78 protein-coding genes, 2 tRNA genes and 1 other RNA gene are annotated in these 92,867 nt (G+C 61.7%); 29 read left to right on the forward strand and 52 right to left on the reverse strand.

The window, feature by feature from the left end; translation table 11 throughout:
• Positions 1 to 546 precede the first annotated feature (546 nt).
• Both K6T12_RS08240 and K6T12_RS08245 read right to left on the reverse strand, forming a co-directional pair.
• Positions 547 to 903 carry a hypothetical protein gene (locus tag K6T12_RS08240; protein ID WP_222221337.1) on the reverse strand — a complete coding sequence of 119 codons (357 nt, stop codon included), beginning with the start codon at positions 901 to 903 and terminating at the stop codon, positions 547 to 549.
• A gap of 177 nt (positions 904 to 1,080) precedes the next feature.
• Positions 1,081 to 1,488, reverse strand: coding sequence for a pilin (locus K6T12_RS08245; protein ID WP_222221339.1), 408 nt, complete (start codon positions 1,486 to 1,488; stop codon positions 1,081 to 1,083).
• A gap of 149 nt (positions 1,489 to 1,637) precedes the next feature.
• On the opposite strand from K6T12_RS08245, the gene pilB reads away from it, so the two are divergent.
• Genes pilB through K6T12_RS08270 form a run of 5 tightly spaced genes read left to right on the forward strand, consistent with a single transcriptional unit; the run spans position 1,638 to position 6,421 of the window.
• The gene (gene pilB / locus K6T12_RS08250) at positions 1,638 to 3,404 is read left to right on the forward strand and encodes a type IV-A pilus assembly ATPase PilB (protein WP_222221341.1); all 1,767 of its coding nucleotides are present in this window, start codon (positions 1,638 to 1,640) and stop codon (positions 3,402 to 3,404) included.
• Between the two features lie 13 nt (positions 3,405 to 3,417).
• The gene (locus K6T12_RS08255; RefSeq protein ID WP_222221343.1) at positions 3,418 to 4,641 is read left to right on the forward strand and encodes a type II secretion system F family protein; all 1,224 of its coding nucleotides are present in this window, start codon (positions 3,418 to 3,420) and stop codon (positions 4,639 to 4,641) included.
• Between the two features lie 24 nt (positions 4,642 to 4,665).
• Positions 4,666 to 5,520, forward strand: coding sequence for a prepilin peptidase (locus K6T12_RS08260; protein ID WP_222221345.1), 855 nt, complete (start codon positions 4,666 to 4,668; stop codon positions 5,518 to 5,520).
• 8 nt (positions 5,521 to 5,528) lie between these two features.
• A complete protein-coding gene (gene coaE, locus K6T12_RS08265; protein ID WP_222221346.1) occupies positions 5,529 to 6,140 on the forward strand; it encodes a dephospho-CoA kinase in 612 nt (203 codons plus the stop codon).
• A gap of 59 nt (positions 6,141 to 6,199) precedes the next feature.
• On the forward strand, positions 6,200 to 6,421 hold the full coding sequence (locus K6T12_RS08270) for a DNA gyrase inhibitor YacG (RefSeq protein WP_222221348.1): 222 nt from the start codon (positions 6,200 to 6,202) through the stop codon (positions 6,419 to 6,421).
• Here K6T12_RS08270 and K6T12_RS08275 read toward each other — a convergent pair.
• The 21 genes from K6T12_RS08275 to rsmI form a co-directional block, all read right to left on the reverse strand.
• A complete protein-coding gene (locus K6T12_RS08275) occupies positions 6,402 to 7,343 on the reverse strand; it encodes a Nudix family hydrolase (protein WP_222221350.1) in 942 nt (313 codons plus the stop codon). The genes K6T12_RS08270 and K6T12_RS08275 overlap by 20 nt on opposite strands.
• A 14-nt stretch (positions 7,344 to 7,357) precedes the next feature.
• Complete coding sequence (gene argJ, locus K6T12_RS08280; protein WP_222221352.1) at positions 7,358 to 8,569, reverse strand: bifunctional glutamate N-acetyltransferase/amino-acid acetyltransferase ArgJ; 1,212 nt, start codon at positions 8,567 to 8,569, stop codon at positions 7,358 to 7,360.
• Positions 8,570 to 8,767: 198 nt separating this feature from the next.
• Positions 8,768 to 11,518: a preprotein translocase subunit SecA gene (gene secA / locus K6T12_RS08285; RefSeq protein WP_222221354.1), complete on the reverse strand. Its 2,751-nt coding sequence runs from the start codon at positions 11,516 to 11,518 to the stop codon at positions 8,768 to 8,770.
• Between the two features lie 229 nt (positions 11,519 to 11,747).
• Positions 11,748 to 12,662 carry a UDP-3-O-acyl-N-acetylglucosamine deacetylase gene (gene lpxC / locus K6T12_RS08290; protein ID WP_222221355.1) on the reverse strand — a complete coding sequence of 305 codons (915 nt, stop codon included), beginning with the start codon at positions 12,660 to 12,662 and terminating at the stop codon, positions 11,748 to 11,750.
• Between the two features lie 399 nt (positions 12,663 to 13,061).
• A complete protein-coding gene (ftsZ, locus tag K6T12_RS08295; RefSeq protein WP_222221357.1) occupies positions 13,062 to 14,243 on the reverse strand; it encodes a cell division protein FtsZ in 1,182 nt (393 codons plus the stop codon).
• 85 nt (positions 14,244 to 14,328) lie between these two features.
• Entirely contained in the window at positions 14,329 to 15,576 is a 1,248-nt protein-coding gene (gene ftsA / locus K6T12_RS08300) for a cell division protein FtsA (protein ID WP_222221359.1), read from the reverse strand.
• A 10-nt stretch (positions 15,577 to 15,586) separates the two neighbouring features.
• Positions 15,587 to 16,387, reverse strand: a complete 801-nt coding sequence (locus K6T12_RS21700; RefSeq protein ID WP_222221361.1) for a cell division protein FtsQ/DivIB — start codon at positions 16,385 to 16,387, stop codon at positions 15,587 to 15,589.
• A gap of 4 nt (positions 16,388 to 16,391) precedes the next feature.
• On the reverse strand, positions 16,392 to 17,342 hold the full coding sequence (locus K6T12_RS08310) for a D-alanine--D-alanine ligase (RefSeq protein WP_222221363.1): 951 nt from the start codon (positions 17,340 to 17,342) through the stop codon (positions 16,392 to 16,394).
• Positions 17,339 to 18,784 carry a UDP-N-acetylmuramate--L-alanine ligase gene (gene murC, locus K6T12_RS08315; protein ID WP_222221364.1) on the reverse strand — a complete coding sequence of 482 codons (1,446 nt, stop codon included), beginning with the start codon at positions 18,782 to 18,784 and terminating at the stop codon, positions 17,339 to 17,341. Before murC ends, K6T12_RS08310 begins: the two co-directional genes overlap by 4 nt.
• Positions 18,781 to 19,863, reverse strand: a complete 1,083-nt coding sequence (murG, locus tag K6T12_RS08320; RefSeq protein WP_222221365.1) for an undecaprenyldiphospho-muramoylpentapeptide beta-N-acetylglucosaminyltransferase — start codon at positions 19,861 to 19,863, stop codon at positions 18,781 to 18,783. The genes murC and murG overlap by 4 nt, the downstream gene beginning before the upstream one ends.
• Positions 19,864 to 21,042 (reverse strand): putative lipid II flippase FtsW, encoded by a 1,179-nt coding sequence (ftsW, locus tag K6T12_RS08325; protein WP_222221366.1) that lies wholly within the window; start codon positions 21,040 to 21,042, stop codon positions 19,864 to 19,866. It abuts the gene before it with no gap.
• Positions 21,042 to 22,388, reverse strand: a complete 1,347-nt coding sequence (murD, locus tag K6T12_RS08330; RefSeq protein WP_222221367.1) for a UDP-N-acetylmuramoyl-L-alanine--D-glutamate ligase — start codon at positions 22,386 to 22,388, stop codon at positions 21,042 to 21,044. The genes ftsW and murD overlap by 1 nt, the downstream gene beginning before the upstream one ends.
• 8 nt (positions 22,389 to 22,396) lie before the next feature.
• Entirely contained in the window at positions 22,397 to 23,479 is a 1,083-nt protein-coding gene (mraY, locus tag K6T12_RS08335) for a phospho-N-acetylmuramoyl-pentapeptide-transferase (protein WP_222221368.1), read from the reverse strand.
• Positions 23,480 to 23,485: 6 nt separating this feature from the next.
• Entirely contained in the window at positions 23,486 to 24,868 is a 1,383-nt protein-coding gene (locus K6T12_RS08340; protein WP_255611633.1) for a UDP-N-acetylmuramoyl-tripeptide--D-alanyl-D-alanine ligase, read from the reverse strand.
• Positions 24,861 to 26,339: a UDP-N-acetylmuramoyl-L-alanyl-D-glutamate--2,6-diaminopimelate ligase gene (locus K6T12_RS08345; RefSeq protein ID WP_222221369.1), complete on the reverse strand. Its 1,479-nt coding sequence runs from the start codon at positions 26,337 to 26,339 to the stop codon at positions 24,861 to 24,863. The genes K6T12_RS08340 and K6T12_RS08345 overlap by 8 nt, the downstream gene beginning before the upstream one ends.
• A complete protein-coding gene (locus K6T12_RS08350) occupies positions 26,339 to 28,066 on the reverse strand; it encodes a peptidoglycan D,D-transpeptidase FtsI family protein (RefSeq protein WP_222221370.1) in 1,728 nt (575 codons plus the stop codon). Before K6T12_RS08350 ends, K6T12_RS08345 begins: the two co-directional genes overlap by 1 nt.
• Positions 28,056 to 28,430 carry a cell division protein FtsL gene (gene ftsL, locus K6T12_RS08355; RefSeq protein ID WP_222221371.1) on the reverse strand — a complete coding sequence of 125 codons (375 nt, stop codon included), beginning with the start codon at positions 28,428 to 28,430 and terminating at the stop codon, positions 28,056 to 28,058. The genes K6T12_RS08350 and ftsL overlap by 11 nt, the downstream gene beginning before the upstream one ends.
• Entirely contained in the window at positions 28,430 to 29,368 is a 939-nt protein-coding gene (rsmH, locus tag K6T12_RS08360) for a 16S rRNA (cytosine(1402)-N(4))-methyltransferase RsmH (protein WP_222221372.1), read from the reverse strand. Before rsmH ends, ftsL begins: the two co-directional genes overlap by 1 nt.
• 18 nt (positions 29,369 to 29,386) lie before the next feature.
• Positions 29,387 to 29,842 (reverse strand): division/cell wall cluster transcriptional repressor MraZ, encoded by a 456-nt coding sequence (gene mraZ / locus K6T12_RS08365; RefSeq protein WP_222221373.1) that lies wholly within the window; start codon positions 29,840 to 29,842, stop codon positions 29,387 to 29,389.
• 242 nt (positions 29,843 to 30,084) lie between these two features.
• An RNA gene (gene rnpB / locus K6T12_RS08370) (RNase P RNA component class A) lies at positions 30,085 to 30,438 on the reverse strand.
• A gap of 38 nt (positions 30,439 to 30,476) precedes the next feature.
• Positions 30,477 to 31,313: a 16S rRNA (cytidine(1402)-2'-O)-methyltransferase gene (rsmI, locus tag K6T12_RS08375; RefSeq protein ID WP_222221374.1), complete on the reverse strand. Its 837-nt coding sequence runs from the start codon at positions 31,311 to 31,313 to the stop codon at positions 30,477 to 30,479.
• A 38-nt stretch (positions 31,314 to 31,351) separates the two neighbouring features.
• Between rsmI and K6T12_RS08380 the strand changes: the two genes are divergently transcribed.
• The 4 genes from K6T12_RS08380 to K6T12_RS08395 are packed head-to-tail and all read left to right on the forward strand — an operon-like array spanning position 31,352 to position 34,728.
• On the forward strand, positions 31,352 to 33,184 hold the full coding sequence (locus tag K6T12_RS08380; RefSeq protein ID WP_222221375.1) for a penicillin-binding protein activator: 1,833 nt from the start codon (positions 31,352 to 31,354) through the stop codon (positions 33,182 to 33,184).
• Positions 33,185 to 33,189: 5 nt separating this feature from the next.
• Positions 33,190 to 33,546 (forward strand): YraN family protein, encoded by a 357-nt coding sequence (locus tag K6T12_RS08385; protein WP_222221376.1) that lies wholly within the window; start codon positions 33,190 to 33,192, stop codon positions 33,544 to 33,546.
• Positions 33,547 to 33,562: 16 nt separating this feature from the next.
• On the forward strand, positions 33,563 to 34,156 hold the full coding sequence (locus K6T12_RS08390) for an SIS domain-containing protein (RefSeq protein WP_222221377.1): 594 nt from the start codon (positions 33,563 to 33,565) through the stop codon (positions 34,154 to 34,156).
• Positions 34,156 to 34,728 (forward strand): BON domain-containing protein, encoded by a 573-nt coding sequence (locus tag K6T12_RS08395; RefSeq protein WP_222221378.1) that lies wholly within the window; start codon positions 34,156 to 34,158, stop codon positions 34,726 to 34,728. Before K6T12_RS08390 ends, K6T12_RS08395 begins: the two co-directional genes overlap by 1 nt.
• A gap of 117 nt (positions 34,729 to 34,845) precedes the next feature.
• Here the strand turns inward: K6T12_RS08395 and K6T12_RS08400 are convergent, their stop codons facing one another.
• From K6T12_RS08400 to K6T12_RS08450, 11 genes are all read right to left on the reverse strand, one after another.
• A complete protein-coding gene (locus tag K6T12_RS08400) occupies positions 34,846 to 35,286 on the reverse strand; it encodes a ClpXP protease specificity-enhancing factor (protein WP_222221379.1) in 441 nt (146 codons plus the stop codon).
• Between the two features lie 88 nt (positions 35,287 to 35,374).
• Positions 35,375 to 36,007 (reverse strand): stringent starvation protein SspA, encoded by a 633-nt coding sequence (gene sspA / locus K6T12_RS08405; protein ID WP_222221380.1) that lies wholly within the window; start codon positions 36,005 to 36,007, stop codon positions 35,375 to 35,377.
• A 91-nt stretch (positions 36,008 to 36,098) separates the two neighbouring features.
• Positions 36,099 to 36,863 carry a cytochrome c1 gene (locus K6T12_RS08410; RefSeq protein ID WP_222221381.1) on the reverse strand — a complete coding sequence of 255 codons (765 nt, stop codon included), beginning with the start codon at positions 36,861 to 36,863 and terminating at the stop codon, positions 36,099 to 36,101.
• Positions 36,863 to 38,110, reverse strand: a complete 1,248-nt coding sequence (locus K6T12_RS08415; RefSeq protein ID WP_222221383.1) for a cytochrome b — start codon at positions 38,108 to 38,110, stop codon at positions 36,863 to 36,865. The genes K6T12_RS08410 and K6T12_RS08415 overlap by 1 nt, the downstream gene beginning before the upstream one ends.
• A complete protein-coding gene (gene petA, locus K6T12_RS08420; protein ID WP_222221386.1) occupies positions 38,110 to 38,706 on the reverse strand; it encodes a ubiquinol-cytochrome c reductase iron-sulfur subunit in 597 nt (198 codons plus the stop codon). The genes K6T12_RS08415 and petA overlap by 1 nt, the downstream gene beginning before the upstream one ends.
• Before the next feature lie 261 nt (positions 38,707 to 38,967).
• Positions 38,968 to 39,357 (reverse strand): 30S ribosomal protein S9, encoded by a 390-nt coding sequence (gene rpsI / locus K6T12_RS08425; protein ID WP_222221388.1) that lies wholly within the window; start codon positions 39,355 to 39,357, stop codon positions 38,968 to 38,970.
• A 13-nt stretch (positions 39,358 to 39,370) separates the two neighbouring features.
• Positions 39,371 to 39,799: a 50S ribosomal protein L13 gene (gene rplM / locus K6T12_RS08430; protein ID WP_222221390.1), complete on the reverse strand. Its 429-nt coding sequence runs from the start codon at positions 39,797 to 39,799 to the stop codon at positions 39,371 to 39,373.
• A 188-nt stretch (positions 39,800 to 39,987) separates the two neighbouring features.
• Positions 39,988 to 41,094, reverse strand: a complete 1,107-nt coding sequence (zapE, locus tag K6T12_RS08435; RefSeq protein ID WP_222221392.1) for a cell division protein ZapE — start codon at positions 41,092 to 41,094, stop codon at positions 39,988 to 39,990.
• 102 nt (positions 41,095 to 41,196) lie between these two features.
• A complete protein-coding gene (locus K6T12_RS08440) occupies positions 41,197 to 41,904 on the reverse strand; it encodes an LrgB family protein (RefSeq protein WP_222221394.1) in 708 nt (235 codons plus the stop codon).
• Between the two features lie 5 nt (positions 41,905 to 41,909).
• Positions 41,910 to 42,257, reverse strand: a complete 348-nt coding sequence (locus K6T12_RS08445) for a CidA/LrgA family protein (protein WP_222221396.1) — start codon at positions 42,255 to 42,257, stop codon at positions 41,910 to 41,912.
• A gap of 92 nt (positions 42,258 to 42,349) precedes the next feature.
• The gene (locus K6T12_RS08450) at positions 42,350 to 42,931 is read right to left on the reverse strand and encodes a TMEM165/GDT1 family protein (RefSeq protein ID WP_222221398.1); all 582 of its coding nucleotides are present in this window, start codon (positions 42,929 to 42,931) and stop codon (positions 42,350 to 42,352) included.
• Positions 42,932 to 43,091: 160 nt separating this feature from the next.
• Between K6T12_RS08450 and K6T12_RS08455 the strand changes: the two genes are divergently transcribed.
• A tRNA-Pro gene (locus K6T12_RS08455) sits at positions 43,092 to 43,168 on the forward strand.
• A gap of 349 nt (positions 43,169 to 43,517) precedes the next feature.
• Here K6T12_RS08455 and qhpG read toward each other — a convergent pair.
• The 7 genes from qhpG to peaA form a co-directional block, all read right to left on the reverse strand.
• Positions 43,518 to 44,837, reverse strand: a complete 1,320-nt coding sequence (qhpG, locus tag K6T12_RS08460) for a flavin-dependent monooxygenase QhpG (protein ID WP_222221400.1) — start codon at positions 44,835 to 44,837, stop codon at positions 43,518 to 43,520.
• 46 nt (positions 44,838 to 44,883) lie between these two features.
• The gene (gene qhpE / locus K6T12_RS08465; protein WP_222221402.1) at positions 44,884 to 45,558 is read right to left on the reverse strand and encodes a subtilisin-like serine protease QhpE; all 675 of its coding nucleotides are present in this window, start codon (positions 45,556 to 45,558) and stop codon (positions 44,884 to 44,886) included.
• Positions 45,551 to 47,293 carry an ABC transporter ATP-binding protein gene (locus K6T12_RS08470; RefSeq protein ID WP_222221404.1) on the reverse strand — a complete coding sequence of 581 codons (1,743 nt, stop codon included), beginning with the start codon at positions 47,291 to 47,293 and terminating at the stop codon, positions 45,551 to 45,553. Before K6T12_RS08470 ends, qhpE begins: the two co-directional genes overlap by 8 nt.
• A gap of 353 nt (positions 47,294 to 47,646) precedes the next feature.
• Positions 47,647 to 48,786, reverse strand: coding sequence for a quinohemoprotein amine dehydrogenase subunit beta (gene peaD / locus K6T12_RS08475; protein WP_222221405.1), 1,140 nt, complete (start codon positions 48,784 to 48,786; stop codon positions 47,647 to 47,649).
• A 15-nt stretch (positions 48,787 to 48,801) separates the two neighbouring features.
• Positions 48,802 to 49,125: a quinohemoprotein amine dehydrogenase subunit gamma gene (gene qhpC, locus K6T12_RS08480; RefSeq protein ID WP_222221407.1), complete on the reverse strand. Its 324-nt coding sequence runs from the start codon at positions 49,123 to 49,125 to the stop codon at positions 48,802 to 48,804.
• 1 nt (position 49,126) lies between these two features.
• Positions 49,127 to 50,560: a quinohemoprotein amine dehydrogenase maturation protein gene (peaB, locus tag K6T12_RS08485; protein WP_222221409.1), complete on the reverse strand. Its 1,434-nt coding sequence runs from the start codon at positions 50,558 to 50,560 to the stop codon at positions 49,127 to 49,129.
• Between the two features lie 42 nt (positions 50,561 to 50,602).
• Entirely contained in the window at positions 50,603 to 52,204 is a 1,602-nt protein-coding gene (gene peaA / locus K6T12_RS08490; RefSeq protein WP_222221411.1) for a quinohemoprotein amine dehydrogenase subunit alpha, read from the reverse strand.
• Positions 52,205 to 52,823: 619 nt separating this feature from the next.
• On the opposite strand from peaA, the gene torR reads away from it, so the two are divergent.
• Positions 52,824 to 53,546 (forward strand): two-component system response regulator TorR, encoded by a 723-nt coding sequence (torR, locus tag K6T12_RS08495; RefSeq protein ID WP_222221413.1) that lies wholly within the window; start codon positions 52,824 to 52,826, stop codon positions 53,544 to 53,546.
• A 3-nt stretch (positions 53,547 to 53,549) separates the two neighbouring features.
• Positions 53,550 to 59,939, forward strand: a complete 6,390-nt coding sequence (locus tag K6T12_RS08500; RefSeq protein WP_222221415.1) for an AAA family ATPase — start codon at positions 53,550 to 53,552, stop codon at positions 59,937 to 59,939.
• Positions 59,940 to 60,013: 74 nt separating this feature from the next.
• On the opposite strand, the gene K6T12_RS08505 is transcribed toward K6T12_RS08500, so the two are convergent.
• The gene (locus tag K6T12_RS08505) at positions 60,014 to 63,022 is read right to left on the reverse strand and encodes a diguanylate cyclase (protein WP_222221417.1); all 3,009 of its coding nucleotides are present in this window, start codon (positions 63,020 to 63,022) and stop codon (positions 60,014 to 60,016) included.
• A 259-nt stretch (positions 63,023 to 63,281) separates the two neighbouring features.
• Positions 63,282 to 64,028 (reverse strand): SDR family oxidoreductase, encoded by a 747-nt coding sequence (locus tag K6T12_RS08510; protein ID WP_222221419.1) that lies wholly within the window; start codon positions 64,026 to 64,028, stop codon positions 63,282 to 63,284.
• A gap of 174 nt (positions 64,029 to 64,202) precedes the next feature.
• On the opposite strand from K6T12_RS08510, the gene K6T12_RS08515 reads away from it, so the two are divergent.
• From K6T12_RS08515 to K6T12_RS08535, 5 genes are all read left to right on the forward strand, one after another.
• On the forward strand, positions 64,203 to 65,816 hold the full coding sequence (locus K6T12_RS08515; RefSeq protein ID WP_222221421.1) for a GGDEF domain-containing protein: 1,614 nt from the start codon (positions 64,203 to 64,205) through the stop codon (positions 65,814 to 65,816).
• A gap of 240 nt (positions 65,817 to 66,056) precedes the next feature.
• Entirely contained in the window at positions 66,057 to 66,866 is an 810-nt protein-coding gene (locus K6T12_RS08520) for a transporter substrate-binding domain-containing protein (RefSeq protein ID WP_222221423.1), read from the forward strand.
• Positions 66,867 to 66,986: 120 nt separating this feature from the next.
• Entirely contained in the window at positions 66,987 to 67,937 is a 951-nt protein-coding gene (locus K6T12_RS08525; RefSeq protein ID WP_222221425.1) for an amino acid ABC transporter permease, read from the forward strand.
• Entirely contained in the window at positions 67,930 to 68,676 is a 747-nt protein-coding gene (locus tag K6T12_RS08530; protein ID WP_315853582.1) for an amino acid ABC transporter ATP-binding protein, read from the forward strand. The genes K6T12_RS08525 and K6T12_RS08530 overlap by 8 nt, the downstream gene beginning before the upstream one ends.
• 219 nt (positions 68,677 to 68,895) lie before the next feature.
• Positions 68,896 to 69,261: a bacteriohemerythrin gene (locus K6T12_RS08535; protein ID WP_222221427.1), complete on the forward strand. Its 366-nt coding sequence runs from the start codon at positions 68,896 to 68,898 to the stop codon at positions 69,259 to 69,261.
• 52 nt (positions 69,262 to 69,313) lie between these two features.
• Here K6T12_RS08535 and brnQ read toward each other — a convergent pair whose 3' ends face one another.
• Complete coding sequence (gene brnQ, locus K6T12_RS08540) at positions 69,314 to 70,633, reverse strand: branched-chain amino acid transport system II carrier protein (protein WP_315853583.1); 1,320 nt, start codon at positions 70,631 to 70,633, stop codon at positions 69,314 to 69,316.
• A gap of 566 nt (positions 70,634 to 71,199) precedes the next feature.
• Between brnQ and K6T12_RS08545 the strand changes: the two genes are divergently transcribed.
• Positions 71,200 to 73,068 carry a methyl-accepting chemotaxis protein gene (locus tag K6T12_RS08545; protein ID WP_222221430.1) on the forward strand — a complete coding sequence of 623 codons (1,869 nt, stop codon included), beginning with the start codon at positions 71,200 to 71,202 and terminating at the stop codon, positions 73,066 to 73,068.
• Positions 73,069 to 73,148: 80 nt separating this feature from the next.
• Here K6T12_RS08545 and K6T12_RS08550 read toward each other — a convergent pair whose 3' ends face one another.
• The gene (locus tag K6T12_RS08550) at positions 73,149 to 73,436 is read right to left on the reverse strand and encodes a hypothetical protein (protein WP_222221432.1); all 288 of its coding nucleotides are present in this window, start codon (positions 73,434 to 73,436) and stop codon (positions 73,149 to 73,151) included.
• Between the two features lie 253 nt (positions 73,437 to 73,689).
• On the opposite strand from K6T12_RS08550, the gene K6T12_RS08555 reads away from it, so the two are divergent.
• Together K6T12_RS08555 and K6T12_RS08560 are read left to right on the forward strand one after the other, a co-directional pair.
• Positions 73,690 to 74,187 (forward strand): FKBP-type peptidyl-prolyl cis-trans isomerase, encoded by a 498-nt coding sequence (locus K6T12_RS08555; protein WP_222221434.1) that lies wholly within the window; start codon positions 73,690 to 73,692, stop codon positions 74,185 to 74,187.
• 22 nt (positions 74,188 to 74,209) lie between these two features.
• Positions 74,210 to 74,491: a peptidylprolyl isomerase gene (locus K6T12_RS08560; RefSeq protein WP_222221436.1), complete on the forward strand. Its 282-nt coding sequence runs from the start codon at positions 74,210 to 74,212 to the stop codon at positions 74,489 to 74,491.
• 249 nt (positions 74,492 to 74,740) lie between these two features.
• On the opposite strand, the gene K6T12_RS08565 is transcribed toward K6T12_RS08560, so the two are convergent.
• Positions 74,741 to 75,166, reverse strand: a complete 426-nt coding sequence (locus K6T12_RS08565) for an immunity 22 family protein (protein ID WP_222221438.1) — start codon at positions 75,164 to 75,166, stop codon at positions 74,741 to 74,743.
• A 175-nt stretch (positions 75,167 to 75,341) separates the two neighbouring features.
• Here K6T12_RS08565 and K6T12_RS08570 point away from each other — a divergent pair, with 175 nt between their 5' ends.
• On the forward strand, positions 75,342 to 75,713 hold the full coding sequence (locus tag K6T12_RS08570) for a TfoX/Sxy family protein (protein ID WP_222221440.1): 372 nt from the start codon (positions 75,342 to 75,344) through the stop codon (positions 75,711 to 75,713).
• 73 nt (positions 75,714 to 75,786) lie between these two features.
• Here the strand turns inward: K6T12_RS08570 and K6T12_RS08575 are convergent, their stop codons facing one another.
• Positions 75,787 to 78,663 carry a bifunctional diguanylate cyclase/phosphodiesterase gene (locus K6T12_RS08575; RefSeq protein ID WP_222221442.1) on the reverse strand — a complete coding sequence of 959 codons (2,877 nt, stop codon included), beginning with the start codon at positions 78,661 to 78,663 and terminating at the stop codon, positions 75,787 to 75,789.
• A gap of 371 nt (positions 78,664 to 79,034) precedes the next feature.
• On the opposite strand from K6T12_RS08575, the gene K6T12_RS08580 reads away from it, so the two are divergent.
• Complete coding sequence (locus tag K6T12_RS08580; protein ID WP_222221444.1) at positions 79,035 to 80,162, forward strand: hypothetical protein; 1,128 nt, start codon at positions 79,035 to 79,037, stop codon at positions 80,160 to 80,162.
• A gap of 581 nt (positions 80,163 to 80,743) precedes the next feature.
• On the opposite strand, the gene yfaE is transcribed toward K6T12_RS08580, so the two are convergent.
• From yfaE to nrdA, 3 genes are all read right to left on the reverse strand, one after another.
• Complete coding sequence (gene yfaE / locus K6T12_RS08585; RefSeq protein WP_222221446.1) at positions 80,744 to 81,010, reverse strand: class I ribonucleotide reductase maintenance protein YfaE; 267 nt, start codon at positions 81,008 to 81,010, stop codon at positions 80,744 to 80,746.
• Between the two features lie 25 nt (positions 81,011 to 81,035).
• Positions 81,036 to 82,166 (reverse strand): class Ia ribonucleoside-diphosphate reductase subunit beta, encoded by a 1,131-nt coding sequence (gene nrdB / locus K6T12_RS08590; RefSeq protein ID WP_222221448.1) that lies wholly within the window; start codon positions 82,164 to 82,166, stop codon positions 81,036 to 81,038.
• Between the two features lie 97 nt (positions 82,167 to 82,263).
• A complete protein-coding gene (nrdA, locus tag K6T12_RS08595; protein ID WP_222221450.1) occupies positions 82,264 to 84,528 on the reverse strand; it encodes a class 1a ribonucleoside-diphosphate reductase subunit alpha in 2,265 nt (754 codons plus the stop codon).
• Between the two features lie 424 nt (positions 84,529 to 84,952).
• On the opposite strand from nrdA, the gene K6T12_RS08600 reads away from it, so the two are divergent.
• Positions 84,953 to 85,036: transfer RNA gene (locus K6T12_RS08600), tRNA-Tyr, on the forward strand.
• A 265-nt stretch (positions 85,037 to 85,301) separates the two neighbouring features.
• On the opposite strand, the gene K6T12_RS08605 is transcribed toward K6T12_RS08600, so the two are convergent.
• Positions 85,302 to 85,709 (reverse strand): hypothetical protein, encoded by a 408-nt coding sequence (locus tag K6T12_RS08605; RefSeq protein ID WP_222221452.1) that lies wholly within the window; start codon positions 85,707 to 85,709, stop codon positions 85,302 to 85,304.
• Between the two features lie 145 nt (positions 85,710 to 85,854).
• Here K6T12_RS08605 and K6T12_RS08610 point away from each other — a divergent pair, with 145 nt between their 5' ends.
• Positions 85,855 to 86,061, forward strand: a complete 207-nt coding sequence (locus tag K6T12_RS08610; RefSeq protein WP_222221454.1) for a DUF2788 domain-containing protein — start codon at positions 85,855 to 85,857, stop codon at positions 86,059 to 86,061.
• Between the two features lie 23 nt (positions 86,062 to 86,084).
• Here K6T12_RS08610 and K6T12_RS08615 read toward each other — a convergent pair whose 3' ends face one another.
• Entirely contained in the window at positions 86,085 to 86,615 is a 531-nt protein-coding gene (locus K6T12_RS08615; RefSeq protein ID WP_222221456.1) for a HugZ family pyridoxamine 5'-phosphate oxidase, read from the reverse strand.
• A 131-nt stretch (positions 86,616 to 86,746) separates the two neighbouring features.
• On the opposite strand from K6T12_RS08615, the gene K6T12_RS08620 reads away from it, so the two are divergent.
• The 5 genes from K6T12_RS08620 to K6T12_RS08640 are packed head-to-tail and all read left to right on the forward strand — an operon-like array spanning position 86,747 to position 92,178.
• Positions 86,747 to 87,169 carry a hypothetical protein gene (locus tag K6T12_RS08620; protein WP_222221458.1) on the forward strand — a complete coding sequence of 141 codons (423 nt, stop codon included), beginning with the start codon at positions 86,747 to 86,749 and terminating at the stop codon, positions 87,167 to 87,169.
• Between the two features lie 36 nt (positions 87,170 to 87,205).
• Entirely contained in the window at positions 87,206 to 88,054 is an 849-nt protein-coding gene (gene kdsA, locus K6T12_RS08625; RefSeq protein WP_222221460.1) for a 3-deoxy-8-phosphooctulonate synthase, read from the forward strand.
• Positions 88,055 to 88,095: 41 nt separating this feature from the next.
• Positions 88,096 to 90,147, forward strand: a complete 2,052-nt coding sequence (locus K6T12_RS08630; RefSeq protein WP_222221462.1) for an SUMF1/EgtB/PvdO family nonheme iron enzyme — start codon at positions 88,096 to 88,098, stop codon at positions 90,145 to 90,147.
• A 4-nt stretch (positions 90,148 to 90,151) separates the two neighbouring features.
• Positions 90,152 to 91,558 carry a DUF4139 domain-containing protein gene (locus K6T12_RS08635; protein ID WP_222221464.1) on the forward strand — a complete coding sequence of 469 codons (1,407 nt, stop codon included), beginning with the start codon at positions 90,152 to 90,154 and terminating at the stop codon, positions 91,556 to 91,558.
• Between the two features lie 8 nt (positions 91,559 to 91,566).
• Positions 91,567 to 92,178, forward strand: coding sequence for a tRNA-uridine aminocarboxypropyltransferase (locus tag K6T12_RS08640; RefSeq protein WP_222221466.1), 612 nt, complete (start codon positions 91,567 to 91,569; stop codon positions 92,176 to 92,178).
• Positions 92,179 to 92,867 lie beyond the last annotated feature (689 nt).

Genomic DNA, 92,867 nt, shown 5'->3' on the forward strand with positions numbered 1-92,867 from the left:
AATAGGAGCCGGGGCCTCATCTACAGGGCAGTCTTTTCGACTTCGCAGCCCGCCTGGCTCACCGGCTCCTTGCGATGGGCGGTAGCTAATCACCCATCAACGAGAGATACAAGCAGCCCGCTTGGCATGCCCCTTGGGTACCGAGGGCGACATCCGCAGACCCCGCCAGATTCATCGCGGTCAGAGCCCGCTGCTACGAATGTTCTGCCGTAGCAGCCCGCTTGGCATGCCCTTTGGGTACTGAGGGCGACACCCACGGACCCTGCCAGATCCATCGCGGTCAGAGCCCGCTGCTACGAATGTCCTGCCGTAGCAGCCCGCTTGGCATGCCCCTTGGGTACCGAGGGCGACATCCGCGGACCCCGCCAGATCCATCGCGGTCGGAGCCCGCTGCTACGAAGGTTCTGCCGTAGCAGCCCGCTTGGCATGCCCGTTGGGTACCGAGGGCGACATCCGCGAATTTCCAAACAAATCCGTGGGGCACGGATAAGCTTACCCGGCCGGGCAGCTTCAGCGACCTCCAAAAAGTGTGGTTCGAGAATCCTGTTACGGCAGGCTCGGGCAACGGGACGAACCGATCCGCTGCCAGTCATCCTCGCTCTGGATCTTCAGTACGTCGTAGACCTCCACCAGCAGCTCGCCAATGCCGTGCTTATGCAGTATCCGGCAGACCTTTTCTGCGTCGGCATCATGATTCTCACTGCCCTGCTGTGGCACCACGCCCACCGCCAGCACCTTGTCGCCCTCCCACCAGACCGGCCGGGCCGGGAAACGTTCGTCGGCCAGGATATCCTGTTCAACGGCACTCTTCAGGGCCGCATCCAATCCTTTCTGGGTGGAGTTGATATACCAGGTGACACCGACACAGGCGGCAATCAGCAGGATGATAAGGTTCCGTTTCATAAGTGATCGGGTCCGGTACTAAAAAATGAAAAAACTAAAAAATCGAGGCCACATCATAGCGGATCAAGGAGGGGTTGCCACTGCGGCGATAGTGGAGGGTCGGGTTACGCGGGCAATAAAAAACCGGAGAACGGCAAGCCGTGCTCCGGTTTTTTTTGGATACAGACTGCGGCTAGATCAGCAGAGACCAGCCGTTGTACAACCACCACTTATCCCCCAGGTGACCGTGCCGGCTCCGGGAGTACCGGTCAAAACATAAGTATCTGCTGCTGCAATGCCATTGGATGCGACCGGCACAACGGTAATGGTGTAAGCAGTAGCGTCACCACCCAGAGTTACAGAAGTCACCTGACCACCTGCAGACCAGCCTGCCGGTTCAACGATGGTAGAACAGTCAGCCGGGATACCGGTCTGTACGCAGACTTCCACCGCAGTTTTGGCCGGGCTTGCCGCCGAGATAACCTCGGCATAGCGAGCGCGGGCAGTGTAAGACTGATAAGCCGGCAGCGCGATGGCAGCCAGGATACCGACGATCGCCACGACGATCATCAGTTCGATAAGTGTAAAGCCTTGTTGACGTTTCATGATTACCTCTCCAGCGTCGAAATCGTTCTATATGAAGTTTTACTTCACAACCAGCCCACCTATGTTTTCGCCCAGTTTCCCTATTAAGTCAAGTAGTTGAGCGATGAATAAAGAATACTTTCCGAATACTTCCCCAATATGACCGTTCGATGCTATTTTCAGATTTGAAACAGTTCGGTCCAGCCGGTCACAAGCAAGGGGAAACCGTGCAGCCTGCTCAACAACTTAGCGGATTGGCCAAACGCCTGGTCAGGGACGGCGTGTTCACCGAAGAGGTGGCCCGCGATGCGGTAAAAAAAGCGCGCGAAAATCACAGCTCGCTGATCAGCTACATGATCGAACAGCGGCTGGTCAGTGCCTACACCGCCGCGTCGGCCGCCTCCGACGAGTTCGGCATCCCGTTGCTGGACCTGTCGGCCTTCAGCATGGATGCGATACCGTCTGGCCTGATCACCGAGGAGCTGATCCACCGCCATAACGCCCTGCCGCTGGTCAAGCGCAATAACCGGCTGTTCGTGGCGCTGTCCGACCCGACCAATATCCAGGCACTGGACGAGTTCAAGTTCCAGGCCGGCGTCGCCACCGAGGCGATCCTGGTGGAGGAGGACAAACTCAAGCAGGCGATCGAAACGCTGGCCGACCATGGCGGCCAAGCCCTCGGCGAGCTGGATGACGCCGACCTGGACAACCTGGAGATCGACGAGGGTAAGCCGGAGCAAGCGGCGGACGATGCCGAGGAAAGCGCCAACGATGCGCCGATCGTGCGCTTTATCAACAAAATCCTGCTGGATGCGGTCAACAGCGGTGCCTCCGATATCCATTTCGAGCCCTACGAGAAGAGCTACCGTATCCGCAGCCGTATCGACGGGGTATTGCAGGAGGTCGCCAAACCGCCCAGCAACCTGTCCCCCCGGCTGGCCGCCCGGCTGAAGGTGATGTCGCAGATGGATATCTCAGAAAGGCGGGTGCCGCAGGATGGCCGCATCAAGCTGAAGATCTCCCAGAAGCGCTCGATCGATTTCCGCGTCAACACCCTGCCAACCCTGTGGGGCGAGAAGATCGTACTGCGTCTGCTGGATGCCAGCAGCGCCAAGATGGGCATCGAGGCGCTCGGCTTCGAGGAGCAACAGCGGGAAACCCTGCTGAAGGCCCTGCACAAGCCGCAGGGGATGATCCTGGTGACCGGCCCCACCGGTAGCGGTAAGACGGTGACCCTGTATACCGGGCTGAATATCCTCAATACCGACGAGCGCAACATCTCCACGGCGGAGGATCCGGTCGAGATCCAGCTGGAGGGGATCAACCAGGTTCATGTGAATTCCAAGGTGGGGCTGACCTTCGCCGAGGCGCTGCGTGCCTTCCTGCGCCAGGACCCGGACGTAGTGATGGTCGGCGAGATCCGTGACCTGGAAACCGCCGAGATCGCCATCAAGGCGGCTCAGACCGGCCATATGGTGTTGTCCACACTGCACACCAACAGCGCGCCGGAAACCCTGACCCGCTTGCGTAATATGGGGGTGCCGGGCTTCAATATCGCCACCTCGGTCAGCCTGATCATCGCCCAGCGGCTTGCGCGCCGGTTGTGCGAAAGCTGCAAGCGCCCCGCCTCACTGCCGGAATCCACCCTGCTCGAGGAGGGCTTCAGCGAAGCGCAACTGCAAACCGCCATGCTGTTCGAAGCCAATCCCGAGGGTTGCGATAAATGCAACAAGGGGTATAAAGGCCGGGTGGGCGTCTACGAGATGCTGGCGGTAACCGAACCGATCTCCGAAGCGATCATGGAAAACGCCAATGCGCTGGATCTACAGCGCGTCGCCCGCCAGCAGGGGTTCCAGACCCTGCGCGAAAACGGCCTGCTGAAAGTGGCCCGCGGCATTACCAGCCTGGAAGAACTCAACCGGGTAATCAAAACCTGACGGACAGGATTGAATGGCAACCAAAACCCTCAAGCTGAAACCCTTTCAATGGCAGGGCAAGGACAAGAGCGGCAACCGTAGCGAAGGCCGTATCGAAGCCGAAAATCTGTCGATGGCCAAGGCGCAGCTGCGCAAGCAGGGAATTACGCCGACCAAGGTGTCCGCCGAGCGCTCGATCGGCTTTCTCAGCAAGAAGAACAAGAAGATCAGCGCGCTGGATATCGCTATCTTCACCCGCCAGGTCGCCACGATGATGAAAGCGGGGGTACCGCTGCTGCAGGGGCTCGATATCGTCGCCAACGGGGTGGAGAAGGACAAGCTGCGCGAGGTGATCCAGAAGATCCGCAGCGACGTCAACAGCGGTACCGACCTGTCCACCGCCCTGCGCGGTTTTCCGCTCTATTTCGACGACCTGTTTTGCAACCTGGTGCAGGCCGGCGAACAGTCCGGCGCGCTGGAGACCATGCTGGAACGGATCGCCAGTTACAAGGAGAAGACCGAGAGCCTGAAGGGCAAGATCAAGAAGGCGATGACCTACCCGGCCGCGGTGGTGGTGGTCGGTATCGTGGTATCGGCGATCCTGCTGGTCAAGGTGGTGCCGCAGTTCCAGGATATCTTCAAGAGCTTCGGCGCCGACCTGCCCGCCTTCACGCTGCTGGTGATCGGTCTGTCCGAATTTGCCCAGAAATGGTGGTACGTTGCCCTGGGGGCAATGCTGGCGGGCGGCTACTTCCTTGTGAGACTGAAGAGAAGGTCACGCAAGTTTGCCGAGGCTATCGACCGGGCAGTACTGAAGATTCCGGTACTCGGTCCGATTCTGCACAAGGCGGCGATCGCCCGTTTCGCCCGCACTCTGTCCACCACTTTCGCCGCCGGGGTACCGCTGGTCAGCGCACTGGATTCGGCCGCCGGCGCTTCCGGCAACGTGGTCTACCGCAATGCGATCATCCAGATCCGCAATGGCGTCTCCACCGGCCAATCGCTGCAGAACGCGGTCAATATGACCGGGGTGTTCCCCAATATGACGGTGCAGATGATCGCCATCGGCGAGGAGGCCGGCTCGCTGGAGCTGATGCTGGACAAGATCGCGTCCTTCTACGAGGAGGAGGTGGACAATGCGGTGGACAACCTGTCCAGCTTGCTGGAACCGCTGATCATGGCGATCCTCGGGGTGCTGGTGGGCGGCCTGGTGATCGCCATGTACCTGCCGATCTTCCAGCTGGGCCAGGTGGTCTGATAATTTTTAAATTAGAGAATACCCATGTATTTCGATCTATTTGCCGACCAGCCGATCACAGGGCTGGCGGTCAGCTTTATCGTTTCACTCTGCATCGGCAGTTTCCTGAACGTGGTGATCCACCGGGTGCCGCGGATGATGGAACTGGAGTGGCAGACGCAAGTGCGGGAGGCCAACGGGGAAGAGATTGAACCGGAGACCTACAACCTGGCCAAGCCGGCCTCCAGCTGTCCCAGCTGCCAGCAGGTGATCCACTGGTACCACAACATCCCGCTGCTGAGCTACGCGCTGCTGCGTGGCCGCTGCGCCAGCTGCAGTTGGTCTATCCCGCTGCGTTATCCAGTGGTCGAGCTGTTCACCGCGATCGCCTCCACCTACGGCATCTATCACTTCGGTTTCAACGAGATCGGTATCGCCTTCGCGCTGCTGACCTGGTTCCTGATCAGCCTGCTGATGATCGACCTGGATCATCAGCTGCTGCCCGACCGGCTGACCCTGCCGCTGCTCTGGGCCGGACTGCTGGTCAACAGCTACAGCCTGTTCACCAGCCTGCACCTGGCGGTGTTCGGTGCCGTTGCCGGCTACCTGCTGCTGTGGTCGGTCTACTGGGGCTTCAAGCTACTGACCGGCAAGGAGGGGATGGGCTACGGCGACTTCAAGCTGCTGGCCGCGCTGGGCGCCTGGGCCGGCGCACCGATGCTGCCGCTGATCGTCACCCTGTCGGCGCTGGTCGGCGCGGTGATCGGCATCCTGATGATTGCAACCGGCCGGCAGAACAAAGACAATCCAATTCCCTTCGGTCCGTTCCTCGCCATCGCCGGCTGGATCGCGGTACTCTGGGGGGACCAGATCACTAACGCATACCTTCAGTTACTGTAGGCAGACCCATGTACGTTGTAGGACTCACCGGCGGTATCGGCAGCGGCAAGACCGCCGTTTCCAACCGCCTGCAAGCCAAGGGAATCCGGGTAATCGATGCCGATATGGTGGCCCGGCAGGTCGTTGAACCCGGCCAACCGGCGCTGGCGCGCATCCAGCAGCATTTCGGCGACGAAGTGCTGACCGACTCCGGCGAGCTGAACCGCAGCAAATTGCGCAGCATCGTCTTCGCCAGCGAGAAGCAGCGCACCTGGCTTGAGCAGCTGCTGCATCCGCTGATCCGCGACCGCATCCTGCAGCAGCTGGAGGAATCCCAGTCGAGCTACACCCTGCTGGTGTCACCGCTGCTGCTGGAGACCGACCAGCACCTGCTGGTCAACCATATCGTGGTGGTGGATGCCGACGAGAGCCAGCAACTGAGCCGTACCCGGCTGCGCGACAACAGCAGCGAAGAGCAGATCAGGGCGATCCTGGCGGCGCAGATGTCACGCGAGGAACGGCGCAGCAAGGCGGACACTATACTGGATAACAGTGGCGACCTGGTTCAGCTGGAGGCCCAGGTAGACAAGCTGCATCAGCAGCTACTGCAGGCCGCCTCACGCGAGAGCGAATCCGAATAGTAGGTACGGATAAGAGATCCGAACTAAAAGTAACGAACAGCAAGACAAGCCGATCCCTTATGAGCCGAACCGTAAAATGCCCGCACTGCGGCAAACCCGCACTGTTCAATCCGGAAAACAAGGCCCGCCCGTTCTGCAGCGAGCGTTGCCGACTGATCGACCTGGGCGAATGGGCCAGCGAGGGTTACAAGATCCCGGCCAAGAGCACCCAGGACGAATACGACGACTACAGCACCGGCATGGACGAGGGGGAACAGCCGTTCACCCCCACCAGGCACTGATCCCGGCCACCCCCTGGGCGCCCGCCTGCCAGGCGCGCGCCAGCTCCTGCTCGCCCACCCCACCTAACGCGAACACCGGCATCGGCAGCTCCGCAACCAATTGCTGGAAAGCTTGCCAGCCAAGCGGCTCGACATCGGGATGGGAGCCGGTCGGCTGCACCGGCGACAGGCAGATGTAATCCAGCTCCAGTTCCACCGCCCGCGCCAGTTCCTGAGCGTTGTGGCAGGACGCTCCCAGCCAGCGGCCGGAAAATACCGGCCGCTCGGTCAACGCCATCAGCCGATGATGATTGAGGTGCAGACCGGCACAGCCGACCGCATTGGCCAGCTCTACGCTACCATTCAGGATCAGCTGGAAACCTTGCCGTTCGGCCAGCAGCTGTACTTTTTGCGCCAGCGCTTCCAGCTCAGGTTCGGCCAGCTCCGGTGCCCGCAGCATCACCACCTCCAGGCGATGGTGATCGACCGCTGCGGCGATCCGCTCCGGGTACTGGTTCGGATCCGCCAGCGGGCCGGTGATCGGCAGCCGCGATGGCAGCTGGGCTGCCGTGACGATCGGCCGGTTGGCGGCCGGGAACGGGTATTCGGCCAACTGGTCGACCGGCACCCAGCGCACCGGCTGGCCTTCCCGGCCATAGGGCTCGCCGTCGAAGGTGTCGACCCGGTAAACATCCAGCAGTACCGACTTGTCGGGATAGTGGTGCGGCACCTGGATCAACGGTCGGGCCGAGCGCAGCTGGATACCCAGCTCCTCGTCCAGCTCGCGGCCCAGCGCCTGCACCACCGGCTCGCCCGGCTCCACCTTGCCGCCGGGAAACTCCCACAGGCCGCCCTGGTGCTTGTCCTGCGGCCGCTGCGCCAGCAATACCCTGCCGGCGCCATCGACGATCACCGCCGCCGCGACATGGATCAGCTTAGCCATCGAACCTCGGATCCTCAGCTACGGTAGTCGGCGTTGATGCTGACGTAGTCGTGCGACAGATCGGTGGTCCAGACGGTTTCGGCCAGCTCACCCCGGTTCAGCACCACCCGGATACAGATCTCCTCAAGGTTCATCACCGCCTGGCCGGCTTCTTCGGTGTAGCTCTTGGCACGACCGCCGTGCTCGACGATGCAGACGTCGTTCAACCAGATCTGCAACGCTTCGAGATCCAGATTTTCCACGCCGGCACGGCCGACGCAGGCCAGGATCCGGCCCCAGTTCGGGTCGCAGGCGAACAGTGCTGTCTTGACCAGCGGCGAGTGAGCGATGGTGTAGGCGACATCCAGCGCCTCCTGCTGACTGGCCGCCTTCTCGACCTGCACGGCGATGAACTTGGTCGCACCCTCGCCGTCTCGCACGATGGCGTGGGCCAGCGTCAGCATCACCCGGTTCAGCGCCGCCGCGAACGCCGCCACTTCATCGCCACTGCTGATCTCTACGCCGCTGGTGCCGGTCGCCGCCAGGATGCAGGAATCGTTGGTGGAGGTATCGCTGTCGACGGTGATGCGGTTGAAGGAGCGCTCGGTCGCCTCGCTCAGCAACTGCTGCAGCAACGGCTGGTCCACCTTGGCATCGGTCGCCACATAACCAAGCATGGTGGCCATGTTCGGCTTGATCATGCCGGAGCCTTTCGAGATACCGGTGATGGTCACCGTACGGCCGGCAATCTCCAACTGCTCGCAGGCCCCCTTCGGCCGGGTATCGGTGGTCATGATAGCCACCGCCGCCTCGGCCCAGTTGTCCTCGGCCAGCGCCTCTTTGGCCGCCGGCAGCGCCGCCAGGATCTTGTCGACCGGCAGCGCTTCACCGATTACGCCGGTGGAGAACGGCAATACCTGCTCGGTCGCCACATTGCACAATTGCGCCACCGCATCGACACAACGCTTGGCATCGACCATCCCCTGCTCACCGTTGCCGGCATTGGCGTTACCGGTGTTGGTCAGCAGATAGCGCGCACTGGAGCGGGCCAGGTGATCCTTGCAGATCAGCACCGGCGCGGCACAAAACGCGTTGCGGGTGAACACGCCGGCCACCGCCGCCTCCGGGTTCAGCTCCATCAGCACCAGGTCACGGCGGCCCGGCTTCTTGATTCCAGCTGATGCGATACCCAGCTTGAAGCCGGCCACCGGGTGCAATGTCGGAAGAGTATCAGGACCTACAGCCATTTTTAATTCTCCGTAAACGTAGGAAAGCAGCTAAAAAGCTGCTTTCCGGATGAAATCGTCAATATTCGTGTGGGCGCCAAAAGCGCGCCCACCCTAGAGCTCCGTAGCAACCCGCAGCTACAAGGCAGGGCTGGACCCGGCCAGCCAAACGCCGACAGGCGTTCTACCGGCGCCCCGGAAGACGCCCTACAGCAGGTCTCAGCTCAGCTTACCGTGGCACTGTTTGTATTTCTTACCGGAACCGCAGGGGCAGGGATCGTTACGGCCCACCTTGGCTTCGGAACGTACGTAAGTGGCCACGGCGGTATCAGCCTCTGCCTCGCCCTCGTCACTCGATTCGGCGGCAGCCATCGCACCGGCCTGCTCGTGCTGATAATTCATCTGTTGGCGCTCGGCCTGCTCGCGGCGCTGTTGCTCCATCTCCTCGACATCTTCCGGCTGGCGCACCTGAACATGGCTCAGGATCCGGATCACGTCACGCTTGATGTTTTCCAGCAGCTCCTGGAACAGCTGGAAGGCTTCGCGCTTATACTCCTGCTTCGGGTTCTTCTGCGCGTAGCCGCGCAGATGAATGCCCTGGCGCAGGTGATCCATGGTCTGCAGATGCTCCTTCCACAGGGTATCGAGAACCTGCAGCATCACCTGCTTCTCGAACAGCCGCATGGTCTCGACACCGACCTGCTCCTCTTTCTGGCGGTAAGCGTTGACCACTTCCTGCTGAATCTTCTCGCGCAGGGACTCCTCATGCAGCGAGTCGTCGCTGTCGAGCCACTGCCGCAGCGGCGCCTTGATGGCGAACTCGGTATCCAGCGCCTTCTCCAGGCCGGCCACGTCCCACTGCTCCTCCAGGCTCTGCGGCGGGATGTACTCGCTGATGGCGTTGTCGACCACCTCGGCACGCACCGCGTCGACGGTCTCGGAGATATCGTCGCTGGCCATCAGCTCGTTACGCTGACCGTAGATCACGGTACGCTGATCGTTGGCCACATCATCGTATTCCAGCAGCGCTTTACGGATATCGAAGTTGCGTCCTTCCACCTTGCGCTGCGCCTTCTCGATGGCGTTGGTGACCATCTTGTGCTCGATCGCTTCACCGCGCTCCATCCCCAGCGCCTGCATGAACTGGCGCACCCGTTCGGAGGCGAAGATCCGCATCAGGTCATCTTCCAGCGACAGGAAGAAACGCGAGTAACCCGGATCGCCCTGACGGCCGGCACGGCCGCGCAGCTGGTTGTCGATACGACGTGACTCGTGACGCTCGGTACCGATGATATGCAGACCACCGGCGGCCAGCACCTGTTCATGGCGCTTCTGCCAAGCCGCTTTCGCTTCGGCAATGGTGGCTTCGTCGGCGTCCTCTCCCAGCGCCGCCAGTTCGACTTCCAGCTTGCCGCCCAGCACGATATCGGTACCACGACCGGCCATGTTGGTAGCGATGGTCACCGCGCCCGGACGACCGGCATCGGCAATGATGCTGGCTTCGCGGGCGTGGTTCTTGGCGTTCAGTACCTCGTGCTGAATCTTCTCCTTGTTCAGCAAGGCCGACAGCAATTCAGAGGACTCGACCGAGGCGGTACCGACCAGCACCGGCGCCTGCTTGTCCTGCAACTGACGGATCTCGTCGACGATCGCCTCGTACTTCTCCTCCATGGTCAGGAACACCGCATCGTTGCCATCCTTACGGGCGATCGGCCGGTTGGTCGGGATCACCACCACGTCCAGGCCGTAGATCTGGCGCAGCTCGAAGGCTTCGGTATCGGCGGTGCCGGTCATCCCGGACAGCTTGTCGTAGAGGCGGAAGTAGTTCTGGAAGGTGGTCGAGGCCAGGGTCTGGCTCTCCAGCTGGATCTTGACCCCCTCCTTGGCTTCCACCGCCTGGTGCAGACCTTCCGACCAACGGCGGCCCGGCATGATACGACCGGTGTGTTCGTCGACGATCACCACCTGGTTGTCCTGCACGATATAGTCACGGTCGCGCTGGAACAGCTGGTGAGCCCGCAAGGCGGCCAGTACATGGTGCAGCAGGTTGAGGTTCTGCGGTGCGTAGAGGCTGTCGCCGTTGGACAGCAAACCGTGCTGGCTGAGCAGTTCCTCGACCAGTTGGTGACCGGCTTCGGTCAGCTCCACCGTGCGGTTCTTCTCGTCGACCACGAAGTGTTCTTCGATTTGCTGCTGATCATCCTTCGGATCGATCTCGCCTTCGTAGCGCTTCAGCTGCGGAATCAGCGTGTTGATCTTCTGGTACATCGCCGAGCTGTCTTCCGCCGGACCGGAGATAATCAACGGGGTACGCGCCTCGTCGATCAGGATCGAGTCCACCTCGTCGACGACGGCAAAATTGAACTCCCGCTGGACCTTCTCGGCCAGGCTGAACGCCATGTTGTCGCGCAGGTAGTCGAAGCCGAATTCGTTGTTGGTACCGTAGGTGATATCAGACGCATAGGCCGCCCGCTTGGTTTCCGGGTGCTGCTGGGAGAGCACCACGCCAACGCTCAGGCCAAGGAATTCGTACAGCGGACGCATCCACTCGGCGTCTCGACTCGCCAGGTAGTCGTTGACGGTCACCACATGCACCCCGTCACCGCCCAGCGCATTCAGGTAGGCCGGCAGGGTCGCCACCAGCGTCTTACCCTCACCTGTGCGCATCTCGGCTACCTTGCCCTCGTGCAGCGTGATACCACCGATCAGCTGGACGTCGAAATGGCGCATCTGCATCACCCGCTTGGAGGCTTCGCGTACCACCGCGAAGGCTTCCGGCAAGATCTGGTCGAGGGTGGCACCGCCAGCCAGGCGCTCCCGGAACTCGACGGTCTTGGCTTTCAGCTGGTCGTCGCTAAGCGACGCCAGTTCCGCTTCCAGCGCGTTAATCTGTTTGACGATCCGACCCATTCGCTTGAGTTCGCGATCGTTCTTACTTCCGAAGACCTTCTTTAACAGTGAGCCCAGCATGTCTACGTCTATCAACCTATTGAATATAAAGCCATTCCCATGGCACGGGTAATCTTTCGATTCAACATTCTACCCATATTGGGGCAAGGAATAGAATCTCAAGCCGGAATTAATTGCTCGACCGGTGGCAATCCCCGGTCATCGCCCAATATCCGCGCGGGGACATGGCGGGAAATACAAAAAAACCGAACCCTGGGGTTCGGTTTTTTCAATGCATGCCCATGCTGGTTCAGACCGCCAGCACTGGCTTCTGATAGGAGATCGGCGCATCGGCCTCCTGACCTTCGAAGGTCACGATCTCCCAGGCATCCGCCTGCGACAGCAACTTGCGCAGCAGCATGTTGTTCAGGTGGTGGCCGGACTTATGACCGAAGAACTCGCCGATCAGGCTCTTGCCCAGCAGGTAGAGGTCGCCGACCGCATCCAGCACCTTGTGCTTGACGAATTCGTCGTCGTAGCGCAGGCCGTCTTCATTCAGGATCCGGTAGTCATCGACCACGATGGCATTGTCGAAGTTGCCGCCCAGCGCCAGGTTCTGTGAACGCAGGTACTCGATATCACGCATGAAACCGAAGGTGCGGGCCCGGCTAACCTCCTTGACGAAAGAGGTGCTGGAAAAGTCCAGACAGGCTTCCATGTTACGGCCTTCGAACGCCGGGTGCTCGAAATCGATCTTGAAGCCAACCTTGAAACCGTCGAACGGACGGAAGGTCGCGTACTTGTCATCGGCGCTGACGGTCACTTCCTTCTTGATCCGGATAAACTGTTTCGGTGCATCCTGTTCCGCGATACCGGCGGACTGAATCAGGAACACGAACGGCGCCGCACTGCCGTCCATGATCGGCACCTCTTCGGCGCTCAGCTCGACATAGGCGTTGTCGATACCCAGGCCAGCCAATGCCGACAGCAGGTGCTCGACGGTAGAGACGCGCACGCCGTCTTTCGCCAGATTGGTCGACAGCGTGGTATCGACCACGTTATCGGCCCGCGCTTCGATTTCGACCACCGGATCACAGTCCACGCGACGGAAAACAATACCGGTATCGACCGGTGCCGGCTTCAATGTCAGGTAGACCTTGCTACCAGTATGCAGGCCGATGCCCGTTGCTTTGATGCTGTTTTTCAGAGTTCTCTGTCTGATCATTCTTTCCGCCGAAAAAGAGTGAGGCCAAATTTAGGGGGGCGCTCTCAGTCATTCAGTGCTGCCGGGCCCCTTTCCCCCACAGCAAGGCACAATAAACGCCCTGTAGTCATTCTACATAAGCGAACGATAACGCCACTGTGGAGGGGAAAGGGGCCCGGCCCTTCGGGTTGCTCCTGAAAAAACGCCATACCGCGTTGTTCGTCGTTCATTTGGAATAAACCAAACGTCACTCCTCACGCCTTGCCTGGCAACTTTTCAGGGACAACAGCTTTGACTGAATGCTTGAGAACGCCCCCGCGCATGTTAACAAAATGACGGCCCGTCCAGCAAGCCGACCACCGGCCGGCATGCCCCATCGCCAGACGTTCAAGTCCGCTGGCCCGTCTGTTCGTCTGTTCGTCAGTCCGCCTGGCGACGCAGGAAGGTCGGAATATCGAGATAACTCATCTCATCATCCGCCACACCGGACTCCGTCTGCGGCGACTCGTCCCGTGTCGGTGCCGGCTTACCCGGATCCAGCAGGGCTTCCTCCTTGCGGCGGCGCAGCACCGTCGGCACTTCAATGTCTTCAGGTTTCGGTGCTGCCGGAGCCACCTTGTTGCTGACCACGCGAATCTCCTCACGCGGCTTGTCCAGGCCGGTCGCCACCACAGTGACCGTCAGGGTATCGGTAAGTTCCGGATCGATAACGGTACCCACCACGATGGTCGCTTCGTCGGAGGCATACTCCTCAACCAGGCTACCCACCTCGGAGAACTCGCCCAGGCTCAGGTCCAGGCCGGCCGTGATGTTGACCAGCAGGCCGGAGGCGCCCTTCAGGTCGATATCTTCCAGCAGCGGGCTCTTGATCGCCTTCTCGGCCGCCTCGCCGGCGCGGTTCTCGCCGGTGGCGGAACCGGTACCCATCATCGCCATGCCCATTTCGGACATCACGGTACGCACGTCGGCGAAGTCGACGTTGATCATGCCCGGTCGCATGATCAGGTCGGAGATCCCCTGCACCGCCCCTTTCAGCACGTCGTTGGCGGTGCTGAACGCATTCAGCAGGCTGCAGTTGCGGCCCATCACCTGCATCAGCTTCTCGTTCGGAATGATGATCAGCGAGTCGACGGATTCGCGCAGTTCCTTGATCCCCTCGATGGCAATGCTGGTCCGCTTGCGGCCCTCGAACGGGAATGGCTTGGTGACCACCGCCACGGTCAGGATACCCATCTCCTTGGCGACCTCGGCAACGATCGGCGCGGCACCGGTGCCGGTACCGCCGCCCATGCCGGCGGTGATGAACACCATGTCGGCACCGCCGAGCATCTCGGCGATCCGCTCACGATCCTCGATCGCCGCCTGGCGGCCCACCTCCGGATTGGCACCGGCACCGAGCCCCTTGGTGATCTCGCCGCCGATCTGAATCACCGTCTTGGCCCGCATATTGTCGAGCGCCTGGGCGTCGGTATTGGCGCAGATGAACTCGACCCCTTCAACCTCACTGGCGACCATGTGCTGGACGGCATTGCCACCGCCGCCACCGACACCGATCACCTTGATCACCGCGTTCGCCGGAACGCTGTTTACCAGTTCAAACATTTCCCCTTCCTCCCAATAGCGCCTGCCACTACCTTCCGGCGCCATTCTGGTCACTGATTAGTTGCTTTACGGCCCGGCCGGATACTTAGAAATTGCCCTGAAACCAGGCTTTCATCCGGCCCAAAATATTGTCGCCCGGCACCCGCTCCGGTACCGGCATCTCCTCCTGAACCAGCGGCGCGCTGCGGTCCAGGTTCTGCCGGGCATAGAGCAGCAGCCCCATGCCGGTGGCGTAGATCGGGTTGTGCATGATGTCCTCCATGCCGCGCACGCCCTGCGGCTTGGCCAGCCGCACCGGCATATGGAAGATCTCCTCGGCCAGGTCGACCGCGCCCTCCATCTTGGCGGTACCACCGGTCAGCACGATGCCGGCGGCGGCCAGGTCCTCGAAGCCGGAGCGGCGCAGTTCCGCCTGCACCAGCGTGAACAGCTCGTCATAGCGCGGCTCGACCACCTCGGCCAGCGCCTGGCGCGACAGATCGCGCGGCGGCCGGTCGCCGACGCTGGGTACCTTGATCGTTTCGCTGCCGCCGGCCAGCTGGGCCAGCGCGCAGGCGTACTTGATCTTGATCTCCTCGGCATGCTGGCTCGGTGTACGCAGCGCCATGGCGATATCGTTGGTCACCTGGTCGCCGGCGATCGGGATCACCCCGGTATGCCGGATCGCCCCGCCGGTGAAGATCGCGATATCGGTGGTGCCACCGCCGATATCCACCATGCAGACGCCGAGCTCCTTTTCGTCTTCGGTCAGCACCGAGTAACTGGACGCCAGCTGCTCCAGCACGATGGCATCGACCTCGAGACCGCAGCGACGGATGCACTTTTCGATGTTCTGCACCGCATTGACCGAACCGGTCACCAGGTGAACCTTGGCTTCCAGCCGCACGCCGGACATCCCCAACGGCTCCTTGATCCCCTCCTGGTTATCGATCACGTACTCCTGCGGCAGGATGTGCAGGATCCGCTGATCGGCCGGGATCGCCACCGCCCGGGCGGCGTCGATCACCCGCTCCAGGTCGTAGTCGGTTACTTCACGGTCGCGAACCGCGACGATGCCGTGCGAGTTCAGACTGCTGATATGGCTGCCGGCGATACCGACGGTCACCGAGTGGATCTTGCACCCGGCCATAAGTTCCGCCTCTTCCACCGCCCGCTGGATCGAGCTGACCGTGGATTCGATGTTCACCACCACGCCCCGCTTCAGGCCACGCGACGGATGCGAGCCGATCCCCACCAGCTCGATCTCTCCGTCCGGCGTGATCTCGCCGACCAGGCAGACCACCTTGGAGGTGCCTATGTCGAGCGCTACGATCATGTTGTTTTCTATCGCCATCGTCTGCTATCTACTCGTTAGAATTCTGTTCAGCCTTGGGCCGCCAGGCTACCGCCACCCCGTTGGTGTAGCGGATGTCGACCTGCTCGATCTCGGCGGCCCGCTCCGCCAGCCGGCTCTGATACAACTTCAGGAACCGGCTCAGCCGCTCGTTAATCCCTTCCCGCCCAACCACCACGCGGATACCGTTATCCAGCGTCAGCGTCCAGGCCCCGCGCGCCTCCAGGTTCAGCGCGGTGATACTCAAGCCGACCTGCCGAAACAGCTGGTTGAGATCGTGAAACTCAGCCATCACCTTGGCGGTGTCCCGGGCCGGGCCGCTCAATTTCGGCAACCCGCGATATTCCTTTTTCAACTCCGGCCAGAAGATATCGCCCTGATGGTTAAGCAACCCCTTGTTGCCCCAGCGCGCCACCGGCACCTCCTCCTCCAGCGACAGCTGGACGGTACCGGGCCACTGCAGTCGCACCGCCGCCCGGCGCACCCAGGGTTCATCCTCGACCCGCTCACGCAGCGCTGCCACATCCAGCGACAGCAGGCTGCTTTGCACCACCGGCTCCAGCTGCTCGCCGAGCGCCTGGCGGTCGAGGTGGCGCACCTCGCCGCTGATCTGCAACTCGGTGATCGGCCTATCCAGCCAATCCCAGACCGAGCGCCAGACGCTGAGCAGCACGATGGCGAAAAACACCAGCGCACTGAACGTCCAGAGCGGCTGCCACCAGCCATCCTGATCGTCGGACAGTGCCAGTTCGGAACGTCCGACCCGCTGCGCAACCGACTCGACCGTTGCCTGCCAACGCTGCCGGATCATCGCGTTATTCCGCGCTCCGCAGAATCTCGACCACCAGCTGCTCGAAGCCGATCCCCGCCTGACGGGCCGACATCGGCACCAGGCTGTGATCGGTCATGCCCGGGTTGGTGTTGACCTCCAGCAGCTGGAAGTTGCCGTCACCATCCTGCATCACGTCGACCCGTCCCCAGCTGCGGCAACCGACGGCGTCGAAAGCGCGCAACACCAGCCGTTCCAGCTCGGCGTACTCGGCCTCGCTCAGGCCGTGCTCGAACAGGTAGCGGGTACTGTCGCTCTGATACTTGGCGCTGTAGTCGTAGAAGCTGTTCGGCGTCTCCAGCCGGATCGCCGGCAGCGCCCGGCCATTCAGTACCGTCACGGTAAACTCGGCACCGGTCATCCAGCGTTCCGCCAGCACGCAGCTGTCGAACTCGCGCGCCCGCGCAACCGCCTGGGCCAGCTCATCGCTACTCTCGACCTTGGCCATGCCGATGCTGGAGCCCTCGTGGGCCGGCTTGATCATGATCGGCAGCCCGAGCCGCTCGACCACCGCGTCCAGCTCGGTATGCTCATCGATCACCGCATAGGGCGGCGTCGGCAGGCCGGCGCCGGACCACAGCTGTTTGGTGCGCAGCTTGTCCATCCCCAGCGCCGACGCGGCCACGCCACTGCCGGTATAGGGGATCTCGAGCATCTCCAGTACCCCCTGCAGGGTGCCGTCCTCGCCACCGCGGCCATGCAGGATCACGAAGGCGCGATCGCAGTGCGCGGCCATCAGCTGCTCGATCGGGTGCAGGCTGCCGTCCTCGCCGTACAGGTCGATGCCGAAGGCATCGACGCCGGCCCGCTGCAGCCCGGCCAGTACCTCGCGGCCGCTGTTCAGTGACACCGGCCGCTCGGCCGAATTGCCGCCGTAGAGCACCGCCACCCGGCCCAGTTCGCGGGCCTCGTCGGCCGAAATCCGGAAATCAGTCATGCTCCGTTCCCCCCTGTCAGGTCCTCGCTTTTCAGCCGGTGTGCCATCGCGGTGATATCGCCGGCGCCCTGGGTCAGCAGCAGATCACCCGGCTCGACAATGTCGCGCAGCAGCTCGGCCACCTGGTCGGTGCTTTCGACGAAAATCGGATCAAGCCGGCCGCGCTGACGGATGCTGCGGCACAGGCTACGGCTATCGGCACCGGCGATCGGCTGCTCGCCCGCCGGATAGACCTCCAGCAGCAGCAGTACGTCCACCTCGGACAGCACCTGAACGAAATCCTCGTACAGATCGCGGGTACGGGTGAAGCGGTGCGGCTGGTAAACCATCACCAGCCGCTTGTCCGGCCAGCCCTCGCGCACCGCCCTGATCACCGCCTGCACTTCGCGCGGGTGGTGACCGTAGTCGTCCACCAGCATCAGCTCGCCGCCATCCACCGGCAGGTTGCCGAGCACCTGGAAACGCCGCCCGACCCCTTCGAAATTCTTCAGTCCCTGGCAGATCGCCGCGTCGCTAAGCCCCTCGTCGGTGGCCACCGCGATCACCGCCAGGGCGTTCAGCACGTTGTGCCGGCCCGGCATGTTGACGGTAATATCCAGATCCTCATGACCGTCCGGTCGCAACGCTCGGAAGTGGGTATGCATACCGTCCTGACGGATATCGACCGCCCGGAAATCGGCTTGCTCACCAACCCCGTAGGTGAGGATCGGCCGGCTCACCTGCGGCATGATCTCGCGCACCACCGGATCGTCGACGCAGAGCACAGCCAGGCCATAGAACGGCAGGTTGTGCAGGAAATCGACGAAGGTCTTGCGCAGCACCGAGAAATCGCCGCCGTAGGTCTCCATATGGTCGGCGTCGATATTGGTGACGATCGACACCATCGGCTGCAGGTGCAGGAAGGAGGCGTCGCTCTCGTCCGCTTCGGCGATCAGGTAACGGCTGTCGCCGAGCTGGGCGTTGGTGCCGGCGCTGTTCAGCCGGCCGCCGATAACGAAGGTCGGGTCCTCCTCGGCGGCGGCGAACACCGACGCCATCAGACTGGTGGTGGTGGTCTTGCCGTGGGTGCCGGCCACCGCGATACCGTGCCGGTAGCGCATCAGCTCGGCCAGCATTTCGGCCCGGCGCACCACCGGTACCCGCCGTTCACGCGCCGCCTTGACCTCCGGGTTGGCCTCGTTGACCGCGGTGGACACCACCACCACATCGGCCCGGGCGACGTTCTCTTCACCATGGCCGATAAAGATCTCGATGCCCAGTTCGGCCAACCGGTCGGTGGTCGCCGAGCGGCGGATATCGGAACCGGAGACCCGATAGCCCTGGTTCAGCAGCACCTCGGCGATGCCGCACATCCCCACGCCGCCAATCCCGACGAAGTGGATGCCACGGATACGGCGCATTTCGGGTACATCGTAGCGGCTCATCTTGCTGCCGTTGCTCATCGTTTCATCGCCTCCAGACAGAGCGCCGCAACCTGTCGGCCCGCCTCCGGTTTCGCCAGTTGCCGTGCCTGCCCGGCCATCGCCAGTAGCTTTTCGCGATCGGCCAGCTCGGCCAGCAACTGCTTCAATTTCTGTTCATTCAATTCCGCCTGCGCCACCCGCACGGCGGCACCGGCCTCAGCCAGGTAGCTGGCGTTGGCGGTCTGGTGATCGTCCACGGCATGGGGCAGAGGCACCAACACCGCCGCCACGCCGGCGATCATCAGCTCGCTGACCGTCAACGCGCCGGCCCGACAGAGCACCAGGTCCGCCCAGCCGTACGCCTCGGCCATATCCTCGATAAAGGGCACCACCCTGGCGTCCACCCGGTGCGCCGTATAAAGCGCCTGGGTGGTATCGAAGTTACGCTTGCCGGTCTGGTGCCAGACCTCCGGGCGCTGCTCTTTCGGCAGCTCGGCCAGCGCCGCCGGCAGCAGGTCGTTGATCGCCTTGGCCCCCAGGCTACCACCGACCACCAGCAGTCGTAGCGGGCCCTGTCGCTGTGCAGCCCGCTCGGCCGGCACCGGCAGATCGAGAATCGGCCCGCGTACCGGGTTGCCGGTGACCACCGTATCGCGCCCCTTGAAGGCACCGCCGAACGCTTCGGCCACGGTATCGGCGAAGCGGGCCAAGATCCGGTTGGTCAACCCGGCAATGGCGTTCTGTTCCTGGATCACCAGCGGCCGACGCAGCAGCCAGGCCGCCAGGCCACCGGGGCCGGAAGCGAAACCGCCCATCCCCAGCACCACGTCCGGCTTGACCCGGCGCAGTACGCCGATCGCCTGCCAGAGCGCCAGCACAAGTTTGAAGGGTGCCAGCAGCAGGCTTAATTTGCCCTTACCACGCAAACCGCTGACCTCGATGCAGTGCAGCTTGATGCCGGCATTGGGCACCACCTCGGCTTCAATGCCCCGCGCTGTGCCCAGCCATTCGACATGCACCCCCTGCTGTTGCAGCAGCTGGGCGGTGGCCAGCGCCGGGAACACGTGACCACCGGTACCACCGGCCATCACCAGGGCAGTTTTCTGCTCAGCACTCATCTATCCGTTTTCCTCAAGCAGCTCGTCCTGCTGCATCCGTTTCAACTCGTAATCGATCCGTAACACCACCGCCAGCATCGCGCAGCTGACCAGCAGGCTACTGCCGCCATAACTGACCAGTGGCAGGGTCAGCCCCTTGGTTGGCAGCGCGCCGACGTTAACGCCGATATTGATCAACGCCTGGCCGGCAAAAATGATCGCAAAGCCGTACACCACGTAGGCCTGGAAGAAGGCTCGCAACTGTTCTGCACGGCGGCCGATGCGGAACATCCGCACCACCATCACCGCGTAGATCAGCAGCACCAGCAACGCACCGACCATCCCCAGCTCCTCGGCCAGTACCGAGAACACGAAGTCGGTGTGCGCCTCCGGCAGGTAGAACAGCTTCTGTACGCTGTTGCCCAGCCCGGTGCCGGTCCACTCGCCACGGCCAAAGGCGATCTGCGCCTGCGACAGCTGGTAGCCGGTGCCGAACGGGTCCTGCCAGGGGTCCAGGAAGCTCTGCAAGCGGGCCACCCGGTAGGGCTGCAGACCGACGAACAGCGACAGCAGGCCGACCGCGCCGGCCAACACCATGAAAAACTGCGTGGCGCGCATACCGCTGAGGAAGATCATCCCCATCACCGTGCCCATCAGCACCACCAGGGCACCGAAGTCCGGTTCCAGGTAGAGCAGGATCACGAAGATCCCCAACGGCAGTGCCGGTTTGGCGACCCCCCGCCAGCTGGAGCGTACTTCGTCGAGCCGGCGCACCAGGTAGCCGCCCATGTACATCACCATGCAGAACTTGGCCACCTCGGACGCCTGCAGGTTCAGCGGCCCGAGCGGCAGCCAGCGCTGCGAGCCGTTCACCGAACGGCCGATACCGGGGATCAGAACCGCGATCAGCAGCAGGCCCGCGCCCAGCATCCACCAGTGGCCGGTACGCTCCCAGAACGCGGTGGGTATCCGGTAGACCAGCACCGCGCCAGTCAAAGCCAGGCTCATGAAAATCCCTTGCCGTACCATGTAGAACAGCGGCGTGCCGGTGGTACGCTCGGCCACGTCGAGCGACGCCGAGGTGATCATCACGAATCCGGTCAGCATCAGCGTGACCGCGCAAGCCAGCACACCGGGGTCGAACGGCAACACCCGGGCCGGCGCCTGCGGCGCAAACCATTGCGACCAGATACGCTCCATCAGAGCGCCTCCACCTGCTGCATAAACACCTCGCCACGGTGGTTGAAGCTGTTGAACATGTCGAAGCTGGCACAGGCCGGCGACAGCAGCACGATATCACCCGGCTTGGCCAGGCTGGCCGCCTGCGCCACCGCCTCGGCCATATCACCGGCATCGACACACTCGATCGACAGCGCCTGGCGGATACGCGGCGCATCGCGGCCGATCAGCACCGCTACACGGCCGTAGCGACGCAGCGGTGCATCCAGCTCGGCGAAATCGGCGCCCTTGCCGTCGCCACCGGCGATCAGCAGGATCTTGCCGTCCTGCGGCAGTGTCGGCCCCAGCCCATCCAGCGCCGCCACCGTGGCGCCGACATTGGTGCCCTTGGAGTCGTTGAAGTAGCTCACGCCATTGTGCTCGCGCAGCCACTGGCAGCGGTGCTCCAGGCCGGCGAAATCGCGCAATGCCTGCAGCATCGCCTCTTTCGGCAGGCCAACCACGCTGCCCAGCGCCAATGCCGCCAGCGCATTGGCGACGTTGTGATCGCCACGGACCTTCAGTGCCGACACCGGCAGCCAGGGCTCCAGACCCTGTGCCAACCAGCGCTCGCCGTGCTGATCGATGATGCCGAACTGCTTCAGATCCGGCTTATCGAGGCCGAAACTGCTCTGCGGCACGCCCATCGGCAGCAGCGGCGCCGACAGCGGGTCCTGCCGGTTAGCCACCGCATGACGGCAACCACGGTAGATCCGGTGCTTGGCCTGGTAATAGCCCTGCAGGTCGTCGTAGCGGTCCATATGGTCGGGGCTCACATTCAGCACCGTGGCCACCGCGGCACGCAGATCGTTGCAAGTTTCCAGCTGGAAGCTGGACAGTTCCAGCACGTACAGCGCCTGCTCCCCTTGGGCCAACATATCCAGCACCGGCAAGCCCAGGTTGCCGCCGACGCCGACATCGATACCGGCCGCCCTGGCCATCTCGCCGACCAGCGTGGTGACCGTACTCTTGGCGTTGGAGCCGGTGATGGCGACGATCGGCGCACTGACCTCACGACAGAACAGGTCGATATCGCCGCTCAGGGCTGCCCCGGCCGCCACCGCCTGGCGGATCGCCGGCTCGGACTGGGCCACGCCGGGGCTCAGGATCAGTTCGTCGGCGCGCGACAGGAACTCGCCATCCAGCGGCCCGCAGCGCAGCTCCACCTCCGGGCACAATGCGCGTAATTCATCCAGCCCGGGCGGATTTTCACGACTGTCCACAACGGCAAAAGGCACGCCCTTGCGTGCCAGATGCCGGACACAGGAAAGCCCCGTTTTGCCCAGACCTACGACGATTCTGAATTGATCACTGGCAATCAGCGTCATGGCATCCCTTATCGTATCTTCAACGAGGCCAGGCCGATCAGCACCAGGATCACGGTGATGATCCAGAACCGCACGATCACCCGCGGTTCGGGCCAGCCTTTCAGTTCAAAATGGTGGTGCAACGGCGCCATCCGGAAGATCCGCCGGCCGGTCAGCTTGAACGAGCCGACCTGCAGGATCACCGAAATGGTCTCGATCACGAACACCCCGCCCATGATCACCAGCACCAGTTCCTGGCGGACGATCACCGCCACCACGCCCAATGCGGCACCCAGCGCCAGCGCACCGACATCGCCCATGAACACCTGGGCCGGGTAGGTGTTGAACCACAGGAAGCCGAGCCCGGCGCCAACAATCGCACCGCAGAAGATGATCAGTTCGCCGGCCCCCGGCACATAGGGGATCAGCAGGTACTCGGCGAAGCCGGCATGACCGGTCAGGTAGGCGAACACCGCCAGCGCGCCGGCCACCATCACGGTCGGCATAATCGCCAGCCCGTCCAGGCCGTCGGTCAGGTTGACCGCGTTGGAGCTGCCGACGATCACGAAGTAGGTGAACACGATGAAGAAGGCGCCCATCGGCACCACCAGCTGCTTGAAGAACGGCACGATCAGTTGGGTTTCCGCCGGGCTATGGGCAGTGAAATAGAGCACCGCGGCGGCGCCCAGGCCACCGACCGACTGCCAGAAATATTTCCAGCGCGCCGGCAGGCCACGGGAGTTCTTCTCCACCACCTTGCGGTAATCGTCGACCCAGCCGACCGCGCCGAAGATCAGCGTCACCAGCAGGGTGATCCAGACATAGCGGTTGCTCAGGTCGCTCCACAGCAGGGTGCTGATACCGATCGCCAGGATGATCAGCGCGCCGCCCATGGTCGGCGTGCCGGCCTTGCTCAGGTGGCTCTGCGGGCCGTCGTCACGCACCGACTGACCGATCTGCTTGGCGCGCAACTGGGCGATCAGGCGGGGGCCGAGCAGCAACGAGATCGCCAGCGCGGTCAGCACACCGAGGATGCCGCGCAGGGTGATGTACTGAAATACCGCGAATCCGCTATAAAATTGCGACAGAAAATCTGCCAGTAATAACAACATTGTTGCTTATGCTCCTTCAACCAGTGCAGCTACAACCCTATCCATTGCCGCACTGCGCGACCCCTTGACCAGCAACCGCACACCCGGACGGCTGAGCGCTGCCAGTGCTGAAACCAGTGCCGGACGATCTTCGAACAGCGCCGCCCGACCTTCATTTATTCCGTTGAATCCCGCCACCGTGTGACAGCTCAATGCGCCCACCGCCAGCAACCGGTCGATGCCCTGCTCGGCGGCATAGCGGCCAACCTCGGCATGCTGCTCGGCGGCCGTGTCGCCGAGCTCGGCCATATCGCCCAGCACCAGCACCCGCTGCTCGCCCGGCAGGCCGGCCAATACATCCACCGCCGCCTTGACCGAAGCGGGGTTGGCGTTGTAACTGTCGTCGATCAACAGGGCACCCTGGGCCGACTGTTTCGGACACATCCGCCCCGGCACCGCCTGGAAACCGGCCAGCCCGCTGGCGATCAGTTCCAGCGAAAGGTCCTGCGCCCGACAGGCGGCGGCCGCGGCGGCGGCATTGGCCACGTTGTGACGTCCCATCACCTGCAACTCGACCGCCACCTGCCGGTCGCCGTGGCGCAGCATAAAGCGATAGCAGCCGTTGTCCAGCCGCTGCAGCTGGCAGGCTTCGACATCCGCTGCCGGATTGTCGACGCCGAAAGTCAGTCGGCGCCGCTCTGCGGTCTGGCTCAGCCAGCTGTCGGCATTGGGGTCGTCCAGATTAACGACCGCACAACCGCCCGGCAGCAGCCCGTCGAAGATCTCACCCTTCGCCCGGACGATCGCCTGCAGCGAGCCGAAACCTTCCAGGTGTGCGCCCATCGCATTGTTGAGGATGGCCACATCCGGTCGGGTCAGGGCCACCGTGTAGGCGATCTCGCCTACCGCGCTGGCCCCCAGCTCGATGACAGCCGCCTGATGGTGCCCGGCGATCTCCAGCAAGGTCAGCGGCGCGCCTATATCGTTATTGAGATTCCCCTTCGTCGCCAGCACCTCACCCTGCTGCCGCAGGATGGAAGCCAGCATCTCTTTAACGGTGGTTTTGCCACTGCTGCCGGTTACCGCGAACACCGGTCCTGCGAACTGCTGCCGGTTCAGTTGCGCGATCTTACCCAGTGCGATACGGCTGTCGCTGACCTGCCACTGTGGCAGCTCAACCGGCTGGCGCTGCTGCACCACCGCGGCCACCGCACCGCGTTCCTTGGCCTGCGCCAGAAAACGCTGGCCATCGAAATTCGGCCCGCTAAGGGCGACAAACAGGTCGCCGGGCTGCAGGCTCCGTGTATCCGTGCTGACGCGCCGGAAGCTGACCGGGTCGCCATGCAGCGTCGCCTGCAGTTCGGCCGCCAGCTGTTGCTGGAGTTGTGTCAGCGACATCGGCTCAATCATCGGCCGCGCCCTCCAGGCAACGCTGCGCTTCTTCCAGATCGGAGAACGGATAGCGCTGGCCGTCGATCTCCTGGTAGGTCTCATGGCCCTTACCGGCGATCAGTACGATATCGCCCGGCCGCGCCTCGGCGATCGCCCGCTCGATGGCGATGCGACGATCGGCTTCCACCAGCTTCGGCTTATCGCCGACCAGGCCTTCCAGCACCATCTCGATGATCGCATCCGGATTCTCGGTACGCGGGTTGTCGCTGGTGACCACCACCAGGTCGGCCCACTGCTCCGCCACTTGCGCCATCTGGGCGCGCTTGCCCTGGTCGCGGTCGCCGCCGCAACCGAACACGCAGATCAGCCGCCCGTCGAGGTGGCCGTGCAGGGCGCTCAGCGCCTGCTGCAGGGCATCCGGGGTATGGGCATAGTCGATCACCACCAGCGGCTGCTCACCGCCGCCGATCCGCTGCATCCGTCCAGCCACCGGCAGCACGGCATTGAGCCCCTGTTCGATCTGGGTAACACCGACTTCCAACAACCCCAGCGCCGCCGCGGACAGCATCAGGTTGGTGAGGTTGAACCGGCCGACCACCTGGCTACGCAGGTGGACATTGCCCCAGGGGGTACGCAGCAGCGCGCTGATCCCCTGACCGCTGAGCTCAATCTCCTCGGCACGCAGGTCGGCGCGGGTCTCCCCTACCGACAGCAGGGTCATATCCGCGCCGGCCAGCTGATTGTGCAGGCGCTGGCCAAAGGCGTCGTCACACCAGATCGCCGCGCCACTGAGCGGGTAATCGGTGAACAGTCGGGCCTTGGCGGCGCCGTAAGCGTCGATACTGCCGTGATAGTCGAGATGGTCGCGGCTGAGGTTGGTGAACAGTGCCACATCGAATTCGATACCGGCGACCCGGTACTGCTCCAGCGCGTGGCTGGACACCTCCATCACCACCACTTCGGCATCCTCGGCGCGCAGTTCGGCCAGCAGCCGCTGCAGGCCGACCGCATCCGGCGTGGTGTGCTTGCTCTCATGCAACTGGCCGATAAAACCGTTGCCGACGGTGCCGATCACCGCACAACGGTGCCCCAACGTCTCCAGAGCCTGGGCAATGAAGTGGCTGCAGGAGGTCTTACCGTTGGTGCCGGTGATACCGACGATACGCATCTGGCGGCTCGGATTGCCATAGAACCGCGCCGCGATCGGGCCAACCTGCCCGGCCAGGTTTGCTACCGGGATAACCGGAATCGGCCAATGCTGCTCCGGCTGATGCTCGTCGGCATCGATGATTGCCGCGACCGCACCGTCCGCTGCCGCCTGCTCGATAAAATCCACGCCACGGTGGCGCAAGCCGCTGCGGGCCACGAACAGATCGCCGGCCGCGATCTCCCGGCTGTCCTGCGCCACACCCTGCACCTGCAGGCCGGCCAGTTCGTCCGGCAGCTGCGACGGCAGCAGATCGCCCAATGTGCAAGCTTCCCATTTCATCAACGTGATACCACCTGTGTGTTGTTCTCCGGCCAGCTGTCCGGCGTCACATTCAGCAGTCGCAGCGCACCGGCCATCGAACGACTGAACACCGGCGCCGCCACTTCGCCGCCGTAATACTCCTGCCCTTTCGGGTTGTCGACCATCACCACCGTCACCAGCCGCGGATTGCTGACCGGTGCGATGCCGGCGAACACCGACATATACTGGTCATCCAGGTAACCGCTGCCACCGACCTTGTGGGTGGTGCCGGTCTTGCCGCCGACCCGGTAGCCCGGCACCGTCGCCCGCCGGCCTGTACCGCCACGCTGGGTCACCGTTTCCATCATCTGCAATACTTCATCCGCCACCTGGCCGGGCATCACCCGCAACGGCTTGTCACCCTCCATCCCCTTCACCAGCGACACCGGCTTCAATATGCCGTGGTTGGCCAGCGGCAGGTAGGACTGGGCGAGCTGCAACGCGGTCACCGACAAGCCATAGCCATAGGACATGGTGGCCCGCTCTACCACCTGCTTGGCTTGCAGGAAGGGCAGCACACCGGTCCGTTCGCCTGGGAAGCCGGTGCCGGTCACCTGGCCCAGCCCGACGTTATACATCATGTTCCGCACACTGCCTTCATCAAGGCTTAACGCAAGCTTGGTGGTACCGACGTTACTGGACTTGGTGATGATACCGGTCAGATCCAGCACACCATAGTTGCGGTGATCGCGAATGGTGTGGCCCTTAAGCCGCAGGTAGCCGGGCGAGGTATCCACCTTGCTGTCCAGGCTGTACTTGCCGCTCATCAGTGCTGCCGCCATGGTCAGCGGTTTCATGGTCGAACCCGGCTCGAAGGTATCGGTCAGCGCCCGGTTGCGCAGCGCCGCCGAACGTCGCTGGCTCGGATCATTCGGGTTATAGGAGGGCTGATTGACCATTGCCAGCACCTCGCCGGAGGCGGCGTCCAGCATCACCAACGAGCCGCCGTCGGCATTATGCGCCTGCACCGCCGCCTTCAGCTCACGATAAGCCAGATACTGCAATCGCAGGTCGACTGTCAGCTTCAGCTCCTTGCCATGCTGGGCCGGCGATACCGAACGGATATGCTTGATGGTACGTCCGAGGCGATCCTTCATCACCAACTGCTGGCCCGCCTCGGCCCGCAACCAGTCGTCATAGGCCAGTTCGACCCCTTCGGCCCCTTCACCATCGAGGTTGGTAAAGCCGACCAGGTGGCTGGTCACCTCGGCCGCCGGATAGTAACGCTTGTACTCCCGGTCGACATGAATGCCCGGCACATCCAGCTGGCGGATACGCTCGGCCACCTCCGGCGATACCTGGCGCTTCAGGTAGAGAAAACGCCGACTGCGGTTATCGGCCAGCCGCTTTATCATTCGCTGTCGATTAAGCGACAGGGCACTGGCCAGCTTGCCCAGTGACGGGTGCTGCAGATCGGTCTTGGCCGGATCCGCCCAAACCGTCGCCACCGGTGCACTGACCGCCAGCGGTTCGCCGTTGCGATCGACAATCAAGCCTCGATGGGCCGGTTGCTGCACGGTACGCAGGCTACGGGCATCACCCTGGCTCTGCAGAAACTCCTGCTCCTGCACGTTCAAACTGAACATCTTGCCGGCGATAGCACCGGCAATCAGCAACAGTGCGACCAGCACCAAGCCCAGCCGCCAGCCGCGCGCCTGGTGTAACGCTTCCTGAATAGGTTCCTTTTCGAGCTGCTCACTGGCCATGGCGCACAATCTCGATTACACCGGGTTCCGGTACCAACATATTCAATCGCTTGCGCGCCTGGATCTCGACCCGGTTATTGGCCGCCCAAGCGCTCTGTTCCAGCAGCAGCTGCCCCCACTCCACCTGCAGATCATCACGCTGCTGCACCAGTGTCTGGTGCTGATGGAACAGCAGCCGGTATTGGTAAGCGCTGAAAATCACCGCCACGCTGGACAGCAGCACCGTCAGCACCAACACCAGCAAAATCAGCAGCGGCCTGACCAGCTCGGCGGCCGTCGCCAACGGCAGCGAACCGGACTCCAGCGGAGCCTCAACAGGCGCCGACCGCAACCGTCGCCACAGGTCGAGGATCCGCTGCTTCATCAGGCGACCTTTTCCGCCACCCGCATCACCGCACTGCGCGCGCGGGGGTTATCACCCACTTCCCGGTCACCCGCCTTGACCGCTTTGCCGATCGACTTCAACCGCTGGCGCAGCATCTCCTGGGTCACCGGAATACCCGGCGGCAGGTGCTCGTCGCCCTTGACGTGCTTGCGGATGAAACGCTTGACGATACGATCCTCCAGCGAGTGGAAACTGATCACCACCAGCCGACCGCCGACCGCCAGCATCTCCAGTGCCTGCTCCAGGCACTGCTCGAGATCTTCAAGCTCGCGGTTGATATGGATGCGAATCCCCTGGAAGGCACGGGTCGCCGGGTGCTTACCCTTCTCCCAGCTTTTATTGGCTTCGCTGATGATCCGCGCCAGGTGGGCGGTGGTGGTAATCGGATTCTGTTCGCGCTCGGTGACGATCGCGCGCGCCATGCGGCGTGAGTGGCGCTCTTCACCGTAGGTGTAGATCACATCGGCGATTTCGCGCTCGTCGGCACGGGCGATCCACTCGGCGGCGCTTTCACCGACACCCGGGTTCATCCGCATATCGAGCGGGCCATCCTGCAGAAAGCTGAAGCCGCGCGTCGGATCATCGAGCTGAGGGGAGGAGACACCCAGGTCCAGCAGTACGCCGGCCACCTTGCCCTGCAGGCCGCGCGCGGTGACGAACTGCTGCAGCTGGGCAAAGGAGCCGTGTTCGATGGCGAAACGCGGCTCGTCGGCGAACCGTTCGCCGGCATGGGCGATCGCCACCGGGTCCTTGTCGATCGCCATCAGCCGACCGTTGTCGGACAGCTGCTCCAGCACCAGTGCGCTGTGACCACCACGCCCGAAAGTACCGTCGATGTAGAACCCATCCGGGTCTTGCACCAGTTCCCGGACCGCTTCGTCGAGCAGCACCGTAATATGTTTCAGTTCCCGACTCATCCGCCGCAAGTTCCTGAGTTAAAGAGAAAGTGACTGCATCTCTTCCGGCAGCGCCATGCCGCCTTCTACATCTTCCAGATACTGGTCCCTAGTGCTGAGCCAGTGCGCTTCGCTCCAGATTTCGAACTTGCGCCCCTGGCCGAGCAGGACAATCTTCTTGTCCAAATCAGCGTATTCCCGCAGCGGCGCCGGCAACAACAGCCGGCCGTTGGCATCCATATCCAGATCGGTGGCATGACCGATCAACAGGCGCTGGATTCGACGGGCCGCCGGGTTAAAACTCGGCAGCGCTTCGATCTTCGTCTGGATAACCTCCCACTCGGGCAGCGGATAAAGCAGCAAGCAACGTTCTTCGGTGTCGATGGTGGCAACCAGATGCCCGTCACAGCTCACCGCGATCTGTTCGCGGTAGCGCGCCGGTATGGCCAGTCGGCCTTTGGCATCGAGATTGATTGGATTTACGCCACGGAACATAACGCCACTTAAACCACAAAATTATCCACTTTTCCCCACAATACCCCACGAGAACACACTATAGAAACTAACCCCTACCAATGCAAGGCTGTAACAACCCGCAACCGCCCGTAAAATCAAGCGATTAACGAATTCAGGAATGACGAATGGAGGGTGTTTTCAGGTAGTGAAAAATAGTTGCTTAGCAATCAAGGGATTACCTGTTGCCAGGTAGCGGAAGAGCGATCCGTGCGGGAAAAATAGTGAGGAGTTCGCCTGTAAGCCGGGTTCTGTCGTAGACAGTCATTCATCTAGGATGTACGTCACCATACACCTCCAGCGACCTACCCGGACCCGGTGCGGGCCGCACCTTAAGGGTCCCTATTTGGTCTTGCTCCGAGTGGGGTTTACCATCGCCGTGGAGTGTTGCCACCCACGCGGTGCGCTCTTACCGCACCGTTTCACCCTTACCGGTACCCGAAGGTACTTAGGCGGTTTACTTTCTGTTGCACTTTCCGTCGGCTCGCGCCGCCCAGACGTTATCTGGCACCCTGCCCTATAGAGCCCGGACTTTCCTCCCCCGCGCAAAACGCGGCAGCGACTGTCCGGCGAACTCCTCGCGGCGAAGGATACCAGCTTAACGGCTGTGCGCAAGTCAGCTGCGCTCCAGCGCGGCCTGATAGAGCAATTTTTTCTTGATACCGGTGATCTGCGCGGCCAGCGCCGAGGACTGCTTGACCGACAGCTCGGCCAGCAGGATATCCAGCACCCGCAACGCCTCGTCATCCAGCTGATCGGCCGGCTTCGGCACCGCCCCCTCCACCATCAGCACGAACTCGCCGCGCTGTTGATTACTGTCCGCCGCCATCCAGTCCAGCAACTCAGCCAGCGGCGCGCAATGGATCGTTTCGAAGGTCTTGGTCAACTCACGTGCCACCGCCGCCCGCCGCTGCGGCCCAAACACCTCGGCCATATCGGTCAACGATGCCAGAATCCGGTGCGGCGATTCGTAAAACACCAGCGTGTGCGGCAACGTCTCACGCTCACGGTAGAACTGCTGCCGCGCCTGACTCTTGGCCGGCGGAAAGCCCTCGAAGGAAAACCGGTCACTGGGCAACCCGGAAGCGCAGAGCGCGGTGACGAACGCCACGCAGCCCGGCACCGGCACCACCCGGAAACCCGCCTCGCGCACCGCCCGCACCAACACGAAACCGGGATCGGAGATCACCGGGGTTCCGGCATCAGAGATCAGGGCTACACTCTCACCCTGGGACAGATACTGCAAAATACGCTCAACCCGTTGCCGTTCGTTGTGCTCGTGCACTGAAATCAATGGGGTTTTGATGTTAAAGTGCGCCATCAGACGCGCACTATGACGGGTATCCTCTGCAGCGATCACCGCAACCTGATTCAGCACATCGACCGCACGCGGCGTCATGTCCTGCAGGTTTCCGATCGGCGTGGCCACCACATAAAGCGCGGTATCTTGCATATTGATTCCATCCTCAAGCTGGGGCGAGGAAGTATATGATGATTAACAGGCGACTGTCTCTGGCGGCAGTACTGGCATTGACCCTGGCGGGCTGTAGCGCGCCGACCACCGTTACACCGCCGGCCGACACGGCGCAACAGCGTGAAATGGACCGGATGCAGCGTGTCGAACAACTGCTGAACGAAGCAGAGCGGGCCGCGCCGATCCAGGCCGCCCGACTGAAGGCGGAAGCGGCCACCCTGCTTAGCGAGATCGGCCGCGACTTCGACGCCCAGCGCCTGCTCGACCAGATCGACACCCGCCTGCTGCCGCCCAGCCTGAACTGGCAGATCGCCCTGCTGCGCGCCGAACGCGCGCTACAGGCACAGCAGCCGGACCAGGCACTGAAATACCTGGCACTACCGACCACCGCCCCACTGCCGGCCGACAGCGAAACCCGCCTCAGCGAGCTGCGCCTGCAGGCGTACAGCCAGAAACAGGACCCGCTCGGCGAAACCCTCGAGCTGATCCGCCTCAGCCGGCTGCAGCCGGATGGCGAAATCCCGTTCCGCGACCGCATCTGGTCATCCCTGAGCCAGCTCAGCAGCGAGCAGGTCAGCCAACTGACTGAGCGCAGCAGCAACAACTACTATGAGCAAGGCTGGTTCGAACTCGCCTACGCACTGCACCAGGCCCGCGACCTGAGCCAGCAAAGCAGCGCCCTGAACCGCTGGCGCACGCTATGGGAGAGCCACCCCGCCAACCAGCAACCGCCCTCCGCACTGCAGGCCCTGCAGGCCGGCTCGACCAATATCCAGCACATCGCGCTGCTACTGCCACAGAGCGGCCCGCTGGCAAAACCGGCCCGCGCTATCCGCGAAGGGGTGATGACCGCTTACTACCAGGCCCAGGACAATGGCGAGCCGGTGCCCCGCCTCAGCATGCTGGATGCCAGCCAGATCAGCAGCCCGATCCAGCTGATCGAAGTAATCCAGCAGCAGCAGATCGATCTGGTGATCGGCCCGCTGGATAAGGATTATGTCCAGCAGCTCAGCCTTGCCGGCCAATTGCCGGCGCCGGTGCTGGCGCTCAACTACGCCACTGACGACACCAACACCGCACAAACCAACCAGCTGTACCAGTTCGGCCTGGCCGCCGAGGATGAAGCCCGCCAAGCGGCGGAACGCGCTTGGCAGGACGGCCACCGCAAGATTGCCGTACTGACCGCCAACAGCGGCTGGGGTCAGCGAGTCGCCGCCGCCTTCGACGAACGCTTCCGCGCCCTCGGCGGCATCGTAACGACCCACGACCAGTTCGGTGACGACGACAGTTTCAACACCACCGTCAGCCGACTGATGGCGACCGACATGAGCAAAAAGCGCGCCGACCGGATCCGACAACTGGTGCGCGACCACAAGGTCCATTTCGAGGAACGCCGCCGCCAGGACCTGGACGCGGTCTTCCTGTCAGCACTGCCGGGCGACGCCCGCCAGATCAAGCCGACCCTGTCGTTCCACTATGCCAACGACCTGCCGATCTATGCCACCTCACACGTCTACGCCGGCTTCAACAACCCGATGACCGACCAGGACCTGAGCGGCATCCGCTTTGTCGACATCCCCTGGAACCTGGCCAGCCCGTCCGCTGGCAAACGTGCGCTGCAGCAGCTGCGCCAGGATACCGACACCCGTTTCGGCCGACTCTACGCGCTGGGCCTGGATGCCTACCAGCTACACCCCTACCTGCAACAGCTGGCCGCCCTGCCGCAGGCCGCCCTGCAGGGTGAAACCGGCCGGCTGTCGGTGGATAACCAGGGCCGGGTGGCCCGCCAGCTGGACTGGGCGATCTTCCGTAATGGCCTGCCGCAAAGCTGGCAACCGGAGCAACGCTGAACCCCATGGACAGACAACAGATCGGCAAGGACGCCGAACAACGGGCCGAGCGGTACCTGAAGCAACAGGGACTTCGCCCGGTCAAGCGCAATTTCAGCAGCCGCTGGGGCGAGATCGACCTGATCATGCGCGACGGCCGCGAGCTGGTCTTTATCGAGGTACGCCAACGACGCCATGACAGCTTTGGCGGCGCAGCCCTTTCGGTCGATCACCGCAAGCAACTGCGACTGATAAAAACCGCCAGCTACTACCTACAGCAGCACAACTGTACGGACGCCCCCTGCCGGTTCGATGTGATCGCCTTCGAGGGAAAGGCGGCAGCCGGGCAGCCGGTATGGTATAAAGACGCATTTAGAATTTGACCGAGTGCAGTAAGGGATGGAGTTAGAAGAGCGCATCATCAACCACTTTCACAATTCGATGGAGGTCAACGCGGTCACCATTGAGCAGTACACACCACTTATCGCGCATGCCGGCGAACTTCTTCTGCATACCCTGGTCAGTGAAAGCAAAATCCTGTGCTGCGGCAACGGCGGCTCAGCCGGCCTGGCACAACACTTCGCCGCCCTGCTGCTGAACCGGTTCCGCAACGAACGCCCGGGCCTGCCGGCGATGTCGCTCTGTGCCGACGCCGCGGTGGCGACAGGCATCTGCGAAGACAGTACCTTCGCCGACGTCTACGCCAAACAGATCCGCGCCCTCGGCCAACCCGGCGATATCCTGCTGATCATCTCGCCACACGGTCGCAGCGCCAGCCTGATCCAGGCGATCCAGGCAGCCCACGACCGGGAGATGTTGGTGATCGCCCTGACCGGCGGCGACGGCGGCGACATGACCAGCCTGCTGGGCCCCGAGGAAGTGGAGATCTGCGTACCGGCCGACGACACCGTACTGGTACATCACGCACACCTGATGCTGCTGCATACGCTGTGCGACCTGATTGACTATCAACTGTTTGGAAGCGAGTACTGATGAAGACGCCATTAGCCGCCATTATCCTGGGTACCACGCTGCTACTGTCCGGCTGCGCCAGCATGCTGAGCGACGGCCAACCGGTCCAGCAATCACCCGGCCATCGCACCCTCGGCTCCTATGTCGACGATGAACTGATCGAAACCAAGGCGCTGATTAACCTGTCAGCCGGCTCCGAGGAGCTCAAGGCTGCCAACGTCAGCGTGGTCAGCTACAACGGCATCGTCCTGCTGACCGGCCAGGTACCCAGCGAGTACACCAAGCAGGAAGCGGAGCAGATCGTCAGCGAGGTGCGCAAGGTACGCCGCATCCACAACGAGCTGACGATCTCCGGCACCAGCTCTGCCCTGGCCCGCACCAACGACACCTGGCTGACCACCAAGGTGAAGACCCAGCTGCTGGCAAACGAAGCGATCGACGGCGGCCGCATCAAGGTGGTCACCGACGGCGGCACCGTCTACCTGATGGGGCTGGTCAGCCATGCCGAGGCCGACACCGCGGTTCAGATCGTCCGGGGGATCAGCGGAGTGCAGAAGATCATCAAGATCTTCGAGTATATCGATCAGCCCTGATTTGACGCGCGACAGACAACATATGAAAACAAAAAAGGGAGCATAGCTCCCTTTTTGTTTTAAGCGATGAGTTAACAGCTTTGAGTTAACAGCCACCCAACCCAGCTAAAATGACCGCTACTTAACCACCTTCAGTGTCGGCCGCTTAGCCGCAGGCTTGGCCTCCTCTTCGGACGGCTCATCACCCGCAGGCTCAGCGTCCTCCGCCGCCTCGGCGGCAGGCTCAGCCTGCAGATAAGCCTCGGCGCCCGGCTCCATGCCGAAGCCCATGCCGGACCCATCTTCCGCCGAATAGATCGCCAGCAGTGCCGCCATCGGCACATAGATATCCATCGGCTGACCGCCGAAGCGGGCATTGAAGCTCAGCGCCTCGTCATCGATATGCAATCCCCGCACCGCACCGGGAGAGACGTTCAGCACGATACGACCGTCGTTGACGAACTGGGTCGGCACACTGACATAGTCAACCGTGGCATCCACCAACAGATAGGGGGTGGCATCGTTGTCCAGCAGCCAGTCATACAGCGCCCGCAGGATATAGGGCCTACTTGGTTTCATCGGACCTCCTCAAACAGGCTCTCAGTAAACAAAAAAGGGATGAGCAACGCCATCCCTTTTCCAAATCGCAAGCAGATCAAGAACGATCTCAGTCGCGCATTTCACGCTCTGCGTCAGACAAGCTCGCCTGGAAGGACTCTCGCTCGAACAGCCGCTCCATGTACTTCAGCAACGGCTTGCACTGCGCTTCCGGCAGTTCGACACCCAGCGCCGGCAGGCGCCAGAGGATCGGTGCCAGACAGCAATCCACCAGGCTGAACTCTTCGCTCATGAAGAACGGCTTCTCGTTGAAGATCGGCGCGATCGCCACCAGGCTGTCACGCAACTCCTTACGGCAGCGCTCCAGCTCCGCCGCATCGGCCTTACCTGCGACCAGGGTATCCACCAGCACGCACCAGTCACGCTGGATGCGATGCATGAACAAACGACTCTCGGCACGCGCCACCGGATACACCGGCAACAGCGGCGGATGCGGGAACCGCTCGTCCAGATACTCCATCATCACATTGGGCTCATAGAGCACCAGTTCACGGTCGAGCAATGTCGGCAGGCTGTTATAAGGGTTCAGCGATGCCAGATCCTCCGGCAGCTCATCCTCTTTACAGTCGATGATCTCAACGGCAACACCCTTTTCCGCCAGTACAATGCGTACCCGGTGGCTGTAATGATCTTCACCATCAGAGTAGAAGGTCATGGAAGAACGCTTGGCCACAACGCCCATCGAACACTCCCGTTATAAATGAAACTGATACAAAAACATGCGCGGCCCGTCGGGACCGCGCATTCCAGAACGCTAGTGTAACACAGGCGTATTAGTGAACGTCCTTCCAGTATTCTTTCTTCAGCGCAAAAGCGACGAAGAAGAACAGCACCAGGAAGATCAGCACATAGGTACCGATCCGGTGCGAGTCCAGCTTGGACGGCTCACCGATGTACGCCAGGAAGTTGACCAGATCGTAAACAACCTTGTCGAACTCCTCTTCGGACAGCTCACCGCTACCCTCGACCACGGTCAGGCATTTGCCCATTTCCTTGCCGGTCAGCGGATCGATAGCGGCTTCGGCGCGCATCTGCTCCGGAGAGCAGTGGTTCAGCTGGGTACCCTGCAGGTACTCCAGCACGTTCGGCATACCTACGTCCTTGAACACCGCGTTGTTGACACCCCAGGGACGGGACTCATCCTGGTAGAAGCTACGCAGGTAAGTGTACAACCAGTCAGGGCCACGCAGACGCGCTTCCAGGGTCAGATCGGGCGGCGGCGCACCGAACCAGCCCGAAGCATCCTTGGCGCTCATTGCGATGGTCATCTGCTCGCCGATCTTCTGGTCACCCAGGATCAGGTACTGCTCGACCAGCTCATTCGGCATACCCAGATCCTGGGCAGCGCGCTCGTAGCGCTGATATTTAGCGGAGTGACAGCCCATGCAGTTGTTGACGAAGGTCTTCATACCACGCTGCAGAGACGCCTTGTTCTCCAGATCTACTTCCATGTGGTCCAGGTGTACACCGGCACCACCCGCTGCATTTGCTGCCAACGGCAGCACAGCCATGACAAATGCAATCAGAAACTTTTTCATTAGCCTGTAACCCTTTCCGGAACCGGTTTAGTGCTCTCCATCTTGGTGTAGATCGGCATCAGCAGGAAGAACGCGAAGTACAGTGCAGTACAGATCTGGGCCACCAGGGTACGTGTCGGAGTGGAGGAAACCACGCCCAGGTAACCCAGGATTACGAAGGACACAGCGAAGATCAGCAGCCAGACCTTGCTCATCATGCCCTTGTAGCGCATGGATTTAACCGGACTGCGATCCAGCCACGGCAGCACGAACAGGATTGCAATCGCGGCACCCATCACCACCACACCCGGGAACTGGGAACCGGCGATCGGCGGCACGGCACGCAGCATGGCGTAGAACGGGGTGAAGTACCATACCGGCGCGATATGCTCAGGCGTCTTCAGCGGGTTGGCCGGCTCGAAGTTCGGCGCCTCGATCAGATAACCGCCACCTTCCGGGAAGAAGAAGATGATGGTGCAGAATACGAACAGGAACACCACCACACCGACGATATCTTTCACGGTGTAGTACGGGTGGAACGGGATACCATCCAGCGGCACGCCGTTTTCGTCCTTGTTGTCCTTGATCTCAACGCCATCCGGGTTGTTGGAACCCACTTCGTGCAGCGCGATGATATGCAGCACCACCAGCGCCAGCAGCACGATCGGCAGCGCGATCACGTGCAGCGAGAAGAAACGGGTCAGGGTCACGCCGGAGATCAGGTAGTCACCACGGATCCACAGCGCCAGATCTTCACCGATCACCGGCACCGCGGAGAACAGCGAAACAATTACCTGGGCACCCCAGTAGGACATCTGGCCCCACGGCAGCAGGTAGCCCATGAAGGCTTCGGCCATCAGCGCCAGGTAGATGGCCATACCGAACAGCCACACCAGTTCGCGCGGCTTGCGATAGGAGCCGTACAACATGCCACGGAACATGTGCAGGTAGACGACAGCAAAGAAGGCGGATGCACCGGTGGAGTGCATATAGCGCAGCAACCAGCCAAACTCGACATCGCGCATGATGTATTCGATGGAATCGAATGCACCTTCCGCAGACGGGTTGTAGCTCATCGTCAGCCAGATACCGGTCAGGATCTGGTTGACCAGCACCAGCAGCGCCAGCGAGCCGAAGAAGTACCAGAAGTTGAAGTTCTTCGGTGCATAGTACTTGGACAGGTGATCTTCCCACATCGCCGTGGCCGGGAAACGATCATCAATCCAGCCCATCAGACCTGGATTCCCCTTGTTGCGGTAACCAGCCATTATGCCACCTCCTGATCAACACCAACGACGATGACGTTTTCCTCAACATAGCTGTGAGGCGGGATCACCAGATTGGACGGCGCCGGGACGCCCTTGAATACGCGACCGGACAGGTCGAAACGGGAGCCGTGACATGGGCAGTAGAAACCACCGACCCAATCGTCACCCAGGTCTTCCGGCGCCACTTCCGGACGGTAAGTCGGCGAGCAACCCAGGTGGGTACAGATGCCGACCAGCACCACGATCTCTTCTTTCAGCGAGCGGTTCGGCGTACCCGGCACATAGGCCGGCTGCTGAGGTACCGCAGATTCCGGATCGGCCAGGCGGCCGCCGATCTTGGCCAGGTTATCCAGCGCAGTCTTGTCACGACGGACAATCCACACCGGCTTACCACGCCATTCAACGATCATCTGCTGACCCGGCTCCAGTTTACTTACATCAACCTTCACCGGAGCACCAGCAGCTTTCGCCTTGGCACTCGGATTCCAGGAAGCCACGAACGGAACGGCCGCCCCGACAGCACCTACCGCACCAACTGCGGATGTGGCACCGATCAGGAGACGACGCCGCCCCTTATTCACGCCGTCATTGCTCATTATCATCTCCCCTCAATCAGCCTTTCCTTACCTGCTTTTAGTGCAGATTTCGGTCAGCCGTTAAGTAATAAAACCACGGAAACATGGATTTTAAAAATGGCCCAAATAGTAAAGAAAATGCCCCTTGCTTACAAGGTGAATTGCCCCTACCAGCCGCGGCTTTAGGCCAAAGTATTGACTTCGCCCAGACATAAAAAAACGCCCGCACCCAAAGGGATACGAGCGTTTTTTGCGTCGTTCGAAAAGCGTTGAAACGAAAAATTAACGCTTGGAGAACTGAGGACGCTTACGTGCTTTACGCAGACCGACTTTCTTACGCTCAACCTCACGGGCGTCACGGGTAACGTAGCCCGCCTTGCGCAGAGTCGGACGCAGAGTTTCGTCGTACTCCATCAGCGCACGAGTAATACCGTGACGGATCGCACCCGCCTGACCAGTACCACCGCCACCAGCGACAGTAACGTAAACGTCGAACTTGTCAGAAGTCTCGGTCAGCTCCAGCGGCTGCTTAACGATCATGCGTGCAGTTACGCGACCGAAGAACTCTTCCAGGGAGCGGTTGTTGATAGTGATGTTGCCAGTACCCGGACGCAGGAATACACGCGCGGTAGAGGTCTTACGACGGCCAGTGCCGTAATACTGAGTAGTCATATCTGCCTTCCCCTTAGATGTTCAGTTCTTTCGGCTGCTGTGCCTGGTGCGGGTGTTCAGCACCTGCGTACACTTTCAGCTTGCTGTGCATGGCGCGACCCAGCGGACCTTTCGGCAGCATGCCTTTAACGGCGATCTCGATGGTGCGCTCCGGGAAGGTTTCGATCATATTCTGGAAGGAAGTTTCCTTCAGGCCGCCCGGATAACCGGTGTGACGGTAGTACATTTTGTCAGCACGCTTGTTGCCGGTCACGTTTACCTTCTCAGCGTTTACGACAACGATGTAGTCGCCAGTATCAACGTGCGGAGTGTATTCCGGCTTGTGCTTACCGCGCAGACGGCGCGCAATTTCGGTAGCCAGACGACCCAGGGTTTTACCCTCTGCGTCTACAACATACCAGTCGCGTTTTACTTCGGCTGGCTTAGCAGTAAATGTTTTCATTTATTTACCTATACAATCTCAGACCTCGCGCACCTAAAAAGCGGCACCGGCCTGGCTTATAATTATTGGTTGTCGCCGATTAAGCGCCGACAACATTCAATACCCGCCACCCGATAGAACCGGATGAGCGGCGCGCATTATAGGGGATGACACAGCAAGCCACAAGCACAAAGCCACAATAAAACGACTCAGGCACGGTGCTCGCGGGCCAGATATTCGTGCGATTGCATCTCCAGCAGACGGCTCTGGGTACGTTCGATTTCGAATGCCAGCCGCCCCTCGGTGTAGATCTGATGGATCGGCACCTCAGCCGACAGGATCAGCTTGACGCCACTGTCGTAAAACTCGTCGACCATGTTAATGAAACGGCGCGCCGCATCGTCATTCTTACGGCCCAGCTGCGGCACGTTGGAGACCAGCACCGCATGGAACACTTTAGCCAGTTCGATGTAGTCGTTTTGCGAACGCGGCCCGTCGCACAGATCCTTGAAATCGAACCAGACCACATCCTCGCAGCAGCGACGACTGCGGATTTCGCGGCCATTCACCTCCAACAGCTCGCCCTCGACCACCTCTTCCAGATCCGGCGCCAGACTTTCGAAACTGCAGTTCAGGCTCTGATCCGCCTTGTCGTCCAGCGGACAGTGATACAGTTCAGCCTGTTCCAGCGCCCGCAGCCGATAGTCCACTCCGCCGTCGACATTCAGCACCTCGGTATGGCGGTTCAGCAGATCGATCGCCGGCAGGAAGCGGGCCCGCTGCAGACCATCCTTGTAGAGGCCGTCCGGCACGATATTGGAGGTCGCCACCAGCGATACGCCGTTGGCGAACAGCTGTTCCAGCAGACCAGCAAGGATCATCGCATCGGTGATATCGGAAACGAAGAACTCGTCGAAGCAGATCACCCGTGCTTCCTCGGCATATTTCCGGCCAATCTGCACCAGCGGGTTCGGGGTGCCATCCAGCTCTTTCAGCTCCCGGTGGACACGCTGCATGAAGCGGTGAAAGTGGGTCCGCATCTTCTGCTCGAACGGCAGGCTGTCGTAGAAGGTATCCATCAGGTAGGTCTTACCACGCCCTACCCCGCCCCAGAAGTAGAGCCCCTTGACCGGTGCGACTTCCTCCTTGCGGAACCGGCCGCGCAACCGTTGCATCAGCCCCTGCCTGGGCTGATCGGCAGCCGCAACCAGGTCGTCATAAAGACGCTGCAAGTTGTTGATCGCCATCTCCTGGGCCGGATCATAGGAGAAATCGTCACGTTCCAGGTCTTTCTTATAGCGCTCTAAAGGGGTCATCGCGGATCACTACCGGGGGTCGAAATACGGACAGGAAATTTGGCGCGAACTTTACCGCTCTGCAACAAAATTGGCAAATAGACCAAAGGCAGAACCGGACGCTCAGCCGGTCAGTGCAATCATCTCAACCAGCAACGGCAACACAAAAGCGGTAAAGGTTCCGACCATCCCCATCGCCAGACCGCTGAACGCCCCGGCCAAGGCGCCATATTCGAAGGCGAAGGCGGTACCCATGGCGTGGGCACTCACCCCGAGAGTGAAGCCGCGGATCGCCGGATCGTCGATGCGCAGCAATTTGAACAACAGAGGGGCCATCAGGCAGCCCAGCGCACCGGTGATCAACACCAAACCGGCCGCCAGAGAACCGTAGCCACCGATCTTGTCGGCCACTTCGATGGCGATCGGCGAGGTCACCGACTTGGGTGCCAACGACAAAAGGGTGGTTACATCCGCTCCCAGCAGCCAACCGATGCCAACCGCACTCAATGCCGCCACCAGCGCACCGACCACACAGCCAATCAGCAGCGGCAACAGCATCTCACGTACCCGGTGCAGATTGTCGTACAGAGGAATCGCCAGCGCCACGATCGCCGGCCCCATCAGGAACTTGATAAAAGCGGCGCCCTCAATATAAGTGGCGTAGTCGATTTCGGTCAGTTTAAGCAGCAGAATGATCAGCGACAGCGATACGATTACCGGGTGCAGCAGCGGTGTGCGGCCACAGCGTTGGTTCAACCATCCGGCCGCCAGATAGACCGCCACGGTCACCAGAATCCACAGTAGCGGCATCGCCGCGAAATGCTGCCACATCAGGTTCACTCCCCTCCCCGCGTCGACTGCAGCTTCTGCATCAGCAGCGCCGTCAGGGCGAACGTCAGCACCGTACTGGCCAGCAGCGCCAGCGAGATCGCCAGCCAATCACGGGCGATCAGTTCGAAGTGCACCATCAGGCCGACACCGGAGGGCACCAGCATAAGAGGCAGGTAGCGCAGCAGTCCCTCGCTAGCGCCGCGCAAACCCTCGGGCACCGCGCCGTTAAGCATCAGACCGATCAGCATCAGCACCATGCCAACCACCGCGCCGGGCACCGGGATCGCCAGCAGATAAACCAGCGCCTCGCCGAGCAACTGACAGCCCATGATCATCAACAGCCCGGCCAACATCCCGCTACTCCTTCCTTAAGTTGCCAGTTTACAGTCTTGAGCCAACAGCCGCGTGAAACAGCGGCAGGCCGATCATAGCAAGCGGCACCGGCCTACCCCATCAGACGTTCCGCCAGTTGCCACCAGACCAGCGCCGCGAACAGCAGGAACAGCCCGCCACCGACTTTATGGATCAGACCCACCGGGAACCGCTGCAATAGCATCCGCCCCGCCCAGACTCCGGCGATCGAGGTGGTCGCCAACGCCAGGGTGCCACCCAACCAGACCGCTGCCGGTGGTTCGACACCGCCCAGCCCGGTGATCGCCAGCTGAGTTTTATCGCCCAACTCGGCCATGAAGATCAAGCCAAATACCGACCAGAACAGATAGCGCCCGACCCGGGTGTCCTCCTCATCGTCATCCTCCTCCTCGCCACGCAGCGCCAGCACGCCAAACAGCGTGAACAGCGATGCCACCGCCAGCATTACCAGCCACTGCGGCAACCAAAGCGCCACCACCGCGCCGACAGTGACCGCCAGCAGGTTCAATAGCGCGAAAGCGGAGACCGCGCCGGACACCACCGGCAGCGCCCGGTAGCGTGCCGCCAGCGCCATGCAGACCAACTGGCTCTTGTCGCCGAATTCAGCGCCAACCACCAGCGCATAGGTCTTTAAAATCGAACTCAATTCATCCATTTGATTTTTTTCAAAAAAACACTTGGCAGCTTACGGAAGCGGCATTATACTGCGCCTCCGTTCTTGAGAGACAGTCTTTTAGGAACGGATTAATCAAAGATTTTTCTTTTGGTTATCAATCAGTTAGACTGATAGCCACTGAAAAGTCAGCGAGAAGTGTCGGGGTGTAGCTCAGCCTGGTAGAGCACTGTCTTCGGGAGGCAGGGGTCGTAGGTTCAAATCCTGTCACCCCGACCATTTACTCGCTTTTTTGATTACCCTTCTGCTTAGCTTTATTTAGTGGCCGCCCGGCCCATGTACAAATCCTCCTAATCAGCAGTCAACGCTTATCGTGCGTTTTTCTCGTGCGCTTTTCTGTTTTTGTATCTCCAGCTAGTAGCCTCAATCGCTGCCGCATTCTCCGGCACTTACTACGGCACTGACTACGGCAGGATTTCATCGCCCCGGACCGTTAAACCTGATATGAAGCCCTGCGGGCTCCTGGTCGACTAAAGTCGTCCCTACAACACCACCGCTGCCGGCGCTTGGTCAACGGAAGTCGCCCCTACAATGGCAACGGCCGGAGTCGACCCGACATAAAATCGCATCAAAAACCTTGCTGGCGCAGCCAGTGCAGCAGCATCTGGGAGCACTCGGCCGGAAGCTTCCTTTGCGCGATCACCTGTTCCAACGACTCACCGCCGCCACATCGCTGCGCCGCTTTGACCAGCGGTGCCAGTTCGATACCGACCAGGTGCCAGATGCCAAGCGGCTGATCCGGCGTAACCACCACCTCGGCCGGGCGGATCAAACCGTTCTCGACCACCGGCTGGGTTTTGACCTCGACCGCCGCCCTATCCGGCGGCAGATGGACCGGTTGCCGGTCCGGCCAGCGGCGGCGTTGTTGCCAGAACGGCCGCTGCGGCCACTGGCTTTCCATGGCATAGAAATCCCGCCCGATACGGGCAAAACGGTAGAACAGGCTGTCGACCCGCTGCTGATGGAACTGCTTGGCCAGCGCGCCATTTTCCGGCTGTTGCAGCAGGGTGTTGATCACCGCCGGCGCCTGCAAGGCAGACGACAGCGCCTGGAAGATGCCGTTGCCGGACAGCGGATCGACCGCCATCGCCGCGTCGCCGACCCTGATCCAGTTGTCGCCTACCGCCTGGCGACAGAGAATCGGTGTGCTGGTACGAGCATGCAGTTCACCGGTCGGTTCGGCACCCGCCAGGAACGGCTGCGCCTGCTCCAGGGTTCGCAGCCGTTCGGTGCAGTACTCAACCAGCCGCTCCTTCGGCGGCAACCGGCTGCTGGCCACATCGAAGGTCAACTGCAGGTAACGGGTGCCGTCGGCCGCCTGCGCCAACCAGGCCCAACCATCCGCGAAGCTCTGCACCGCAGATTTAGGCTGACCCGCTCCGCCGCGCCAGTACTGCAGCAGCGACACCGTTTCGGCACCACGCAACCGCTGCAGATGGGCGGACGGCGCACTACGGCCCCGCGCCTCGACCAGGAAATCGGCAGCCAGCCGCTGCTCGCCCTGGTCGGTGCGGTAGCTGACGGATATATCCGGCTCGGTGGAAACCTTACCGACCCGGCCACGAATCAGCTCGACGCCGTTGTTCAGCAGATCCTGCTCGATACCGGCATCAAACAATCGCCGTTCAATCAGTCGCTCGGTATTGGCGGCGCTGGTCTGACCGTTCCAGGTCACCTGGCGCGGTGAAGGCGGCGGCAGGCAGTCCAGCGCCCGCTCGCAGCCGGCGCCACGCAGCCCCTCGACCACCCGCTCGGAGACTCCCTCCACCGCCACGAACGGCCGTGGCTCGCAGATCAGACCGACCCGGTAACCGAGCCGGACCAGGCCGAGTGCCACCGCACCGCCGGCCGGACCGCCGCCCAGTACCAGTATTCGCTTGACTGCCATGCTCACCGTTTCAGGAATAATCAGGAAAAAAGAGTCATTTAAGGAATCAGGCCCGGCGCTGCTCTGCACCGTAGAAGCTGGCATGTTGCCGCAGCCAGTCACGGGCGGCGGCGGCGGCCGGTTCGCCACCCTCGGCAAGGTAGCGGGCCAGGTGACCGCTCATAAAAGCGGTGCCGATACTGGCACCGGCACTCTCGCCATCCAGGCTGCGTACATGACCGCCGAAATCGGCATAGCGGGTCTCTAGGCAGGACCACTGGCCCGGCGCACAGCGGGCATCGCCGGTCATGCGGATCACGTCGGGATAGCTGGCGGGATAGACCGGATCGCCCTTGGCAGGGCTGGACGCACAGAGGATCACCCCGGCGTTTGCGGCACGCCGGCAAGCTTCAGCCAGTGCTTCACGGTCGTGGAGCAGACCGAGACTGAGGTTGATCAGCTGCACCCCCTCGGCGACCAGCCAGTCGATCGCCGCAGCCACCTGCACCGGGGTGGTGGTGAAACGCTCGTCGAATACCTGCGCCACGGCGAAGCGGGCCCTCGGTGCCTGAGCGGCGATCACATCGAGTATCCGGCTGCCATGCAGCAGCTGATCCGGCTGGGGCTCGCCCTGCCAGAGCGCACAGTCGTCCAGGAAATAGCGCATCGCGCTGTCCACCTGCGGCTGTTGCCGCGCGCTGTAGCCACTATCTACGATACCGACATGGACCTGCTCAGCCATTCAGATTCTCCTCAATCGCCGTCTCGCTCTTCGACTCCACCGACAGTGTGCCACGATTGAGCCGCAGATACAGGTCGGCATCGGCCAGGGTCGACAACCGATGGCTGATCAGAATCCGGGTTCGCCCGGCGAACAGCCGATCCACCGCGGCAATGATCTCCCGCTCGGTGGCCTCGTCGACCGCCGAGGTCGCCTCGTCCAGCACCAGTACCGTCGGCTGCTGCAGCAGCGCCCGGGCGATGGCGATGCGCTGCTTCTGGCCGCCGGACAGCTGCCCTCCCCGCTCACCAAGTGGCGTATCCAGCCCCTGCGGCAGCTGCCCGATCAGCTCGCCGAGCTGGGCCTGTTCGGCCGCCCGGCGCACCGCCTGCGGGTCCGCATCCGGTGACGCGTAGCGGATATTGTCCGCCAGGCTGCCACGGAACAGCACGATCTCCTGGCTGACCACCGCCACCCGGCGGCGCAGTTCGGCCGGATCGCACTGGCGCAGATCGACACCATCCAGCAGCAGAACGCCCTGCTGCGGGTCGTAATGGCGCTGCAGCAGGTCGATCAGGGTCGACTTGCCGACGCCGGACGGGCCGCTCAGCGCGACTTTCAAGCCCGCCGGAATCACCAGGCTGACATCGGCCAGCACCGGCTCACGGCCGGCATAACCGAAGCCAACCGCCTGCAATTCGATCCGCCCGCCGCTATCCGGCAGCGGCAGCCGCCGCTCCGCCAGCCGTATCTCCGGCTGTTCGCGACGCAGCTCCATCACCCGGCCGAGGCTGACGGTCATCCGCTGCACCGCCACGTACAGCCCCAGCAGGCTCTGCACCGGCCCGACCGCCATCCCCAGGTAAGTGGAGAAGGCGATCAGCGCACCCAGCTGCCACTGCCCCTCAATTACCCAGTAACCGCCGATCAGGAAGGCGCCGGCACGCGACCAGGAGGTCAGCGTGCCCGGCACCGCCTGGGTGACGAACTCGGTCAGTTGCAGTTTCAGCAGATCGCCGAGGTAGCGGTCGCCCAACCCTTGCAACCGGCCCGCCTCGCGCCGCTCCTGGCCCACCGACTGGATGAACTTCATCGCCGGCAGGGTTTCCACCAGGAACGAGGACAGATCGGCCGAGCGCTCGCGCAATATCCGGCTGCGTCGCTCCACCTTGCGCCGCATCCAGCTCAGCCAGAGCACCTCCAGCGGCACCAGCAGCGCCAGGATCAGCGCCAGCTGCCAGGACAGCGCGAACAGCAACGCCACCGCGCCGACCAGGCCGAGCAGGCTGGACAGCGCAGAGAACAGCGAGTCGACCGCGAAGCGCTGGATCTGGGCTACGTCGCCATCCAGTCGCGACATCAGGTCGCCGATCCGGCGCTGACCGTAGAATGCGGGAGACAGGGTCTGCAGATGACGGTAGAGGTCGTCACGCAGATCGAACAGGATGCGGCCGGACAGCCGGGTGTGCAGGTAGCGGTTAACACCCGCCAGCAGGGTACCGAGCAGGCCGGCGGCGATCATCAGCAGCGCGGTCTGCAGCAGCGTGCCGTAATCCTTCGCCAGCAGCCCCTCGTCGATCAGCGTCTTGGTCAGCCAGGGCTGCGCCAGCACCAGCAGCGAGGCGCACAGTGACAGCGCCATCACCAGGCCGATCGCCGACCGCTGCGGCCGCACGAAGCCGTACAACCAGCGCAGCGCCGCTTCCAGCGCCCGGGGATCATCGGTATGTACGGTGCGAACCAGCCATTTCAACATCGGTTTTTTTACCAGCTTGAAAGGTACCTATTTGAAAGGCACGTACTGAACTGGTAACTGCTTGGAAGATACCAGTTCAGTAAGTACCAGCTAAGGCGTAATGCTGTTCACTTAAAGCAATTTGCCTTTGCGATTTGAACAAAGCCCCTATCGGGAGTGGCATAGCCTTGTAAGGCCTACTCGGTGTGCCCTTTGGGTATCAGTGCGCCACCGCCGCCGGTGGTTGTGGAGCCCTGCGGGCTCCTGGTCGACTGAAGTCAACCCTACAGTCAATTCACCGAACAGCGTTACAGCTAAGACGGGGCTTCCAACGGAAGCCCCTTTCAGCACGCAAACAAGGGGTTACCCTGACACTACTCGATCAGCTTGGCAATCCGCAGGTCGGCGGTGGACATATCGCCCGGCAACTGGATGCTGCCGATCTTGTTCAGCGTTTTCGGATCGTGGATCGAGATATCGCTGGAGGTGCCGCCGACGTAGATCTTACCGCCATCACGGGTCATGTTGATGGTGTAGTAGGTGTGCGCCAGATCTTCGGTGGCGAGGGTACGACGCTCCTTCACATTGTGCTTGGACAGGTTATTGAAGGCGCCATAGACGATATCGCGGTCGTTCGGATCGGTGACCAGGTTGAAGAAGATGAACTCGAACGGCACGATCTCCTGCGACTCGATCTCGCCGGACGCCAGGTCGATCCGGTTCATCCCCCACCAGAACTCGGCCTGCTCCATGTCGCCCGGCTCGCCGTTCCACTTGATGGTGAAGTACGGCAGGATGTACTCGCCGACGTGCTCACCCTGAGCCTGCATCGCGAAGGCATCGGGCGGCACCCACTGGTCGGCCGGCCGCTGCCAGTTCTGCAGCGCCTTCAGCAATTTCACCTCGCCGGTCTGCGGGTCGATGGTCTTCAGGTCGGCACCGCCGAGGATCACCCCGCCACTGTCCAGCGTGCCGATCTTGGTGATCCGCCGGTCGACCGGGAAGAACCGCTTCGGCTTGGCGTTCAGGCCGTCGGCGGTTTCGAACACCGCCAGCCGTGGCTGCTGCACCTCGAACCGGTCGCGATGCTTGACCACCGGATTCTGCACCGTATACAGCTCCTTGCCGTCCGGGCTGACCGCCAGCGAGATGATGCTCTTGATCTGCACGTTCTTGTAGGACTGTTTGGCGGAGAACCGCATCTCGCAGTTGGTGATATCGAAGCCGTAGACATCCTCCCACTTGTTGGTCAGCACATAGGCGATCCGGCCATCCGGCGACGACACGATGGAGTTGGAACCGAAGATCCCCGGAATGTCGCAGCTGCGTACCAGTTGATCGGTCTCGGCGTCGATCACGTGCAGCTGATTGGGCCGGCTGGAGGTCAGGATATACTCGTGACCGTGGGCATCCATCGACGCGGTTTTCAGGCCGCCGGCACAGCCGGCCAGCAGCGCGCTGCCGGCCAGGGTCAGCGCCAGTCCGGCACGCTTGGTCAGGTTGTTCAATCTCATCTTGCTCGGCCTCCGTTACTCATCTTCCGGGAAGATGCTGTCCAGCTTGCGCCAGTCCTGGTTCGCCTTGGCGACATCCTGGGACCAGTTCGGATGGGTGCTCATGGTGTCCGGCACCTGGGCCGGCCACCAGCAGGCGTCGGCACAGCCGTACAGGTCCGACTCCATCGGCTGGCACAGCGAGCCGAGGCCGCCGAACGGGTCCACTTCCCAGCCCGGATCATTGGTGGAGGTACAGCCGACGATCGACTGCATGGCGACCACCTCTTCGGCGTTGCCGTCGGCGACCGCCTGGTCGAGCATGATTGCTTTCTTGTTGAATGACTTAAGGTGCTTCATCTCAAGCGCTCCTTCTAGGAGAGACGTAGGTGTCGAAGAACGCCGGGTTCTCGACCATGATGCGCGAGTAGACCTCCACCCCAAAATCGACCCAGTCGCGCAGCAGGTCGCAGTAGTGGTAGGACGGTACCGTCGCATCACCGTATTTGGCGTAACTTTCGTGATAGCAACCGCCGGAGCAGATATTTCGAATCCGGCAGGTTTCGCAGCCGGTGTTGCTGCGATCGAGACGGGTTTCGACGAACTCGGCCAGCGCCGGCTTGTCGATGCCGCTGCTGACATCGCCGAACAGCGGCTGTTCGGAGCCGGTAAAGCGGTGACAGAGGTTCAGACCACCCTCGGTATCTACCGCCAGCAGGCCGACGCCGGCACCGCAGGGCAGCTGTTTCTTGTTGCCCTCGTGGATGTCGGTCATCAGCTGGTGCATGTTGCCGTAGCCCAGGTTGCGGTTTTCCAGCGCCGCTGCCAGGTACTGGCGGCCCAGCCGTTTCATGCCAGCGAACACCTCGACCATCTCGTCGGCAGTCAGGTTGTAGTCGGCGATATCGCCGGAGGTGACCGGCCCGAAGCCGACCTCGCTGAAACCCAGCTCGTGATAGAGGTGATCGAAGATGGTCTCCACGTCGGTGATGCCGCGGGTCAGGGTAACCCGGCAGCCCACCGGCCGCGCGTTGTAGCGCGACAGCAGCATGCGCACCTTCTGGCGCACCACGTCGTAGGTGCCCTGCCCGCCCACCGTGATCCGGTTCTTGTCGTGCATCGTCTTGGGACCGTCCATCGACACGGTCAGCCCGAAACGGTGCGCGTTGAACCAGTCCACCAGCTCCTCGTTGAGCATGGTGGCGTTGGTGGTCATGGTGAAGTCGACCTGGGCGTCGAGCTCGGCGAAACGCTGCTCGCAGTAAGCCACCACCTGGCGAATCACCGGCATGTGGGTCAGCGGCTCGCCGCCGAAGAACACCACGTTGTAGCGCGGCTGGTTGGGCGACTCCTTCAGCAACATCTCGACCGACTGCACCGCCGTCTCGTAGGCCATCTTGTTGCCGGCCGACGGGGTGGTCAGGTCTTCCTTGTAGCAGTAGGTGCAGCTCAGGTTGCAGCCGGTGTTGACGTTCAGCACCACCGTGGTCAGCGGGAAGTTCTTGACCGGTTTCGGCTTCGGGTTGTAACGCGCCACGCCGCCGCTGTCGCGGACGATCTCCAGTGACTTGAACTCCTCCAGCGTCTCCATCAACTCGTCCGGCGCGAACCGGCCGTCGAACCGCTGGCGGATCATGCCGGCGGTCACCTGCGGCTGTTCGCTGAACAGCTCGAGCAGTTCGCGACTCAGGCCATCGAGTTCGAACAGGCTGCTGGACGGCACATGGAACAGCATCCGGCGCGCATCCACATCGACCAGATGCAGGTTCGGCTCGACCAGTGTCAGAGCACCCATAATCACCTCTCCTGTTATTGTTCTGTCCGAGGTTGCTATCGCTTATTGCAGCGGGGATTTGACGAAATCCTGCACCGTCACCAGCAGGTGGGCCTCGCCGCTGACCGCGTTGTCACCATCCTGCACGGTACCGACCACAGTCAGGTTGCCGACGTTGTTGGTGGACATCTTGCGCTCGGGGTTCAGGCCAGCATCGCCCGGCGTGAAGATGCCGTCGGCATCGATGGTGCCGGCGTACTTCAAGTCGTTATCGTGCTCGGCGATCTCGTCGAACGGCTTCAGGCTCCAACTGGCCGGCATATAGCCAAGCCGCAGATCATCATCGGTACCCGGCTGGCCATCGGCACCGGCGGCATAACCCAGCGCACGGTAGCTAGAGCGCACTTTCGGAATCGGCCCACCATTGCCGCCAACCCGGGCGATCGAGTCATCGGGGGTGATCTCGACCCGCGCCAGCGCATCATAGAGCGCCAGTTCGGCTGTCGCCTTGCCGACCCGCAAGGTACGCATGCCGACCTCGGTATTCGCGTCCGCCCGCACCAGCAGAGTCACCCGGCTGTCGCTACGGGCGATCACTTTCAGCAGTTCGAGTCCGCTGCCCAACGCCAGTTTGCCGCCCAGCTGGCTGCCGGCCAGGGTGATCTGACGGGTTTCGCCGTGCTTGATATAGGACGGTGTCACGGACAGGATCGCCGGCCGGTCGGCCCGCACGGCCGTCAGTTCGCCGCCGATCTCATTGGCATTGCGCTGGAACTGACGCCCCCGCAGGCGGCTGCCATCCTCGGATGCCGCCAGTACCTGGCGCATCTTGATACCGTCGACGGTCAGGTTGGCACGCCACTCGTAACCGGCATAAACCACCGCACTGCCGCCACCGGACAGCGGTGAACCGTCGGCGTAGCGCCCCTCGATCAATACCGAATAGCGATCGTCGCCGCTGTCACGTACCGTCAGCCGGCCGTCGAACGCCCCTTTGCCCGGCAGGTAGCCGGCAACCGCCCAGCTGCCGGCCAGCTTCGGTTTTTCCGCCTGCTGCCACTGCTGCCAGGCCGCACTCTGCAGCGGGAACTCTTTTGCCAGCTGCGGCACGGTGTCATTCAACGCGATATCGAACCAGGCACGGTCACGTGACAGAGCGTGAAACTCCAGGGTCGGGAACTGGCCCATGTGGAAGTGCACCAGGTTACGCCACTCATCCTCGCTACGCCGCTGCAGGGCAAAACGGGCACCGGAGTGACAGCGGGCGCACATCTCGGCATAGGCCGGCGCCGGGTTATCGACCACGTTCGGGGTCTGCTCCAGCAGGTAGCGGTGTTCAGCCGTCTCGGCCGGCGCCAGCCCCTGGTTGTCGGACAGGTATTTGATCAGCGCCCGCTTCTCCTCGACAGAGATCTCCAGGCCACGCTGGCTCTGCATCCGGTTCAGCGTGGTCATCCACCCTTCCGGCGTCTTACGCTGTTCGCTGATACGGGAGAACGGCGCTGCCGCATCACCTGTCTCGCTATGACAGGCCAGGCAGCGCTGGCGGATGATGTCGGCACCATCCAACGCCTGGGCAGGGAGCGGCACAGCCGCCAACCCCAGCAGCGCCAGCGCACCGCTCCCCAGAAGTGCGCGCTTAGTCTTGTTGTTATTCAAGGCCATCACTCCTTCGTATGACTTCGTTTGGGTTACTCACCTCACCACCAATAGGGATCCGTGCGCTTAGCTTAGTAGGTAGCGACAAGCGGCACGGGCGATCCGGCTACCGAGCACTGGCTTTTGGTGTGCTAAGGAACCTGCGAACAAGTCCTTTGGGCCTCTGGCTTTCGGAGCGGTCAGAGATCAAGGCAACGATTACAGACGTACTGGTTGTCCCCGGCGCGCCGGCCGGACGTAAATCGTTAACGCAGAGCTCTGATCGCTCCGAAAGCCCCGAAGGGCGGGCTCTATAACGGCCATCTGCTTTGTCAGGCAGCTTGGAAAGGACGCGTCATTCCGCTGCGCTGCCTTTCGCGCATTTGGCCGTTCTAGAGCCCGCAGAGAACATAAGGGACTTATTCGCAGGTTCCCGAACTACGCTAAGCGGACGGTGTAAATTAAGTTTCCCGCTTTTGTGCGAAGTTGTGGGCTGTTGTAACCAGATGTAAACAACCACCAAATCACAAAATCAACCCATTGTTTTAAAATGATTTTTTATTCACCCACTGAACGACTAGCAGCGCTTCCGCCGCCCCCGGCCAGTTGCTAGACTGGTTGAATCAGTTTTGTACCGCAGCCCCCTATGTCAAACATTCCCACCAGCAGTCATATCCTGATCGTCGAAGACGATTTCGCTTCCCGCTCGCTACTGACCAGCTACTTCGAGAAGGAGGGCTACCGGGTCAGCGAGACCGAGCAGGCGGACGAGTTGGTCGAAAAGGTCGAGCGCGAACAGATCAACCTGGTACTGCTGGATATCAACCTGCCCGGCAAGGATGGCCTAACGCTGACCCGCGAGCTGCGCGCCGTCTCCAAGGTCGGCATCATTCTGGTGACCAGCAAGGATGACGATATCGATCGGATCGTCGGCCTGGAGCTGGGCGCCGACGACTATGTCACCAAACCATTCAACCCGCGCGAGTTGCTGGTGCGGGCCAAGAACCTGTTGTGGCGGGTACAGGACGGTCGCCAGCCGGCAACCGTCAGCCAGCCGAACAGCTGGCGTTTCGAAGGCTGGTTGCTGGATGGCAGCAAGCGGCTGCTGATCGCCCCCGACCAGCAGAGCGATCGGTTACCGGAGGGTGAGTTCAAGCTGCTGAGCGCCCTGATCGGTCATCCCGGCCAGGTGCTGTCGCGCGACCAGCTGATGGATGCGATCCACGACCGCGAATGGACCCCCAACGACCGTTCGGTGGATGTGCTGATCGGCCGGCTGCGGCGCAAACTGCGCGACAACCCGGCCGATCCGCACTTTATCCTAACCGCCCACGGCGCCGGCTACATGTTCGCCGGGATGCTGGAGTAAGCCGTGCAGCCGCTGGCCGGGTTCCAGCTGCAGGCGCAGATCTACCGCGGTCGCACCTGCACCGTCTGGCGGGCGATCCGGCTGGAGGACCGGCTGCCGGTGATCGTCAAGCAGCTGAACCGGGACCGGCTCAACGCCGAGGAGCTGAGCCGCTTCCAGCATGAGTACGAGGTGCTGGCCGGGCTCGATATCGACGGCGTGATCCGGCCACTCGGCCAGCAACACCTCGACCAGACGCTGGTCACCCTGTTCCGGGATCACGGTGGCGTCTCGTTGCGCAGTCTGCTGCAGCAGCGCAATTATCAGTGGCACCAGTGGCTGCCGATCCTGCTGCGACTCAGCGAACTGATCGGCCGGCTCCATGACGCCGGCATCATCCACAAGCAGATCACCCCCGACAACATCATCGTCAACCCGGACAACGGCCAGCCGGAGATTATCGACTTCGCCCAGGCCACCCTGCTGGAGCGGGAGCAGGCCCACGACACCCGGCTGGCGGCGGAGAGCCTGCCCTATATCGCGCCGGAACAGACCGGCCGGATCAGCCGGGCGATCGACTACCGCACCGACTACTACGGCCTCGGCGCCACCATCTACGAGCTGATGACCGGCCAGCCGCCGTTCAGCGGCGACGACAGCCTGCAACTGGTGCACTGTCATATCGCCAAACAGCCGGCGCCGCCGCACCGGCTCAATCCGGCGCTGCCGGAGGTACTGTCGCAGATCATCCTGAAACTGCTGGCCAAGGACGCGGCGCAGCGTTACCAGTCCAGCTTCGGCCTCAGCCAGGACCTGCAGAGCTGCCTCAACAGCTGGCAACAGACCGGCCAACTGCCGCCGTTCCAGATCGCCCGTCACGACCGCTCGCAGCGATTCGCCATACCGCAGCAGCTGTATGGCCGTGCCGCCACCATCCAGCAGCTGGTAAGTCACTACCAGCAGGTCGCCGACGGCCGTCAGCAGTGGGTGCTGATCAGCGGTTACGCCGGGGTCGGCAAATCGGCGCTGGTGCATGAGATCCGCCAGCATATCCAGGCTCACGGCGGCAGTTTTGCCGGCGGCAAGTTCGACCAGTTCAAGCGCCACCGACCCTACTCGGCGATCCTGCAAGCGCTGCAAAGCCTGGTCCGCCAGCTGCTGACCGAGCCGCCGGCGCGGATCGACCAGTGGCGCGAACAGTTGCTGGCGGCATTGGCCGGCAACGCCCAGGTGCTACTGAAACTGGTGCCGGAACTGGCGCTGATCCTCGGTGACCAGCCGGAAGCACCGCGCTTGCCACCAACCGAGGATCAGAACCGTTTCTCGCTGCTGTTTCAGCGGCTGCTGCAGGTGTTCGCCAGCGCCGAGCGACCGCTGGTGCTGTTCCTCGATGACCTGCACTGGGCCGACCTGGCCTCGCTGAACCTGCTGGAGAGCCTGGTGCGGCACCAGCCGCTGCCCTACCTGCTGCTGATCGGCAGTTACCGTGACCAGGAGGTCGGCCCGGCCCATCCATTGAAACTGCTGATCGAACGGCTCGCTCAGCGCTCGCCGCCACCGCACCAGCTGACCCTGGAACCGCTGACACTGGGCCAGGTCAACCGGCTGGTGGCCGATACTCTGCTTTGCGACGCGGCACAATGCCGCAGCCTGGCGCAGATCTGCATGGCCAAGACCCAGGGCAACCCGTTCTTCCTGAACCAGTTCCTCAGCGCGCTGCACGACGACGGCCTGATCCGCTTCCAGCAGGACCGCTGGCAGTGGGACGAGGCGCAGATCCGCGACAAGGATATGACCGACAACGTGGTCGAGCTGATGGTCAGCAAGATCCAGCGGCTGTCGAGCGCCACCCAGCGGGTGCTGCAACTGGCCGCCTGCCTGGGCAGCCCATTCAACCTGCGTTCGCTGTCGATCGTTCACCAGCAGAGCCCCCGGCAGACCGCCGCCGACCTCTGGCGGGCGCTGTCCGAAGGGCTGATCATCCCGCTGGACGACAACTATCGGCTGGCCCAACACCCCGGTGCCGAGCGGACCCGCTACCGCTTCGTGCACGACCGGGTGCAACAGGCGGCCTACTCGCTGGTACCGGGGGCGCAGCGCCAGCAGCTGCACCTGACCATCGGCCGGTTGATGCAGCAGCGCCTCAACGAGGCCGAGATCGACAGCCGTATCTTCGAGATCTGCAACCACCTGAACCTGGCCCGGCAACTGCTGGAGAGCGACGCAGAGCACCAGGCGCTGGCCCGCTACAACCTGCAGGCCGGTAACCGGGCACGGGAGGCGGCCGCCTTCTCCGCCGCATTGGAGTATTTCCAGCAGGGGCTGCGGCTGCTCGGCGCTGACGGCTGGCAGCGGGACTACAGGCTGGCGCTGGCGCTGCACAGCAACGCCGCCGAAGCTGCCTACAGCAATGCCGCTTTCGATGAGATGGAGCGGCATATCGAGCAGGTGCTGGCACAGGCCGACACGCTGATGGACAAGGTGCGGGTCTACGAGATCCGCATCCAGGCGGAAGTCGCCCGCAACCGTTTCGAGCAGGCGCTGGAGACCGCCCTGCAGCTGCTGGCGCTGCTCGGCATCAAACTGCCCCGCCACCCCAGCCGCTGGCAGCTCCGGCTCAGCCAGCTGCGCCTGCGCTGGCTGCTGCGCGGTAGCCGGCCGCAACGGCTGCTGCAGGCCGGGCCGCTGCAACAACCGGCCATCGCGGCAGCGCTGCCGATCATGGCCAGCATGTTCGGAGTGATCAAGTTCTCCAGCTCCGAACTGCGCCCGCTGGTGATGGCCCGCCAGCTGGAGCTGACCCTGCGCCACGGCCTGGCGGCCGGTTCTGCCCAGGCGCTGGCCGGCTACGGCGGCGTGCTGTGCGGCCAGTACCAGCGGATCGAACAGGGTTACCGGCTCGGCCAGTTGGCGATGGAGGTGGATCGCCAACTACCCTCGCGTACCGGCCAGCCGAAGACGCTCTACCTGCACAACACCTATATCCGCCACTGGAAAGAGCCACTGCAGCACTGCCTGGAGGGGTTGCTGCAGGGCCACCAGCTGGCGCTGGAATCAGGCGACCTGGAGTGGAGCGCCTACTGTCTGGCGGCCCACATCCAGTACGCCCTGCCGCTCAGCAACGACCTGGCGGCCCTGCAGCCGCAATTGGAAGGGTTCGCCCAGCAGCTGGCCCAGGCCGGCCAACAGCAGTCGCAGCAATACTCCCGCTTCGTCCTGCAGGCGGTCGACAACCTGCGCGGCCACAACCAGCAGCCTAGCCGGCTGGACGGTCGCTTCTACCAGGAGGATGCGATGCTGGCGGAACACCACGCCAGTCACCACCTGACCGCAGTCTGCCTACACCATTTCTACAAGGCGCTGCTCTGTTACCTGTTCGGCGAACCGCAACAGGCGGTCGACCACTGCCAGCGGGGCGAAGCCCATCTGAGCTCGATCGGCGGCACCTTCACCACGCCGCTGTTCCGCACCGTCCAGGCGCTGGCGCTGCTGGCGGTGCTGCCGCAAACCGGCATCCTTCAGCAGCCGACCCGGCTGCACCGGATCCGCTCGTTACTGAGTTCGATCCGCCGCTGGGCGCGCCACTGCCCGGCCAACCACCTGCACCACGCCTGCCTGATCGAGGCCGAGCTGTGCCGGGCACAGCGTAAATTCAGCAACGCGATGGACCTCTACGACCGGGCGATCCAGCTGGCCGGCAAGCACGGCTTTCCGTTGAGCCAGGCGCTTGGCCAGGAGCTGGCCGGCCGACTCTATCTGGACTGGCGCAAGCCCACCATTGCCCGCAGCTATCTGGAAGAGGCCTACCGCAGTTATCGGCGCTGGGGCGCGGAAGCCAAACTGCAACAGATGCGGCGTAGCTACCCGGTCGACTTCGAACCGCCCAGCCCGGCGCCACCGGTCAGCCCGGAACGGCAGCCAGAGCATCGCGGCAGTGCGCTGAGCAACCAGGCGTTCGATATCGCCTCGGTAATCAAGGCCTCGCACGCCATCGCCGACGAGATCGTGTTGCAGCGGCTGCTCGGCCGGCTGATGAAATTGGCACTGGAGAATGCCGGCGGCCAGCGCGCCCTGCTGGTGCTGAACCGACAGCAGCAGCTCCATATCGAAGCGGAGGCCGGCCTGGACGGTGAGCCGCATTTCTTCAGCGGACTGCCGCTGGACCGGGGCGGCGAACGATTGCCGCTCAGCGTGCTGCATTACGTCGCCCGTACCCAGGAGGCGGTGATGCTCGGCGACGCCGGGGAACACGAGATGTTCATGGCCGACCCCTACATCCGCCGGCAGCGGCCGCGCTCGCTGCTCTGCCTGCCGATCCTCTACCACGGCGAGCTGACCGCACTGCTCTACCTGGAGAACAAGCAGAGCCGCGACGTATTCACCCGCGAGCGGTTGGAGACCTTACAGATCCTGTCGGCCCAGGCTGCGATCTCGATCGAGAACGCCAAGCTCTACCTGAGCTTGGAAAAGTCGGAACAGGCCTATCGTTCGCTGTTCGAGAATGCGGTCGAGGGGATCTTCCGGGCGCTGCCAGAGGGTCGCTTCATCTCGGCCAACCCGGCGCTGGCCCGGCTGCTGGGCTACCACAGCCCGGAGGCGTTCCTGCGGGCGATCACCGATATCGGCAGCCAGTGCTTCCATGATGCCGACGCGTTGCGCACTTTCATGGATCAAGTGGCACGGGACGGCCAGGTGCGCGACCTGGAAACCCACTGGCTGCGTGCCGACGGCAGCCCGGTGGCGGTGTCGATCTCGGCCCGCCAGGTACGGGACGAGCAGCAGCAACTGCTCTACTACGAGGGCTCGATCAGCGATATCAGCGAGCGGCACGCCCGCCAGGCGGCGGTGCTGGCGCGGCAGAAAGCGGAGGCGGCCAGCGAGGCCAAGTCCCAGTTCCTGGCCACCATGAGCCACGAGATCCGCACGCCGATGAACGGCATCCTCGGCATGGCTCAGCTGCTGCTGCGCGGCCCGCTCGACCCACAGCAGCAACAGCAGGTACAGACGATCTACAAGTCCGGCCAGTCGCTGCTGTCGATCCTCAACGACGTGCTGGACTTCACCAAGGTGGAAGCCGGCCAGTTGGAACTCGAGCTGGCGCCGTTCGAGCTGCGCCAGTGTATTGACGAGATGCAGGCGATCCTGCGACCGCTGACCGAAGACAAGGAGCTGGAACTGATCGTACGGATCGACCGCCACTTACCGGCGCGGGTGCTGGGCGATCGCCGCGCGCTGATCCAGATACTGATGAACCTGTGCGCCAACGCGATCAAGTTTACCGAGCGGGGCCACATCGCCCTGCGTGTCAAACATCTGGCTGGCGATGAACGACGGGCCAGGGTCCGCTTCGAAGTGGAGGACAGCGGCATCGGCATCGCCGACGAAGCCCTCGAACGGATCTTCCAGCACTTTTCGCAGGCCGACTCCACCATCACCCGGCGCTATGGCGGCACCGGCCTGGGGCTATCGATCTGCAAGAAACTGGTCGAGCTGCAGCAGGGCAGCATCGGCGTCGTCAGCCAGCCCGGCCGAGGCAGCATGTTCTGGTTCGAACTGCCCTACCCGCTGGCCGAGCAGTGTTCGTCGATCAGTCCGACAGCCGCCACGAGCGGACCGATTCAGCCACTGGAGATCCTGCTGGTGGAGGACAACGCGATCAACCAGCAGGTGGCCGACGGGCTGTTGCGCAGCGACGGCCACCAGGTCACCATCGCCGACGACGGCTACACCGCCCTATCGCTGCACGCCGACCACCGCTTCGACCTGGTGCTGATGGATATCCATCTGCCGGATATGGACGGCATGGAAACCACCCGGCGGATGCGCCAGCATCCCGATCCCGAACGCGCCGGCGTGAAGATCATCGCGCTGACCGCCTCGATCACCGAGGCTGAAGTGCATAACTATTACGCCGCCGGTATCGACGGGGTGCTCGGCAAGCCGCTGCAGTATGACGAACTGCACCGCCTGCTGGCCACCCACCGCAGCGCGCCCCTGCCCGCGGCCGAGGCGACAGTCAACCAGGTGGGCCAACCACAGACGGCCGATGACGAGCCACTGCTGGACCGCGCCCTGCTGGCCCAGCACCGCCAACTGCTGGGCGAAGAACGCTTTAACGGCCTGCTGCAACAGTACCGCCAGCAAGCGGAGCAGTTGCTGGCCGAGCTCGAGCAAGCCCTGACCGCTGAAGACTATCCGCTTATCAAGAAACTGGCCCATACCCTGACCGGCGCCAGCGCCAACTTCGGACTACGGGCCGTCAGCCAGGCCGGCCGCGAACTGGAACGCCTGGCCGTCCAACCGATAGACGAGGTGAACCGCGCACAGCTTTACGAACAATGGGCCATCAGCGAGCGGCTCTACCGGCAATCGCTGGCGGCGCTCGACGCACTGACCGAAGCGACCGGCGGCTAACCGAGGAGGATGCCGCACAGCGGGTCGATCTCGATGGCCAGCGGTACCCGGGAGAGCTGCGTGAAGGCGGCGGCTCAATGCTGCTCATCGGCCAGCTCCAGCGCCTCCCGCTCCAGCTTATCTTCGCAGACCACCCGGTTGCGGCCCTGGCCTTTGGCCAGGTAGAGCGCATCATCAGCACGCTTCATCAATTCGTCCGGCGCCTCGCCGTAGCGCCAGGCGGCGACACCGATACTGGCCGTACACTGGCCGGCGATGGCGAAGTCGCAGGCCTCGATCAGCCGGCGCAGCTTTTCCGCCAGTCCGCATGCGGCCTGCAACGAGGTCTCGGGACAGAGCACCAGGAACTCCTCACCGCCCCAACGGCCGACCACGTCAGCCTCGCGTACATGGGTATTGAGCGCATCGGCCACCCGGCAAATCACCTCGTCGCCGGTCTGGTGACCGAAGCTGTCGTTGACCTGCTTGAAGTGATCGATATCGATCAGCAACAGTGACAACGACCGCTGGTAACGTTCGGCGCGAACCACCTCGCCGGCCAATTCACGGTCCAGCTTGAGCCGGTTGCTCAGGCCGGTCAGGGTATCGGTGGTCGACAGTTGCGCCAGGTTGCGGTTCTGCTCGGCAATCTCGGCATGGGCCTCGCGCAACGCCTGGTGGGCCCGGCGCAGTTCCGCCGCCTGACGAGCCAGCAGCAGGTGGCGATAGAACAGCAGTGAACCGATCACCGCCAGTACCGCCAGGATCTGCCACATCAGGCTGTAGTCAAAGCCCCGTTCGTAGCGCACCGCCACCCATTTCTGCAGGATCGCCTCCCGTTCGCGTGGGCTGATTGCGCCGATCAGCTTGTTGAAGATCGACAACAGTTCAGCGGCATCGTTACGCAAGGCAACCGACAACTGCACACTGATATCGGTCTTGCCGGCGATCTTCAGATTGATCAGGTCATATTGTTGGATGGCGCGGGCGATCGGCACCACCCCATCGATAAAGCCGAACAACTCGCCGCTGCTGACTTTTTGCAGCCCTTCGCGGATATTGTCCACCTGAACCAGCTGGATCTGTGGATAGCGCTGCTGCAGCAGATCGATCCAGGCGTAGTCCATGATCACCGCGAAGCGCTTATCGAGTACCGACTTCATATCGTCGATGAACAGCTGGTCATCACGGGTAGCGACCACCAACGGCACCTCCAGGTAAGGCTCGGTAAAATAAAGATGGCGCGTACGGGCAGCGGTCTTGGCGGCGCTCAACAACAGATCGCAGTCACGGTCATAGACCGAATGCAGCGACTGTGACCAGCTGCTGGTCGGCAGCAGCTTGAGTTCGACGTTCAACAGCTTGCGAAACAGCGCGACATAATCGGCGGTCATGCCGATATGCTCTCCTTCGGGGCTGATCCCTTCGTACGGCAACCAGTCGGGATCGACGCAATAGTGCAACGAGGAGCGGTTAAGCAGGTAGTTGTTTTCCCAGTCACTAAGAGTCAACCGGTCCGACACCCGTATCCGCTGGCCAAACCAGCGCTTGCGTAGCACCGCCAGCTCATCCTCGCCCAGCGACGCTTGCGCTTTCTCCAGGATCGAATGCAGTTGCGGCCAATCGGCACGGCTGGCCAGGCGCAGGCCACTGACCCGCAACGCCGGTTCCGTCAACGCCCCCTTCAATGCCAGCCCCGGCATGGCGTACTTGCGGATATGGTATTCCAGTACCGGCAGCGCATCGATTACCGCATCGGCCTGGCCACTGGCAGTCCGTTCCAGGCAGTCGATGATATCGCGGCAATCGACCAGCCGGACCGCCGGGTACTGTGCCGCCAGCAGTGCCGCATAGGGCCCATCATGCACCACTGCCACCCTCATGCCGGCCAAGTCGGCCAGCCCTTCGAGCGCTTTCAGGCCACTACGGACCGCCCAGCCACTGCGCAGCTCCAGGTAGGGGCTGCCCAGCAACGCGCCGGCGGCAGCCGGGAGTCCCGCCGTCGGCACCAGATCCAGCTGCGGGGGGACGGCCTGCAACTCTTGCAACGGCCGGCTGTCCGTCACGAACTCAAGCTGCAGACCGGCCTTGGCTGCCAGCAGTTTAAGAAACTCGATGGCGTAGCCATCCGGCTTACCCTGGCGGCCGATCAGCAGTGGCCCGTAAGGGTACTGGGCAATCCGGATCACCGGATGGCGGACCAGGAACTGCTGCTCCTCCAGCGTCAATGCCAACGGTTGCTGCGGTGGCCGGATAAAGCCCTGCAGGGCGCCCTTGCTGGCGACGTTGCCCAACGACACGTAGAGGTCGGCCAGGCTGTCGATCCGCTGCGGATCGATGGAACCCAACTTGAAGCTCTGGCGCAGGGTCAGTCGTTCCAGCGCCTGCGCTTCGAACAGCAGTGCTTCACGGCTCTTACGCTGCGAGTATTTACGCAGGATCAGATCGACCAGCTCCTCCTTATGATCCAGCGCGTAATGCCAACCTTTCAGGGTAGCGCGCACGAAGCCTTCGACCAGCCCGGGATGTTGACGCAGAAAATGTTCGGAACTGAACAGGTTGTCATCGTAGGCGCTGACGCCGAAGCTGGACGGATTGAGGATACTGTGCGGAATCTGTTGGCTGCGAACCTGGTGCATCTGGTTGGACAGGAATACCGTCACCGCATCCACCTCGCCGGCCAGAAATGCCTCGAGATCGTAACTGTGCGCGACCTGCTCGAAACTATCCGGCTCCAGGCCAAAATAGCGAAACATCGAGGCAAAGGGGGCCGACTCCAACTCCTTGGCCGAGGCCATCACCCGCTTGCCGCGCAGGTCCTGGGGGCTGAGGATATCCGGCTGGGTCAGCAGCACCAGCGGTGAAGTCTTGAAGATATTCGCCAGCAATACCACCGGCTTGCCCTGCAAGCGGTCCAGCACCAGCTCGGAGTTGACCACACCGAACTGAGCCCGGCCGCTGAGCACTTCGTCAACCGGCGACTGCCCCGGCTGAATCTCCCGCAACTCGACCGCCAACCCTTCATCGGCGTAGTAGCCCTGCTCGATCGCCGCATAGTGACCAGCGAATTCGAACTGGTGTTTCCAGGGTAACTGCAACCGCAATGGGGTCGCTGACTGAGCAAACGACAGATTGCCAATTAACAGGCCGAACAACAGCAGCAAAGATAAACCACACCGCCTGGGGATCGATCGTTTCTGGCTCCCTGATAGCATGCTGCACATCCTGTTGTGACTTTAATCGATACGACGGCTCCGGCGTCGACCGGCGCCGAACGGATACCCCAGCTTAGCCCGATTGGCGCCGCAATTGAACGCCGGTTCAAACAACGGCGGAAAATTGATGCTCGATATAGCGGCCGCCTCAACGGCCGCCGGTCACCTCAATAAAACTGCCCGTGGTGTAGGCTGCGGCATCGGAGGCCAGCCAGAGCACCGCTTCGGCCACCTCCTCCGGCCGGCCGCCACGTTGCATCGGCACCGCCCCTTTCAGCCGGTCGACGCGGCCGGGCTCGCCGCCATCGGCGTGAATCTCGGTGTAGATCAGCCCGGGGCGCACGCCATTGACCCTGATCCCTTCGTCGGCCACCTCCTTGGCCAGGCCGATGGTCATACTGTCGATCGCCCCCTTGGAAGCGGCGTAGTCGACATATTCGTTGGGCGCCCCCAACCGGGCCGCCCCGGACGACAGGTTGACGATCGCCCCGCCCCGGCCGCCGTGGCGGGTAGACATCCTCAGCACCGCCTCGCGGGCACAAAGAAAGCTGCCGATCACATTGGTGCGCAACACCCGCTCCAGGCGAGCGGCATCGATCTGCTCGAGCCGGGCCTGCGACTCCAGGATGCCGGCATTGTTGACCAACACCCGAAGCTCGCCTGGCAGCCGGTCCAGCTCGGCGAACAGGTTCTGCACCTCGGCTTCACAACCAACATCCGCCTGTACCGCCCAGGCCTCAGCGCCAGCCGAACGCAGCTCCGCCACCACTGCTTGCGCCTGATCCCGGCGGCGGCGATAGCTGATACAGACCCGGTAGCCGCGTGCCGCCGCCAGCCTTGCCGTGGCGGCGCCTATCCCCCGGCTACCGCCGGTAATTAGCATCATTGGTTGCATCTGGGCCGATCTCCTCTCAAACTTTAAGAAGTCTTTGCGCAGTTTTGCTGCTCGCTGGAACGCATATCCGGGTTACCCGTCAGCAAAACGCGCCAGGCTGATGCCGCCGGCCTCTGCCGCGGCATGCTGTCAGCCGCCCTGTCCGCGACAGATTGACGGAGGCTCCAGCCTACAATGGATGCCAGCAGAGCGTCACCACTGGTTCTAAGCATATTGGTGCTTTGCGCCTGGCTGTGTCAGCCGGCTGCGGCAACCGAACGGGTGGTGCTGCAACTACGCTGGCTGCACCAGGCCCAGTTCATCGGTTATTACACCGCCCAGCAGATGGGCTTCTACCGCGAAGCCGGCTTCGATGTGGAGGTCCGCGCCGGCGGTCCGGCGATCGTCCCCTGGCAGGAGGTGATGGAGGGCCGGGCCGACTTTGCCGTCGATAACAGCAACGCCCTGGTGGCGTACAGTCGCGGCCAACCCCTGGTGGCGCTGGCCGCCCTGTTCCAGCACTCGCCGTCGATCCTGCTAGCCCGCAAGGACAGCCGGATCAACACCGTGCGCGACCTGATCGACAAGCGGGTGACACTGTTCCCCGACGGCCAGGCCCCGGAGATCATGGCACTGCTGAAGTTCCAGGGTATCGATCAAGATCGGCTCACACTGACCGCCAGCTCTATCAACCTGCAGGGTCTGATCGACGGCCGTACCGATGCATTCAGCGCCTACCTGACCAATGAACCCTACTCTCTGGAGCAGGCGGGCATCGACTACACGGTGCTCAATCCACGCGATTACGGCATCGATTTCTACAGCGATATCCTGCTCACCAGCCAACGCCGACTGCTGGAAACACCGCAACAGGTGGAACGTTTCCGCAGCGCCAGCTTGCGTGGCTGGCGTTACGCGTTGCAGCATCCGGAAGCGGCGCTGGATCTGCTGGAACAGCACTATCCGGTCGCCAAGTCGCGCGACCACTCCCGCTATGAACTGAACATGTTGCGCGAGATGATCATGCCCGGCTCGATTGAACTCGGTCATATGAGCCCGGAGCGCTGGCAGCAGATCGAATCGACCCTGCTGCAGCTGCAGTTGATTGCCGGACGACAACCGTTGGAGGGTTTCCTCTATGCCGCCAACAAGCCTGCTGATTTGCGCGGCTGGCTGCCCTGGCTGCTGGCAGCGGCGACCGTCGGTTTGATCGCCCTGGCCAGCCTGGTGGCGATCGTCAGCCTGCGACGCCGGCTGAAACGGGAGATCCAGCAACATGATGCCGCACAGCAACAGCTGAGCCAGCTGGCCAGCCAGGATCCATTAACCCAGTTGCCCAACCGCAGCATGCTGCTGGAACAGCTTCGCACCCTGCAGAAGCTGGCGGTGCGCCACAGCTGCACGCCGGCGCTGTTCTATATCGACCTGGATGATTTCAAGCGGATCAATGAAACCTATGGCCGGCTCAGCGGCGACGAACTGCTGATCAAATTCGCCAACCGGGTTCGCTTGATGCTGCGCGACAGCGACCTGTTCGGGCGGCTGGCCGGTGACGAGTTCCTGCTGATCAGCGACAACTCCAGCGAGGAGGGTGCCAGTCAACTGGCCATGAAATTGATGGAGCTGCTCAACAAACCGTTCCTGATCGGCGAGCAGGAGATCCGCATCAGCGCCAGTATCGGTATCGCCCGCTACACAGATCCCGAGGAAAGCGCCGAAGAGCTGCTCGCCCGGGCCGATGCGGCGATGTACTCGGTCAAGCACAGTCTGCGCGCCAGCTGCCGGCTGGCACAGCCGCCGCTGGTATAGCCATAGAGAACATAAGGGACTTGTTCGCAGCTTTCCTAATATTATTCACCGCCAATCCGCTAAAAAACGGTTACTTGAATTATCAATTTGCTAACCGGATAATTTCGGGCGAACCGGGGATGGCCATTTACTGTTGGTCATGGCGATCGGGTACCCCACTCAATCCGATCGGCGAATAATCGGCATCGCGTCGATTAGGGCTCCCCTCTCGATACAATAATAATGTTAAGGCCCTTGTAGATGAAAAAACTGTTCAAAACCGCAGTTGCCACGGTTGCGCTGCTCAGCTCCACGTTTGCATTCAGCAACTCCACCGCCGACGAATCCGTCATCAACAGCATTCTGTCCAGTGGCGAAATTAAAGTCTGCTTCGACGCCGGTTATATCCCGTTTGAAATGAAAGCTAAAAACGGCGGCTTTATCGGCTTCGATATCGATCTGGCCAAGCAGGTCGCCAAGGCGATGGGGGTTAAATTTACCCCGGTCAACACCGCCTGGGACGGCATTATCCCGACCCTGCTGACCGGCAAGTGCGATATCATCATGGGCGGCATGACCATTACCGCTCAGCGCAACCTGAAAGTTAACTTCGCTGACCCGTACGTAGTGATCGGCCAGACCATCCTGCTGCGTCCGGGCCTGGAAGGCGAGATCAAGAGCTACCGCGATCTGAACGACAGCAAATACACCGTCGCCACCAAGCTGGGTACCACCGGCGAGCAGGCGGTCAAGCGACTGATCGGCAAAGCCAACATCAGCCTGTTCGAGACCCAGGCCGATGCGGTACTGGAAGTCGCCAACGGCAAGGCGGATGCCTTCGTCTACGACCTGCCGTTCAACGCCCTGTACGCCAGCCAGAACAAGGGCCAGGTCAGCCATATCGAACAGCCGTTCACCTACGAACCGCTGGGCTGGGCGATCCGCAAGGGCGATCCGGACTTCCTGAACTTCCTGAACAACTTCCTGCGCCAGGTGAAAGGTGACGGCAGCTACGACCGCCTGTACGACAAGTGGTTCAAGTCCGACGCCTGGCTGAGCAAGATTCAGTAATCCCTCGCGCGCTCCGGCGCGCACTTACAGCCTGAAAGCCGATGGCTTTTGCGAAGCCCCGCCCCGGCGGGGCTTCGCGGCTGTATTTCCCTGTTTTATCCACCCAAGGCTTACTCTCCTATGCACGCAAAGCAGAAAGTCTGGCTATGGAATGCGGTCTTCGTCGCAGCCATTATCGCCATGGGATTTGCGGTTTACCTGTCGGGTAAGAAGATCGATTACACCTGGCGCTGGGAACGGCTACTACCCTACGTCGTCAACACCGAACCGCAAAACATCACCGCGCCGCGCGACGGCACTATAGAGATCGCCCCCAGCGGCAAGCAGGTCACCGTGGTCATGGATGACGGCAGCGAGCCGCTGGTCATCAAGAAATACAGCCAGCTGCTGGTGAGCGACGGCGATCTGGTGTTCGAAGGAGATACCGTCGCCCAGCTGGAACAGTGGCAGATCGGGCCCATACTCGAAGGCCTGATCGTCACCATCGAGATATCGGTCTACTCGCTGGTCTTCGCGTTGATCCTCGGCCTGATTGTCGGCCTGATGCGGATCTCCGCCAACCCGGCCGCCCGTAAGCTGGCGATCTTCTATATAGAGATCATTCGCGGTACCCCGCTGCTGGTACAGATCTTCATCGTCTATTTCTTCATCGGCACGGTGCTGGAGCTGGAACGTTTTACCGCCGGCGTGGTGGCGTTGTCGGTATTCACCGGCGCCTATGTCGCCGAGATCATCCGCTCCGGCATCCAGTCGATTCCGGTCGGCCAGATGGAGGCTGCCCGCTCGCTGGGTATGAGCTATCCGAAGGCGATGGTTTACGTAATCCTGCCGCAGGCCTTCAAGCGCACCCTGCCGCCAATGGCCGGCCAGTTCATCAACCTGATCAAGGATTCCTCGCTGGTCTCGGTGATCTCCATTACCGACCTGACCAAGGCCGGTCGCGAGGTGGTCAGCGGCAGTTTTGCACCGTTCGAGGTCTGGTTCACCGTGGCGCTGCTCTATCTGCTGCTGACCAGCTCGCTGTCGTGGGGTATTCAACGTCTGGAGAAGAGGTTAGCTGCCAGTGACTAATCGAAATGAGGATATGATCGTCGCCACCCGCGTGGACAAGTTCTACCCCGGCGGCGTACATGCGCTGAAATCGGTTTCCGCCCGCGTCAAACGTGGCGAGGTGGTGGTGATCGTCGGCCCGTCCGGCTCCGGCAAATCGACCTTCCTGCGTACCCTTAACCAGTTGGAGGAGATCGACAGCGGTTCGATCCTGATCGACGGCATGGACATGTACGCCCGCGGCACCAATATCAACAAGCTGCGCGAAGATGTCGGCATGGTGTTCCAGAGCTTCAACCTGTTCCCGCACAAGACCGCGTTGGAGAACGTGATGCTGGCGCCGCTGAAGGTCGCCAACCGCAAGCCCGATGAGGTGCGCGAACACGCCAAGGAGCTGATGTACAAGGTCGGCCTGGCCGAGCGGATGAACAACTACCCGTCCCAGTTGTCCGGTGGCCAGCAGCAGCGTGTGGCGATCGCCCGGGCGCTGGCGATGCGGCCCAATATCATGCTGTTCGACGAGCCGACCTCGGCGCTGGACCCGGAGATGGTCGGCGAGGTGCTCGACGTGATGAAGGGGCTGGCCACCGAAGGGATGACCATGGTGGTGGTGACCCACGAGATGGGCTTCGCCCGCGAAGTGGCCGACCGGGTTCTGTTCATGGAGGAGGGCGCCCTGCTGGTTGACGAAAAGCCGGACAAGTTCTTCGACAATCCGCCCCACCCCCGCCTCAAGCAGTTCCTCTCCAAGATACTCTGAGCCGCTAGCACGCATCTTCCGCGGCGGCCTGCAGCGGAAGATGCCCCTCCTCCTGCCACTACCGATTCCGTTGATCCCGGTCAGCTATAGCCGGCCTCGGGCCGCCTCGCGCTTGACCCCGCAAAGAGCCAGCCGGCACCCTGACTATACTGTTCAGAATACGGCTACGCGCTGTGTCCGACCATAGCTTGATTAGAGATATAACAAGGGACCGAGCCGATGCAGAAAACCAGCGAACTGATCTGGCAGGATACCCAGCACCGGGTACTGTTTGAGTTGATCGATCAGCTCAGGGCGCAGGAGATCGACGCCAGTGTGTTCGAGAAACTGACCGACTACGCCGAACACCACTTCGCGCTGGAAGAAGCCTATATGCGCCAGCTGGAGTATCCCGGCATGGATGAGCATATCGCCGCCCACAACAAATTCCGCCGCGAGCTGAACACCATGCTGGAGCAGCATCATACCTACGACGAAGCCCTGCGCCACTCACTGTCGATGTTCCTCAGGGAGTGGCTCAAACGCCATGTATTGGGCATCGATAAGCAGCTGGAACGGTTTATTCTGGAATCGAAACAGAAGTAGGGCAAAAAGAGGAATACAAAGGGCCGGTAACACCGGCCCTTGGCAGGAACGATCAGGTCGCCGGCGCCGTTTTCGGGCTCAGCCAGTTCAGCACCATGAACAGCAGCAGCACCGCCAGGGTCGGTGCCAACCAGGCCAGACCGACCTCGAACAGCGGCAGGAACGCCAGCGCCTCCAACGAACCACCCGTCGCTTTATACCCTTCCAGCAGGCCGAAACCGGCCGACACCAGCAGCACCAGCAGCAGCGCCTGGCGTGGGTAGGCCATCTGGCCGGCAAACAGGCTGAACAGGATCAGCGCTATCGCGATCGGGTAGACCGCCACCAGTAGCGGGATACTCAGGCTGATCAGCTCGCTCAGGTCCAGGTTGGCCACCAGCACGCAGGCGACCGCATTCAACACGACGAACTGGCTGTAACCGACCTGGTCGGTCAGGCTGGCGAAGTAATCGGAGCAGGCGCTGAGCAGACCAACTGCAGTGGTCAGGCAGGCCAGCATAATGACCGCCGCCAGGATCAACAGGCCGGCAAAGCCGAAGCGCTGCTCAACATAGGCGCTGAGAATCTGGCCGCCATTCTCCGCGGCCGGGACCAGCTCGGCATTACCGGCGCCGAGCAGGAACAGCGAAATGTAAACCACCGCCAGGCCGGCCGCGGCAATCAAGGCCGCGATCACCAAGTAGCGGTACTGATCGCCCGGTTGGTCGATCCCTTTCTTTTTCAGCAGGTCGATGATCAGCATGCCGAACATGATCGACGCCAGCGCATCCATGGTGTTGTAGCCTTCCAGGAAGCCCTGCACATAGGCGCCGCCAGCATAGCGTTCGCTGGTCGGCGCGGTCGTCCCCGGCTCACCGAACAGCACCGATGCGGCGAGCACCAGCAGCAACAGGATCAGCAGCGGCGTCAGCACCTTGCCGATCGAGTCCATCAACTTGCCGGGATAGAGCGACAGCCCGGCGGCCAGCAGGAAAAAGCTGATCGAGTAGTACAACTGGCCGTTGCCGCTGTCCTGCATGAAGGGGTCGACGCCCAGTTCGAACGCCACCAGGGCGGTACGCGGCGCCGCGATCAGCGGGCCGATGATGATGAAGATCGCTACCGAGATCAGTACCCCGATCCAGGCGGGCAGCGCCCAGGTCATGGCCGGAATACCGCCGCCGGCCTTGGCAACAGCGAACAAGCCCAGCAACGGCAGGCCAACCGCGGTGGTCAGGAAACCGGCCATCGCCGGGCTGACCTGTTCGCCGGCCAGCATACCGGCCAGGGGGGGAAAGATGATGTTGCCCGCGCCCAGAAAGAACGCAAAAGTCATAAAGCCGAGTCCGAGGATATCGGCGCCTGTCAAACGTTGAGTCAAGATGTGCCTCACGGTGAAACGGAAAATCGGAACAGATGCACCAAAGTCGCCGCCAGAATCATGGAACTTTGGTATGAGGCGCGCCTTGATACCAGTTCCACCGAAAAAACACAACCTTATAAGCCCCCGCTGACCCGAAACCCTCCTTTATTACACGGCAATTTCGGCTGAGATGACGGCCGGTGCCGGGCTCGTGTGACTGCGATTGATGACCACCGCCGATTTAATTAAACAAACGCTCACCAACGCCAGAGAGAGGCGTCACAAATTCGTCATAATTCCTCCGATCGACGGCTTTATTCAACTTTGGTCGAAAGCTATGATAGGCCGCCAAACCGGCAACTGGCTGCCAGAGCGCCGGTACAGACAGCACATTCGGGCGTCGCGCCCTGCAGTGGACGCCCATGACAGACGATCAAAAAGATAAAGATAACTAGAACCATGACAACAACGACCCCAAAGAGCGCCAGCGGATACCAAACAGCCACAGCGCTCCCCTATATGGCCCGATTTTCCCGGCGTGAAGCTGGCCACACTGTTAAGACTCAACCCGAGACTTCAAGGTAAAGGCGCCCCAGATGAAATTCAGCCATAAAATCGTTCTCTCCGTTTCACTGCTGATCGTGCTGACATTCGGCATCAGCATGGTCAACCAGAACATCCGCCTGACCGGCTCGGTAACCGAGCAGATCAGCGGCAGCGTCGACGAGATCACTTCCGGCATCGCCGGCACCGTCAAGGCACAGCTGGACAGCTATAAAAGCCAGGCCACCCTGGTGACCGGCATGCTCTCCCAGACCCGAGACCTGGAAGAGATGGGCCGGATCATCCGCCAGAATGAGTTGAGCCGAAATTTCCTGATGATCGGCGTCGGCTTTGAGAAAGACGGCAGCGCGGTGATCAGCGACCCCAGTTGGGCCCGCCCCGCCAGCTGGGATCCGCGTAAGCGCGGTTGGTATTCGCTGGCCCGCAACAGCGGCACCACCGATATCACGGCCCCCTACGCCGATGCCGGCACCGGCGAGATCCTGATCTCGGTAGCCGCGCCGGTGATGCATGACGGCCGCTTCGTCGGCGCCACCTTCTTCGATGTCAGCCTGGTCGGGCTGGCCAAGGTGATCAACAGCTTCAAGCTGATGGATGCCGGCTACGCCTTCATGGTCTCAGCCGACGGCACCACCATCTCCCACCCGCAGGCCAAGTTCAATGGCAAGCCGATGGACCAGTACCTGCCGGGCCTGCAAGTCAGCGACCGGGAACAGCAACTGGAGCTCGACGGCAAGGACTACCAGATATTCTTCAAACAGGTTGAGGGGATGCCCTGGTATGTCGGCGTAGCGCTGGACCGTGGCAAGACCTTCGCCCTGGTCGACGAGTTGAACCTGGATGCGTTGCTGATCGCACTGGGCGCCATCGCGGTCAGCATCATCGCGTTGATGCTGATCCTGAAAAAACTGATGCGTCCGCTGCATGAGCTGGAGCATGCGCTGAAGGATGTCGCATCCGGCGACGGCGACCTGACCCGCCGCCTGAGCACCGACAGCGATCCCGAATTCGCCATCCTGGCCGAGCACTTCAACAGCTTTACCGACAAGCTGCGCGGTCTGATCAACGAAGTTAAGCATGCCGGCCAGGAGATCAAGCACTCCACCGAGCGCTCCTCCGAAGGCGCCCTGGCCTCCAGCCAGGACATGTCCAACCAGCTGAACGAGCTTGAGATGCTGGCGGCTGCGATGAACGAGATGGTCGCCAGCGCCACCCAGATCGCCGGCAACGCCCAACAAGCGGCGGAAGGCGTCCGTTCGGCGGAGCATTCCGTCACCGAAGGGGGCGATTCGCTGGCCCACACCACCGAGGCGATCAGCCACCTGTCGGAGCATGTCGACGAAGCGGTCAACGTGGTGGTGAACCTGGAAACGGCTTCGGAGAATATCGAGTCAATCCTCGCCGTAATCAACGACATTGCCGACCAGACCAACCTGCTGGCACTGAACGCGGCGATCGAAGCGGCCCGTGCCGGTGAACAGGGCCGCGGCTTCGCCGTGGTGGCCGACGAGGTCCGTACCCTGGCCCACCGGACCACCGAGTCGACCAAGGAGATCCGCCAGATGATCGAGCAGCTGCAGCAGGGTACCCGTTCGGCGGTGGACACCATGAACAGCAGCAAGGAAGTGGTGGTCGGTGCGGTCGAGCGCGCCCAGCGGCTGGTCGACTCATTCGATCAGATCAAGCAGGCGATGCACAAGATTACCGAGATGAACGTGCAGATCGCTTCGGCATCGGAAGAGCAGAGCCTGGTCTGTGAAGAGATCAATCGCAACGCGATGAAGATCAAAGATATCTGCAGCCAGGTATCGCAGCGGGCCGACGGCACCAATAACCAGATCAACGATCAGCTGAGCCACGTCAAACGCCAGAACGACGCCTTGAGCCACTTCGTGGTGTAAGCGGGCGCTCTCCGGGCAGTGCGCGGTGTCTTTGCCGAGCCGCCGCTGCCCGGCTTTATCTATCAGCCTTCGGCCACTGTTTATCGACCGCCCGGGTCCTGTTCATTCTCGACCGCCTTGTCGATGATCTCCTTGTACAGGTTGATCACCTGCGCCAACAGCGGCTGGTATTGCGGGTAACGCTCGACGATCAGTTGACTGCGCCGGCTATCACTGATCACCTGTTCCAGAAAGGCGATGTCGAAATCGTTCAACCGCTCGCCCCGGTCCACCTTTTCCTTCAGATGTATTGCCCGCGGCAGACGTTGCTTGCTCAGCCGTTCCAGTACAACGGTTATGACCCCCAGGTCGTTTGAATTTTCAATCATCGCTGTCGTGCCACCGTTTCCAACCCTGTGAATAGCGTAGTGGACGCGCCTGTCCACCTCTATTTTGAGTCTACCGCCGCACTGTTTAAAATGTAATGAAAGCGCTGATACCGATTGTTGATAGCCGTTAAAAGGCGCGGCAATTAGCCACAGGGGTCGTCCCTATATCACCGCCTCTTGCCAATTGCCGCGGCAACGCCAATACTTCGCCCTTTAGCCCATCACCGGGCAGCCACTCCAGACAGGACAGACGATGACAGTAATCGCCGACGACAAGGTCATTCAATTTCACTACAGCCTGAACGACGCCGATGGCAACCCGATCGAAACCAGCCGTGACGGCGAGCCGATGGCGTACCTGCATGGCCACAACAACATGATTCCGGCGCTGGAAGCGGCGATGACCGGCAAGGCGGTGGGTGACAGCTTCAGCATTACCCTGGCACCGGCCGACAGCTATGGCGAGCGCGAAGAGGGCCGCCAGCAACGGGTGCCGATCAAACACCTGCAGGGCCTGCCCAAAGGTGCCCGCCAGTGGCAGCCCGGCATGGTCGCAATGGTCCAGACCGATCAGGGTGCCCGTCAGGTCACCGTGATCAAGGCCAGCAAGTTCATGGTCACCATCGACACCAACCATCCGTTGGCCGGCAAGACCCTGACCTATGATGTAGAGATCGTCGCCGTACGCGACGCCAGCGACGAAGAGATCGCCCACGGCCACGCCCACGGCATTGGCGGTCATCAGCACTGATCCGTAAGCAAAGGAGAAACCTATGGCACGCGCAACCGCACGACATATCCTGGTCGCCACCGAGGCCGAATGCCAGGCATTGAAAGAGCAGATCGCCGCCGGCGCCGATTTTGCCGAACTGGCCAAACAGCACTCCCAGTGCCCGTCCGGCGCCCAGGGCGGCGACCTGGGCAGCTTCGGCCGCGGCCAGATGGTACCGGCTTTCGACCAGGTGGTGTTCAGCGCCCCGGTCAACGAAGTACAGGGCCCGGTCAAAACTCAGTTCGGCTACCACCTGCTGGAAGTCACCAGCCGCGACGACTGAACGCCGAATTGAAACACCGAAAAGCCACCGCTCAGGTGGCTTTTTTAGTTGTTGCGCAGCGCCCGCCATACGCAACCTGCGGCCGGCCGCAGACACTCCCGCACTCCCCCACCGGCAACGCCTAAGCCTTGTCGGGTGGACAGGTTTTTTGTGGCCACGCGGCGTTTGTTCATCTGATGTAGATGTTTGCCGCTAACCCGCGAAGAACCTGAATTTCTGTGTTTGGCACTCTACAGGCCGGCCAAAAAATCAATAAAGGCCGTCCGCCTCGTCGTTATAATCGAACACGCCGACAAAACGGGTATAGGCGTCCTCAGTGACACCGGTCTGTTGTGGGTCGTAGGCGAAATCGTACAGCAGAATCAACCAAGTGATCTGCTCCAGCTGTTGTGTGCGGGCCTGCGCCAGCAGCTCTTCGACAAAGGAGCTGGAGAAGGAGCACTCGCCGGCACAATGCTGTAGCGAAACGCTCCCCTCCATCACGCCGTTGGTCGCCAGCCGCTCGCCATCGTAGAAACCGAAACCGTAGTTGCCGGCCCACTCATTGACCGGAGCCCCGCCCTTGCAGCGAAAATCCTCTTCGAAATAGCTGTCGGGAATCAGTGCATAGGGGGTCTGCGAAACCCAGATCGATACCTTGTCTTCACAACGAAAATCGGGCCCATTGAACTTCACCGTCACCCCCAAATGTCTGCTCGTTGACAGCGGCCTCTGCCGCCGGCTCCTGGCGAGTGTAACCGAATCCGGTAGCCGTCGAACAGTTGCTGCCACGGTTTCGCAACGGGATCGAAATAAGCAGCTATCATACTTACGGGTCAAGCCATGGCGACAACGACGGATGGAGGGCGGGATGGCATACGATCAGGGGCTGGCGCAGCGGCTGCGTGAACTATTGGCCGAACAAGCTGAACTGAGTGAGAAAAACATGTTCGGCGGCCTGGCGTTCATGCTGTCCGGCAATATGTTCTGCGGGGTGGTGAACGATACCCTGGTCGCCCGGGTCGGCCCCGAACGATACGCCAAGGCCCTGAAAATCCGCAACGCCCGGCCGATGGATTTTACCGGCAAACCGCTTAAGGGCTTCGTCTACGTTGATCCGGCCGGCTACGAGAGCGACCAGCAGCTACAGGAGTGGGTAGAACTCTGCCTCGCGTTCGTCCGCACCCTGCCGGCCAAGCAGGGCGTCAAACAGGATAGCGCCGACTCCGCACCAGCGGGCTAGCCACATCAGCGTCCCCGCCCCCCCAGGGTGAGCAGCCGGGGCATCAATCCCGGATTCGCCGGTTGTCAGCGCTTCAACCGGGTTCAACCGGGTTCGCCTGCTCAAGCTGCGCCCCCATCTCCGCCGCCGGCACTGGCCGGGCATAGAGGTAGCCCTGTAGCTGGTCGCAACCGGCCTGCCAAAGGAAATCCCGCTGCTCAGGCGTCTCGATCCCTTCGGCGATGGTTTTCAATTTCAGATGGCGGGCGATTTCGATGATCGAACGGGTCAGTGCCCCATCCTCCTGGTCGCCCGGCAAGCCGGCGATAAAGCTTCGGTCGATCTTCAGCTTATCGAGCGGAAAAGTCTTCAAATAGGACAAACTCGAGTAGCCGGTGCCGAAATCATCCAGCGCCACCTTGACGCCCATCTGACGCACCTGGGCCAGAGTCCGGGCGGTATTCTGGACATCGTCCATCAGGATGCTCTCGGTTACCTCCAGCACCAGCAATTCCGCCGGGAAGCCGGTTTTATCCAGTGCGCGACGTACCGAGCCGACCAGGTCGGTACGGAACTGGCTGGCCGAGACGTTCACCGCAATGGTAATCGGCCGGTAACCGGCGGCCAACCAGTCGGCGCCCTGCTGACAGGCGCTATCCAGTACCCAGTAGCCGATCGGCAGGATCAGCCCGACCTCCTCCGCCAACGGGATAAAGTCGGCCGGACTGACCAACCCCAACTCCGGATGCCGCCAGCGGATCAGTGCCTCGCAACCCTGCGGTTGTGAATCGTCGCAACTGTATTGCGGTTGATAGAACAGCTCGAACTCCTGCCGGTTCAGCGCCTGGCGCAGCGCCGCCTCCAGAGTCAGCCGCTCCGATACCCGGGTATTCATCTCCGAAGCGAAGAACTGGAAATTGTTACGTCCCTGCTCCTTGGCGTGATAGAGCGCGGTATCCGCATTGCGCAACAGGGTTTCGAAGTCACTGCCATCTTCCGGGTAGATCGTGATGCCGACACTGGGGGTAATGACCAACTCCCCCCCAACGCCAGCCAGCGGTTCGGCAATGGTGGCGATCAGCTGGTTGACAAGGTTCGCCACCGCAGTCGGTGAGTCCTGGTCGGCCATCAGCACCGCGAACTCGTCACCGCCCAGCCGGGCCACCACGTCATTCTCGCGCACCGCCTGCCGCAGCCGGTCGGCGATCTGCTGCAGTATCTGGTCGCCGACACCGTGGCCGAGCGAATCATTGATGTTCTTGAAGCGGTCCAGATCGATGGAGATCAACGACAGTTGGCCGCCGTAACGCTGAGCCGACGCCAACGCCTGGGTTACCCGCTGGCTCAGCAGGTGGCGGTTGGGCAGGTCGGTCAACGGATCGTAGTCGGCCAGGTACTGCAAGCGCTCCTCGGCACGTCGACGCTCGGTCATATCCGCCAGGGTGGCGATGTAGTTCACCACCCGCCCCTGAGTGTCATAACAGGCCGATATCGACAGCCACTCGGGAAACAGCGTGCCGTCCTTGCGGCGATTGACGATCTCGCCCTGCCAGCGCCCCTCCGCCGCCAGGGTCTGCCAAAGCTCATCGTAGAATTCGGCACTGTGGTTACCGGATGACATAAAGGAGGGGTCACGTCCCAGCGCTTCAGCCTCGCTGTAACCCGTGATGTCGCTGAAGGCCGTATTGACCGCAACAATCCGGTTGTCAGGACTGGTTACCACGATCCCTTCGGTGGCGGTCTCGAATACCCGGGCGGCAACCTCCAGATCGCGGGCATTGGCCCGCAACGCCTCCTGCTGCTGGTCGATATTATGCTGATAGCGTTCGAACAGGGTCCGCAGCCAGCGTGAAAACAGCAGCGTAGCCGACAGGGTAATCACCGCCGACACCAGCAGCGCCAACACCAGCATGCTGTTGTCATCCTGCAGCCGCTGGTTCAGTTCACGGGTCTGTTGTGCCAGCAGACGGTTGATATCCTCCGGATAGATACCGGCGACCAGAATCCAGTCCCAACCCGGTACAGGCTGAACCAACGACATCTTGTGGCTGCTCAGTCCGCTATCCGGCCGGTACCAATCATATTCGACAAATCCGCCGCCCTGCCCCGCCTTCTCGATCAATCGCTCCACCAGCGACGCCTCGGCCGGGTTTTCGATCTCGCTAAAGTGCCGACCGACCGACGCTGGTGCGTTGGGATTGGACAGCACCCGGCCATTCTTATGCAGTACCGCGTAGTAGCCATTCTCACCAAAGCGCAGCTGGCCGACACGGCGCAGCACCTCGGCCTTGAGATCGTTCTCGATCCGGAAGACATAGTCGCCGGCACCGATCAGCCAGTCGTAAGGTTCAAAATAACGGGCATAGGCGATCTTGTCGCGCATCTGGCTGTCATTACCCGGGGCATACCAGCGATAACGTGCGAAACCGTTGCCTGCCGGATTGGAAACCGCGTCGATCAGCAACTGCATGATCGGCCGGCCGGTATCGTCACGATTCTCGAACAGCGAGGTCCCTTCCAACTGCGGCGCGGTCGGCAGCAATACGCAGTTGCCCGCCATATCGTCGATAAAGATATAACCGCGGCCATTGAAGAAACGGACGTCGCGCAGGGATTCGACGATCATCCGTTTGATATCCGCATCGTTGCGGACGCCCTGGTTCTGCCGGTAGATGCCCTGTGCGATGGTTACCGCGTGGTCGACATGCTCCTGCGCCTTCTGCTGCAGAACCTCCTCGGCACGGGAACGCATGTAGTTGATGTAGTCGAGGGTGGCCGCCACCTCGGACTGCAACTGCGCCTTTTGCTGCTTGACCACTTCCGTCTGCAGATCCTGCAGGCGTTGTTCGCTGTCGACCTGGAAGCGGTAGAGGAAAAAACTGGTGACGCTGAGAATCAGCACCATCACGATCGCCACCATACCGAACGATTGGTAACGCGGCAGTGACTCGGCATTGATTCTCAGCTTCATAAACTTTTCTTACAGCAACGGTTGGAGAAAGGGGACAGCAGCCAAATGGCCCCGCTTAAATGGCTCTGAAGCCGCCCCGAGGCTCCGCCTACTGTACACCAGCGACCAGCATTCAAACAGACGTATTAATAACTTATTGCCTATATCAATACATTTTTTAACCCACAACGGGACAAGTTCGGCCATAATAGGGTGCTACCCTGCTCGCGATGCAAGCCGGGAAGTCGCTTTTAGCCGTTGAATATTCAAGAGATTCAATACACTTGATACAGATCAAGGAACAAACGTTCTGTAACTTGATCAACCGGATATCAAACCGGGGTTTTGCCAGACACACTGCAAGATTCAAACAAACGTTAGTTAGGAAAAGGATGTTCCTGCTGATCCGCACCATCTATCCGACTTCCCTCTGGATGCTATTGGGGCTATTGCTAAGCGGCAACGCGAACGCGGAGCTATACGAGCTGGGCCCGGACAACGGACAACTGCCCGACATCATTCTGGAAGCCGAATACGATTATTACGGCGAGAACGGAAAACTATCCAAGCTGAACAACCGCCATTTGCGTCCGCCACACGCCCTGCCGGTCTCCACCAGCGCCATTATCGATCAACTCAATCATCAGCTGGACAAATACAACCGGCCAGCGCCCGAGGTGCATATCACCGACCGGCTGCGCTGGGGCCGTTTCGAACTCTACACTGTACTGTCGCCGTTAAGCGGCCGGCGCAAGATCGCCCGCCAGATGCCGGTGATCTGTCGCAGCAAATACGACTGCCTGGTGGACCGGCAGTTCGAGATCAAGCTGAGTTCGGATCAGATCAACCTGCTGAAGTGGGTTCAGCATCAGCTGGCCAGCCAGCAGGGCGGCAACCGGCTGGACGACCCAAAGGTCGCCGAGGTTACCCAAAGCTACAAGCTGTTCAGCATCACCGATACCGACAGCCAGCAACAGCCAGCCATCAACCTGTGGCTCAACCTGAAGCTGTTCAGCCGCCCCCAGCGGATTCTGATATCGGCCGATGGGATTGCACCAAAACCGGATCGGCCCGCCCTGCAGGTAATCAGCCAGTTGATTAAACAGGCCCACAGCTTGCCCCGACGGAAGCTTCGCACGGACCATCCCCAGGTGGTGGCTTTGATGCAGCACCAACTGCAAACCCCGTTCGCCGCCCAACTAAGCTTTCCATTCAGCCGGATGCGCCGTGCCGACAACGGCCTGCCACGTTTCCAAAAGCTGGACCTGAACGGCACCGAGCTGCTCAGTGAAATGCAACACTGGCACAGCCTCACCCCGGTCGGCTATCTGGACAGCAACGGCGTCCGCCACCTGTTGTTCAGCCTGAATGACGACCCCGGCGATCTGCACCTGCTGCCAGTCGACTGCGGCAGCGGACTTTGCAACCGACTGCATGCCGACCTGCTCCGCGGTACCGAATACAGCCTGCTCAACCACCCACTGGTTCTGAACCAACTGGCCAGCTACCTGGCCCACTAACCGTGGCCCGACTCCCGGATTGAGGTATCCGAATTTCGAAAAGGCTTTACCGGCGATACCGAGACGAAGCCCGCAGCGACGAACCCTTGAAGCCCTATCGCAGCGGTTTAAGGAAGCTAGAGATGGGCGCTGTTTCCGGCGCCTGCCGGCCTTGTGGTTGCTCACCAGCAGCCTCGTATGAATCGCACCGAGACACGTTTACCCCGAACCAAGCTTATACACAGATTCTGTGGATAACTCTGAGGATAAGGTTTTGACAGTGGCCGCCAGCGCCCGAAATACGGGGCAGTAGCTCAATTTGTCCAAAATACAAACAGAACTATTTATCTCTTTAAAATCAATAAGTTAAATATGTCAATACGGACAGAATAGATTCGAATGAGAAAATTCTCATCTGCAGAGCACAAGACGGAAGGCTGTGGATTACAGTCACTGTCAAGACTTGAAATGGCAAAAAAGAGCTAAAAACAGCACCAAGAACGGAGTTACCCCCAGCCGCTGACTCGCGACTGTCATAGAGCAGGCCGGCGCTTTCCCCCTGCCCCGGCGGACAGATGGATCAGCGGAGGAGCCCCACGGGCTCAGTCCTCCGGTATCTCGATCTCGATATGGGTTTTAGGCTTGCAACAGCAGGTCAGGATCTCGTCGCCCTGCAGGTCGACCAGGCTGTCCTGCACGTACTCCACCTCGCCATCGATCAGCCGCACCTTGCACATGCCGCAGTAACCACCACGGCAGTTGTAGGGCGCCGGTATCTCCTGCGCCTCCAGCGCATCGAGCAGGCTGAACTCGTACTGGTAGAAGAATGTATCGTAGTGATTCACCTTGATACGGGGGATACCGGACATAGTGCTCTCCTGGGTTGCCGGCCGGTTAGAGATCGAAACCGTCGAAGTCGTCCTCACCGACCTCGTTATCGATCTGGCCGACCAGATAGGAGCTGATCTCCGCTTCCTGCGGCGCGACCTGAACGTTGTCGCTGACCAGCCAGGAGTTCATCCAGGGCAACGGATTCTGCCGCGCCGGGAACAACTCCGGCAGCCCCAGCGCCTTCATCCGCACATTGGTGATGTATTCGACGTAATCGCCCAGGATCTGGGCATTCAGGCCGATCATCGAGCCCTCGCTGAACAGATAATGGGCCCAGTCCTTCTCCTGCTGCGCGGCCTCGGCGAAGATCTTTACCACCTCCTCGTGGCATTCCTGCGCGATCTCCTTGAGCTCCGGATCGTCGGAACCGGATGCCATGATGTTCAGCATGTGCTGGGTACCGGTCAGGTGCAGCGCCTCGTCACGGGCGATCAGCTTGATGATCTTGGCGTTACCCTCCATCACCGCACGCTCGGCGAATGCGAACGAGCAGGCAAAGCTGACGTAGAAGCGGATCGCCTCCAGCACGTTGACCGATACCAGCGTCAGGTACAGCTTGCGCTTCAGGTTGCGCATGCTGACATCCATCAGCTTGCCGCCGATGTTATGTTCACCAGCGCCGTGGATGGTGTAGATATTGACCAGCTCGATGAACTCGTCGTACAGCCGGGTCACCGATTCGGCCCGCTTGATGATCATCGGGTTGGTGACGATCTCATCGAACACCTGCGACGGCTCGGTGATGATGTTGCGGATGATATGGGTGTAGGAGCGGCTATGGATGGTCTCGCTGAACGCCCAGGTCTCGAACCAGGTTTCCAGCTCCGGCAGCGACACCACCGGCAGGAAGGCCACGTTCGGTGAACGCCCCTGCACCGAGTCCAGCAGGGTCTGGTACTTCAGGTTGCTCAGAAAGATATGCTGCTCGTGCGGCGGCATCGCCATGAAGTCCTTGCGGTCGGTACTCAGATCGACCTCTTCCGGACGCCAGAAAAAGGACAGCTGCTTCTCGATCAGCTTCTCGAAGATCGGGTACTTCTGCTTGTCATAGCGGGCAACGTTAACGCTACGGCCGAAAAACATCGGCTCCAGGGTGGCATCATGGTCGCTTGAACTGAACGTGGAGTAGAGCATTGCTTCGCTTCGTTCCTGAAATACAACGTAAAAAACCGGCCCTGCGCGAAGGGTCGCGAAGGCGCCGGTTAATGGTCAATTGAATACAAGCCGGGGATCAGAGCTTGCAGGCGCCGCCTTCACATCCCATGTCGTCGTGCTGGTCTTTAGCACCGTCACGGGTGTTGTGATAATAGAGCGTCTTGACGCCATTCTTGTAGGCGGACAGCAGGTCCTGCAGCAACAGCTTCATCGGCACCTTCTCGCCCGGGAACTTGGACGGGTCATAGTTAGTGTTGGCCGAAATCGCCTGATCGACAAACTTCTGCATGATACCAACCAACTGCAGGTAACCGTTGTTGTTCGGGATATCCCACAACAACTCGTACTGATCTTTCAACTCGCTGTATTCCGGCACCACCTGCTTCATCACACCGTCCTTGCTCGCCTTGACGGAGACGAAACCGCGCGGCGGCTCGATACCGTTGGTGGAGTTGGTGATCTGGCTGGAGGTCTCGCACGGCATCAGCGCAGTCAGGGTACTGTTGCGCAGGCCGAACTCGCGGATATCCTCGCGCAGGGTCTCCCAGAAATAGTGCAGCGGCTCTTCGCAGAACTCATCCACCTCGCGCTTGTAGGTATCGATCGGCAGCAGCCCCTTGGCGTAGGTGGTCTCGTTGAATTTCGGGCAGGCACCCAGCTCCTTGGCCAGCGCATTGGAGGCCTTCAGCAGGTAGTACTGGATCGCCTCGAAGGTACGGTGCACCAGGCCGTTGGCGGAGCCGTCGGAATATTTGACGCCGTTCTTCGCCAGGTAGTAGGCGAAGTTGGTCACGCCCACACCCAGGGTACGGCGGTTCATGGTGGCGTGTTTGGCCGCCGGGATCGGGTAATCCTGGTAGTCCAGCAGGCTGTCCAGTGCCCGCACGATCAGGTCGGACAGGTTCTCCAGCTCGTCCAGGTTCTCCAGCGCCCCCAGGTTGAAGGCGGACAGGGTGCACAGCGCAATCTCGCCGTCCGGGTCGTTGACGTCGTTCAGTGGCTTGGTCGGCAGCGCGATCTCCAGGCAGAGGTTGGACTGCTTGACCGGCGCCACCGCCGGATCGAACGGGCTGTGGGTGTTGCAGTGGTCGACGTTCTGGATATAGATACGGCCGGTCTGGGCACGTTCCGCCGCCAGCAGGCCGAACAGCTCGACCGCCTTGATGGTTTTCTTGCGGATGCTGTCGTCCTGCTCGTACTTCAGGTACAGCCGCTCGAACTCATCCTGGTCGGCGAAGAAGGCGTCATACAGCCCCGGCACCTCGTGCGGGCTGAACAGGGTGATATCGCCGCCCTTGATCAACCGGGTGTACATCAGCTTGTTGATCTGCACGCCGTAGTCGATATGACGGACCCGGTTCTCTTCGACGCCACGGTTGTTCTTCAGCACCAACAAGGATTCAACTTCCAGGTGCCAGATCGGGTAGAACAATGTCGCAGCACCACCCCGCACACCACCCTGCGAGCAGGATTTGACCGCGGTCTGGAAGTGCTTGTAGAACGGGATACAACCGGTGTGGAACGCTTCGCCGTTGCGGATCGGGCTGCCGATGGCACGGATCCGACCGGCATTGATACCGATGCCGGCACGCTGGGAGACGTACTTGACGATCGCCGATGCCGTCGCGTTGATCGAATCCAGGCTGTCGCCACACTCGATCAGCACGCAGGAGCTGAACTGACGGGTCGGTGTCCGCACGCCGGCCATGATCGGGGTCGGCAGCGACAGCTTGAACTCTGAGCAGGCATCGTAGAAACGCTTTACGTAGCCCAACCGGGTCTCTTTCGGATAGCCGGAGAACAGGCAGGCAGCCACCAGCATATAGAGGATCTGCGGGCTTTCGAACACTTCGCCGGTTACCCGGTTCTGTACCAGGTACTTGCCTTCCAACTGCTTGACCGCCGCGTAGGAGAAGTTCATATCGCGGTTGTGGTCCAGGTAGCTGTTAAGCTGATCCCACTCAGCTTCGCTGTAATCGCTCAGCAGGTGCTGATCGTAGCGCTTGTCTTCGACCATGCGTACCACATGATCGTACAGCCGCGGCGGCTCGAACTTGCCGAACGCACGCTTGCGCAGGTGGAAGATCGCCAGGCGCGCGGCCAGGTATTGATAATCGGGCGCCTGCTCGGAGATCAGATCGGCGGCGGATTTGATCAGTGTCTCGTGAATGTCGGCAGTCTTCATACCGTCGAAGAACTGCAGGTGGGCCTTCAGTTCCACCTCGGACGGAGAAACTGCATCCAGGCCATCTGCAGCCCAGATTACTACTCGATGGATCTTCTCCAGATCCAACTGCTCTCGTCGACCATCCCGCTTGGTAACCATCAAATCTTGCTGCATCGAATGAATCCTGCTTCCCACTCTAGATATGTCGTAACCGGGCTGGAGCGAACCTGGATCGAACGCTGCCGGGTATGCCGAATCAGCGGCTTACCAGCATCGAATCCGAGGGCCGGCAGCACCTGCACCCAATCCTCAGCCAGCCACAACATATTGTGTAAGACCTGTTAAAGAGCACTAAATATAGTGAGCAACCGCCCGAATTCAACTCTTGATTTTGCCTTATCTTGAGTGTAGGCGGCGGGGGCATTTTCGCGCAAAGCGAGACAGCACGCGGGCTGCGAAAAAGCTGTTCAAAATTCAGCCAGCAAAAAAAAATTTAACGCCCGTTTGAGGGGCCGCCCGCGGCGCTGAGCGAGATCAAAAAACCGTTACCGGGCCTTTACAGCGGCCACCTAAATATTTAGTATACGCGCCCTCTGCTGGTGAGGTTCCCGAGTGGCCAAAGGGATCAGACTGTAAATCTGACGCGCGAGCTTCGGTGGTTCGAATCCACCCCTCACCACCATCTCTCTTATACCCCGTAACACGTTGTTCTCGCAGGCTGCGTGCCCCGTCAATCACACGGAAACGGACGGTAATTACCTTCCCCGCTACGCGTTCGCAATCCCCGCAAAAACCAGAGCACGCTCAACAGGCTAACCGGCGATGATCGGCCACTGCCAACCCTGACCGCGAACTGACAATCACTGCACGCCGAATCCCTCCAGCCGCTCCGCCACCGCCGCCCCGCCGCAACCCCCCTAAGCACCGTAAGAGCTGACAGATTCGCTCTAAAGAGTTGCGACAAAATCGAAGAAAACACTGACATTTTCGCCGCCTGAAAACTGCGAACCAGCAGCAGAAGCGGGCGCCATGCGGGCAGCCGCCCATGGAAAGCGCCAGCATCGGCAAACTGCTTGGTCGAACATATTCGAAACCTCGACCAGATAAGCGGCCGGATCAGCTCGCCACGACGGGCGACAAAGAGGTAATCCCAGGTCAGCGGAATAAAAAAACGCCCCCTCCAGACGGTCCGCGAGCATACCGATCAACACCGGCAGCACTCCGTCACGTCCTCTGGAGGAGCAATATCTTGCGGGGAAATAGGATTTGCTGATAGTACCCTGCTGGGCAGCAACGACCTTGACCACCATCAACCAATCAAACAACAGAACCAATAATAGCCAAGCATAAAACACTAATCAGGCTATTTTTTCAAACAACAGTTCGATTCATATCGCCAGCAATCCCGACCAATCCCCAAGCCGGCAGTTGGCAAGGTTTGCATTGCCGGGCAATTCCGTTAGCATGTGCGCCAACTCAAAAGACCACCCGGAGACCGCCATGCGCCTGGCAGAGATTGAAAGCATTGCGTTGAACATAGGCCTGACCCTGTTCGCGGGCTACGTGTTTTTTATCATTTATGACCTGGCCAAGAAGTCGAATGCCGGCAAGCTGGGCACAGCGGTACTGTTCTTCGCTCTGGGGCTGGGGTTGGCCGCTTTCCTGGCTAAAAACGTGGTGGTAGAGATGATCGGCGGCGGCATCTAGCCCCCTCCGATCGACGATCGGTGTCAGGCGCCAGCGCGCGCCTGCAACCGGTCGGCATCGATATGCCTCAATGCGCCGCTCGCCGGCTCCACCTCGAACGCCCGCCCGAAGCCAACCACATAGCTACCGCTCTGCGGCACCAGCCGAAACAGCCGGAAATCCGGCAGCTCGCGCAACATGGTGATCATCGACCCATGGCATTGCGCCATTCGCGCCAGCACCGCCCGGTAGTGCTCACCTTGCCGATCGATCTCTACAGCCTCGCAACGAAAGCTCAACCGTTCACGCGCGAACAGATTGCGGCTTTCCGACTCTTCGCGAATAAACAGCACGCCGGCCTTGGGGTGTTGCAGCAGGTTCCGGGTATGGGACGCCAACTGACTGATATAGATATAGAAACTGCCATCGTCATCGCGCAGGTAGGGGGCATAGCTGAGCTCAGGCATGCCGTCGGCTGCCAACGTCGACAACAGCAGCGAGCGCCGCGCCTCCATCAACGCCCGGCAGTCCACTGACAACCGGTCAAGTTCCTGCTGAGAAATTTCCGCAGCCATCCTGTTTCCCCGCCGTTTGTTGTATATAGTTAAAGCTACAAGATGGAATAAAATCCATGGAGAAGCTCAGGATTTTACGGAATTGGCCGAGTCTAATGTAGTAAGGCCAGGAAATTTTCAGGGAGGTTGTCATGGACAGCCTGCAAGTTTTCATCCGCCACCCGGATGAAATTCCGCTTGAGCTGAGCAGTTTCGACAGCTATGACGAAACTCGCAGTGAATCCCGGCAGCTGGGGTTGATCTGCAACAGCCCACACCGGTTCGAGAACGGCAGCTCGATCCGAATCGCCTTCCCTTTCATCGACAAAAGCGAAAGCTCCGACCTTATCGGCGTCGTCAACTCCTGCCGTAAGATCAACTCCGATTACGAACTGGCCATCGCCTTTCCCAATCAGGACAGTGCCATGCGTATGCGGATGCTGGAGCAGCGCGCCCGGATCTATCTGTACCAGCAGAAGATGGCCCAGCTGTACGACCGCCATCTGTCCGAACAGGATGCGGCGCTTGAGTGGATCGACCGTTATGCCGCCAATTTCCCGACCGATGACGTATAATGGCGCCGACCAAGAATCCACTACGATGGAATAGCTATGCAGCAGAAAGTTGTTCAGGTTGGCGGCCTCGAGATCGCCAACGATAAGCCGATGGTGTTGTTCGGCGGTATGAACGTGCTGGAATCGCGCGACCTGGCGCTCAGCATCGCCGAGCACTACGTCAAGGTGACCGAAAAGCTCGGTATCCCTTATGTGTTCAAGGCCTCATTCGACAAGGCCAACCGCTCTTCACTCAACTCGTTCCGCGGCCCGGGCCTGGACGAGGGGCTGAAGATCCTCGAAGAGGTGAAAAACACCTTCAAGGTGCCGCTGATCACCGACGTACACGAGCCGCACCAGGCCGCGCCGACCGCCGAGGTGTGCGACATCATCCAACTGCCGGCTTTCCTGTCACGCCAGACCGACCTGGTGCAGGCGATGGCCCAGACCGATGCCGCGATCAACATCAAGAAAGCCCAGTTCCTGGCGCCGCAGGAGATGAAGCATATCCTGCACAAGTGCCGCGAGGCCGGTAACGACCGCCTGATCCTTTGCGAGCGTGGCACCAGCTTCGGTTATAACAACCTGGTGGTCGACATGCTCGGCTTCACGGTAATGAAAGAGTTCGGCTACCCGGTGATGTTCGACGCCACCCACGCCCTGCAGATGCCGGGCGGTCGTGCCGATTCCGCCGATGGCCGCCGCGCGATGGTGGCCCAGCTGTCCCGCGCCGGCCTGTCGCAGGGGATTGCCGGCCTGTTCCTGGAAGCCCACCCGGACCCGAATGTCGCCAAGTGCGATGGCCCCTGTGCGCTGCCACTGGACAAGCTGGAGCCCTATTTGGCGCAGATGAAAGCGGTCGACGAGCTGGTCAAGAGCCTTCCGCCGCTGGATACCAGCGCCTAATCAGCTGAGTTAGCTGACGTGTGAGGTAACCGGACCGCTGTATGGATCAGACACAGGACAATCCCACCAGCATTCTCAAAGAAGGGCTACTGCTCGGCCCGGGACGTCACTTCAAGCTGCAAAGTGAGGTCGCCTCGCTGTCGCTGGGCCGGCTGTGGAAGGTCAGCGACCTGGGGCCCGGTAGCCGAACCACCCTCAGCCTGCTGTTTGTCGACCCGCTGCTGGTCGCCCACAGCAGCTTCCTGAATACCCTGAAGAGACAGCTGAACGATGCCAAGCGGGTCAAGCACCCGCACCTGGCCGACCTGCAGGGCTTCTTCCAGTTGCGCAACGGCCTGCTGGCAGTCACCTGCGAGCCCCTCGACGGCCTCAGCCTGCAGCGGCTGATCGAACAGGGCGATGCCCGCAAGCTGAAGCAGGGGCAACTAAAGGGGCTGCTGCTGCAACTGGCAACCGTGCTCGACTTCCTGCACAAGCGCCATGGCAGTCCCCATGGCGCGCTTTGCCCGGAACTGGTATTCATCAACCGCGGCAGCGGCATCAAGCTGCTCGGCCAAGGACTGCGTACCACCCTGGACAGCTGTAACGACAACCTGCCCCAGCCGCTCAGCTACCCGCAATACCAGGCCCCGGAAGCGATCCATCCGGGCAATGTCCGTGCCAGCGCAGACGTGTTCTCGCTGGCCTGCATCGCCTACCAACTACTGACCGGCGAGCTGCCGTTTCGACTGGATGATAACGGTCAACGCCAGGGGATGCCCGATAAGCAACCGCGCAATCTGAGCGACCGCCAGTGGCTGACGCTGCAACGCGCCCTGTCGGCCAATCCAGACAACCGCCCGCTCAGTGCCACGGCGCTGATCCAGGCATTGTTCGTCGAGGAAGCTGAGGAGCCTGCCGATCAGGCGCAGCCCAACGCGGCTGCGGATCCCACGAGCAACACCGCCTTATCCGACAGCAGCCCTCCAGCCGCTAGCGACAACCATAGCGACACCAGCCAGACGACAAAAAAATACCGTCTACCGGGTTGGCTAAACCTGCCTCGACTGAATCGGCCACTGGTCTTTGCCGGCGGCTTTATCTGCGGCTTTCTGTTGGCTCTCGCCTTGGGCCAATACTGGCTGGCGGACCGCCACTCCACCCGCGAACGACTCGCCGGCCAAAGCTCGACGCCGCCAGCGCCGACCACCGGTAGCGCAACTCAGCCGACCGCACAGCAGGATAACGCAGCCAACATCGAAGCATTGCAGCAACAGATCGCCCAGCAGGCCGAGGCCCGCGAAGCGGCCAAGGAAACCAACCCGCAGAGCAGCGACCTGGCCGAACCGCAACGCAACAGCCAAACCCTGTTCCGCGATCAGATCGACGGCGATACCTACGGCCCGGAGATGGTGGTGATCCCGGCCGGCGAATTCATCAAGGGCGACGACAGCCGCCAGGCCGACGACAACGAGCGCCCGGCCCACCGGATCCACATTCAGCGTGCGTTCGGCCTGTCGCGGTATGAAGTAACCTTTGATGAGTACGACCTGTTCGCCAAGGATAGCGGCCGCCCGCTGCCTGACGATGAGGGCTGGGGCCGCGGCCGCCGCCCGGTGATCAACGTCAGCTGGCACGATGCCCAGGCCTATGCCCGCTGGCTGGGTCTGGTGACCGGCCAGCCCTACCGTCTGCCGACCGAAAGCGAGTGGGAGTATGCCGCCCGGGCCGGCAGTCAGACCCGCTACTGGTGGGGTGACGAGCTACTGCAGGGCTATGCGGTCTGCGACGAATGTGGCAGCCGCTGGGACGGCCAGCAGAGCGCGCCGGTCGGTTCGATGAAGCCGAACCCCTGGGGGCTGTACGATATGGCCGGCAACGTCGACGAGTGGGTCGCCGACTGTTACGCCGACAACTACAGCGCCACGCCGCGTGACGGCAGCGCCTGGCAGAACGGCGATTGCAGCGAGCGCGCCATGCGCGGTGGTTCCTGGTTCGATATCGGCCGGCTGATGCGGCCGTCCAGCCGCTACCGTAACCCGGCCAGCGGCAGCCGCAACAGCTGGGGTTTCAGAGTCGCGCTCGACATTAACCCAAGGACGACGGAGAACTGAATTTATGCGCCCTACCCTGACCGCCCTGTGCTTCTGCAGCCTGCTGCCCGCCAGCCTGGCCCTGCAGGCCGCACCGCTGAAAATCGGCGCCGACCAGCGCGAATCACTCAGCCTGACACTCTATAACCAGGACCTCGGTCTGGTGCGCGAGAGCCGCCAGCTGCCGCCGCTACAACCGAACCAGCTGGCGGTGATCGAGGATGTCAGCGCCCGTCTGCAGCCCAACAGCCTGCAGATTCGCGGTGCCGGCAGCATTCTGGAGCAGAATCACACCGCCGACCTGCTGACCCATGACAACCTGCTGAAGCACTATGTCGGCAAGACCCTGCAACTGGCCCGCACCAACCCGGCCACCGGCAGTGAAACCACCCAGGAGGTCAAGCTGCTGGCGCTGGACCGCGATCGCGCACTGATCAGCCGCGGCGGTTTTGTCGAGAGCATCTCGCTGAACTCAAACTGGCGCTTCATCTTCCCGGCACTGCCGGAAAATCTCAGCGCCCAACCCAGCATCAGTTTCCGCAGCGGCGGTACCGACAAAGCACAGAGCGCCGATATCAACTACCTGACCAGCGGCCTGAACTGGCAGATGGACTACGTATTGAACCTGGCGGCCGACGGCAAGCAGGCCAGCCTGAACGGCTTGGCCACGCTCAACAACTACACCGGCAGCCACTTCCCGGATGCCCGCATCAGCCTGCTGGCTGGCTCGGTTCAGGCACCGCAGCCACAGCCCTACCAGCCCACCCAGAAGCGGCTGGCCGGCATGGCAATGATGGAAGCCGCCGACAGCAATGCGCCGCGCGAAGCCCTGCAGGACTTCCACCTCTATACCCTGCCGAAGCCACTGACCCTGCTGAACAACCAGCAGAAGCAGGTCAGCTTGATCAACGCCCGCCAATTCACCCTGGAAAAACGCTACCGGCTGCAGTTCCTGGTTTATCCGCAGCCGCTGGCACCGGACAGCCAGCTGAAACCGGGCGCCATCCTGCAATTCGACAATAACAAGGCCAACAAGCTGGGCGACCCGATGCCGGCCGGCCAAGTGCGGGTGTTCAGTCCCGACGCCCAGGGCCAGCAGCAGTTCATCGGCGCCAGCTTCATGCCGCACATCGCCGAGGATAACAAGGTACGGCTGGAGTTGGGCCAGGCATTCGATGTCAGCATCGACCGCCAGCAGACCCAGTTTGAGAAGACCTATGACGGCCATGTGATCAGCCAGCAGCTGCGGATCTCCAACCGCTCCGGCCGCGATAGCAGCATCGAGCTGATCGCCGATTTCCCACGTCGTTGGCAGATCGAGACCAGCAACCACAAGTTCGACAACCGGGGCCGCTCCGCCCGCTGGCTGATCAAGCTGCCGGCCAAGGGCGATGCACTGCTGTCGTTCCGGGTACGGCTGTACGACAAGTAAGCCACCCGATGAGTGAAGCGAACTGCCCGGGCTGCGGGCTGGCGACGGACTACTGCGTCTGTCGCTGGGCCCGCCCCCACCAGACCCAAGCCCGCTTGGCGCTGCTGCTGCATCCCAACGAACCGGCCCGCCCCTCCAATACCGCCCGCTTAATCCGGCAGGTGCTGCCGGACAGCAGCTGGCACCTGTGGGCGCGCAAGCAGCCGCCGGCGGAGCTGCTGCAACGGCTGAAGCAGCCGCATATCCAGCCCTGGCTGATCTTCCCGGCCGACCGACCTGAACTGGCCGAACGCGCCCACCCCTGGCAACCGCCGGCAGCGGGCAAAACCGCGCTGTTCATCCTGCCGGACGGCACCTGGAAAGAGGTCCGAAAGCTGCTGCGCCAGAGCCCCTGGCTGGATGACATACCGATCCTGGCGTTCGACCCGCCACAGCGCAGCCGCTATACCCTGCGCCGCAACCCGGATGCCGATCATCTCTGTACCGCCGAGGTGGCTACGGCACTGCTGCAACTGACCGGCGAGCCCGGCGCCGCCAACGACCTGGACCGGCTGCTGGACCGTTTCCTGAGCCACTACCACGCCTGGCAGCACCACCAGCCGGTACCGGATCGCAGTTAACAAAATTTGCTGTTGCCCACGGCTCCTGCTAGTAACAAAGCAGGCTGCGATGAGCTACGGCACCCTGTAGCAGCGGGCTCCGACCGCGACGGGGCTGGCACGGTCGGCGGATGACACCTGCGGAACGGGCTGATACGCAGGTTTCGTCCCTGTTGATGGAGCGGCTTTAGCCGCGCCCTACGTAGGTTCTTTCGAAGCCCGCAGATGTCGCCCGCAGAGCGGGCTGCTACGGCAGGGCTTATGTAGCAGCGGGCTCCGACCGCGACGGGGCTGGCACGGTCGGCGGATGACGCCTGCGGAGCGGGCTGATACGCAGGTTTCGTCCCTGTTGATGGAGCGGCTTTAGCCGCGCCCTACGTAGGTTCTTTCGAAGCCCGCAGATGTCGCCCGCGGAGCGGGCTGCTACGGCAGGGCTTATGTAGCAGCGGGCTCCGACCGCGACGGGGCTGGCACGGTCGGCGGATGACGCCTGCGGAGCGGGCTGATACGCAGGTTTCGTCCCTGTTGATGGAGCGGCTTTAGCCGCGCCCTACGTAGGTTCTTTCGAAGCCCGCAGATGTCGCCCGCGGAGCGGGCTGCTTGTATCTCTCGTTGATGGGTGATTAGCTACCGCCCATCGCAAGGAGCCGGTGAGCCAGGCGGGCTGCGAAGTCGAAAAGACTGCCCTGTAGATGAGGCCCCGGCTCCTA

The sequence above is a fragment of the Marinobacterium arenosum genome (assembly GCF_019795155.1).
GTDB lineage: Bacteria > Pseudomonadota > Gammaproteobacteria > Pseudomonadales > Balneatricaceae > Marinobacterium_C > Marinobacterium_C arenosum.

Coding starts and splice junctions, on each gene's coding strand:
- K6T12_RS08525 (WP_222221425.1), top strand. CDS start 66,987: ATGCACGCAAAGCAGAAAGTCTGGCTATGGAATGCGGTCTTCGTCGCA.
- ftsW (WP_222221366.1), bottom strand. CDS start 21,042: ATGGAGCGTATCTGGTCGCAATGGTTTGCGCCGCAGGCGCCGGCCCGG.
- murD (WP_222221367.1), bottom strand. CDS start 22,388: ATGACGCTGATTGCCAGTGATCAATTCAGAATCGTCGTAGGTCTGGGC.
- K6T12_RS08275 (WP_222221350.1), bottom strand. CDS start 7,343: ATGGCTAAGCTGATCCATGTCGCGGCGGCGGTGATCGTCGATGGCGCC.
- K6T12_RS08400 (WP_222221379.1), bottom strand. CDS start 35,286: ATGAAACCAAGTAGGCCCTATATCCTGCGGGCGCTGTATGACTGGCTG.
- K6T12_RS08245 (WP_222221339.1), bottom strand. CDS start 1,488: ATGAAACGTCAACAAGGCTTTACACTTATCGAACTGATGATCGTCGTG.
- secA (WP_222221354.1), bottom strand. CDS start 11,518: ATGCTGGGCTCACTGTTAAAGAAGGTCTTCGGAAGTAAGAACGATCGC.
- mraZ (WP_222221373.1), bottom strand. CDS start 29,842: ATGTTCCGTGGCGTAAATCCAATCAATCTCGATGCCAAAGGCCGACTG.
- K6T12_RS08615 (WP_222221456.1), bottom strand. CDS start 86,615: ATGGCTGCGGAAATTTCTCAGCAGGAACTTGACCGGTTGTCAGTGGAC.
- K6T12_RS08350 (WP_222221370.1), bottom strand. CDS start 28,066: ATGGCCAGTGAGCAGCTCGAAAAGGAACCTATTCAGGAAGCGTTACAC.
- rplM (WP_222221390.1), bottom strand. CDS start 39,799: ATGAAAACATTTACTGCTAAGCCAGCCGAAGTAAAACGCGACTGGTAT.
- K6T12_RS08450 (WP_222221398.1), bottom strand. CDS start 42,931: ATGGATGAATTGAGTTCGATTTTAAAGACCTATGCGCTGGTGGTTGGC.
- petA (WP_222221386.1), bottom strand. CDS start 38,706: ATGAGCAATGACGGCGTGAATAAGGGGCGGCGTCGTCTCCTGATCGGT.
- K6T12_RS08470 (WP_222221404.1), bottom strand. CDS start 47,293: ATGTTGAAATGGCTGGTTCGCACCGTACATACCGATGATCCCCGGGCG.
- K6T12_RS08395 (WP_222221378.1), top strand. CDS start 34,156: ATGAAGACGCCATTAGCCGCCATTATCCTGGGTACCACGCTGCTACTG.
- qhpE (WP_222221402.1), bottom strand. CDS start 45,558: ATGGCTGAGCAGGTCCATGTCGGTATCGTAGATAGTGGCTACAGCGCG.
- coaE (WP_222221346.1), top strand. CDS start 5,529: ATGTACGTTGTAGGACTCACCGGCGGTATCGGCAGCGGCAAGACCGCC.
- rpsI (WP_222221388.1), bottom strand. CDS start 39,357: ATGACTACTCAGTATTACGGCACTGGCCGTCGTAAGACCTCTACCGCG.
- K6T12_RS08310 (WP_222221363.1), bottom strand. CDS start 17,342: ATGACTGATTTCCGGATTTCGGCCGACGAGGCCCGCGAACTGGGCCGG.
- torR (WP_222221413.1), top strand. CDS start 52,824: ATGTCAAACATTCCCACCAGCAGTCATATCCTGATCGTCGAAGACGAT.
- nrdB (WP_222221448.1), bottom strand. CDS start 82,166: ATGCTCTACTCCACGTTCAGTTCAAGCGACCATGATGCCACCCTGGAG.
- K6T12_RS08270 (WP_222221348.1), top strand. CDS start 6,200: ATGAGCCGAACCGTAAAATGCCCGCACTGCGGCAAACCCGCACTGTTC.
- K6T12_RS08630 (WP_222221462.1), top strand. CDS start 88,096: ATGGATCAGACACAGGACAATCCCACCAGCATTCTCAAAGAAGGGCTA.
- K6T12_RS08345 (WP_222221369.1), bottom strand. CDS start 26,339: ATGAAATGGGAAGCTTGCACATTGGGCGATCTGCTGCCGTCGCAGCTG.
- K6T12_RS08535 (WP_222221427.1), top strand. CDS start 68,896: ATGCAGAAAACCAGCGAACTGATCTGGCAGGATACCCAGCACCGGGTA.
- peaD (WP_222221405.1), bottom strand. CDS start 48,786: ATGAGATTGAACAACCTGACCAAGCGTGCCGGACTGGCGCTGACCCTG.
- K6T12_RS08620 (WP_222221458.1), top strand. CDS start 86,747: ATGGACAGCCTGCAAGTTTTCATCCGCCACCCGGATGAAATTCCGCTT.
- K6T12_RS08385 (WP_222221376.1), top strand. CDS start 33,190: ATGGACAGACAACAGATCGGCAAGGACGCCGAACAACGGGCCGAGCGG.
- K6T12_RS08415 (WP_222221383.1), bottom strand. CDS start 38,110: ATGGCTGGTTACCGCAACAAGGGGAATCCAGGTCTGATGGGCTGGATT.
- lpxC (WP_222221355.1), bottom strand. CDS start 12,662: ATGATCAGACAGAGAACTCTGAAAAACAGCATCAAAGCAACGGGCATC.
- peaA (WP_222221411.1), bottom strand. CDS start 52,204: ATGGCCTTGAATAACAACAAGACTAAGCGCGCACTTCTGGGGAGCGGT.
- rsmI (WP_222221374.1), bottom strand. CDS start 31,313: ATGCAAGATACCGCGCTTTATGTGGTGGCCACGCCGATCGGAAACCTG.
- pilB (WP_222221341.1), top strand. CDS start 1,638: ATGCTATTTTCAGATTTGAAACAGTTCGGTCCAGCCGGTCACAAGCAA.
- K6T12_RS08260 (WP_222221345.1), top strand. CDS start 4,666: ATGTATTTCGATCTATTTGCCGACCAGCCGATCACAGGGCTGGCGGTC.
- K6T12_RS08575 (WP_222221442.1), bottom strand. CDS start 78,663: ATGAAGCTGAGAATCAATGCCGAGTCACTGCCGCGTTACCAATCGTTC.
- kdsA (WP_222221460.1), top strand. CDS start 87,206: ATGCAGCAGAAAGTTGTTCAGGTTGGCGGCCTCGAGATCGCCAACGAT.
- K6T12_RS08555 (WP_222221434.1), top strand. CDS start 73,690: ATGACAGTAATCGCCGACGACAAGGTCATTCAATTTCACTACAGCCTG.
- murG (WP_222221365.1), bottom strand. CDS start 19,863: ATGAGTGCTGAGCAGAAAACTGCCCTGGTGATGGCCGGTGGTACCGGT.
- K6T12_RS08545 (WP_222221430.1), top strand. CDS start 71,200: ATGAAATTCAGCCATAAAATCGTTCTCTCCGTTTCACTGCTGATCGTG.
- murC (WP_222221364.1), bottom strand. CDS start 18,784: ATGAGCAACGGCAGCAAGATGAGCCGCTACGATGTACCCGAAATGCGC.
- K6T12_RS08440 (WP_222221394.1), bottom strand. CDS start 41,904: ATGTGGCAGCATTTCGCGGCGATGCCGCTACTGTGGATTCTGGTGACC.
- ftsA (WP_222221359.1), bottom strand. CDS start 15,576: ATGGCGATAGAAAACAACATGATCGTAGCGCTCGACATAGGCACCTCC.
- K6T12_RS08580 (WP_222221444.1), top strand. CDS start 79,035: ATGTTCCTGCTGATCCGCACCATCTATCCGACTTCCCTCTGGATGCTA.
- K6T12_RS08560 (WP_222221436.1), top strand. CDS start 74,210: ATGGCACGCGCAACCGCACGACATATCCTGGTCGCCACCGAGGCCGAA.
- K6T12_RS21700 (WP_222221361.1), bottom strand. CDS start 16,387: ATGATCCGGCAGCGTTGGCAGGCAACGGTCGAGTCGGTTGCGCAGCGG.
- yfaE (WP_222221446.1), bottom strand. CDS start 81,010: ATGTCCGGTATCCCCCGTATCAAGGTGAATCACTACGATACATTCTTC.
- nrdA (WP_222221450.1), bottom strand. CDS start 84,528: ATGCAGCAAGATTTGATGGTTACCAAGCGGGATGGTCGACGAGAGCAG.
- K6T12_RS08610 (WP_222221454.1), top strand. CDS start 85,855: ATGCGCCTGGCAGAGATTGAAAGCATTGCGTTGAACATAGGCCTGACC.
- K6T12_RS08255 (WP_222221343.1), top strand. CDS start 3,418: ATGGCAACCAAAACCCTCAAGCTGAAACCCTTTCAATGGCAGGGCAAG.
- K6T12_RS08640 (WP_222221466.1), top strand. CDS start 91,567: ATGAGTGAAGCGAACTGCCCGGGCTGCGGGCTGGCGACGGACTACTGC.
- zapE (WP_222221392.1), bottom strand. CDS start 41,094: ATGACCCCTTTAGAGCGCTATAAGAAAGACCTGGAACGTGACGATTTC.
- K6T12_RS08340 (WP_255611633.1), bottom strand. CDS start 24,868: ATGATTGAGCCGATGTCGCTGACACAACTCCAGCAACAGCTGGCGGCC.
- ftsZ (WP_222221357.1), bottom strand. CDS start 14,243: ATGTTTGAACTGGTAAACAGCGTTCCGGCGAACGCGGTGATCAAGGTG.
- mraY (WP_222221368.1), bottom strand. CDS start 23,479: ATGTTGTTATTACTGGCAGATTTTCTGTCGCAATTTTATAGCGGATTC.
- rsmH (WP_222221372.1), bottom strand. CDS start 29,368: ATGAGTCGGGAACTGAAACATATTACGGTGCTGCTCGACGAAGCGGTC.
- sspA (WP_222221380.1), bottom strand. CDS start 36,007: ATGGGCGTTGTGGCCAAGCGTTCTTCCATGACCTTCTACTCTGATGGT.
- K6T12_RS08380 (WP_222221375.1), top strand. CDS start 31,352: ATGATTAACAGGCGACTGTCTCTGGCGGCAGTACTGGCATTGACCCTG.
- K6T12_RS08570 (WP_222221440.1), top strand. CDS start 75,342: ATGGCATACGATCAGGGGCTGGCGCAGCGGCTGCGTGAACTATTGGCC.
- qhpG (WP_222221400.1), bottom strand. CDS start 44,837: ATGGCAGTCAAGCGAATACTGGTACTGGGCGGCGGTCCGGCCGGCGGT.
- ftsL (WP_222221371.1), bottom strand. CDS start 28,430: ATGAAGCAGCGGATCCTCGACCTGTGGCGACGGTTGCGGTCGGCGCCT.
- argJ (WP_222221352.1), bottom strand. CDS start 8,569: ATGGCTGTAGGTCCTGATACTCTTCCGACATTGCACCCGGTGGCCGGC.
- K6T12_RS08410 (WP_222221381.1), bottom strand. CDS start 36,863: ATGAAAAAGTTTCTGATTGCATTTGTCATGGCTGTGCTGCCGTTGGCA.
- K6T12_RS08510 (WP_222221419.1), bottom strand. CDS start 64,028: ATGCAACCAATGATGCTAATTACCGGCGGTAGCCGGGGGATAGGCGCC.
- peaB (WP_222221409.1), bottom strand. CDS start 50,560: ATGGGTGCTCTGACACTGGTCGAGCCGAACCTGCATCTGGTCGATGTG.
- K6T12_RS08550 (WP_222221432.1), bottom strand. CDS start 73,436: ATGATTGAAAATTCAAACGACCTGGGGGTCATAACCGTTGTACTGGAA.
- K6T12_RS08635 (WP_222221464.1), top strand. CDS start 90,152: ATGCGCCCTACCCTGACCGCCCTGTGCTTCTGCAGCCTGCTGCCCGCC.
- qhpC (WP_222221407.1), bottom strand. CDS start 49,125: ATGAAGCACCTTAAGTCATTCAACAAGAAAGCAATCATGCTCGACCAG.
- K6T12_RS08240 (WP_222221337.1), bottom strand. CDS start 903: ATGAAACGGAACCTTATCATCCTGCTGATTGCCGCCTGTGTCGGTGTC.
- K6T12_RS08515 (WP_222221421.1), top strand. CDS start 64,203: ATGGATGCCAGCAGAGCGTCACCACTGGTTCTAAGCATATTGGTGCTT.
- K6T12_RS08390 (WP_222221377.1), top strand. CDS start 33,563: ATGGAGTTAGAAGAGCGCATCATCAACCACTTTCACAATTCGATGGAG.
- K6T12_RS08520 (WP_222221423.1), top strand. CDS start 66,057: ATGAAAAAACTGTTCAAAACCGCAGTTGCCACGGTTGCGCTGCTCAGC.
- K6T12_RS08445 (WP_222221396.1), bottom strand. CDS start 42,257: ATGTTGGCCGGGCTGTTGATGATCATGGGCTGTCAGTTGCTCGGCGAG.